Consider the following 113893-nt stretch of genomic DNA (forward strand, 5'->3'; position numbering starts at 1 on the left):
CGTCGGGGCCGACACCGTGTGCAATCAGCGCATGGGCGAGCTGGTTGGCACGGCTGTTGAGTTCGGCATAGCTCAGGTGCTGCCCGCCGAACACCAGGGCCGGGGAGCCGGGGGTCCGCTCGACCTGGTCTTCGATCAGCTGGTGCACGCAGCGTTCGAGCGGGTATTCGGTGCTGGTGGCGTTCCATGCCTGGACGACCTGCTGGCGTTCGGTCGGCGCGAGCATCTCCAGCTCGCCCAGGTGCTGGTGGGGGTTGTCGCGCATGCGTTCGAGCAGGTTGAGCAGGTGCTCGCCGATGGCCTGCACGCCCGCGTCGCTGAAATGCTGTCGCGAATAGCTGGCATGCAGCAGCAGCGAGTCGCCAGCACTGATGGCCAGGGTCAGCGGGTAGTTGGTCTGTTCGTGATAGTCGACTGCACCGAATGTCAGCCCGGCGGGCGCCTCCTGTTCCAGGGCTTCGGCCACCGGGTAGTTCTCGAACACCAGGATGTTGTCGAACAGTGCCTCGCCCTGTTGACCGGACCAGCGCTGGATATCGCTCAGCGCGGTGTGTTCGTGCTCACGCAGGCCAAGGTTGATTTCCTGCACCTGCTGCAGCCAGCTGGCCACGCTGACGTCGGGGCGCGGGCTGGCGATGACCGGCAGGGTATTGATGAACAGGCCGATCTGCTGTTCCACGCCCGCGATATCAGCCGGGCGCCCGGCCACGGTGGCCCCGAAACATACGCAGCGCTGGCCGCTGTACTGTTGCAGCACTACCAGCCAAGCGGCTTGCACGAGGGTGTTGAGGGTGACTTTCTGCTGGCGTGCGAAGTCGTTGAGGCGTTGAGTGCGTGGTGCATCCAGGTTCAGGTAGCAGGCGCCATGGCCCTGCGCCGGCGTGCTGTTGACAACCGAATGCGCGAGCCGGGTGGGCTCCTCCAGGTCGGCCAGTTGAGTGTGCCAGTAGGCCTGGTCAAGTACGGCGTCCTGACGGCCGAGCCAGTCGATGTAGTCGCGGTAGCGGCCTGGCGGGGTAGCGAGGGCCTGGCCGCTATAGCGTTGCAACACTTCGCCGAGCAACTGCGAGGTGCTCCAGCCATCCATCAGGATGTGGTGGCTGGTATGGATCAGGTGATAGTGCCCAGGTGCGGTGCACACCAGCACAAGCCTGAACAGCGCAGCCTTGTCCAGCGCCAGGTCCTGTTGCAGCTGCTCGGCGGCCAGTGCGTCGAGCGCGCCCGGCAGGTCAGCGCGTTGCTGCCAGTCGAGCAGGCTGAACGGCACGCGCATCTGCCTGTACACCGCCTGCAGTGGCTGCGCCATTTCGCCTTGCCAGAGGAACACCGTGCGCAGGCTGTCGTGTCGGTCGACGGCGGCCTGCCAGGCTTCGGCGAATGCCTGGGGGTCCAGGCCGCTGATGTCCAGGCGCATCTGGTTGATGTAGCTGCGACCGTCCTGGTCGTGGGCTTCCTGCTCGTAGAGGGTATGGAACAGCATGCCTTGCTGCAGCGGCGACAGCGGATAGAGGTCGTCAATCAATGCCAGGTCGACCGGCAGGGCATCCAGTTGCGCCTGGTCGAGCCTGGCCAGCGGGAAGTCCGACGGGGTAGCGCCCTGATTCAGGCTGTCACAGCAGTGGTCGATCAGTGCGCCGAGCTCTGCGACATAGTCCTCTGCCAGACGCTCTATCACCTGCGGGGCGAAGCGGTTCTGGTCATAGGTCCAGCTCAGGCTCAACTCGCCGGCGTACACCTGGCCATTGATGCTCAGCCAGTTGCTCAGCGGGGCATCGGCGTGTTTCTCGGCACCTGCCGCTTCGCTGGCCGGTATCAGCAGCGGTTGCTGGGTGTCATCGAAGCTGGTGTCGAACTGGCCGAGGTAGTTGAAGGTGATACGTGCATCTGGCAGCGCCTGCAACACGTCGCGCACGGCTTGCTCGCCCAGGTAGCGCAGGGCACCGAATCCGATGCCTTTGTCGGGTATGCCACGCAGTTGCTCCTTGACCTGCTTGATGGTGGCCTGCAGGTCATGTCCCGCCGACAGCCGGAGCGGGAAGGCACTGGTGAACCACCCCACGGTACGGGTGAGGTCCAGCCCTTCACTCAGCTCTTCGCGGCCATGCCCTTCGAGCTGGATGAGGTTGTCGGCCTGTCCGGTCCAGCGTGCGAGTACTCGGGCCAGCGCGCTGAGCAGCAGGTCGTTGACCTGGGTGCGGTAGGCCGCAGGCGCCTGTTGCAGCAGGCGACGCGTGCGTTCGCTGTCCAGGTGCGAATCGAGCAGCGCGACCTGTGCCGGTGCGCCCATGGCGCTCCGGGCATCGGGCAGGTCGGTTGCGATGGCCTGGTGCTGGTCCAGCCAGTAGTCCAGCTCGCCGATGGCCTGGCCCCTGGCATGCTCGCGCAGCGCCTGGGCGAAGGTCTGCAGCGAACTGGTACGGGCCGGCAATTGGGGGGGCTGGCCAGCCAGGCACTGCTGGTAGGCGCTTTGCAGGTCATCAAACAGGATGCGCCAGGAAACCCCGTCGATCACCAGGTGGTGGGCTACCAGTAACAGGCGTTGACGCCCATCGGCCAGGCTCACCAGCAGCGCGCGCAGCAACGGGCCGTGTTCGAGGTCCAGGCTGCGCTGGGCGCGTTCGCACAACTGCTCCAGTTCGCGATCATCGCACGCCACCGCTTGCAGCAGGGCGTTGTGGGCGTCGGCAGGCGCGCGGTAGACGCTGTTCCAGCCCTGTGCCTGCTGGGTGAAGCTCAGGCGCAATGCGTCGTGGTGGTTGATCAGGGTGTTCACTGCCTGTTCCAGCACAGCGGCATCGAGTGGCTGCCCGGCCGGCTTGAGCAGGACCGACTGGTTCCAGTGATGACGTGATGGCACCGGCGTATCGAAGAATGCCTGCTGAATCGGCAGCAGCGCGACCGTGCCGCTGGCCGGCCCCTGGTCGATGTGTGCAACCGGGTCGTCGAACTGTGCGACCTGGGCCAGCCCCTGCACGGTCTGGTGCTGGAACAGCTGTTTGGGAGTAAAGCGAATGCCAGCCTGACGGGCGCGGCTGACCACCTGGATGGAGACGATCGAGTCGCCACCCAGTTCGAAGAAGTTGTCGTTCAAGCCGATGTTCGGCTGCTTGAGCACTTCCTGCCAGAGCATCGCGATCTGGCGTTGCATGGCGCTTTGCGGGGCCGCGTACCGGTAGCCGGTGGGCGCGGTGTCGGGCATAGGCAAGGCCTTGCGGTCGAGCTTGCCGTTGCGTGTCAGGGGCAGGCCGTCGAGCAGCAGCAAGTGGGCCGGTACCATGTAGGCCGGCAGTTGCTGTTTGAGCCCGGCGATCAGGGCCTGGCGCAACTGGTCCTGCGCCTGAGCATCGGGCAAAGGCCGGGTGGCCACCACATAGGCCACCAGGCGCTGGCTGCCCAGGTAGTCCGGGGCCAGTACCACGGCTTCGGCCACCTGGGGCTGTTGCAGCAGGCGTGCCTCGATCTCGCCCAGTTCGATGCGCAGGCCGTGCAGCTTGATCTGGTGGTCGATGCGGCCGACATAGTCGATCACGCCGTCGTCGCGATAGCGGGTCAGGTCGCCACTGCGGTACAGGCGCTCGCCGTGTCCGGCGAAGGGGTCTGGCACGAAGCGTTCGGCGGTCAGCCCGGGCCGGGCGTGGTAGCCGCGGGCCAGGGCCACGCCACCGATCAGCAGCTCGCCGCTCACGCCGATGGCGCAGGGGTTCAGCTCGTGGTCGAGCACGTGGGTGCGCAGGTTGCTGATTGGCTGGCCGATGGGCACGATGGCGCCGTCGGGCGTGGCCGGCACGCTGTAGCAGCACGTGTCGATGGTGGCTTCGCTGGGCCCGTAGAGGTTGTAGATACGGGCGTCGCTGACGCTGCGCAGTTGCTGCACCAACGCCGGGCTCAGCGCTTCGCCGCCCAGCAGGATTGCCCGCAGGCTGGCCAATGATGTGGGCTCGGCCTGGCCCATCAGGGCTTGCAGCAGCGAGGGCGCGGCTTGCAGCACGGTGATGCGCTGGGCCCGCACTTCGGGCCACAGCAGCGACATGTCGTCGTTCAGTTCAGGGCCAGCCAGCACCAGTTGCGCGCCGTTGAGCAACGGCAGCCAGAACTCCCAGACCGAGGCATCGAAGCTGAACGCGGTTTTTTGCAGCACCCGGTCCTGGGCCTGCAATTGCAGGGTCTGCTGCATCCACAGCATGTGGTTGGTGAGTGCGCCATGACGAACCTGCACACCCTTGGGGCGACCGGTGGAGCCGGAGGTGTAGATGATGTAGGCCAGGTTGTCCGCGTCGACCACTGGCGTCGGGTTGCTGTCGGCATACCCCTGCAGTTCGTTGTCGGCCTGCTCCAGCAGCATGACCGGCAGGGCCTCGGGCAGCAGCAGGCCAGGGTGCACCGATGCCTGGGTCAACAGCAGTGCAATGTCGCTGTGCTCGATCATGTAGGCCAGGCGATCCTGCGGGTAGCCGGTGTCCAGCGGCACATAGGCGCCCCCGGCCTTGAGCACGCCCAGCAGCCCGATCACCATCTCCAGGCTGCGCTCGCACGCAATGCCCACGCCGACCTCTGCACCTACGCCCAGCTCCAGGAGCTTGTGCGCCAGGCGGTTGGCGCGCTGGTTGAGTTGACGATAGGTGAGAGCGGCACTGCCCAGGCGTACGGCGACGGCATCCGGGGTGGCGTGCGCCTGACGTTCGAACAGGGTCTGCAGGTTGGCATGCGCGCCGAAGTCCGTGGCTGTGGCGTTCCAGGTGTGGAGGGCCATCTGCTGTTCGGCACGCTCGAGCATTGGCAGCTCGCCCAGGCGCAGTTGAGGCGTTTCGACAAGCCCCTGAAGCAGGTGCTGCCAGTGGCCGGCCAGACGCTCGATGGTCTGTGGCAGGAACAGTGCGGTGCTGTAGCTGAACGTGGCGTCGATCTGCTGCTGGCTGTAGTCGATCTCCAGCGACAGGTCGAACTTGGCCTGCTGCTGCTCGACACCGAGAAATTCCACCTCCAGGCCATCCAGGTGCAGTTGTGCTGCTTCCTGGTTGGCCACGCGCCAGTTGAACAGCGTCTGGAACAGCGGGTTGGCCTGGGTGCTGCGTTGCAGTTGCAGGTCTTCCAGAATCAGCTCGATGGGGTAGTCGGCGTGCTCCAGTGCGGCCAGCGACTGTTCGCGCAGGCGTTGAAGGAATTCGGCGACGGGTTGCGCGCCGTCGAGTCGGGCACGGTACACCTGGCTGCTGACGAAGAAGCCGACCAGCGCCTGTGTCTGGCCCTGGCTGCGGGTTGCATTGGGCACGCCGACGGTGAAGTCGTGCTGGCCGGTATAGCGACCCAGCAGCAGTTGCCAGGCACCCAGCAGCACGATGAAGGGGGGCAGCCCCTGTTGCTGGCAGAACCGCTGCAGGGCGCTGCCCAGCGAGGCCGGCAGGGTAAGGCAATGGTTGCCGACGAGGTGTAGCTGGTCTGGTGCATGCGGCCTGTCGAAGGGCAGGTCCAGGCTCGGCAGCTCGCCGTCGAGCACTTGCTTCCAATGGGCGGTCGCGCGTTCGTGGGCGGCGCTGAGCGGGTACTGCTGGCGCTGCCAGTGCGCGTAGTCGGCGTATTGGATCGACGGCCGCTGCAGGCCACCGGGCAGGCCTGCCTGCGCTTGCGCAAAGGCTTGGGCCAGGTCCTGCAGCAGGATCGCATTGGACCAGGCATCGGACACGATGTGGTGCATGTTCAGCAGCAGCACGTGCTCGCTGGCACCAGTACGCAACAGCGTGCCGCGAATCAGAGGTGCCTGGCTCAGGTCGAACGGTTGGGCCAGGTCGGCGTCATGGTGCCGGCGTATGGCTGCGTCGCGCTCGGTGGCGGGCAGTTCGCCCAGGTTGTGCCGTGCAAGTATCAGTCGCGCCTGGCGGTCGACCTGCTGCTGCGCCAGGTTGTCGATTTCGACAAAGCGGGTGCGCAGGATATCGTGCTTGTCGATCACTGCATTCAACGCCTGCTCCAGCGCGTCGGCGTTCAGCGGACCGTTCAGGCGCAGTGCGCGAGGCAGGTTGTAGGCACAGCTCTGCGGGTCGAACTGCTGCAGGAACCAGAGGCGCTGCTGAGCGAAGGACAAGGCGCCATGCGTGGGTGCGCAACCGGCCTTGATCACGTGTTCGGAGCCGGCTTCGTCGGCCAGCAGCAGGGCCAGCAGGTCGTCGTCGGAGGGGTGATTCATCTGGTTCATGTCGATCTCGTCGCCGTCGGCAGAAATTGAGCGTTGTCAGGAAGACGAAGGGCGACGAATGCGATTTAGTTGCAAAGGCGGGCAGCGGCGAGCGGCGGTGCGCTCGCCGGTTCAAGGCGTTCAGGCGAAGACTTTTTCGCTGACCACACGACCGCCGTGCATGCGCACCAGTTGGTCGGCCACGTCGAAATAGCGGTCGTCGTGGGAGATCACGATGATGGTCTTGCCCAGGCGTTTGAGATCGGGCAGCAGCTCGGTGTAGAAGATCCGGCGGAAGGTCGGATCCTGGTCGGCGGCCCATTCGTCGAACACCAGCACCGGGCGCCCGTCGAGCCATGCATTGACCAGGGCCAGGCGCTTGCGCTGGCCGGTGGACAGGTCGGTGGTGGTGAAGGCGCCGTCGCGCACGCTGACCTTGTGCGCGATCTCCAGGCGCTCCAGGTACTGCGCGGCATCGTCGGGCAAGGCGCCTTCGCGCTGCACCAGTTCGTCGAACAGGAAGTAGTCGGCAAAGATGGTGGTGAACAGCTGGCGGTAATCGTCCAGGCCAGGCGCATCAACAGCCTTGCCGTTGAGCAGCACCATGCCCTGTTGCGGCGTGTACAGGCCCAGCAGCAGCTTGATCAGGGTGGTCTTGCCGCAGCCGTTCTCGCCGACGATGAACAGGATCTCGCCGGGCTCGATGTTCAGGTTGACCGGCCCCAGGCGGAAGGGCGCGGCGCCGGGTGCCGCCGGGAAGCTGTATTGAACGTCGCGCATTTCCAGGCCCTCGAAGGCGCCTGCGGGCTTTTCTGCAGCGCTGAGCAGCAGGTGTGGCTCGGGCGAGGAGAAGCGCTCGGCCAGGTCGGCGATGCGGCGGAAGGCGATTTGCGCCCGGCTGATGATCGGGATGTTGCCGATCAGGTTCTCCAGTGGGCCTTTCATGTACAGCAGTACCAGCACGAAGCCGCTCAGCGCGGTGGGGTTGCTGGCCGGCCAGAACGCCTGCAGGGCCAGGGCCAGGCCGATGACCACGAAGAACAGCATCGAACCCAGGCTCTTGGCGATCACGAAGATGTTGATGGCGCGTACATGGGTATCGCAGATGAAGTCGGCGGTGCCCTGGATGTTGCGGGTGAACATGGCGTGGCGGCGTGGGCGGTGGATGCGCAGTTCCTTGGCGCCCTCGGCGATTGCCTGGTAGTGCTTCTGCAGGTTGTCCTCGGCGTCGCGCGCGGCATGGAAACCCTTGACGCCGCGGCGCTGGGCAAAGAACTGCACCGCCGAACCGATGCCGATGGCGATCAGGGTCATCAGGCAGATCGGCCAGGACAGCATCGCCAGGTAGCCCAGGCAGCCGATCACCACGGTCAGCGAGATGGCCAGTGGCGCGAACGAAAAGGCGAAATCGCTGATGGTGTCGACGTCGTGGGTCAGCACCGGGATCAGGCGGTGGGTACGGTAGCGCTCGATCTGCTCGATCGGTGCGGCGAGCACCTTGGCGCCCAGGTCCTTGCGCAGCTTGGCGATGATTTTCTGGCCGACGTAGTTGCTGCCGATATCGGCCACGATGGTGCTGAGCAGGGCCAGAACGCATAGCCCGGTAAACGCCAGGACCACGCCCTTGCCCATGCCGCCGGCATCGTGCAGGCCCTGGTTGACGGTGGCCAGCAGGGCGGTGACGCTCAGGCCTCCGACGATACCCAGCGCGATCGAGGCGATCACGATGGCGCGGTAAGGCCTGAGCAGGCTGAAGAGTTCGCGAATGGCGCTACGCGGTGCTGCGTTCATGAAACTACCTCGGTCGCGACGTGGCTACGTGCTAAGGGCGAGTGGACCCGCGCACGGCGGGCTGTCTGAAACTGGACGAGTGGATACGCGGGGGATTTAGTGAGGGCGCCGGCGCGGCACCGGCGCCCTGGCCGGTCGGCTACAGGTCGCGCATCACACGAAAGCCCAGCCAGTCGCCGGCGTTGTCCGAACAGCGGTCGTTGCGGTTGCCTGAGCGCGAGAAGATCGGCGCTTCGGTCCAGTCGTTGCCGCGGATGTGCCGGTAGTCGCAGGTGGGGTCGCTCGGCTTGGAGTCGATCCAGGCGCTGCCATCGGTGGGTGCGCCGACGTAATCGTCATGCACGCTGTCGGCGACCCATTCGTAGACGTTGCCGTGCATGTCGTACATGCCGAAGGCGTTGGGGGGGAAGCTGCCCACCGGGGCGGTGAAGCTGAAGCCGTCTTCAGGCCCGTAGGTGTTGGCATGCCTGGCGATGCTGTATTCCTTGCCTTCGTCGAAGGGGAACGGGAAGGGGCCGGTGCTGCCGGCACGTGCGGCGTACTCGCGTACCGATTCGCTGAGCATGCGGTAGGGCTTGCCGGTCTTGTTCGACAGCCAGTCGATGTAGCGCTGCGCTTCGTGCCAGGTCATGCAGACGGCGGGGTGACGCGCGGTGGTCGGGTAGCTGGGGTTGCCGGCGCTGCATTTGCGGCCGGGGCGGTCATCGGCGTCGGGCATCCTGTAGCCGGTGTCGCGCAGAAATGCCTGCCACTGGCCGATGGTCACGGTGAAGCGGCTGACGGCAAATGGCTTGCTGAAGGTCACCTGGTGCAGCGGGCCTTCGTCGGGCTGGCGGCCGACTTCGTCATCAGGGGTGCCCATGGTAAAGCCGCCGCTGGGCAGCAAGACCATTTCAGGGCAGTCCTTGCAGTCCTGGAACACCTCGCCCGGGGGCGGTACGGCGGCGTGTGCGGCGGGCATCAGGCAGGCGAGCAGGGCACCAAGGGCCAGTGCGTTGCGCCAGGGGGTCGGGATCATCTGGGGTCTCCATGAGGGGCGGATCGCTGCACGCAGGCAGGGACGGTACGCGGTGTGCTCCCCAGGAAGAACGAGCGCAGGGCCGATTAATTTATCCGGCACCGGGTGTGGCGCCGACACTAAATTTAACCTTCAAGCCTACGTCCTAGCTTGGATAAAGCCTGCTTCCAGGCTGATACAGGTAGGGCAATGACGATATCTCGACGAGGATTTGTCGCAGGCCTGGCACTGACCGGTGCTGCGGTGCCTGCTGCGTTGTACGCGCACAAGGAACTGACGCGACCCGAGCATCCGGTTACCCCGGGGGAAGCCAGGGTCGAGCTGCCGGATACGGCAGGACGCCAGTTGGCCGATCAGTTGCGCGGGGTGTGGAGCCTGCGCCTGGAAGGGCGCGATGCGGGACTGGACGGCCTGGCCACGCATGACCTGGAGGTGTTCATCGACATTGCACCGCGCGGGCGCGCGGTTCGCGGTTTCATCGACACCGCGCAGGCCCTGCGTGCCCCCGCGGCCCCGCGCTACAGCCTGCTGGGCGACCTGGCCACGCCGGGAGCGGGGGAGCTGACGTGGCGCCTTTTCGATCGGGAGCAGGGGCTGCAGCAACCGGTCTACGAATTGAGCATGGTGCTGGATGAGGTGTGGGGTGAATTTGCCAACGCCGGCAGCGGCACGCTTACCGGGCGCATTGCGCGCCTGGACCGCAGCCTTGCCCTGGTACAGCAGGACAACCGTTTTGTCGCCACCCGCAAGCTGTTCCCGGAAGCACGCGAGCGCATCGGCTTGCAGCCGGCCCTGCTGAACTGGCTGATTTCCGACGAGCACAGGTTGTTTCACCAACTCTGGCACGCTTCGCGTGACCAGTGGCACTCGTTACCCGAAGACAAGCGCAATGCTCTGCGCGGGCTTGGCTGGCAGCCCGGAACGCGCGAGCGCGAGCGCGATGCGCGGGGGCCGACCAAGGACCGCAATGGCTCCGGGGTGGATTTTCTGTTCATGCATCGACATATGCTGCAGACCGCGCGGGGGTTGCAGGACCTGCCTTCCTGGCCGCGCTTTCCGGCGCCACAGCCGGAGCTTGAACGCGACCGCCTGGGCTTTGCGCGCTACTTCGACAACCATGACGGCTGTGCGGTGCCGCCAACCTGGCTGGCGCCGGGGGATGCCGAGTACACCCAGTGGGTCAGTGACATCAAGAGTGCCGAGACCTACCACAGCAATTTCGAGGTATGGGAGTCGCAGTACCGCGACCCGCGCTACCTGTCGCGCCTGACCCTGGGACAGCTGGGCTCGGAGATGGAGCTGGGCCTGCATGACTGGCTGCACATGCGCTGGGCGTCGGTGCCGCGTGACCCGTCCAACGGTGCGCCAGTACCCATGGCGCGTGACCTGGACGACTTCTCGGCGCGTTGGTATGGGCCCGAAAACGACTTTCTCGGCGATCCGTTTTCTTCCCATGTGAACCCCGTGTTCTGGCTGTTCCATGGCTGGATCGATGACCGTATCGAAGACTGGTTCCGCGCCCACGAACGCTTCCACCCCGGCCAGGTGACGCGCAGCCGGGTCAATGGCGTGCCGTGGTTCGCCAAGGGGCGCTGGGTCGATATCAGGCAGCCCTGGCTGGGCCCTGTGACCCATGGTTGCAGCACCACGCCAGGCCTGCAGCCGGGCAAGAGTGTGGAGATGGACCCGGAGACCATGAAGCTGGCGCTGCGGGTGATCGTCGCCAATACCAAGGACAAGCAGCGTTTCAAGGGGTTGCTGCGCCGGGTGCCGCAACGGCCCTGGTACGCGCGTCACCTGGTGGTCACGCGTCGCACCTGAGGGCAGGTGCAGTCATTGCACCTGCCACCCCCCTCCCACAGCCTTGTACAGGGCGATGCTGGCCTGCAGTCGCTGCAGATGCAGCAGCACGGCCTCGTCCTGGCTTTCGTACAGGCTGCGTTGCGCGTCCAGTACATTGAGCAGCAATTCGGCGCCTGCCTCGTAGCGTGTGCGTGCAATGTCGAAGGCCTGCTGGGCCTGGTTCAGCTCGACGCGCTGCCATTGGCGCTGGCGATCGAGGCCGTCGATGCTGTTGAGGGCCTTTTCGACATCGGCAAATGCGTTGATCAGTTCGCCGCGGTATTTTTCCAGCAGTTCCTGCTGCACGGCGGTGGCCTTGTCGCGTTCGGCGCCGAGCCGCCCATTGTTGAAGATCGGCGCACTGAGGCCGGCCGCCAGGCTGTAGAACGGGTTGCGCAGCACGTCGGCGGCGACGTTGGCGCCGGAGCCCAGGCCGGCAGTCAGGGTCAACTTGGGCAGCATCGCGGCGCGCGCCACCTGCACGTCGGCCTTGGCCGCTGCCAGGCGAGCCTCGGCCGCGGCGATGTCTGGCCGGCGGCTGAGCAGGTCGCTGGGCAACCCGGCATCGATGCCAGGGGCGGCGATGCGGTTGAAATCGCTGGCGTGCAGGGTGAGGGCCTGCACCGGCTTGCCCAGCAATGCGGCCAGGGTGATGCGGGCCTCGGTGGCCTGCTGGCGCAGCAATGGCAGCCGGCGCTGCTGCGCAGCGACCAGTACTTGCTGCTGGGCCAGCTCAAGTGCAGTTGCCGAGCCCGCGTTGTACTTGGCGCGTACCACCTCCAGTACCTGCTGGGCGTTGGCCAGGTTGAGGCTGGCGATACGCTGCTGTTCGTCCAGGGCCAGGGCCTGCAGGTAGAAGCTGGCCACGTTGCTGAACAGGGTCAGGGTGACGGTAGCCTGGTCGAACTCGCTGGCCTTGAGGGCCTGCTCGGCACTGTCGCGTGCCGCCGCATTGCCGCCCCAGAAGTCGACCTCGTAGCTGGCGTTGAAGCTGGCGCTGTAGCTGACCGATTCTCGGTCGTTGGTGTTGCTGGAGGTGCCGTAGCCGTTGTGGTGCATCTGTTTTTCGCGATTGCCGGCCAGGGCTGCGCCAACTTCGGGCAGCAGCGTGCCGCCAGCGATGGTGCGCGCCGCACGGGCCTGGCGCACGCGGGCGATGGCAGCGGCAATGTCGTAGCTGCCGCTGTCGGCCTGTGCGATCAGTTGGTCGAGTTCGGGACTGGCAAAGCTGCGCCACCAGGCGCGGTTGCTGTCGCGCACCGCCTGGGTGTTGGCTGACTGCCACTGTTGTGGCGGGGCAAACCCGATGTCCGGCGGGGTGGGTGGAGTGCTGCAGGCACTGAGCAGCAGGGCCAGGCTCAATGCGCTCAAGAGCGGTTTCATCGGAGATTCATTCACTGGTGAGGGCCTTGACCGGATCGAGACGGGCGGCTTTGCGTGCGGGCATGAAACCGAATACCACGCCGGTGATGACCGCGCAGGTGAATGCGCCAAGCATGGCGCCCAGGGTAAAGGCCACGGCAATGTCGGCCAGTAGCAGGCCGCCGCCGATCAACAGCGCCAGGGCAATGCCGGTGATGCCACCGACCATCGACAGCAGCACCGCCTCGCTGAGGAACTGGCGCAGGATGTCGCGCTGGCGGGCGCCGGTGGCCATGCGGATGCCGATTTCGCGAGTGCGTTCGCGCACGGTCATCAGCATGATGTTCATCACCCCGATGCCGCCCACCAGCAGCGAAATGGCTGCGATTGCGCCCAGCATCAGCGACAGGGTGTTCTGGGTGCGGGCCTCGGCCTGGATCAGCGCCGCATCGTTGGTCAGCTCGAAATCATGCTTGCCGTTGTGCAGGCGGCGCATCAGGTGATCGATGGCCTGCTCGGTTTCCTTGACCCGGCCCGAGTCGACGGCGCCGATGGTGACGTACTCCGGATCGCGGCTGCCGAACAGGCGCACGGCAGCGGCGGAGTAGGGCACCACGATGCGGCCATCGCTGTCCTGGTTGCCGGAGCTGGAACCTTTTTCGGCAAGTATGCCGATGACCTGGAAGGGCACGTTGCCGATCAGGATGTACTGGCCAATAGGGTCGCCGGCATCCTTGAGGAGTTTTTCCCTGACCTTGTGACCGATCACCGCGACGGCTGCGGCAGCATGTTCGTCAGCGTCGGTGAAAAAGCTGCCTTCGACCACCGGCCAGTTGAAGATCTCGGGGAAGTGGGTGTTGTTGCCGCCGACGTAGAAGCGCTGGTTGCTGTTGCCGTAACGCACCGTCAGTTCGCTGCCGATGACCGGCATGATCATCTTCACCTGCGGTAACTGCGCCACTGCTGCCACATCGTCGAGGGTCACCACCCCGGCGGGGGCGTTGTGCGTCGGCTCGCTGCCGCTGAGGTAAAGGATGTTGGAGCCGAATGCGGCCATCTGCGCCATGACCTGGCGCTTGCTGCCTTCGCCGACGGCCAGCATCACCACCACCGAGGCCACGCCGATGACGATGCCGAGCAGGGTCAGGGCGGTGCGGAAGCGGTTGATCCACATCAGGCGCCAGGCGGCCTGCAGGGCTTCGATGAGCTCGCCTTTCCAGGCCCCGCTCTGGGTGGCGCCGCGGTCCAGGCGCTGGCGCAGGTCGTCTGCATTCAGGCTGGCCACCGCTGCGCGCGCTGGCGCCGCCGCGTTGGCCGAGTCGCTTAGGATCAGGCCGTCGCGGATCTCGATGATGCGCTTGGCGCGCGCGGCGACTTCGCGGTCATGGGTGATCAGGATCACGACGTGGCCCTGGCCTGCCAGTTCGTCGAGCAGGCTCATCACTTCGGCGCCGCTCTGGCTGTCGAGGGCGCCGGTGGGTTCGTCGGCCAGGATGATGTGGCCGCCGTTCATCAGCGCGCGGGCAATCGAGACGCGTTGTTGCTGACCGCCGGACAGCTGGTGCGGACGGTTGCCCGTGCGGGTGGCCAGGCCCAGTCGGGCCAGCAGCCCGGCCGCGCGGGCATGGCGCTCGGCGGCAGGGGTACCGGCGTAGATTGCCGGCATCTCGACGTTTTCCTGGGCCGACCCGGAGGCGATCAGGTGGTAGCCCTGGAACACGAAGCCGAAGGCTTCGCGACGGATCCAGGCCAGTTCGTCGCTGTCCAGTTCGGCGACATCCTTGCCGGCAAAGTAGTACTGGCCGCTGGTGGGGCGGTCGAGGCAGCCCAGGATGTTCATCAGGGTCGACTTGCCCGAGCCCGAAGCCCCGACGATGGCAACGAACTCACCGGGCTGGATGGCCAGGCTGATACCGCGTACCACCTCGACCTTGGGCGTGTCGATGCCGCCGTAGGATTTGCGTATGTCGCGCAGTTCGATCAGGGGCGTGGACATTCAGCCTCCACTGGCGGCGGGCGCGCCGATCAGCAGGGTGTCGCCCTCGGCCAGGCCTTCGAGGATCTGCACGCGCAGGCGATCGCTGAGGCCGGCGCGAACCTGGCGTTGCTCGACCTTGCCGTTGGGGTGCAGTACCTGGACCAGGCGCATGTCGTTTTGCCGGGCATCGGGCTCCAGCGCCACGATCGGGGCAGTGAGCACGTTGCTGGCCTGGCCGGCGACGAAGAACACCTGGGCGGTCATTTCCGCCATCAGGGAATTGTCGACGTTGTCCACGTCCAGCAGGACGGTATACAGCACGACCTTGCCCCCACCGCCGGAGGCGCTGGAGCTGGTGGGGCTGCCACCGCCCTGGCTGATCTGGTCGAGCGGCTTGGGCGGTACCGGCAGGATCTGGCGCACGGTGCTGCTCCAGCGGCGCTTGCCGCCGGCCAGGGTGGTGAAGTAGGCCTGCATGCCGGGTTTGACGTTGCCAATGTCGGCCTCCGAGACCTCAGCCCATACGGTCATCGGCGACAGCTTGGCGATGCGCAGGATCAGCGGTGTTTGCTGCTGCGCGTTGAGTGTCTGGCCCTCACGCGCATCCACGGCGACCACCGTGCCGGACATCGGCGCGTAGATACGCGTGTAGCCCAGCTCTGCCTCGTCGCTGCGCAGGCTGGCCTGGGCCTGCAGGATCTGCGCCTGGAACATGCCGATGCGTGCCTGGGTGACTTTCAGTTGTGCCTGTGCGGTCTGCACATCCTCTTCGCGGGTAGCGCCGCTGGCGGCCAGTTGCTGCTGGCGCTTGAGCTGATGCTCGGCCAGGGTGTACTGGGCGCGCTGCTCCTGCAGCTGGGCCTTGAGGTTCTCGATCGAATAGCGGCCTGCATCGAGGCGTGCCTTCTGGGTCGAAGGGTCGATCTCGACCAGCAGTTGGCCTTCCTCGACGTGGTCTCCGGTTTCCACATGCAACTTGCGGATCTGTCCCGAGGCCTGGGCGCCGACATCGACATAGCGGCGTGGCTGCAGGGTGCCGAGTGCTGTCACGCTGCTTTCGATGTCGGCGCGGGTGACCTTGATGGTGTTCGAGGGCTCACCACCGAATGGCAGGGTTTGCCAGGCCGCCAGGCTGCCGGCGGCGAGCAGGCCGAGGCCGCAAAGCAACAGGCGGCGATTTTTCGTAAGACGTGTCATGCGGGCTTCCAGCCAGAAGGGTTGACCCGCGAGTTGCTGGCGTAGACAGCGCAGGCACGGGGGCTCCTCGTTAGACGAGCTATATGCACAGGAATTTACCGGCGCACATTCAGGGTCGCAGGCCGTGCAATCGGGTAATCTGCGAGGCGTGACGGAGGTTGCTGAGAATAATAATAATTTGTATTGTTGCCTACTGGCTTCACCCTGATTCTCCATTCTCGGCGCTTTAGCGCCGAATCCTGGCCAGGTGTCGTTTTGGAAAACTACTATCGCGAACTGGTGAGCTTTCTGTGTGTTCGGCTGGGCAGTCGCCAGGCGGCCGAGGACGTGGCCCACGACGCTTATGTGCGAGTGCTCGAGCGACATGGCGAACAGCAGATCGAGTATCCGCGGGCCTTTCTCTACCGTACCGCGCTGAATCTGGTGATCGACGACCATCGGCGTAGTCAGGTGCGGCACAACGAGCCGCTGGAAGTGCTCGACACCGACGAGGCATTCCGTTCGCCGGCGCCCTGCCAGCGCATGGACATGGATCGCCGACTGGAGCTGATGCAGCAGGCGTTGGGGGAACTAAGCCCTGGGTGCCGGGACAGTTTCCTTCTACGCAAGCTGGAGGGGCTTTCTCACCAGCAAATTGCCGAAAGACTCGGAATTTCTCGCAGTCTGGTGGAAAAAAATATCGTCAATGCCATGAAGCATTGCCGGGCGCGGATGCGCCAAAATTCCGTCTGATGTACTGGTCAGCAACAAACAATTGAGGCTGCGCCTTGATTTCCCGGCATTTCCCTACAACTATCTATCAGATCCGTCACCTGACGTAATGCCTGTCGCAGCCTGAGGTTTATCGTGGCGTAGTAGCGGTCAAGGAATGTCTTCCATGCTCTCTATCCAGGCCCTTCCGATGCCCGACAAGTCCATGCGAATCCTGATTGCCGATGAGCACCCCATCCAACTGCTGCAGTTGGAGAAGATGCTCAACGGCCTGGGGTATTACCGGATTGCCCCTGTCGAGACCTTCGACGACCTGCAGCGCCTGGTGCAGAACGCGCTTTTGCCGTTCAGTCTGCTGGTCGGAAATATCGACCTGGCCAGCCACGTGGGGGTCGATCTGGAGCGGTTCTGTCGCGTGAGTACGCAGATCCAGCATGTGCTGCTGTATGAGTCGCAACACCTTCGCGTACCTGCGGTGCCTGCTGGCCAGCGTCAGGCGGTGAGCGTCAGCCTGCCCAAGGTGCCCGACAACGAGGCCCTGCAGTCCTTCATGGCTATCATCGATGCCCCACTGCTGCTGGGGCAGTTGCCCAACCCCGGGTACAGGCCTGCTGGTAACGCGCCCCCCATGCGCCGCCTGAACATGGGGCATACGGTGTTCCCTCGCGAGGCCTGAGCCGTTCGCCGCTTTTTGGTATGCTCTGCGCCTGTCCTGGCGCGCCTTGCTGCGCGCAGTGAGCCTATCGAAGCGGATGCCTTTATGACTGCCACCAACCCTGCGCGCCCGCTGCGGCTTTCGCGCGACGACCACAAGACCCTGGGCCTGGCGGCGCTGGGCGGTGCGCTGGAGATCTACGATTTCATCATCTTCGTGTTCTTCGCGCTGACCCTGAGCCAGCTGTTCTTCCCGCCCGAGATGCCGGAGTGGCTGCGTCTGCTGCAGAGCTTCGGGATCTTCGTCACCGGGTACCTGGCGCGGCCGCTGGGCGGCATCCTGATGGCGCATTTTGCCGATCACCTGGGGCGCAAGAAGGTGTTCAGCCTGAGCATCCTGATGATGGCGCTGCCGTGCCTGCTGATCGGGGTGATGCCGACCTATGCCGACATCGGCTACGCGGCGCCGCTGATCCTGCTGGGCCTGCGCATTCTGCAGGGCGCGGCGGTGGGCGGCGAGGTGCCAAGCGCCTGGACCTTCGTCGCCGAGCATGCGCCGGCCGGGCGGCGGGGCTATGCGCTGGGTTTTCTGCAGGCCGGGCTGACGTTCGGCTACCTGCTGGGCGCGCTGACCGCCACGGCGCTGGCCCAGGTGTTCACCGCCCAGGAGATTCTGGACTACGCCTGGCGCTATCCATTCTTGCTGGGCGGGGTGTTCGGCGTGATCGGGGTGTGGCTGCGCCGCTGGCTGAGCGAGACGCCGGTGTTCCTGGCGCTGCGCGAGCGGCGTGAACAACCGGTGGCCTTCCCGCTGCGCACGGTGCTGCGCGAGCACCGCCGCGCGCTGGTGCCGGCGGCCCTGCTGACCTGCGTGCTGACCTCGGCGGTGGTGGTGCTGGTGGTGATTACCCCGACGGTGATGCAGCAGCGCTTCGGCATGAGCGCGGCCGACACCTTCGCCCTGAGCGCGCTGGGTATCGTGTTCTTGAACATCGGTTGCGTGCTGGCCGGCTTGCTGGTGGACCGGGTAGGTGCCTGGCGCGCGCTGATGGTCTACAGCCTGTTGCTGCCGTTGGGAGTGGGGGCGCTGTATGCCAGCCTGATCGGCGGCTGGGGCTGGACCGGGGTGGCCTATGCGCTGGCAGGGCTGGCCTGTGGTGTGGTGGGGGTGGTGCCGTCGGTGATGGTCGGGCTGTTTCCGCCGGCCATTCGCGTGTCGGGGATTTCCTTTACCTACAACCTGGCCTATGCGCTGTGGGCCAGCACCACGCCGCTTATGCTGATTGCGCTGATGCCGTGGAGCCCATGGGTGTGTGTGGGGTTCTGCCTGCTGATGGGCACGGTGGGCCTGCTCACGGCGGTGTACTTCAGTGCGCGGGAGGACCTGCGGGCCGGGGATGAACTGGTGTTGGCGAAGGTGTGAGACCGTTTGCTCGAACGCCTTCACGAAAAAGCCCCCAGCGCCGCAAGGCGTGGGGGCTTTTTTTGTGGGCGGTACTTACATGTTCGGGTAAGTCGGGCCGCCAGCACCTTCCGGGGTCACCCAGGTGATGTTCTGCGAAGGGTCCTTGATGTCACAGGTCTTGCAGTGCACGCAGTTCTGGGCGTTGATCTGGAAGCGCTTGCTGCCGTCTTCCTGGCTGATCACCTCGTATACGCCGGCCGGGCAGTAGCGCTGCGCCGGTTCGTCGTACAGCGGCAGGTTGGTGCCGATCGGAATGCTCGGGTCGGTCAGCTTAAGGTGGCACGGCTGCTCTTCTTCATGGTTGGTGCTGGAGAGGAACACCGAGCTCAGCTTGTCGAAGCTCAACTTGCCATCGGGCTTGGGGTAATCGATCTTCTTCGAGTCGGCCGCCAGCTTGAGGCAGGCGTAGTCCGGCTTGGTGTCGTGCAGGGTGAACGGCAGCTTGCCGCCGAACCAGTTCTGGTCGACATAGTTGAATGCCGCGCCGAGCATCGGGCCGAACTTGTGCATCGCCGGGCCGAAGTTGCGGCTGGCGAACAGTTCTTCGTACAGCCAGCTGGCCTTGAAGCCGTCGACGTAGGCGGTCAGTTCGTCGCCACCCTCGCTACCGGCCAGCAGCGCATCGGCCACCGCTTCGGCTGCGAGCATGCCGGACTTCATGGCGGTGTGGCTGCCCTTGATCTTGGCCACGTTCATGGTGCCCAGGTCGCAGCCGATCAGCGCGCCGCCCTTGAATACCATTTTCGGCAGCGAGTTCAGGCCGCCCTTGGCCAGGGCACGGGCGCCATAGCTGATGCGCTTGCCACCTTCCAGGTACTGGGCGAGCACCGGGTGGTGCTTGAGGCGCTGGAACTCGTCGAACGGGGAGAGGTAGGCGTTGGCATACGACAGGTCGACGATCAGGCCGACCACCACCTGGTTGTTTTCCAGGTGATACAGGAACGAGCCGCCGGTGTTCTCGGTGCTCATCACGTCCAGCGGCCAGCCGGCGGTGTGGATCACCAGGCCTTGCTGGTGCTTGGCCGGGTCGATTTCCCAGATTTCCTTGAGGCCGATGCCGTAGTGCTGCACGTCGCTGGCGTTGTCCAGGTCGAAGCGCTTGATCAGTTGCTTGCCGATATGCCCACGGCAGCCTTCGGCGAACAGCGTGTACTTGCCGCGCAGTTCCATGCCGGGGGTGTATACGCCTTCCTTGGGGTTGCCTTCGCGGTCGACACCCAGGTCGCCGGTGATGATCCCGCGGACCACGCCGTTTTCATCGAACAGCGCTTCCTGGGCAGCGAAGCCTGGGTAGACTTCCACGCCCAGGTTCTCGGCCTGCTGGGCCAGCCAGCGGCACAGGTTGCCCAGCGAGATGATGTAGTTGCCTTCGTTGTGCATGGTCTTGGGCACGAACAGATCGGGCACCTTGACCGAGCTGCTGGCGTCGCGCAGCACGTAGATGTCGTCGCGCTTGACCTCGGTGTTCAGTGGCGCGCCGAGTTCTTTCCAGTCCGGGAACAGTTCGTTCAGGGCACGCGGCTCGAACACCGCACCGGAGAGAATGTGTGCACCGACCTCGGAGCCTTTCTCGACCACGCAGACGCTGATTTCATTACCGGCTTCGGCGGCCTTCTGCTTCAGTCGGCAGGCGGCGGACAGGCCTGCCGGGCCAGCGCCGACGATGACCACGTCGAATTCCATGTATTCGCGTTCCACAGGTTCTCTCCTACTCAAGGCTCATCGGTTTTTCTTTGTTGGCGGGTGTCAGGCGGTCATTTCGAAGTACCCGGGTGTGTAGCTCGGGTGATGACGGACTACACCGCTTTCTCTTGGCCGCGCATTATATCTACACCACTTGCGAGGTCCAATACAAACGTTTGTTTGAATTTGCCGCAGCCCAGTAAAATCAAAGACGCACGGCTTGAAGCTGGCTGGTTTGCCGTATTGACCGGATTGGGCGTTACGGTCAAGATACGGGCGGTTTTACGCTCGCCGTAGGCTGACCGTCGGATGCAGGAGCACCCCTAAAAACCAGGCAAAAAGCAGGGCAGTTACGCCAGGACCCGCCTTTGTAGTGGAGTTTACACGCCACGACAAACAATGACCCACGGGTTTTGCGCGCAAGCGTCGAGAACAGACTGCACAGTCAGTTGAATTTCACCTGCTCGCGTTCGTTTTTGGAGGTGCCCTTGTACCCACGCGCAATCGCCCGGTTCTGCCCAGGCGACATTCTTTTCACCGGAGAGTAACGAGGAATCCATGAAGGTTCTTGTAGCTGTCAAACGAGTGGTCGACTATAACGTCAAGGTTCGCGTCAAGGCGGACAACTCCGGCGTAGACCTTGCTAACGTCAAGATGTCCATGAACCCCTTCTGCGAAATCGCCGTAGAAGAAGCCGTGCGCCTGAAAGAGAAGGGCGTGGCGAGCGAAATCGTCGTCGTTACCGTCGGCCCGGCCACTGCCCAGGAGCAGCTGCGTACCGCCCTGGCACTGGGTGCCGACCGCGCCGTGCTGGTCGAGTCGGCTGAAGAGCTGACCTCGCTGGCCGTGGCCAAGCTGCTCAAGGCTGTGGTCGACAAGGAGCAGCCGCAACTGGTCATCCTTGGCAAGCAGGCCATCGACAGCGACAACAACCAGACCGGCCAGATGCTGGCTGCGCTGACCGGTTATGCCCAGGGTACTTTCGCCTCCAAGGTGGAAGTGGCCGGCGACAAGGTCAACGTCACCCGTGAAATCGATGGCGGCCTGCAGACCGTTGCTCTGAACCTGCCGGCGATCGTGACCACCGACCTGCGTCTGAACGAGCCGCGCTATGCGTCGCTGCCGAACATCATGAAGGCCAAGAAGAAGCCGCTGGAGACTGTGACTCCGGACGCGCTGGGCGTTTCCACCGCCTCTACCAACAAGACCCTGAAAGTCGAAGCGCCAGCTGCACGCAGCGCTGGTATCAAGGTCAAGTCGGTGGCTGAACTGGTCGAGAAACTGAAGAACGAGGCGAAGGTAATCTAAATGACTATCCTGGTTATCGCTGAACACGAAAACGGCGCCGTTGCCCCGGCGACCCTGAACACCGTTGCTGCCGCCGCGAAAATCGGTGGCGATATCCACGTACTGGTCGCTGGCCAGAACGTGGGTGGCGTTGCCGAAGCTGCCGCGAAAATCGCTGGCGTGGCCAAGGTGCTGGTAGCCGACAACGCTGCCTATGCGCACCAGCTGCCGGAAAACGTCGCGCCGCTGGTGGCCGAGCTTGGCAAGGCCTACAGCCACGTGCTGGCACCAGCCACCTCCAACGGCAAGAACATCCTGCCGCGCGTTGCCGCGCTGCTGGACGTCGACCAGATCTCCGAGATCATCGCGGTCGAGTCGGCGGACACCTTCAAGCGTCCGATCTACGCCGGTAACGCCATTGCCACCGTGCAATCGAGCGCTGCGGTCAAGGTCATCACCGTGCGTGCCACCGGCTTCGACGCCGTTGCCGCCGAAGGTGGTTCGGCTGCTGTCGAAGCGGTTGGCGCTGCCCACGATGCGGGCAAGTCGGCATTTGTCGGCGAAGAGCTGGCCAAGTCCGATCGTCCTGAGCTGACCGCTGCCAAGATCGTCGTTTCCGGCGGTCGCGGCATGCAGAACGGTGACAACTTCAAGCACCTGTACGCGCTGGCCGACAAGCTCGGCGCCGCCGTGGGTGCTTCGCGCGCCGCGGTCGACGCAGGCTTCGTGCCCAACGACATGCAGGTCGGCCAGACCGGCAAGATCGTTGCGCCGCAGCTGTACATCGCCGTCGGTATCTCCGGCGCGATCCAGCACCTGGCCGGCATGAAGGACTCCAAGGTGATCGTTGCGATCAACAAGGACGAAGAGGCGCCGATCTTCCAGGTGGCCGACTACGGCCTGGTCGCCGACCTGTTCGAAGCCGTACCTGAGCTGGAGAAGCTGGTTTAATCCAGCCGCTTCACTTATAAAGAGCCCGGTCTTTTGATCGGGCTTTTTTATTTCGCGACGCAAGGGAGGCATGTGCATGGGGTGGCTTGGCCGAATGGCGATGGCGGGATTGCTGGGGTTTGCCTGCTTGCCCACGGCGGCGCTGGCGGTGGGCAAGTGCGAGCGTCTGGTGGCGACCGGCAGCCCCGATGCGCCGCCCTATGCCTGGCGCGACCCGCAGGACCCCAGGCACCTGATTGGCGCCAACGTCGACCTGCTCAAGCAGGTGGCGACGGAGCTTGGGCTGAAGGTCGAGGTGCTGTACGCAGGCAAGCGCAACGAGGCGCAGGATGAAGTGCGCAGCGGACGCATGGACCTGCTGGTGGATGCGCCGCTGGCCACTGAAGACCTGACCCGTGTCGACTTCATCCACCCGGCGCTGCTGCAGAACGACTACCTGGTGTGGACCCGGCACGACTCCACGCTGGCCTACGACGGCCTGGCCGATCTGCACCAGCACCAGGGCGCGATCTCGGAGAAGGCCAGGCTGACCCCGGCGTTCGCCCAGTTTGCCAAGGACCAGTTGAAGCTGGCGCCGGCGCAGAACCTGACCCAGGCATTCCAGAAGCTTTTGCTTGGCCAGGTCGACTATGTGCTGGCCGGGCGTTACGCCGGCATGGCCATGGCGCAGACCCTTGGCATGGCCAACGACCTGATCGCCCGCGGCCTGCCGCTGGATCGGCCCGGGCTGTACCTGGCGCTGTCGCACAATTCGGCGTGCAATGACGCCTGGTTGCGCGGACAGCTGGCCAAAAAACTGACAGAATTGCCGGCCTCAGGCGTGCCTCAGGCAGTACTGCAACGCAATGTCGAGCGCTGGAAGGCGCAGCTGCAGCAACCGCTCGACGCCCCCAAACAGTAGGAAGATTGTGTGAGAACTCAACCGCTTTTCGCTGCCATGGCGTTACTGGCCCTGGCCGGTTGCGCTGCCGACCCGGCGCCCCACGAGCAGATGCGCCTGTCCGAACAGGCGCTGGAGCAGGCCAAGGCCGTCGGTGCCACCGACGAAGTGGCCGAGCTGAAGCTGGCCGAAGACAAGCTTGCCCGCGCCCGCAGCAACATGGCCAGCGAGTCGTACCGTGATGCGCGGCTGCGCGCCGAGCAGGCCGAGCTTGATGCGCGGCTGGCCGAAGCCCGGGTGCTGACCCTCAAGAGTCAGGAGCAGCTGTCGCTGCTGCAATCGCGGGTCAATCGTCTGCGCAAGCAGTTGGGGGAGCAACAGTGAGTTCGATCAAGCCCTTGGTGGCCGTGTTGTGTGCAGGTGTGCTGGGGTTGCAGGGCTGCGCCAGCGAGCGCAGCGAAACCGCCCTCGACCAGGCCGCCGCCAGTTTCCAGGCAGTGAAGGACGATTCCAATGTGCTGCGCAGTGCGCCGCGTGACGTGATCCGCGCCGGCGAGTCGCTGGCCCGTGCCGAGCGGTTGTCCAGCTACGTGGGCAGTGGTGCGGACGTGCGCCATTACGCCTACCTGAGTCAGCGCTACAGCGAGATTGCCCGCGAGCACAGCAACCTGGTGCTCAATCAGGAGCGCCTGGCCAAGCTCGAACTGGAGCGCCAGCGCCTGCAACTGGCCCTGCGCGAAGCCAAGCTGGTCAGCGTGCAGCAGCAGGGCAAATGGCTGGAGGCGCAGATCGTCAGCCTGGCCACGACCCAGAGCGACCGTGGCCTGGTGATGACCCTGGGTGACGTGCTGTTCGATACCGGGCAGGCCGAATTGAAAAACTCCGCCAGCCGTACCGTGCTCAAGCTGGTGCAGTTTCTGCAGCTCAACCCCCGGCGCGTTGTGCGCATCGAGGGGTATACCGACAGCACCGGCACTCCCGAGGACAACCTGACGCTGTCGCGTGATCGTGCGCAGGCCGTGGCGGACATGCTGGTCGACCTGGGCGTCGACGAAAAACGCATCCAGGTCGAAGGCTATGGAGACCAGTACCCGATCGAGGCCAATGCCTCGGAGCGGGGCAGGGCGCAGAACCGTCGGGTGGAGATCGTGTTTTCCGACGAGAAAGGCCACCTGGGCGCGCCGCGCTGAGGTCGAGGTAAACAAAAAACCGGTGATAGTCACCGGTTTTTTTATGCCGCAAAGCTTGAAAAACCCGCTGTCACACAACTGTGTAGTCGACTATTCTGGCATCTGTGCCCGTACACTTATGCACTGTTCCGGTATTCTTCGCCGACTGTACAAGAACAATTAGATAGCCCGCGTTTCGAGATCCGTCCCATGACCAATCTGTTGCTCTACCAGCGCATCGCCCAGCAACTGGCGGAAGACATCCGCCGCGGCGTCTATCAGCCCGGTGAGCGCGTACCGTCGGTACGCAAGATGAGCTCGCAGCTCAATGTCAGCCATGCCACCGTGCTGCAGGCCTATGCCAACCTCGAAGACCAGGGGCTGATTCGCGCGCGGCCGCAATCGGGCTACTACGTCCACCAGACCCCGGCCCTGACTGCGCAGACCCCGGACATCGCGCGGGTCGAGCGTCCAGGGCTGGTCACGCGCAGCAGCATCATCCAGCAGGTACTGACCGAAGCCCGGCGTGATGGGGTGTTCCCGCTGGGGGCGGCGGTTCCGCATGTGGACTACCTGCCGGTGCGCGCGCTGCACCAGCAACTGGCCAAGGTCACGCGGTTCCAGAGCCCGCGCGCGTTCAGCTACATGTTCAGCCCGGGTTTCGAGCCGCTGCGCCGGCAGATCGCCATTCGCATGCGCGACGCCGGGGTGGTGGTCGACCCGTCCGAAGTGGTGGTGACCCACGGTTGCGTCGATGCGCTGCAGATGTCGTTGCGGGTGCTGACCCGGCCAGGCGACCTGATCGCCGCCGAGTCGCCCACCTATTACGGGCTGCTGCAACTGGCGGACCTGCTGGGGCTCAAGGTGATCGAGATTCCCAGCGACCCGGCCACCGGCATCAGCCTGGAGGCCCTGCAACTGGCGGCCAACCAGTGGTCGATCAAGGCGCTGGTGCTGACTGCGCGGTTGAGCAACCCGTTGGGCGGCACCATTCCCGAGGAACGCCAGAAGCAGTTGCTGCGCCTGGCCTCGGATTTCAACATCCAGATCGTCGAGGACGATATCTACGGCGAGCTGATGTTCGAGCAAGGGCGCACCAAGGCGCTCAAGGCCTTCGACCGGCTGGGGCGGGTGATCTATTGCTCGAGCTTTTCCAAGACCCTGTCGCCGGGGGTGCGTATCGGCTGGATGATCGCGGGCAACTATCAGCAGGAAATCCAGCGACTGCAGACCTTTACCACGCACTCGGCGTGCAGTGTCACGCAGATGGGGGTGGCGGCCTACCTTGAAAATGGTGGCTATGACCGCCATCTGCGCTACATTCGCCAGGAATATCGCAAGAACCTCAGTGCCTACCAGCTGGCGGTACAGCAGCACTTTCCGGAAGGCACCCAGATGAGCCGGCCTACCGGGGGCTTCATCCTGTGGGTCAGCCTGCCGGGGCGGGTCAACACCCAGGAGTTGCATGTACGTGCCTTGCAGCAGGGCATCAGCATCGCGCCCGGGCTGATCTTCAGTAACACGGAGCAGTTCAACCACTGCATTCGTCTCAACTGCGGCATTCCGTGGAGCCGCGAGGCTGAGCGGGCGCTGCTGACATTGGGGATGCTGGCCCATCAGCTTTGCCAGGAAACCGCCTCGGGCGGATACCTCTAGATCGCGGGCTTGCCAGCGATTGCAGGAACAGGGAGCATGTGCGACTCATGAATACGTCTCGTTGCCTATGAAAGCGTTGAGCTGTGCTGCCGTGATGTTGTGTGCGCTGGGCCTGTGTGCAACGGGCCCGGCACTGGCTGTGCCCGGACCGGGGCCGATACTGCTGGCACAGGCGTCGGCTGCCCCGGCACCGGACCGGAAGCCTTCGGCCCAGGCCCCGGTAAAAGCGAGTGCCAAGCCACAGGCCAAGCCCAAGGCGCAACCCAAGACCAAGGCTGGCGACCCCAGGAAGACGCCGGCCAAGGCGGTAAAGTCGGGCAAGCGCAAGGCCTCCGAGGTGATTGCCGCGCCCTTGCCCAAGGCGCGCCTGGATCTGAGCCTGCCCCCGGAGATGGTCAAGGACCTGCAGCCGAGCAGTCAGGAGGAAGTCCGTGTGCGACGTCCGCTGCTGCCGTCGTTGTTCGAAGAAAAGCCTGCCGCGGACAGCCCGTTCCAGCTCAATGGCCGCTTGATCAGCAACGAAATGCAATTGCAGTTGCGCAATGATGCCCGTCAGGACATCGAGGGTGCAGCCATCGATTTCGAGTTCAAGCAATAAACGCTGCTCGACCTGCCGGTCACATTCTGCGCGGCGATATTTCATCTGAGCGGTAATTTCAAACACCTGTTTTAGCGGTTACTATCCCCATTCACCCATCATTTGTTAGGCCGAGGTCCATGTCGTCATGAACTGCCGTGAAGGCTGTGGCGCTTGCTGCATTGCCCCTTCCATCAGCTCGCCCATTCCTGGCATGCCGCACGGCAAGCCGGCTGGCGAACGCTGTGTGCAACTGTCCGAGCACAACCTCTGCAGTCTGTTCGGCCAGCCTGAACGGCCGGCGGTGTGCTCGGGCTTCCAGGCGGAGGTGGACACCTGCGGCAATGATCGCGACGAGGCGATCAGGATCATCGGTTGGCTGGAGCAAGTGACGGCGGCTTGAGTGAGTGGAACTTCGCAAACAAGGAAAACAACACGATGGGTTCGATGAAGCGGGTAGCGGTGATTTGTGGTCTGAGTGCGATGTTCATGTCGGTGGCGCAGGCTGAAGACTGGAAGGTTGCCAAGCAAGCGGATGGCATCAAGGTATCGCTGAGCGAAGTGAGTGGTTCGAACTACAAGGCCTATCAGGGCGTGACGACCATCAAGGCGCCGCTGGCCAAGGTCCGGGCGCTGCAGGAAGACGTGGCCGGGGCCTGTGCCTGGATTCACGAGTGCAAGAGCCAGAAGCTGCTCAAGCACGAGGGTGACCAGAGCTGGACCTACACCCAGTTCAATACGCCGTGGCCGGTCACCCCGCGCGATTCGATCATCCATGTAACCACCAGCGAAGGTGCTGACGGCAGCCTGACCCGCAGGCTGGAGGGTGTGCCCAAGTACCTGCCGGAGGAAAAAGGCTATGTGCGGGTGGCTGAAGTGCAGGGTTTCTGGAAGCTGGTGCCCAAGGGTGACACTACCGAGGTGACATACCAGGTGCACACCGAGCCAGGCGGGAGTGTGCCAGCGATGGTGGCGAACAAGTTCGTGGTGGATGCGCCGTTCAATACGCTCAAGGCGTTGAAGGAGCGGGCGGAGAAACCGTAACAGTTTGATGGTAGGCTGCAATATGCCTCAACTGTAGGGGCCGCCAAGGCTTGCTCCTCCTGCATGAAGCGTTACGCAACAAAAAAGGCTGCCCGAGGGCAGCCTTTTTTGTTGTTGCAGGTGAGCCGTTTGGCTTACTTGCGGTCTTCCAGTTTGACGATGTCACGCGACTCGTAGCCGGTGTACAGCTGGCGCGGACGGCCAATCTTGTACGGGCTGGAGAGCATTTCCTTCCAGTGCGAGATCCAGCCGACGGTCCGCGCCAGGGCGAAGATCACGGTGAACATGCTGGTAGGGATGCCGATCGCCTTGAGGATGATCCCCGAGTAGAAGTCGACGTTCGGGTACAGCGAGCGCTCGATGAAGTACGGATCGGTCAGGGCGATCTCTTCCAGGCGCATGGCCAGTTCCAGCTGCGGATCGTTGGTGATGCCCAGCTCGCGCAGCACTTCGTCGCAGGTCTGCTTCATCACGGTGGCGCGCGGGTCGCGGTTCTTGTAGACGCGGTGACCGAAGCCCATCAGCTTGAACGGGTCGTTCTTGTCCTTGGCCTTGGCGATGAAGGTGTCGATGTTCGAGACATCGCCAATTTCGTCGAGCATGGTCAGCACGGCTTCGTTGGCGCCGCCGTGGGCAGGGCCCCACAGTGCGGCGATACCGGCAGCGATGCAGGCGAACGGATTGGCGCCCGAGGAGCCTGCCAGGCGTACGGTGGAGGTCGACGCATTCTGTTCGTGGTCGGCGTGGAGGATGAAGATCCGGTCCATTGCCTTGGCCAGCACCGGGCTGATCGGTTTGATCTCGCACGGGGTGTTGAACATCATGTGCAGGAAGTTTTCGGCGTAGGTCAGGTCGTTGCGCGGGTACATCATGGGCTGGCCCATGGAGTACTTGTAGACCATCGCGGCCAGGGTCGGCATCTTGGCGACCAGGCGCACTGCCGAGATTTCCCGGTGCTGCGGGTTATTGATGTCCAGCGAGTCGTGATAGAACGCCGACAGGGCGCCAACCACGCCGCACATGACGGCCATCGGGTGGGCGTCGCGGCGGAAGCCGTTGAAGAACGACTTCAACTGCTCGTGCACCATGGTGTGATTTTTGACGGTGCTGACGAACTGAGCCTTCTGCTCGGCATTCGGCAGTTCGCCGTTGAGCAGCAGGTAGCAGGCTTCCAGGTAGTCGGATTGCTCGGCGAGCTGTTCGATCGGGTAGCCGCGATGCAGCAGGATGCCCTTGTCGCCGTCAATGTAGGTGATCTTGGACTCGCACGATGCGGTCGCCATGAAACCAGGGTCGAAAGTGAAGTGACCCGTGGCCCCCAACCCTCTAACGTCGATAACATCGGGACCAACGGTGCCGGTTAAAATGGGCAGCTCGACGGGGGCTGCGCCCTCGATGACCAACTGCGCTTTTTTGTCAGCCATGTGGCCTCCTATTAATGCTTGAAATCATCAGACAGACCCCCCACGCAGGGCCCGCACCACTATAGTGAGATAAATTCGAATGTCAATTTGCCTAAAGCACGGTTGTAAAGGGCTTTGGGCGCTGTTTTTCCGCGAAATTGCGGCCCGTTTACGCCTTTTGTTCGCCAAAGGCAATGCGCTATTTGGGCTAGGGCTTCACGTTGTCATTAGTAGCCTAACTGTCTATACTCGGCACCCGACCGCCAGGGGCTTTAAAGCCCGCTTTTCTGGGGTCGTCACTCCCTGGGTGGTGGGTACCTGACCAGTACACTTACCAACAACTTTGCCCTGCTTGCTAGGGGCTCTTCAGTGTGAAAAAAGCCGTGAAAAGCCAACGACCTGTAAACCTAGACCTAAGGACCATCAAACTCCCCATTACCGGCGTTACGTCATTTCTTCACCGTGTTTCCGGCATCATCCTCTTTCTGGGCCTGGGCATCATGCTGTACGCATTGAGCCAATCCCTGAGTTCCGAGGAAGGTTTTGCCGAGGTGAAGGCATGCCTGACCAGTCCGCTGGCCAAATTCGTGGCGTGGGGCCTTCTGTCCGCCTTGCTGTATCACCTGGTTGCCGGTGTGCGCCATCTGATTATGGACATGGGCATCGGTGAGACGCTGGAAGGCGGCAAACTGGGCTCGAAAATCGTTATCGCCATTTCCGTGGTGGTGATCGTTCTGGCGGGAGTTTGGATATGGTAACTAATGTCACGAACCTGTCGCGTTCGGGCCTCTATGACTGGATGGCGCAGCGCGTTTCTGCGGTCGTTCTCGCGGCTTACTTCATTTTTCTGATCGGCTACCTGGTGGCGCACCCTGGCATCGACTATGCCCAGTGGCACGCCCTGTTCTCCCATAACGCGATGCGGATCTTCAGTCTGCTGGCCCTCGTTGCCCTGGGCGCTCACGCCTGGGTCGGCATGTGGACCATTGCCACCGACTACCTGACGCCGATGGCGCTGGGCAAGTCGGCGACTGCAGTTCGTTTCCTGTTCCAGGCGGTATGTGGTGTCGCGATGTTCGCGTACTTCGTCTGGGGTGTGCAGATTCTCTGGGGTATCTGATTCATGGCTAACATTCCAACGATTTCCTTCGACGCCATCATCATTGGTGGTGGCGGTGCCGGCATGCGCGCTGCGCTGCAGCTGGCTCAAGGCGGCCACAAGACCGCCGTGATCACCAAGGTGTTCCCGACCCGTTCGCACACCGTATCGGCCCAGGGTGGCATCACCTGCGCCATCGCTTCGGCCGACCCGAACGATGACTGGCGCTGGCACATGTACGATACCGTCAAGGGTTCCGACTACATCGGTGACCAGGACGCTATCGAATACATGTGTCAGGAAGGCCCGGCTGCGGTGTTCGAGCTGGACCACATGGGTCTGCCGTTCTCGCGTACCGAAACCGGCCGTATCTACCAGCGTCCGTTCGGTGGCCAGTCCAAGGACTACGGTAAAGGTGGCCAGGCCGCCCGTACCTGCGCCGCTTCCGACCGTACCGGTCACGCGCTGCTGCACACCCTCTATCAGGGCAACCTGAAAGCCGGCACCACCTTCCTCAACGAGTGGTACGCGGTTGACCTGGTCAAGAACCAGGACGGCGCCTTCGTCGGCGTGATCGCGATCTGCATCGAAACCGGCGAGACCGTCTACATTCGCGCCAAGGCCACCGTACTGGCCACCGGCGGTGCAGGGCGTATCTACGCCTCCACCACCAACGCCCTGATCAATACCGGCGACGGTATCGGCATGGCCCTGCGTGCCGGCGTGCCGGTGCAGGACATCGAGATGTGGCAGTTCCACCCGACCGGCATCGCCGGCGCAGGTGTACTGGTTACCGAAGGCTGCCGTGGTGAAGGTGGTTACCTGATCAACAAGCACGGCGAGCGTTTCATGGAGCGCTACGCGCCAAACGCCAAGGACCTCGCCGGTCGCGACGTTGTGGCCCGCTCCATGGTCAAAGAGATCATCGCCGGCAACGGCTGTGGCCCGAACGGCGACCACGTGATGCTCAAGCTCGACCACCTGGGCGAGGAAGTGCTGCACAGCCGCCTGCCAGGCATCTGCGAGCTGTCCAAGACCTTCGCGCACGTCGACCCGGTCGTTGCACCCGTACCCGTCGTTCCAACCTGCCACTACATGATGGGCGGCGTTGCCACCAACATTCATGGCCAGGCGATCTCGCAGAACGCCGACGGCGAAGACACCATCATCGAAGGGCTGTTCGCGGTCGGTGAAGTGGCTTGCGTATCGGTTCACGGCGCCAACCGCCTGGGCGGCAACTCGCTGCTCGACCTGGTGGTGTTCGGCCGTGCGGCCGGCCTGCACCTGGAAAAGGCCCTGAGCGACGGTATCGAATACCGCGACGCCAGCGACACCGACGTGGAAGTCGCGCTGAACCGTCTGAACAAGCTCAACGAGCGTACCGACGGCGAAGACGTGGCAACCCTGCGTCGCGAGCTGCAAAGCTGCATGCAGAACTACTTCGGCGTGTTCCGCACCGGCGAATACATGCAGAAGGGTATCGAACAGCTGGCTGGCCTGCGCGAGCGTATCGCCAACGTCAAGATCAACGACAAGTCCCAGGCCTTCAACACCGCGCGTATCGAAGCGCTGGAGCTGCAGAACCTGCTGGAAGTCGCTGAAGCCACTGCAATCGCTGCTGAAGTGCGCAAAGAGTCCCGCGGTGCCCACGCCCGTGAAGACTTCGAAGACCGTGACGACGAAAACTGGCTGTGCCACACCCTGTACTTCCCGGGTGAAAAGCGGGTTGCCAAGCGTGCAGTCAACTTCTCGCCGAAAACCGTTCCGACGTTCGAGCCTAAAGTCCGGACTTACTAAGGGTGGCCACTATGTTGAAAGTCGAAGTTTATCGCTACAACCCCGACACCGACTCGGCACCTAAGACCCAGGTGTTCGAAGTCGATACCGGCGGCAAGGACCTGATGGTTCTGGATGTGCTGGCACTGATCAAGGAACAGGACGAAGGTTTCTCCTATCGTCGTTCGTGCCGCGAAGGCGTGTGCGGTTCCGATGGCATGAACATCAACGGCAAGAACGGCCTGGCCTGCATCACCCCGCTGTCGGCGGTGGTGAAGAAGAACAAGCTGGTCGTGCGTCCGCTGCCCGGCCTGCCGGTCATCCGTGACCTGGTCGTTGATATGAGCATCTTCTACAAGCAGTACGAGAAGGTGAAGCCGTTCCTGCAGAACGATACCCCGGCTCCGGCGATCGAACGCCTGCAGTCCCCGGAAGAGCGCGAAAAGCTGGACGGTCTGTACGAGTGCATCCTGTGCGCTTGCTGCTCGACTTCCTGCCCGTCGTTCTGGTGGAACCCGGACAAGTTCCTGGGCCCGGCCGCTCTGCTTCAAGCTTATCGCTTCCTGGCCGATAGCCGTGACACCAAGACCCAGGAGCGCCTGGCGTCCCTGGATGACCCGTTCAGCGTATTCCGCTGCCGCGGGATCATGAACTGCGTAAACGTTTGCCCCAAAGGTCTGAACCCGACCAAGGCAATCGGCCACGTACGTAACATGCTGCTGCAAAGCGGCACCTGATTCAAAAGTGTTGTACCCGTAGCACACCGAAGTGCGGGCCCTTGCCCGCACCGAGGTGCAACTTGAGCAAAGGCCAAAAGCCCGAGCTTTTACCTATGAAGATATGAGACCAGCAGGGGCGTCCGGGCTGGTACCCGGTAAATCTGCGGAACTCTCGGTGGCTTGGTTCAGTCGCTGCATACGGACTCAACTCAGCTTGCTGTGGTTCTTGCCGATCGAGGCCCCTAACCGAGGGTGACCAAGCATGCAAGAAAGCGTGATGCAGCGCATGTGGAACAGCGCCCACCTTTCAGGTGGTAACGCTGCCTATGTGGAAGAGCTCTACGAGCTCTACCTGCACGACCCTAACGCTGTGCCAGAAGAGTGGCGCACTTACTTTCAGAAGTTGCCCGCCGAAGGCAGCACTGCCACCGATGTATCGCACTCGACGATCCGCGACCATTTCGTACTGCTGGCAAAGAACCAGCGCCGCGCCCAACCGGTTTCCGCCGGTAGCGTGAGCAGTGAACACGAGAAGAAGCAGGTTGAAGTGCTGCGACTGATCCAGGCCTACCGTATGCGCGGCCACCAAGCCGCGAAGCTCGACCCCCTGGGGTTGTGGCAGCGCCCTGCGCCAGTAGACCTGTCGATCAATCATTACGGCTTGACCAATGCCGATCTTGATACGACCTTCCGTGCCGGCGACCTGTTCATCGGCAAAGAGGAAGCGAGCCTACGCGAAATCTTCGAGGCGTTGCAGCAGACATATTGCCGCACCATCGGCGCCGAGTTCACCCACATCGTCGACTCCGAGCAGCGCAGCTGGTTCCAGCAGCGTCTGGAGAGCGTGCGTGGGCGTCCTGAATTTTCCGCAGACATCCAGAGCCACCTGCTCGAGCGCGTTACCGCGGCAGAAGGCCTGGAGAAATACCTGGGTACCAAATACCCGGGCACCAAACGTTTCGGCCTGGAAGGCGGCGAAAGCCTGATTCCGATGCTGGACGAGCTGATCCAGCGCTCCGGTTCCTACGGTACCAAGGAAGTCGTGATCGGCATGGCCCACCGTGGTCGCCTGAACGTACTGGTCAACACCTTCGGCAAGAACCCGCGCGAGCTGTTCGACGAGTTCGAAGGCAAGAAGAAGGTCGAGCTGGGTTCCGGTGACGTGAAGTATCACCAGGGCTTCTCGTCCAACGTGATGACCGCCGGCGGTGAAGTTCACCTGGCCATGGCGTTCAACCCTTCGCACCTGGAAATCGTCTCGCCAGTGGTGGAAGGTTCGGTGCGTGCCCGTCAGGACCGCCGCAACGACAGCGTTGGCGACAAGGTACTGCCGATCTCGATCCACGGCGACGCGGCCTTCGCTGGCCAGGGCGTGGTCATGGAAACCTTCCAGATGTCGCAGACCCGCGGTTTCAAGACCGGCGGCACCGTGCACATCGTGATCAACAACCAGGTTGGTTTCACCATCAGCAACCCGCTGGACTCGCGTTCCACCGAGTACTGCACCGACGTCGCCAAGATGATCCAGGCGCCGATCCTGCACGTCAACGGCGACGATCCGGAAGCGGTGCTGTTCGTGACCCAGCTGGCGGTCGACTACCGCATGCAGTTCAAGCGTGACGTGGTCATCGACCTGGTCTGCTACCGTCGTCGCGGCCACAACGAGGCCGACGAGCCGAACGGCACCCAGCCGCTGATGTACCAGCAGATCAGCAAGCAGCGAACCACCCGTGAGCTGTACGCCGATGCGCTGACCCAGGCCGGTCGTCTGGATGCCGAGCGCGTCCAGGCCAAGGTCGACGAGTACCGCAATGCGCTGGACAACGGCCTGCATGTTGTGAAAAGTCTGGTCAAGGAGCCGAACAAGGAGCTGTTCGTCGACTGGCGTCCATACCTGGGCCACGCCTGGACCGCGCGTCACGACACCCGCTTCGACCTCAAGACCCTGCAGGAGCTCTCGGCCAAGTTGCTGGAGCTGCCGGAAGGCTTCGTGGTTCAGCGCCAGGTCTCGAAGATCTACGAAGATCGCCAGAAGATGCAGGCCGGTGGCTTGCCGATCAACTGGGGTTACGCCGAAACCATGGCGTACGCCACCCTGGCCTTCGAAGGTCACCCGATCCGCATGACGGGTCAGGATATCGGTCGCGGCACCTTCTCTCACCGCCATGCGGTGTTGCACAACCAGAAGGACGCCAGCACCTATATCCCGCTGCAGAACCTGTTCCCGGGCCAGCCACGTTTCGACCTGTACGATTCGTTCCTGTCCGAAGAGGCGGTACTGGCGTTCGAATACGGCTACTCGACCACCCAGCCCAATGCGCTGGTGATCTGGGAAGCCCAGTTCGGCGACTTCGCCAACGGTGCCCAGGTGGTTGTCGACCAGTTCATCACCAGCGGCGAGCACAAGTGGGGCCGTCTGTGCGGTCTGACCATGCTGCTGCCACACGGTTATGAAGGGCAGGGGCCTGAGCACTCCTCGGCGCGTCTGGAGCGTTACCTGCAACTGTGTGCCGAGCACAACGTTCAGGTCTGCGTACCGACCACGCCGGCTCAGATCTACCACCTGCTGCGTCGTCAGGTCATCCGTCCGCTGCGCAAGCCGCTGATCGTGCTGACACCCAAGTCGCTGCTGCGCCACAAGCTGGCCATCTCGACCCTGGAAGAACTGGCCGAAGGCTCGTTCCAGACCGTCATTCCGGAAATCGACAGCCTCGATCCGGCCAAGGTGACGCGCCTGGTGCTGTGCAGCGGCAAGGTCTACTACGATCTGCTGGAAAAACGCCGTGCCGAAGGCCGTGAAGACATCGCTATCGTGCGTATCGAGCAACTGTATCCGTTCCCTGAAGACGATCTGGTTGAAATCCTTGCGCCTTACACCGGTCTGAAGGACGTGGTGTGGTGTCAGGAAGAGCCGATGAACCAGGGCGCGTGGTACAGCAGCCAGCACCACATGCGTCGCATCCTGAGCCGTCACAACAAGGACCTGGTCCTTGAGTACGCCGGTCGTGACGCCTCGGCAGCACCTGCCTGTGGTTACGCTTCGATGCACGCCGAACAGCAGGAAAAACTGCTGCAAGCTGCCTTCACCGTTTAATGCCATCGCGCACCAGAAACCGAATTTAAGGAACCACTGATAATGGCTATCGAGATCAAAGCCCCTACTTTCCCGGAATCGGTTGCCGATGGCACCGTTGCCACCTGGCACAAGAAACCGGGCGAAGCCGTCAAGCGTGACGAGCTGATCGTCGACATCGAGACCGACAAGGTCGTCCTGGAAGTGCTGGCCACCGCCGATGGCGTGCTGGGCGACATCGTCAAGGGCGAAGGCGAGACCGTGCTGTCCGACGAAGTGCTGGGTTCGATCAATGAAGGCGCTGCACCAGCTGCTGCTCCGGCCGCCGCTGCCGCCGCACCTGCCCAGGCTGCTGCTGCGGCCGACGCTGGCGAAGACGACCCGATTGCTGCGCCTGCCGCACGCAAGCTGGCCGAAGAAAACGCCATCGACCTGGCCAGCGTCGCTGGCACCGGTAAAGGCGGTCGCATCACCAAGGAAGACGTCGTCGCTGCCGTCGCCAACAAGAAGGCCGCTCCGGCTGCCGCTGCTGCCAAGCCGGCCGCTGCTGCCGCTGCCCCGGTTGTCGCCACTGGCGACCGTACCGAGAAGCGTGTGCCGATGACCCGCGTGCGTGCCACCGTGGCCAAGCGTCTGGTCGAAGCACAGTCGAACATGGCGATGCTGACCACCTTCAACGAAGTCGACATGACCGAAGTCATGGCACTGCGTTCGAAGTACAAGGACCTGTTCGAGAAGTCCCACAACGGCGTGCGCCTGGGCTTCATGTCGTTCTTCGTCAAGGCTGCCACCGAAGCGCTGAAACGCTTCCCGGCTGTCAACGCCTCGATCGACGGCAGCGACATCGTCTACCACGGCTACGCCGACATCGGTGTTGCCGTGTCCAGCGACCGCGGCCTGGTGGTACCGGTACTGCGTAACGCCGAGCAGATGAGCCTGGCCGAAATCGAAGGCGGCATCGCCACCTTCGGCAAGAAGGCCCGTGACGGCAAACTGTCGATCGACGAGATGACCGGCGGTACCTTCACCATCACCAACGGTGGTACCTTCGGTTCGATGATGTCGACCCCGATCGTCAACCCGCCGCAGGCTGCAATCCTGGGCATGCACAACATCATCCAGCGTCCGATGGCCGTCAACGGCCAGGTCGTGATCCGTCCGATGATGTACCTGGCACTGTCCTACGATCACCGCCTGATCGATGGCAAAGAAGCCGTGACGTTCCTGGTGACCATCAAGAACCTGCTGGAAGACCCGGCTCGTCTGCTGCTGGACATCTGATAAACAGCTGCAGGCTGCAAGCGACAAGCTTCGAGCAGAAGCGTGTTCGCCTTGCCGCCTGCAGCTTGCCGCTTGACGCTAAAAGGAATCTTTTATGACCCAGAAATTCGACGTGGTAGTGATTGGTGCAGGTCCTGGCGGCTATGTAGCCGCGATCAAGGCTGCCCAGCTCGGCCTGAGCACTGCCTGTATCGAGAAGTACGTTGACGGCGAAGGCAAACTGGCCCTCGGCGGTACCTGCCTGAACGTGGGTTGCATTCCGTCCAAGGCGCTGCTGGACAGCTCCTGGAAGTACAAGGAAGCCAAAGAGAGCTTCAACGTGCACGGCATCTCCACTGGCGAAGTGAAGATGGACGTGGCTGCGATGGTTGGCCGCAAGGCTGGCATCGTCAAGAACCTGACCGGCGGCGTTGCCACCCTGTTCAAGGCCAACGGCGTCACTTCGATCCAGGGCCACGGCAAACTGCTGGCCGGCAAGAAAGTCGAAGTCACCAAGCCTGACGGCAGCACCGAAATCATCGAAGCCGAAAACGTGATCCTGGCCTCCGGTTCGCGTCCGATCGACATTCCGCCGGCTCCGGTCGACCAGAAAGTCATCGTCGACTCCACCGGCGCCCTGGAATTCCAGACCGTGCCAAAACGCCTGGGCGTGATCGGCGCCGGCGTCATCGGCCTGGAGCTGGGTTCGGTATGGTCGCGCCTGGGTGCCCAGGTGACCGTGCTCGAAGCCCTGGACACTTTCCTGATGGCAGCCGACACCGCTGTTGCCAAGGAAGGCCTGAAGACCCTGACCAAGCAAGGTCTGGACATCAAGCTGGGCGCTCGCGTGACCGGCTCGAAGGTCAACGGCGACGAAGTCGAAGTGACCTACACCGACGCCAACGGCGAGCAGAAGATCACCTTCGACAGGCTGATCGTTGCAGTCGGCCGTCGCCCTGTGACCACCGACCTGCTGGCTGCCGACAGCGGCGTGACCATCGACGAGCGCGGTTTCGTGTTCGTTGACGACTACTGCGCTACCAGCGTACCGGGCGTCTACGCCATCGGTGACGTGGTACGTGGCATGATGCTGGCGCACAAGGCCTCGGAAGAGGGCATCATGGTCGTCGAGCGCATCAAGGGCCACAAGGCCCAGATGAACTACGACCTGATCCCATCGGTTATCTACACCCACCCGGAAATGGCCTGGGTCGGTAAAACCGAGCAAGCCTTGAAGGCTGAAGGCGTTGAGGTTAACGTGGGCACCTTCCCGTTCGCGGCCAGCGGCCGTGCGATGGCGGCCAACGACACCGGTGGTTTCGTCAAGGTCATCGCCGATGCCAAGACCGACCGCGTTCTGGGTGTACACGTCATTGGCCCAAGCGCTGCCGAACTGGTGCAGCAGGGTGCAATCGCAATGGAATTCGGCTCCAGCGCCGAAGACCTGGGCATGATGGTCTTCTCCCATCCGACCTTGTCTGAAGCGCTGCACGAAGCCGCTCTGGCCGTGAATGGCGGTGCCATCCACGTAGCCAACCGCAAGAAGCGTTAAACAATAAGAAACCACGGCGGACGGCCCGTCGTGAGTCTTGCGTGCATGGCTCACCGCGGAAAGTCCGCCGGACTCGAACTCCCGGAGCATACCGGGGGCAAGCGGTCACAGGTGGCGCGGCACTCCACAGGAGCGCAGCGCCGAAGCGCAGTACCTAACGAAGACGGTAAAAAGCATGAATCTTCACGAGTATCAGGGTAAGCAGCTGTTCGCTGAATACGGCCTGCCAGTTTCCAAGGGTTTCGCAGTCGACACCCCTGAAGCTGCAGCAGAAGCCTGCGACAAGATCGGTGGCACCGAGTGGGTTGTAAAAGCCCAGGTTCACGCCGGTGGTCGCGGTAAAGCGGGCGGCGTAAAGCTGGTTCGCAGCAAAGAAGACGCCAAGGCGTTCGCTGCCCAGTGGTTGGGCAAGCGTCTGGTTACCTACCAGACCGATGCCAATGGTCAGCCAGTCACCAAGATCCTGGTTGAATCGTGCACTGATATCGCTAAAGAGCTGTACCTGGGCGCTGTCGTTGACCGTTCGAGCCGTCGTATCGTGTTCATGGCCTCCACCGAAGGTGGCGTGGACATCGAGAAAGTCGCTCACGACACTCCGGAAAAAATCATCAAGGCCACTATCGATCCACTGGTTGGCGCTCAGCCATTCCAGGGTCGCGAGCTGGCATTCCAGCTGGGTCTGGAAGGCAAGCAGGTTGCTCAGTTCGCCAAGATCTTCGTCGGTCTGGCCAAGCTGTTCAAAGAGCACGACCTGGCACTGCTGGAAGTGAACCCGCTGGTGATCAAGGCCGACGGCGATCTGCACTGCCTCGATGCCAAGATCAACATCGACGCCAACGCCATGTACCGTCAGCCCAAGCTGAAAACCTTCCACGACCCGTCGCAGGACGATCCTCGTGAAGCCCACGCTGCCAGCTTCGAGCTGAACTACGTGGCCCTGGAAGGCAACATCGGCTGCATGGTCAACGGTGCCGGCCTGGCCATGGGTACCATGGACATCGTCAACCTGCACGGCGGCAAGCCAGCCAACTTCCTCGACGTAGGTGGTGGCGCTACCAAAGAGCGCGTGACCGAAGCGTTCAAGATCATCCTGTCCGACAGCAATGTCGCGGCCGTACTGGTCAACATCTTCGGCGGCATCGTTCGTTGCGACATGATTGCCGAAGGCATCATCGGTGCAGTGAAAGAAGTTGGCGTTAAAGTGCCGGTTGTTGTTCGTCTGGAAGGCAACAACGCTGAACTGGGCGCCAAAGTACTGGCAGAAAGCGGTTTGAACATCATTGCGGCAACCAGCCTGACCGACGCTGCTCAACAAGTTGTCAAAGCTGCGGAGGGCAAGTAATGAGCGTCCTGATCAATAAAGACACCAAAGTCATCTGCCAGGGCTTCACCGGCTCGCAGGGTACCTTCCACTCCGAGCAAGCCATCGCCTACGGCACCAAGATGGTTGGCGGCGTGACCCCAGGCAAAGGCGGCACCACTCACCTGGGCCTGCCGGTGTTCAACACCGTGAAAGAAGCAGTAGCTGCTACCGGCGCCGACGCCTCGGTCATCTACGTACCGGCTCCTTTCTGCAAGGACTCGATCCTGGAAGCAGCGTTCGGCGGCATCAAGCTGATCGTGTGCATCACCGAAGGCATTCCTACCCTGGACATGCTCGATGCCAAGGTCAAGTGCGACGAGCTGGGTGTTACCCTGATCGGCCCTAACTGCCCAGGCGTCATCACCCCGGGCGAGTGCAAGATCGGCATCATGCCAGGTCACATCCACTTGCCAGGCAAGGTCGGTATCGTGTCGCGTTCCGGCACCCTGACCTATGAAGCCGTGAAGCAGACCACTGACGCCGGTTTCGGTCAGTCCACCTGCGTCGGTATCGGTGGCGACCCGATCCCGGGTTCGAACTTCATCGACATCCTGAAGCTGTTCCAGGAAGACCCGAAGACCGAGGCGATCGTGATGATCGGCGAGATCGGCGGTTCGGCTGAAGAAGAAGCGGCTGCCTACATCAAGGCAAACGTCACCAAGCCAGTGGTTTCCTACATCGCCGGTGTGACTGCCCCAGCGGGCAAGCGCATGGGCCATGCTGGCGCCATCATTTCGGGCGGCAAGGGTACTGCAGACGAGAAGTTCGCAGCCCTGCAGGACGCCGGTGTAAAAACCGTGCGTTCGCTGGCCGACATCGGCAAGGCCCTGGCCGAGCTGACCGGTTGGGAAGTGAAGAAGTAAGCTGCGGCTGACCTTCCACGCTTCGGCAAAGGCCACCCTCGGGTGGCCTTTGTGCTTTCTGGTGTACAACGCTGCCCCCCTGTAGGGGCCGGCCTTGCCGGCGAAGCAGACAGCGCGGTCTTGCATAAAAGTCGGTCATCCACGCGACATGCATATTCGCTCATCGGACAAGCACCCCTCTGGCAGTGCGTTTTGCGGCCAGATTCGTTAACCTGTGCCCTCATTTTGTGCCAGCACCCCAAAAGGGAGCTACACGCTAAACGGGTCTGCTCCATCCGGGCAGGCAGCATTTCCCTCACCCAAGGGGAAGTCCCTCTCTAAATCCCGATTTCAGAAGTGTGGTATTTCCTTAATGAAAGTCTTGAAAGGCCAGGACATCCTGGCGCTTGGTTTTATGACGTTCGCGTTGTTCGTGGGCGCAGGCAACATCATTTTCCCGCCTATCGTCGGCCTGCAATCGGGCCCCTACGTCTGGTTGGCCGCCCTGGGCTTTCTGGTCACTGCCGTGGGCCTGCCCGTGATCACCGTGGTGGCACTGGCCAAGGTCGGTGGCGGCATGGACGCGCTGAGCAGCCCGATCGGCAAGGTGGCCGGTGGCCTGCTGGCGGCTGCCGCGTACCTGGCCGTAGGCCCGCTGTTCGCCACCCCGCGTACCGCGACCGTGTCCTTCGAGGTAGGTGTTGCACCGCTGACCGGCGAGAGCCCGACCGCGTTGTTCATCTATAGCCTGGTGTACTTTGCCGTGGTGCTGGCCGTGTCCATGTACCCGGGCAAGCTGCTCGATACCGTCGGGCGCTTCCTGGCCCCGCTGAAGATCATCGCGCTGGCCGCGCTGGGCATCGCCGCGTTCATGCTGCCGGCCGGCACCATGGGGGTGGCGCAACCTGAATATGTCGCCGCGCCGTTCTCCCAGGGCTTCATCAATGGCTACCTGACCATGGATACCCTGGGCGCGCTGGTGTTCGGTATCGTCATCGTCAACGCGATCCGCTCGCGTGGCGTCGACTCGCCGCAACTGATCACCCGCTATGCCATCATCGCCGGCCTGATTGCCGGTGTCGGCCTGGCGCTGGTGTACATCAGCCTGTTCCGCCTGGGTGCGGGCAGCCACGAGATCGCCGCCGGTGCGAGCAATGGCGCGGCGGTGCTGCATGCCTATGTACAGCACACTTTCGGTTCGCTGGGCAGTGGCTTCCTGGCTGTACTGATCGCGCTGGCCTGCCTGGTCACCGCCGTGGGCCTGACCTGCGCCTGCGCCGAGTACTTCAGCCAGGTACTGCCGTTGTCGTACCGTATGCTGGTGGTGCTGCTGGCCGGCTTCTCGCTGGTGGTGTCGAACCTGGGCCTGACCAAGCTGATCGCGTTCTCGATCCCGGTGCTGACGGCAATCTACCCGCCCTGCATCGTGCTGGTGGCGCTGAGTTTCTGCGGCAACCTGTGGAACTCCCAGACCCGCATCATGGCCCCGGTCATGGCGGTGTCGCTGCTGTTCGGCGTGATCGACGCGCTCAAGGGCGCCAACCTCGCTGGCTGGCTGCCGGAGTCGCTGGCGCACCTGCCGCTGAGCGAGCAAGGCCTGGCCTGGCTGGTGCCTTCGGTGGCGATGCTGGCTGTTGCCGTGGTGCTTGACCGCATGCTCGGCAAGCCGCGCGAAGCGGTCGCTTGAGTGCCGGCCGCGGCAGGCGAGGGCCACAAGCCATGATCGCCTGCCGGGCCAGCCTCTGAAGAGCCCCGCATCCATTCGGATGCGGGGCTTTTTCGTCTCGGGGCCACGTGTCTTTTTGCCGCTGGCAGCGTCGAAAGGCGGACAATGCACCATCCTGTGCCATTTCTTCGGGAGCGCCATGAGCTTCATCCAGAACAACCTGATCAACCTGTTTGCCGCCTGCTGGTTCGTTGCCTGCTGGGGCGGCTACACCCGCTACGCCAGCTGGAAGGCCCGTGATACCGCCTGCCTGGCCAGCGTCATGCACCTGTACCGCGAGGACTGGATGCGCCGCATGCTGCTGCGCGACAACCGCATCGCCGACGCCAGCGTGATCGGCAACCTGGAGCGCAACGCATCGTTCTTCGCCTCCAGCACCCTGATCATCCTGGCCGGTATCCTCACCGTGCTGGGCGCCTCGGACCGTGCCTGGTCGCTGCTGGCCGACCTGCCGCTGGTACAGCAGACATCCCAGGGCATGTCCGAAATCAAACTGTTATGCCTGGCGATGGTGTTCGTGTACGCCTTCTTCACCTTCAGCTGGTGCATGCGCCAGTACAACTTCGCCGCCGTGCTGGTGGGTTCGGCACCGATGATCGGCGAGCGTCAGGTCAGCGAGCAGGAGCGCAAGGCCTTCGCTCTGCGCGGGGCGCGGGTTATCTCGCTGGCGGCCAACCAGTTCAACTTCGGGCTGCGCTCGTACTATTTCGGCATGGCCTTGCTCAGCTGGTTCATCAGCCCCTGGCTGCTGGTGCTGATGAGCACCGGGGTAGTACTGGTGCTGTACCGCCGCGAGTTTCATTCCGACGTGCTCGACGTGATGGTCTATACCCCTACAGAGGCGCCATTGCCTGAGCCGAACAAGGAACCGGTCGCATGAGTATTCCGTTCTGGTGTGTGTTGATCAGCGCACTGCTGATCTATGTGGCGCGGGTGCCGGTGGCGCGTGCGATGAAGCAACAGGGCAGCTACGACAACCACCTGCCGCGCAGCCAGCAGGCGCAACTGACCGGCATGGGCGCCCGGGCGGTGGCGGCGCACCAGAACAGTTTCGAAGCATTCATGTTGTTCGCCGTAGGTGTATTGATGGCGCACACCACCCAGACCCAGGGTTTTCTGATCGATACCCTGGCGATCATCTTCGTGATCGCGCGGATCATCTACCTGCCGCTGTATTGGTATGACTTTGCGTGGCAGCGCAGCCTGGTCTGGTCGATCGGGCTGATCTGTTCATTGTTGCTGATGCTCAGCCCGACCTTTCGCCAACTTCTGGCCTGACATGAAAAAACCCGACCTGAGTCGGGTTTTTTCATTAAAGCGCAGTTGCTTACTTGGCAGGTTCTGCCGGGGCGGCTTCTGGTGCTGGCGTCACAGGAGCGGCCTGGTTGTTTTCTTCTGCACGCTTTTGTTCGGCTTCAGCACTGTCTTTGGCGGCTTCGGCGTTTTCTTTGGCGGCGTCGTTCATCTTATCCTGAGCGTCGTCCATTTTCTTCTGGGCTTGCTCGGCATGTTCTTGAGCGTCCTGGGCTTTGTTTTCGCTGGCTTTATCGCAAGCAGCGAGGCCCAGGGCGGCGGCCAGCATAACGGCAAAGGCAATGGGTTTACGCATGGGGTGTTTCTCCTTGTGGAATAGAGTTGCTTGAATTATCTGAGTTCAAGTAAGCGACATAAGTTCCGCGTCGTTTGCACATATATAAGTGCCGGATCCATATAGACTTTCCCTCAGGCTTATGCAGCACCTGAGTTATTGCACAAGGAGCTGACCGTGAATGAACCGTCACCGTTGATGGCCCAGGCCGAACGTTTTCTTTCGGCGCTGCGCCATTGCCAGTTGTTGAAGATGCGCGTAGAGCGCGCCGATGCCGATGGCATCACGCTGTGCCTGCCGTACTCGCCGCAGATCGTGGGCAACCCGCAGAGCGGCGCGATCCATGGCGGTGCAATCACCACCCTGATGGACACTGCGCTGGGCATGGCCACCCTGTGCGCCCTGGCCGAGTTCGAGGTGTGCCCGACCCTGGACCTGCGCATCGACTACATGCACCCGGGGCAGGCCGACAAGGCGGTGTATGGCCAGGCGCAGTGCTACCGGGTCACCCGCGATGTGATCTTCATCCGCGGCTGCGCCTACCAGGACGACCCCGGCGAGCCGATTGCCCAGGTGGTGGGCACCTACATGCGCCTGGGCAAGGACATCAAGGGCGGCCTGGGCTTCGGCCGGCAGCTCAAGGCGGTGGCGCAATGATTCCCGCGGACGTGCATGCACAGCTGCGCCAGGCGCATGCCCAGGGCAACTACGCGCCATTGCTGCAACTGATCCCCTACGCCAGCCTGATCGGCATCCAGTGCAGCCGTGACGGCGACGACCTGCTGTTCTGCCTGCCGGCCAGTGCCGACAATATCGGCAACCCGTTGCTGCCGGCGATCCATGGGGGGGTGATCGCCGGGTTCATGGAACTGTCGGCGGCGCTGTACCTGCTGATTTTCAGCGAAAGCGCGAGCATTCCCAGGATCATCGACTTTTCCATCGATTACCTGCGCGCCGGCCTGTACCGCGATACCTATGCGCGGTGCCAGCTGTGGCGTCAGGGGCGGCGGGTGACCAACGTCGCGATCACCGCCTGGCAGGGCGACCCGGACCAGCCCATCGCCACGGCCCGTGCGCATTTCAAGATCAAAGAACTGCCCGTGCCCTTGAAATAGATATGCCAGCCCCCATCTGCTGTTCATCCCGCCACGAAAGGCCGGACGCTGCCCCGCGGGGGCCGTCGGCCCGAGTGACTACTGCCATCAGATCGGAGTGTTGAAGACCATGAGTGTGGAAACTCAAAAAGAAACCCTGGGCTTCCAGACCGAGGTGAAGCAGCTGCTGCACCTCATGATCCATTCGCTGTACTCGAACAAGGAAATCTTCCTTCGCGAATTGATTTCCAACGCCTCCGACGCCGTCGACAAACTGCGCTTCGAAGCCCTGGCCAAGCCCGAGCTGCTCGAGGGCGGCAGCGACCTGAAGATTCGCGTGAGCTTCGACAAGGCGGCCAACACCGTCACCCTGGAAGACAACGGCATCGGCATGAACCGCGATGACGTGATCACCCACCTGGGCACCATCGCCAAGTCCGGCACTGCCGACTTCATGAAGAACCTCACCGGTGACCAGAAGAAAGACTCGCACCTGATCGGCCAGTTCGGTGTGGGCTTCTACTCGGCGTTCATCGTCGCCGACCAGGTCGATGTCTACAGCCGCCGCGCCGGTACTCCGGCGAGCGAGGGCGTGCACTGGTCGTCCAAGGGCGAGGGCGAGTTCGAAGTCGCCACCGTGGACAAGGCCGAGCGCGGTACGCGCATCGTGCTGCACCTGAAAAAAGGTGAAGACGAATTCGCCGATGGCTGGCGCCTGCGCAACATCATCAAGAAGTACTCCGACCATATCGCCCTGCCGATCGAACTGCCCAAGGAAGCGACTGCCGCCGAAGGCGAAGAGCAGCCGGCCGTGGAGTGGGAAACCGTCAACCGTGCCAGCGCGCTGTGGACCCGTCCGCGTACCGAGATCAAGGACGAGGAATACCAGGAGTTCTACAAGCACATCGGCCACGATTTCGAAAACCCGCTGGCCTGGAGCCACAACAAGGTCGAAGGCAAGCTGGAGTACACCTCGCTGCTGTACGTGCCGGCCCGTGCGCCGTTCGACCTGTACCAGCGTGAAGCGCCACGCGGCCTGAAGCTGTACGTGCAGCGCGTGTTCGTGATGGACCAGGCCGAATCGTTCCTGCCCTTGTACCTGCGCTTCATCAAGGGTGTGGTCGACTCCAACGACCTGTCGCTGAACGTGTCGCGCGAGATTCTGCAGAAAGACCCGATCATCGATTCGATGAAGTCGGCGCTGACCAAGCGCGTGCTGGACATGCTCGAGAAGCTGGCCAAGAACGAGCCTGAGCAGTACAAGGGCTTCTGGAAGAACTTCGGCCAGGTGCTCAAGGAAGGCCCGGCGGAAGACTTCGCCAACAAGGAGAAGATCGCCGGCCTGCTGCGCTTTGCCTCCACCCATGACGACAGCGGCGAGCAGAGCGTGTCCCTGGCCGACTACCTGGCACGTGCCAAGGAAGGTCAGGACAAGATCTACTTCCTCACCGGCGAGTCCTACGCGCAGGTACGCAACAGCCCGCACCTGGAAGTCTTCCGCAAGAAAGGCATCGAAGTGCTGCTGCTGACCGACCGCATCGACGAGTGGCTGATGAGCTACCTGAGCGAGTTCGACGGCAAGGGCTTCGTCGACGTGGCCCGTGGCGACCTGGACCTTGGCAAGCTGGACTCCGAGGAGGACAAGAAGGCTCAGGAAGAAGTGGCCAAGGACAAGGAAGGCCTGGTCGAGCGTCTGAAAGCTGCGCTGGGCGATACCGTCAGCGAAGTGCGCGTTTCGCACCGCCTGACCGATTCGCCGGCGATCCTGGCCATCGGTGAACAGGACATGGGCCTGCAGATGCGCCAGATCCTCGAAGCCAGCGGGCAGAAGGTGCCGGACTCCAAGCCGATCTTCGAATTCAACCCGGGTCACCCGCTGATCGAGAAGCTGGACAACGAGCAGAGCGAAGACCGTTTCGCCGACTTCTCGCATATCCTCTTCGATCAGGCCGCCCTGGCGGCGGGCGACAGCCTCAAGGATCCGGCGGCGTATGTGCGTCGACTGAACAAGCTGCTGGTCGAACTGTCGGCGTAAGCAGTTGCAGGAAAGCCCGCTTCGGCGGGCTTTTTTCATTGTGCAAGGAGGGGTTCATGAGCAACGTGACGATCGAGTCGCTGGTGTACAAGCTTGACGGCAAGGTGTACGAAAGCCGCCTGGTATATACCCACGGCGCCAAGGAACAGCCGGGCCTGGTGATGGCGCCGAACTGGATGGGCATCGGCGAGGGCGCCGAGCGCATTGCCAGGGAGGTGGCGGCCCAGGGCTATGTGGTGCTGCTGGCTGACCTGTATGGGCAGACGCTGCGCCCATCCAACATGGATGAAGCGGGAGCGGCGATGATGCCGCTGAAAAATGATCGGGTCGAGCTGCGCAAACGCATGAAGGCGGCGCTGGATCAGTTGCTGGGGCAATCGAAGGCAGTGCTTGCGCCGGGCAAGCTGGCCACCTTCGGCTTCTGCTTCGGCGGTTGCTGCGCACTGGAGCTGGCCCGTGAAGACCAGCGTCTGCGCGCTGCGGTGTCGTTCCACGGTACGCTGGACACGCCGCTGCCGGCCCAGGAGGGCAAGGTGTCGGCAGCGTTGCTGGTGTTGCACGGTGCAGCCGACCCGCTCGTGCCGCGCGAGCAACTGCCTGCCTTCGAGGCCGAGATGGATGCGGCCAAGGCTGACTGGCAGCTGGTGAGCTACGGAGGCGCGGTGCATTCGTTCACCGACCCCGCAGCGAACGTGCCAGGCAAGATGAAGTACGACGCCAGGACGTCCAAGCGCGCGTTCCAGGCGATGCACACCCTGCTGCGGGAAGTGTTCCAGGCCTGATGGCCTCTTCGCTGGCAAGCCCGCTCCTGCCTCTGTAGGAGCCGGCCTTGCCGGCGAATCTCAAGGCAACTCGATTCGCCCGATCTCGCCCGGTACCACCGGCCAATCCCCGGCCGCCCAGCGTGCCCGTGCCTGCTCGATCAGCGCCGGGTCACTGGCGACGAAGTTCCAGTTCATCCGCCGCGGCCCGTCCAGTGCGTCGCCGCCAATGATCACCAGGTGGCATTCGCTGTCGGCGTACAGGCTCATCGCTTCGCCTTCGGGCAGCACCACCAGGCTGCACGGCTCCAGTGGCTGATCGTCAAGGCTCGCCTCACCGTCGAGTACATAAACCGCCCGTTCAGCGTGTTCGGCGGGAATCAGCAGCGTGCTCGCCGCCTGCATGCGCACCTCGGCATACAGGGTCGCTGACAACACCGGCACTGGCGAGGTCAGGCAAAACCCCGTGCCCGCGATCATGCGGATACTCACCCCCAGCGCATCGCTGCTCGGCAAGCTGGCCGCCGGGTGATGGCTGTAGTGTCCCGGCCCCTGTTCGTGATCCTTCGGCGAGGCCAGCCACACCTGCAGCCCGTGCAGGCGCTTGGGCTGACCCAGCAGCTCCGGCGGGGTGCGCTCGATATGCGCCACGGCGCTGCCGGCGGTCATCCAGCTCACCTCGCCGGCACTCACGCGCTGATCCGAGCCCAGGCTGTCCTTGTGCTGCAACTGGCCTTCGAACAGATAGGTGAGGGTGGACAGGCCGATGTGCGGGTGCTGGCGAATGTCCATGCCACGCCCGGGCGGGTAGTCGGTCGCCAGCATGTGATCGAAGAACACGAACGGCCCGACGCTGCGCCGCCGTGCCGAAGGCAGCGGGCGCAGGATGGGTTGGCCTTCGACGGATTCGGCGCGCGGGCAGATTACCAGGGGAGGGTTCATCAGGGGCACCAGGGCGATGGAAATAATTGGAAGCATAACCTGCCCGGTGCCCGGGCTGAACCGTTGCGCCCGGCGGCAGGTCTACCCTGGGTCAATTGCACAAGGGGATTGCGATGTGGGCCAGGACGCTGGGGTGCCTGTTGCTGTCGGTGACGCTGTCGGGCATGGCCCAGGCGCGGGAGTACCGCTACAGCGACGCGCACCTGCATTATGTCGATTTCTTTCAGGAAAGCGCCGGCATGGACGAGTTGCTCAAGGCCATGGATGCGGCGCGTATCGATCAGTCGATGATCTCGGGTGTGGCGGTGGCCAAGAAATGGCATGAAGACGAGCCCAAGCGCCCGCGCTACTACGCCGGCGATGATGCCGCAGCCTACTGGTACAGCGCCACCGACATCTATGTGGCAGCGGCGCTGCAACAGTTGCCCGAGCAGCAGCGCCAGCGCTTTCACCCGTTTCTGACCGGCTTCAACCCGGTGGACAAGAACGCGGCCACCCATATCGAGCGCATGCTCGAGCTGTTTCCCGGCCTGTGGCAGGGCATCGGAGAAGTATTCACCCGCCACGACGACCTGACGGCGTTGACCAGCGGCGACACGCCACGGGCCAACAACGAGGCGCTGGGCCTCATCTATCAGCTGGCGGCCAGGCACGACATGCCGGTGCTGATCCACTCCAACATCACCTCCAAGCGCGAACGCAACCCGCTGTACCTGGAAGAGATCGAGCAGCCCCTGCGCGAGCACCCCGATACCCGTTTCATCTGGGCCCACGCCGGCACCAGCATGGAGATTCACCGCCACCAGACCCAGCTGGACTTTCTGCTGCCGACCCTGACGCGCATGCTCGAGCGTTATTCGAACCTGTACATCGACCTGTCGTGGAGCGTGCTCCAACCCTACCTGCTGGACGACAAGGGCGTGCCACGGCCCGAATGGGTTGCGCTGGTGGAGCGCTTCCCCGAGCGTTTCATGCTCGGTTCCGATGTGGTCGGCCGCTTCGGCAGCCTGGGCGAGCAACTGCACGGGTTCGACCGGTTTCTGGATGCCTTGCCCGAGGCCGTGGCGCACAAGGTGGCCAAGGACAACTTTCTCGCGGTACTGCCCAGGTCACGCTGATGTCATCAGCCTGTCATGCAAGCCCCATAGCCTGCCGCCATCAACCTGATGGAGAGCAGTATGTCGAAGAGTCGTTTGGGCGCCATGGCCGCGCTGATGCTGGTGAGTGCGGTGGCCGGTGCAGAGGTGCGGGTGCAGGGGCCGGTGGAGTACGGCGTGTTCCAGACCCGCCACCAGGACTTCCAGCCCGGTGAACGGGTATTGACCCAGACCAGCCAGACCCTGGAGCACACCGACCGAGTGCCGGCCCGTCTTGGCAGCAAATTCGGCCTGCGCTATCGCCTTGAAGGCAAGGTGGCCGAAGACACGCCCCTGACGCTGCTGTACCTGACCCCCGGGGTGATCACCCCCGACGGCCAGCGCCATGACAAGTTCGAGGTGGTGCAGAAGCTGGTACCGGGGGCCGCGCAGGATGTCATGGCCTATGAATTTACCGAGCACCACGAAGTGGTACCGGGCCAGTGGCACTTCATGGTGTTCCAGGGGGACCGCCTGCTGGCCGAGCAGCGCTTCATCGTGCAATGAGGCATGCGCCGCCTGCGCTCGCAATGACAAGGCGTTTTGATATCACTTTTTCGTCTTACGCAAAAATCTCAAGGGCCGATACCTTCTAATAAGCACGTCAGCTGCATGACCGATGCAGCGCTTTTGGAGGGAACCGGAAGATGAGCTTGAGACGTTTGAACATTGCGCCGCGGGCAGGTCTGGGGTTTGGTCTGGTAGCGTTGCTGGTGTTTGCATTGGGGGCCTTCTCGCTCCTGCAGATGAGCAGCATGCGCCAGCAGTCCGAACAGGTCGACAGCAACTGGCTGCCCAGTGTGATCTCGGTGGGGCAGATCAGCCAGGACATGTTCCGGATACGGGCGCTGACCCTGCGCCTGCTGCTCAACAGCGACAACGCCGCGCAGCAGCAGACCCATTCACGCATCGAGCAGATCAAGGGCGAGCTGGGCAAGGAACAGCAACGCTACCAGGCCCTGATTGCATTGCCCGAGGAGCAGGCGCTGTTCGACCGCTACCTCAAGCTCGAGCAGCAGTACCTGAGCTATCAGGCACGGGTAGTGCAGATGGCCCTGCAGGGCCAGACAACGGAGGCGGTGGCGCTGGTCAACGGTGAGATGAACCAGCTGGCCGATCAGCTCACCACCACCCTCAACGAGCTGATCGCCCTCAACAACCATCACGCCAACATGGCCACCGAGCTTGCCGGCACGGTGTATGAGCGTGCCCGCGTGTGGGTGGTCGGCCTGCTGGTGGCCGCACTGGTGCTCACCGTGGTGCTGGCGCTGACCTTGACCCGCAGTATCGTGCGCCCGCTGGCGCAATCGCTGCAGGTGGCCGAGGTGGTCGCCACCGGCGACCTGACCCCGCAGATCAACGTGGAGGGCAGTGACGAGCCGGCGCGCTTGCAGGCGGCCCTCAAGCAGATGCAGCAGAGCCTGCGCGATACCATCGGGCGTATTTCCGATTCGTCCAACCAGCTGGCCTCGGCGTCCGAAGAGCTCAGCGCAGTGACCGAGGACGCTACCCGCGGCCTGCACCAGCAGACCCAGGAAATCGAGCAGGCCGCCACCGCCGTGAACCAGATGACCGCCGCGGTGGAAGAGGTGGCGAGCAATGCGGTGGCCACCTCCCAGGCCTCGACCGAGTCCGATCGCATTGCCCGTCAGGGGCGCGAGCAGGTGCGCCTCACGGTAGCGTCGATCGAGGCGCTGGCCGATGGCGTTACCGCCAATGCCGCGGAAGTCGGGCAGTTGGCCGAGCAGGTGCACGGCATCACCAAGGTGCTGGATGTGATCGGTTCGATCGCCGAGCAGACCAACCTGCTGGCCCTGAACGCGGCCATCGAGGCGGCGCGGGCGGGGGACGCCGGGCGCGGTTTTGCAGTGGTGGCCGACGAGGTACGGGCACTGGCCCATCGTACCCAGCAGTCGACACGGGAAATCGAACAGATGATCGGTGGCATCCAGGAGGGTACCGACCGGGCGGTGGAGGGCATGCAGCAGACCAACCAGCGCGCCCAGGGCACCCTGGATGGCGCGCATGCGGCGGGTACGGCGCTGGAAGAGATTGCCACGGCCATCAGCCTGATCAACGAGCGCAACCTGGTGATCGCCAGTGCGTCCGAGCAGCAGGCACAGGTGGCGCGGGAGGTGGACCGCAACCTGACCAACATCCGCGACCTGGCGCTGCAGAGCTCGGCGGGGGCCAACCAGACCAGCGCGGCGAGCCAGGCGTTGTCGCAGCTGGCCATCGAGCTCAATACGCTGGTGGGCAGGTTTTCGGTGTAACGCCTTTGGCCGGCAAGGCCGGCCCCTACAGGCATCGCGTGCCCTGTAGGAGCCGGCCTTGCCGGCCAATTGCCCCGAAAGCCGCAAACAAAAACGCCCCGAACCAGTCGGGGCGTTTCTACAGCAGGGGCGAGCCCTTGCTTACTTGCCAGCCCAGCGCTTGAGCACCAGGGTGGCATTGGTGCCGCCGAAACCGAAGCTGTTGCTCATCACGGTGTCGATCTTGGCATTTTCGCGGGTTTCGCGCAGAACTGGCAGGTCGGCCACTTCCGGGTCCAGCTCGTCGATGTTGGCGGAGCCGGCAATGAAGTTGCCTTCCATCATCAGCATGCAGTAGATCGCCTCGTGAACGCCGGCAGCGCCCAGCGAGTGGCCCGACAGGCTCTTGGTGGAGCTGATGGCCGGGGCCTTGTCGCCGAACACTTCACGCACACCCTTCATTTCGGCAACGTCACCGACCGGGGTCGAGGTGCCGTGGGTGTTCAGGTAGTCGATCGGGGTGTCGACGGTGGACAGCGCCTGCTGCATGCAGCGGATCGCGCCTTCGCCACTTGGGGCAACCATGTCGTAACCGTCGGAGGTCGCGCCGTAGCCAACGATTTCGGCGTAGATCTTCGCGCCACGGGCCAGAGCGTGCTCCAGCTCCTCGACCACTACCATGCCGCCACCGCCGGCGATGACGAAACCGTCACGGTCGGCATCGTAGGCGCGCGAGGCTTTTTCCGGGGTGTCGTTGCGCTTGCTGGACAGTGCGCCCATGGCGTCGAACAGGAACGACTGGCTCCAGTGCTCTTCTTCACCGCCACCGGCGAACACCACGTCCTGCTTGCCCATCTGGATCTGTTCCATCGCGGTACCGATGCAGTGCGCGCTGGTGGCGCACGCCGAGGCGATGGAGTAGTTCAGGCCCTTGATCTTGAACGGGGTGGCCAGGCACGCCGACACGGTGCTGCTCATGGTGCGGGTAACGCGGTATGGGCCGACGCGCTTGACGCCTTTTTCGCGCAGGATGTCCAGCGCTTCCATCTGGTTCAGGGTCGAGGCGCCGCCGGAACCGGCGATCAGACCGGTGCGCGGGTTGGACACCTGCTCTTCGCTCAGGCCCGAGTCCTTGATCGCGTCCTGCATCGCCAGGTAGGCGTAGGCGGCTGCGTGGCCGACGAAGCGATAGACCTTGCGGTCGATCAGCTCTTCGAGGTTGAGGTCGATGGAACCGGAAACCTGGCTGCGCAGCCCCATTTCCTTGTATTCCGGGTTGAAACGGATGCCCGGACGGCTTTTACGCAGGTTTTCGGAGACGGTCTCTTTGTCATTGCCCAGGCACGATACGATGCCCAGACCTGTGATTACGACGCGGCGCATGCGAATAACCCTTAGAAATTTTCAGTGGAGGTAAATACACCGACCCGAAGGCCTTCGGCGGTGTAGATCTCGCGGCCGTCGACGCTGACCGAGCCATCGGCGATGGCCATGTTCAGCTTGCCTTTCAGGACGCGCTTGATGTGGATGTTATAGGTGACTTTCTTGGCGGTCGGCAGTACCTGACCGAAGAACTTCACTTCGCCCGAACCCAGGGCCCGGCCACGGCCTGGCAGGCCTTGCCAGCCCAGGAAGAATCCGACCAGCTGCCACATGGCATCCAGGCCCAGGCAGCCTGGCATCACCGGGTCGCCTTCGAAATGGCAGGCGAAGAACCACAGGTCTGGACTGATATCCAGCTCGGCGACCAACTCACCTTTGCCGTACTTGCCACCCTCTTGGCTGATGTGCGTGATGCGATCCACCATCAGCATGTTAGGGGCGGGCAGTTGCGCGTTACCTGGGCCGAACAGCTCACCGCGACTGCAGCGCAGCAGGTCTTCCCGGGTAAAGGCGTTTTGTTTGGTCATGCGAGCTCCTCAATAGTCACCGTGCGGCACGGGGTAGATCTTCCCGACCGACCCAAAAGCCTCAGGCTTGGGGCGGCAGCCTACACATAGACTATTGCGTTGTAGTGAAAGTCACAGCACAGGGGACGAAGATGTACACTTGTGCACTGAAATTTTTATGACAAGCCCGGCAAGGGCCCGGTTCAGTCTGTAAGACTGCCGCACTTTAGCATTTATCGCCAGTCACAGATGCCTGTGCGGGCAGCCAGCGTTGCAGAATCTGCTGCAGATCAATGCGTTTGAACGGCTTGGTCAGGTAGTCGTTCATGCCGGCGGCCAGGCAGCGTTCGCGATCGCCCTGCAGCGCGTTGGCAGTCAGGGCGATGATCGGCATGGCTGCGGCATGGGGGATCTGGCGGATGCGCCGGGTGGCCTCGTAGCCGTCGATGACCGGCAGGCGGCAATCCATCAGCGTGGCGGCAAAGCGCTGGCGGCTGGCCAGCGCCACCGCCTGGGCGCCATCGGCGGCCACGCACACCTCGAACCCCAGGCTGCGTAGCATGGCCTGGGTCACGGCCTGGTTCACCGGGTTGTCCTCCACCAGCAGGATGCGCCGGCCCTGGCCAGGGTCACTGTTGTCGGCCCTGGGCGCAGGCAGCGTGGGGTTCTGCTGCATGCATAGCGCCAGCGGCATTTCCAGGGTAAAGGTCGAGCCCCTGCCTTCACGGCTTTCGGCACGCAGCGTGCCGCCCATGCGCTCGGTCAGGGTGCGGGCGATAGACAGCCCCAGGCCGGTACCGCCGTAACGTCGTGAAATAGAACTGTCGGCCTGCTGGAAGGCCACGAACATGGTTTCCAGGCGCTCGCTGTCGATACCGATGCCGGTATCGCGCACCGCACAGGTGAACCAGATCAGTTGTCGGTCCAGTACCTGCCAGCGCGGTTCGATCTGCACGCTGCCGTGTTCGGTGAACTTCAGCGCATTGCCGATCAGGTTCACCAGCACCTGGCGGATGCGGGTCGGGTCGCCGGCCACGCGCAACTGTTCCATGCCCGGCGGCAGTGGCGCCAGCAGCAGCAATCCGCGCTGCTGGGCGACGTGCTGGAACGACTGCGTGCAACTGCCCAGCAGCTCGGCCAGGTTGAACTCGATGTGCTCCAGCTCCAGCGTCGTGCGCTCGATCCGCGAGAAGTCGAGGATGTCGTTGATCACCTTGAGCAGATGGCCGGTGGACTCGCTGGCCACGGCCGCGTACTCGCTCTGTTCTTCGCTCAGCGCGGTGGTCTGCAGCAGTTGCAGCATGCCCAGCACCCCGTTCATGGGGGTGCGCAGCTCGTGGCTCATCATCGCCAGGAAGTCCGACTTGGCCTTGTTCGCCTGTTCCGCTTCCTCGCGGGCCTGGATCAGCTGGGCGATGGCCTGTTGCTGCTCGTGGCTGGCCTGTGCCAGGCCGCTGGCCAGGTTGTTGATGTGGCGGGCCAGGTGGCCCAACTCGCTGTCGTCGACCACCGGCAGCGGCGCGTTGAAGTCGCCTTTCTGGATGGCCTTGACCGCGTGCCCCATGTCGCTGATCGGACGCGACAGGCTGCGCGCCAGGCGCCGTGCGAGGATGAAGGTGAACAGCAGGGCGAACAGGGCCAGGATCGCGGCCTTGATCACGATTTCCTGCTGGCGCTGGTTGAAGGCGTCATCGGACATGCCCACGATCACCCGGCCCAGGTAATCGTCCTTGCGGGTCGAGGCCGAGCCGCCGTTGTGCAGGAAATCGCTGTCCAGAAAGATCCGCTGCAGGCGGATAGGCGCCTGGAACACCTCGACCTGCTGGGGGCGGTTCTCGTGCTCGTCGGCCTGCTCGACATACACCAGGATGTGGTTTTCGCTGTCCTGCACTTCGAGAAAGCGCACATGCGGGATGGTCAGGGTGGCGCGCATCAGGCTCTCGAGCACTTCGTCATTGCCCGAAATGACCCCGTATTCCGAGGCCGGTGCCAGTTGGTTGGCGATCAGCTGGCCGGTATGGTTGAGCTCCTGGCGCAAGTCCTGGATGCGTACGAAGGTGAAGAAGCTGATCAGCAGCAACGTCAGCAGCAGGGCCGGCCCCAGGCTGATGATCTGGGTGCGGGTACTGATATCCCAGGTCAGTTTTTTCATCGGTGCTTCTCTCCTGCGGCCACGGCCTGCTGTGCGGCCACCGAGTCTATCGCCTCGATGCCCAGGGCTCGGGCCACCTGCTGGTTGCCGGCCACGCGAAATCGCTCGGGGTACAACGTCCGCGGCCAGGCCGCCGGCGGCTGGTCGAGCAGGCGGTCGAGCACCGCCAGCCAGTCATGCTGGTCGCTCAGGGTACTGGCCAGCCCGCCGGCGCGCACGAACCCGGCATTCGGACCGATCAGCGGGACCTGGCGTGCATAGCTGCTCAGCAGCAGGTGCTTGGCCGTGGTGGCGTTGTACAGCAGTGGGTCGTCCAGGCCCAGGAGCACATCGCTGTTTTTGAGCACGGCCTGCAGCGGCCGATTGTCACGCGGGTCGGGCCAGGCCTGGGCGATGATCTCAAGGCGCAGCGCCTTGGCCGCCTGGCGCAGCTCGTCGAGCAGGAACCGGCTGTTCTCGGTATATAGCACACCAATGCGCCTGGCCTGGGGCAGCAGGTAGTGGGCCAGGCGCAACTGGCGCGCGGGCGGCGGGTCGCTCCACAGCAGGCTCAGGTAGGACGGGCGTCGGTCGCCCAGGTGCCGGCTGGCCTGTACCCGGCTGACCCGCAAGGCCAGCGTCGGCGGGCCTTCGGCCTGTTTCAGGCGCCAGTCCAGTGCGGCCAGGTCGAGCAGAATCAGGCGCGTGCCCGGCTTGAGCCTGTGCCCGGCAGGCAGTTCTGACACGGCGGTGAAGCGCACGTGATCGGTGGGGCGCTGCGCGCGCAGGGCGGTGACGAAGTCGCGCACGCCTGCATTGCCCTGGGCGGCGGTAACCAGAATGTCTGCGGCCGCCAGTGCGCTCAGCGGCCACGCCAGCATCAGCACCAGGCAAGCGTGCAGCAGGCGCATCAGAATTCCAGCTCCGCGCTCAGGTACAGCACCTGCCGGCTGTCGTAGCGGTTCTGCCAGTTGCTGGTGGGCTCGTCATCCAGGCGTTGCTGAAGCATCCCGGCCAGCTCCAGGCTGGCGTTGCGGATGGGGATGCGCCTGGCCACGCGCAGGTCGACACGCTCGAAGCGGTACTGGTTGAGGGCGTCGTCGCCGTAGTAGAACACTGCGCTCGACCAGCCTCGGCCCCAGTCGCGCAGCCAGCCGGCCGAGCCGCTGTTGCGTGCGCTGAGGTGGCGGTCATCGGGGTTGCTGGCCCAGGCATCGACATAGGCGTAGGTCAGGCGCAGGCGGTCGGTACTGCGCAGTTGCCAGTCCAGTTGCGCCTCGCTGCCGGTGAAACGCGCCTTGTTGGCGTTGCTGGCGATGGGCCGGTTGTTGCGCAGCGGTTCGCTGACCATGCCGGTGAGCTGGTCATGGAACAGCTTGATGTCCAGGCTCAGGCCGATTTCGCTGAAAAAGCCGTTGTAGCCCAGCTCCTGCGAGCGCATGCGTTCCTGGTCGAGGTCGCCCGGGCCGCGGGTGGTGACGAAGTACTCGGCGTGGCGCTGGCCGAAAGCGGCCGGGCGCAGGTTGTCGACGCGGTAGCTCCAGTTGACGTTGTTCTCGAACATGTCCGGCGAGCGTACCGCCTCCGAGTACACCGCACGCAGGCCGTGGCGCGGGGTGATCAGGTAGTTCACGGCCAGGCGCGGGGCCAGCGAGCTGCCCGCCAGCCGGGTATCCTCGAACATCGCGCCGCCCTGCACGATCCAGTGTTCGTCGGCGCGCCACTCGAGCTGGCCGAACAGGCGCCAGGTGGTGTCGTCGAGGCTGCCATCGTAGTAGGTCTGCGAGTCGGCCCGGTCGTAGCGGTAGGCGACGCCGCTGACCAGGCGCAGGCTGTCGCTCAGGCTAAGGGTGTCCTGCAGCTCCAGGTCCAGGCGGCTTTCGCGGGTACTCTGGTCGATGTCGCCGCACACCGGGTTGGCACCGCCGTTGTGCCACTGCTGGCGGACCTCGCGGGCCAGCGCCTGCTCCTGGTCGCTGCCGGGAGGAATCGGTGCGTCGATGTTGCGGGCCAGGCGTTCGGTATAGCCCGGGTTGAGCCGCCACAGCTGCGCCAGTTGCGGGCTGAAGACGATGGCCGCATCGCACGCGCGCCACACCTGCTGGCGATCCCAGTGCAGCGCCGAACCCTGCAGGTACAGGCTGTGCCGCGGGTCCAGGTCGATGTTCCAGCGTACCGAGGCGGCGTAGTCCTTGGCATTCACGTCGGCGTTCGCCCCTGCGCCGCTAACGCCGGGGAACACCGGGGTATAGGCATAGGGGCGCTGCTCGCTGCCTTCCTTGGCGGAAAACTGCCAGTCCAGGCTCTGCTCGGCGTTCAGCGCATGGCTGGCGCTCAGGCTCAGGCGGTTCAGGCGGCGGCCATCGCGGTAGTGCTGGCCCTGCGCGTTGTGGTCAAAGCCGTCGTCCTGCTGGCCCGACAGCGACAGGCGCAGGTCGCCGCCGTCCCAGCCCAGGCCCTGGCTGGCGTACCAGTCGTCGATGCCGCGCTGGCCGCGGATCACCTTGAGCCGCGTGCCATGGCTGTCGGCCGGGCTGCGGGTGAGGATGTTGACCACCGCCATCAGTGCATTGGCGCCATAGCTGACGGTGTTGGGCCCGCGGAACACCTCGATGCGCTCGATATCCTCCAGTGCCAGCGGGATATCGCCCCAGTCCACCGTCGCCAGCCCCGCGCGGTACACCGAACGGCCATCGACCAGCACCTGCATGCGCCGCGCATCGTTGACGCTGCTGCCGTGGTAGTTGGCCGCCGGCTGGTTGCCCGCGCCGTAGCCGACCATCATGCCGGGCACCAGGCGCAGCAGTTCGGGTACGTTGCGCGCGCCGCTGGCGCGGATCAGCTCACTGTCGAGCACGCTCATGCTGCCGGGCACCGCCGCCGGCGACTGCCTGAGGCGGGTGGCGGTCAGGATCTGCGGCAGCGCCTGGCTGTCGACGAACAGGTCGTCCGCCACCGCCGGACCGCCCAGCAGGGCAGTCAGCAGAACCAGCGGGCGCGAGGGGGGAGGGCCAAGATGCACGGCGCGGCCTTGATGGCGGGTATCGAGCGGGCATGTTAACCGAGTAGCCGGCTTTTTCCAGCGATCAAACCCGCATTGCTGCGGTCCAATCGCACATCTGGCGCTGGCCGTGGCCTTAACGCTCCGTATAATGCGGGGGTCGCCACTTTATTGGTTTTAACGGATTGGATATGACTGAACAGCAGCCTGTTGCAGTTCTTGGAGGCGGGAGCTTTGGTACCGCCGTGGCGAACCTGCTGGCCGAGAATGGTGTCGAGGTACGGCAGTGGATGCGCGACCCCGAGCAAGCCGAGGCCATGCGCAACAACCGCGAAAACCCGCGCTACCTCAAGGGCGTGAAGATCCACCCGGGCGTCGAGCCGGTCAACGACCTGCTGGCCACCCTGCAGGCCTGCGAGCTGATCTTCGTCGCCTTGCCGTCCAGCGCCCTGCGCAGCGTGCTGGCGCCCCATGCCGAGCTGCTGAGCAACAAGCTGCTGGTGAGCCTGACCAAGGGCATCGAGGCGCACACCTTCAAGCTGATGAGCCAGATTCTCGAAGAGATCGCCCCACAGGCGCGCATCGGCGTGCTCTCCGGGCCCAACCTGGCCCGCGAGGTGGCCGAGCACGCGCTGACCGCCACCGTGGTCGCCAGCGAGGACGAGCAGCTGTGCCAGCGGGTCCAGGCCGTGCTGCACGGGCGTACCTTCCGTGTCTATGCCAGCAACGACCGCTTTGGCGTCGAGCTGGGCGGCGCCCTGAAGAACGTCTATGCCATCATCGCCGGCATGGCGGTGGCGCTGGGCATGGGCGAGAACACCAAGAGCATGCTGATCACCCGCGCGCTGGCCGAGATGACCCGCTTCGCCGTCAGCCAGGGCGCCAACCCGATGACGTTCCTGGGCCTGGCCGGTGTCGGCGACCTGATCGTCACCTGCTCTTCGCCCAAGAGCCGCAACTACCAGGTCGGCCATGCCCTGGGCCAGGGGCTGAGCCTGGACGAGGCGGTAAACCGCCTGGGCGAGGTGGCCGAAGGGGTCAACACCCTCAAGGTGCTCAAGGCCAAGGCCGAGCAAGTGCAGGTGTACATGCCGCTGGTAGCCGGTCTGCATGCCATCCTGTTCGAAGGCCGGACCCTGAGCCAGGTGATCGAGCTGCTGATGCGCGGCGAGCCGAAAACCGACGTCGACTTCATTTCCACCAGCGGTTTCAACTGAATTACAGGAGCAGGGCATGAACGAGTCCCCAAAACAGGCGCAGCGCGAATCGATCATCTTGCGTGTGCTGTGGATGCTGGTGTTCCTACTGGTATGGCAACTGGCCGAGCTGCTGCTGGGTGGCCTGGTGGTGGTGCAACTGGTGTACCGGCTGATCTACGGCGCACCCAGTGCCAGCCTGATGAACTTCGGCGACAGCCTGAGCCAGTTTCTGGCCCAGATCGGTCGCTTCGGCAGTTTCCACACCGACCAGAAGCCCTGGCCGTTCGCCGACTGGCCCACCCCGCGCGCGCCGGAAGGCGAAGCCGCCCACAGCGTGCCGCCTGCGCCACACCCGGCGCGTGACGAAGAGCCCAAGCTGTGAGGCTGTGGGTACTGCGCCACGGTGAAGCCGAGCCCCGCGCCAACAGCGACGCCGAACGCCGGCTGACCGCCCACGGTCGCGAGCAGGTGCTGCGCAGTGCCGCCCAGTTGCTCGGCTGCGCGCCGCAGGTGATCCTGGCCAGCCCCTATGTACGCGCGCAGCAGACCGCTGCGCTGGTCCACGAGGCGCTGGGTTTGGACAAGCCGGTGCAGACCGTGCCCTGGCTCACCCCCGAAAGCGACCCGCAGCAGGTCATCGCCGAGCTGGACAGGCTGGGGGTGGAGCAGGTGCTGCTGGTCAGCCATCAACCGCTGGTGGGCACGCTGGTGTGCCTGCTCGAGCATGGCCACCGCAAGGACCCCGCACCCATGGGCACCGCCAGCCTGGCCGAACTCGACGGCGAACACCCCCTGGCCGGGCTGATGACACTGCGCAGTCTCACTCCCCCCTGATCGCCAACCACGACAAGGAATGCTGCATGAGCCTCTGGAAAACCCAACCCGATATCGACCAGCTCAACGCCCGCCAGAAAGGCACCATTGGTGAAGTGCTGGATATTCGCTTCGAAGGCTTCACCGACGACTCCCTGAGCGCCAGCATGGTCGTCGACCAGCGCACCCACCAGCCGTTCGGCCTGCTGCACGGCGGCGCCTCGGTGGTGCTGGCCGAGAGCGTCGGCTCCATGGCCAGCTACCTGTGCATCGACACCACGCGCTTCTATTGCGTGGGCCTGGAGATCAACGCCAACCACCTGCGCGGTGTGCGTAGCGGGCGCGTCACGGCCACTGCCCGGCCTGTACACATTGGCCGAAGCACCCATGTGTGGGACATCCGCCTGAGCACCGAAGACGGCAAGCTCAACTGCATCTCGCGCCTGACCATCGCCGTCATCGCGCTGGGCGACAACCCACCGGCGACCTGATATTTCTACCAGTTGTTGCCCATGCGCTGCCTTGCTAGCGTGCCCCCAGGACCCATCGGGGGCGCGAACAGGAGTTTGGCGATGAACACACCGGATCCGGAAATGGCAGGCTCGGCCTACTTCTACGACATCGTGCGCCAGGTCGAGCGTGCCCAGGCGCTGGATTTTGCCGAGTACAACGTGCTCAAGGACAGCGCCGAGGCCAAGCTCGACGAGTTGATGCGACGCCTGGAGGGGCTGCGTGAGCTCAGACAATTGCGCGAGACGGGCCGCCTGATGGGGCATCAGTTGCAGGCCACCTGCCTGGCACTGCGCCGGGCCGAACTGAGCCGCGAGCACAAGCGCAAGGCACGTGATGCGCTCGAGTACCAGTTGCTGTACCTGCAGGCCTGCCTGCGCCGTTCGATCGCCAGCTTCGACGCGAATTGACCTGATCGTCGTGCTCCCTGGCCTGTACGGATGTTGCCGGGTGTTGCCGCGGCGGGGAAAATGGCCCGATTCCCCTTCGCGGACAGGCGACCATGACGCAGCAGATCTTCTTCGCCCATGCCAACGGCTTCCCCTCGGCCACCTACGGCAAGCTGTTCGCTGCGCTGGCCCCCGATTATCACGTCACCCACCTGCCGCAGCACGCGCACGACCCGCGCTTTCCGGTCAACGACAACTGGCAGAACCTGGTCGATGAACTGATCCATCACCTGGAGCAGCAGCCCGAGCCGGTGTGGGGGGTAGGGCACTCGCTGGGCGGGGTGCTGCACCTGCACGCGGCGATGCGCTGCCCGCAGTACTACCGTGGGGTGGTGATGCTCGATTCGCCGGTGCTGACCCGAGCCGACGAGTGGCTGATCCAGCTGGCCAAGCGCTTTGGCTTCATTGACCGCATCACCCCGGCCGGCCGCACCTTGGGACGCCGCGAGGCGTTCGCCGACCGCGAGAGCGCCCGGGCCTACTTCACCGGCAAGGCGCTGTTTCGACAGTTCGACCCCGACTGCTTCGAGGCTTATCTGGAACATGGCCTGCAGGACGAGGGCGAGCAGTTGCGCCTGCGCTTCGACCCGGCCACCGAGATCAGCATCTATCGCAGCCTGCCCCACGTAAGCCCCGGCCCGGCCCGCCAGCTGACGCTGCCGCTGGCGATGGTGCGTGGCAGCCAGAGCCGCGTGGTACGCCGCCACCACGCGCATGCCGTGCGCAGCATGCCCAGGGGCGAGTTCCACAGCCTGCCGGGTGGGCACATGTTTCCGCTGGAGCGCCCGCATGACACCGCGAGCCTGATCAAGGGCCTGTTCGATCGCTGGCAGGAGGCGGTGCAATGAGTGGCGTGGAGGAAGTGCGCCTGAACCTGGGACACATCGAACTGGCAGCGCACCTGTTCGGCCCGCAGCAGGGCATCCCGGTAATCGCCCTGCATGGCTGGCTCGACAACGCCAACACCTTCGCGCGCCTGGCGCCCCGGCTGCATGGGCTGCGCATCGTGGCACTGGACCTGGCCGGGCATGGCTATTCAGACCATCGCCCGGTGGGCGCCGGCTACGCGCTGTGGGACTACGCCCACGACGTGCTGCGGGTAGCCGAGCAACTGGGCTGGCAACGGTTTGCCCTGCTCGGGCACTCGCTGGGGGCGATCATCTCGGTGATCCTGGCCGGTGCCTTGCCCGAGCGGGTCACCCGCCTGGCGCTGATCGACGGGGTGATTCCGCCCGGCGCCGGCCCCCAGGACACGGCCGAGCGCATGGGCATGGCCTTGCAGGCGCAGTTGCGCCAGGGCGGCAAGGGCAAGACCGTCTACCCCACCCTGGAGCTGGCGGTGCAGGCGCGCATGCAGGGCATGGTCGCGGTCACCCGCGAGGCCGCCGAGCTGCTGGCCCAGCGCGGCCTGATGCCGGTGCCGGGTGGCTACACCTGGCGCAGCGACAGCCGCCTGACCCTGCCGTCGCCGCTGCGCATGAGCGAAGAACAGGCGCTGACCTTCGTGCGCCGCATCGCCTGTCCGACCCAATTGGTGGTGGCCGCCGACGGCATGCTGGCGCGCAACACCCCCCTGCTCGAGCAGCTACCCTTCAAGCTGGAACAGCTGCCGGGCGGGCACCACCTGCACCTGAACGACGAGTCGGGCGCCAGCCTTGTTGCAGACTGTTTCAATCGCTTCTTTGCCATTTCTTGACTTGCGGCGGGCAACTGTCGAGGCTTGGCGGGTTGAACAGGGAGACAACCATGACCAAGCGCGACACCGTTGCACCTTTTTTCGCCATCGAGGCCCTTAGCGCCATGGCCCGCCAATGAGTATTTCGCGTCTGATTCGAACAGGCCTTGCCGGCCTGGCCGTGCTTGCCAGCACGCCACTGATGGCCGATCAACTGCCGATTCCGGTGGATGCCAAGGTAGTGGGCCAGACCAGTGCGCAGGAACTGGAGCAGGAACAGGAGCGGGTGTACCCCCTCGGTTCGCTGCGCAAGATCAGCAATGTGGTACGCATGGAGGGCAAGGTCGAGGGCCGCGGCAAGGTCAGCTATGCCACCTACCAGCTGCCGGCCGAGCGCAGTGCCAACGAAGCCTTTACCGCCGCCCGCGAAGCCTTGCAGACCGCAGGTGGCTATCCGCTGTTCTGGTGCCAGGGGCAGGACTGCGGTGAAAGCAGCCTGTGGTCGGCGCAGCTGGCCGGGCGATTCAACCTGACCGGTGCCGACAATCAGCAGGCGTTCATTCTGTTGCGCCGCTCCGGCGCCTCCAGCGACACCCTGGTTGCGCTGTACAGCATCACCAAGGGCAATCGGCGGGCGTACCTGCATGTCGAGGAGTTCGTGGCCAACGCACCGCTGGGCGAGGTGTTGCCCACGCCGGCCACCGTGCAGCGCGAACTGCTGAGCACCGGCAAGCTCGACTATGCCGACCTCAAGGGCGAACCGCAGCCGGCCTGGGTCAACCTGCTGTCGCGCAGCCTCAACCTGAACAGTACCTTGCGCGTGACCCTGACCGGCGCCCAGGCCGAGGCCTGGCGCGAGCAACTGGTCAAGGCCGGGGTGCGCGCAGCACGGCTTGAAGTGGGTACGCAGCCGGCTGCCGGGCTGCATGTCGAACTGATCCGCTGACCGGGGCCGCTATGCTCAACAACGATCGCCTGCTGGTGCAGATCATCCTTATCGGCCTGCTGGGGGCCGGTCTGTGGGTCATGGCCCCGTTCATTTCCGCGCTGCTGTGGGGGGCGATCCTGGCCTATGCCAGCTGGCCGCTGATGCGCCTGCTCACGCGCGTGCTCGGCGGGCGCGAAACCCTTGCGGCGAGCGTACTGACGGGCGTGTGGATGCTGCTGGTGGCATTGCCGCTGGTGTGGCTGGGCTTCAACCTGGCCGACCATATTCGTGATGCCACCGCGTTCGTGCGCGACGTGCAGGTCGACGGCCTGCCCGATGCGCCGGCCTGGCTGGGCGGCATACCCTTCGTGGGGGAGCGCCTGGTCGGCTTCTGGGACACCCTCGACCAGCAGGGCGCGGCCATGCTGGCGGCGATCAAGCCACACCTGGGGCAGGTGGGCAACTGGTTGCTGGCCCGCAGTGCGCAGATCGGCGGCGGGATTCTCGAACTGACCCTGAGCCTGGTGTTCGTGTTCTTCTTCTACCGTGACGGGCCGCGGCTGTCGGCCTTCGTGCTGCGCCTGCTGAACCGCCTGATTGGCGAGCGCGCCGAATACTACCTGGACCTGGTGGCTGGCACCGTGCAACGGGTGGTCAACGGCGTGATCGGCACCGCAGCGGCGCAAGCCCTGCTGGCGCTGATCGGCTTCCTGATCGCCGGGGTGCCGGGCGCGCTGGTGCTGGGCCTGGTGACCTTCCTGCTCAGCCTGATCCCCATGGGGCCGCCGCTGGCCTGGGTGCCGGCCACCGCATGGCTGGCGTGGCAGGGCCAGTACGGCATGGCGGTGTTCCTGGGGATCTGGGGCACGTTCATCATCAGTGGCGTGGACAACGTGCTCAAGCCCTACCTGATCAGCCGGGGCGGCAACCTGCCGCTGGTGATCGTGCTGCTGGGGGTGTTTGGCGGGTTGCTGGCGTTCGGCTTCATTGGCCTGTTCATCGGCCCCACGCTGCTGGCGGTGGCCTACAGCCTGCTGCTGGACTGGACCCGCAGCGAGCCGCAGCACCCGCCGCGGGCCTGATCGCACCGGCCTGGCTGGCCGGGCCGCCCTTGCCAGGCGCCGGCCCTGCCGGCCAACGGGGCGTCCCAGCCATGCCGATTCGCTCTCTTTACGCATTCTTTATACCCAACCCTCGCTAGCCCTCTCGCCCCTTTACGCCCCCCCTCCCGACAATCACCGTCAGCGGCACCGTGCCGCGGGACGGAGATTCTTCATGAGCATTCTGGACGGGGTGTCACTGCTGCTGGCAGTGGCGTTGTTTGTGTACCTGATGGCCGCGCTGCTGCGCGCCGATCGCGGTTAGGAGCAGCCATGCACAGTTACGATTACGCATTGCTGCTGGCCTTTTTCGCCCTGGTGCTGCTGCCGGCGCCCTGGCTGGGCCGCTTCTACTACAAGGTGATGGAAGGCCAGCGCACCTGGCTGAGCCCGCTGCTGGGGCCGGTGGAGCGGAGCTGCTACCGGCTGGCCGGGGTCGACCCTGCCACCGAGCAGAGCTGGAAGACGTACGCCCTGGCGCTGCTTGCCTTCAACCTTGCAGGCTTCGGGCTGCTGTTTGCCGTATTGCTGCTGCAAGGGCACCTGCCGCTGAACCCGCAGCACCTGCCCGGCCAGGAGTGGTCGCTGGCGTTCAACACCGCCGTCAGCTTCATGACCAACACCAACTGGCAGTCCTACAGCGGCGAAGCCTCGCTCAGCTACCTGAGCCAGATGCTCGGCCTCACCGTGCAGAACTTCGTCAGCGCCGCCACCGGCCTTGCCGTGCTGGTCGCGCTGTGTCGTGGCATTGCCCGACGCTCGGCCAGCACCCTGGGCAACTTCTGGGTCGACATGACCCGCGCCACCCTCTACGGGCTGCTGCCGCTGTGCCTGCTGCTGGCGCTGCTGCTGGTATGGCAGGGCGTGCCGCAGACCTTCACCGATTATGTGCATGCACTGACCCTGCAGGGCGCCGACCAGGTGATCCCGCTGGGCCCGGCTGCCAGCCAGATCGCGATCAAGCAGCTGGGCACCAACGGCGGCGGCTTTTTCGGGGTGAACTCGGCGCACCCGTTCGAGAACCCCAGCGCCTGGAGCAACCTGTTCGAGGTGGCCTCGATCATCCTGATTCCGGTGGCCCTGGTGTTCACCTTCGGCCACTACGTCAAGGACCTGCGCCAGAGCCGCGCGATCATCGCCTGCATGCTTGCGCTGTTCGTGATCGGCGGCGCCACCGCGCTGTGGTCGGAGTACCAGCCCAACCCCACCCTGAACAGCCCGCTGGTGGAGCAGACCGCGCCGCTGGAAGGCAAGGAGAGCCGCTTCGGCACCACCGCCAGCGTGCTCTGGAGCGTGACCACCACCGCGGCCTCCAACGGCTCGGTGAACAACATGCACGACAGCCTCAACCCGCTCAGCGGCATGGTCGCGCTGGTCAACATGATGGTCGGCGAGGTGATTTTCGGCGGCGTCGGCGCCGGGCTCTACGGCATGCTGCTCAACGTGCTGATCGCGGTGTTCCTGGCCGGGTTGATGATCGGTCGTACCCCTGAATACCTGGGCAAGAAGCTGCAGGCCCGCGAGGTGCAACTACTGGTCGCCACGCTGCTGGTGATGCCGGTGGGCGTGTTGGTGCTCGGCGCGCTGGCCACCAGCCTGCCGGCGCCTGCCGCCGCGGTCAGCAACCCGGGCCCGCACGGCTTCAGCCAGTTGCTGTACGCCTACACCTCGGCCAGTGCCAATAACGGCTCGGCGTTTGCCGGGCTGGGCGCCAACACCACCTTCCACAACCTGATGATCGGCCTGGGCATGTTGATCGGGCGCTTCGGCTACATCCTGCCGGTGCTGGCCCTGGCCGGCAGCCTGGCGCTGAAGAAGAGCGCGCCGGTGGGCCAGAACAGCTTCCCGACCCATGGCCCGCTGTTCGTCACGCTGTTGCTGGTGACCATCCTGCTGATCGGTGGCCTGACCTTCCTGCCGGCCCTGGCCCTGGGCCCGGTTGCTGAATACCTGAGCCTGGGCTTGTGAGGAGCCGACCATGAACCTGCCTGTTTCCGAAGTGAAGGCGGCCCCGTCCGCCACTGCCCGCACCACCTTCGCCGCGCTCTGGCGTCCGGCCCTGGTGCAGGCATTCGTCAAGCTCGACCCGCGCCAGCTCAAGCGCGCCCCGGTGATGCTGGTGGTGGAACTGACCGCTATCTTCACCACCCTGCTGTGCCTGCTGCCCAGCGACGTACCCACCGGCGTATCGGTGCAGATCGCCGTGTGGCTGTGGTTCACCGTGCTGTTCGCCAACTTCGCCGAGGCCCTGGCCGAAGGCCGTGGCAAGGCCCGCGCCGACAGCCTCAAGGCCGGCAGCCAGGGCCTGAACGCGCGGCGGCGCATGGCCTCGGGCGAGTTCGAGGTGGTGCCGGCCAGTGACCTGCGCAAAGGCGATGTGGTGCGTGTGGATGCCGGGGAGATGATCCCCGGTGACGGCGAGGTGATCGAAGGGATCGCCGCGGTCAACGAGGCGGCGATCACCGGCGAGTCCGCACCGGTGATCCGCGAGTCTGGCGGCGACCGCTCTGCGGTCACCGGCAACACCCGGCTGGTGTCCGACTGGCTGCTGGTGCAGATCACCAGCAACCCGGGCGAGTCGACCCTGGACCGCATGATCGCCCTGGTCGAGGGCGCCAAACGCCAGAAGACGCCCAACGAGGTGGCCCTGGACATCCTGCTGATCGGCCTGACGCTGATCTTCCTGGTGGTAGTGGTCACGCTGCAGCCCTTCGCGCACTTTGCCGGTGGCAGCATCCCGATGGTGTTTCTGGTGGCCTTGCTGGTGACCCTGATCCCCACCACCATCGGCGGCCTGCTGTCGGCCATCGGCATCGCCGGCATGGACCGCCTGGTGCGGCTCAACGTGATTGCCCGTTCGGGGCGTGCAGTGGAAGCGGCCGGCGACGTGCACGTGCTGCTGCTGGACAAGACCGGCACCATCACCTTCGGCAACCGCCGTTGCAGTGCGGTGCATGCCGCCCCCGGCATCACTGCCCGCGAGCTGGGCGAGGGCGCCTTGCTGGCCTCGCTGGCCGACGACACCGCCGAAGGCAAGTCGATCGTCGACTACCTGCGCCAGTTGCATGACTTCACCCCACCCGACGCTGCACACCTGGTGCCGGTGGCCTTCAGCGCCGAAACCCGCCTGTCGGGCGTCGACTTCGGCGCCCAGCGCTACCGCAAGGGCGCGGTGGATTCGGTACTGGCGTTCGTCGGCATGCAGCGCCTGGACCTGCCGGCCGCCCTGGCCCGTGAAGTCGACCGCATTGCCCAGAGTGGCGGTACCCCGTTGCTGGTGTGCGTGGACAAGCGCCTGCTGGGCGTTATCCACCTCAAGGACGTGGTCAAGCCCGGCATTCGCGAGCGCTTCGCCGAGCTGCGCAAACTGGGCATTCGCACCGTGATGGTGACCGGCGACAACCCGCTGACCGCCGCGGCGATTGCCGCCGAGGCCGGGGTCGACGACGTGCTGGCCGAGGCCACGCCGGAGAAGAAGCTGGCACGCATTCGCCAGGAACAGAACGACGGGCGCCTGGTAGCCATGTGCGGCGACGGTGCCAACGACGCCCCGGCGCTGGCCCAGGCGGATGTCGGCATGGCCATGAATGACGGCACCCAGGCGGCCCGCGAGGCGGCCAACATGGTCGACCTGGACAGCGACCCGACCAAGTTGCTGGATGTGGTACAGGTGGGCAAGGAGCTGCTGGTGACCCGTGGCGCGCTCACCACCTTTTCCATTGCCAACGACGTGGCCAAGTACTTCGCCATCCTGCCGGCGCTGTTCGCTGCGATCTACCCGCAGCTGGGCGTGCTCAACCTGATGCAACTGGCCAGCCCGCAGAGCGCCATCGTCTCGGCGATCGTGTTCAACGCGCTGATCATCGTGGTGCTGATCCCGCTGGCGCTGCGCGGGGTACGGGTGCAGGCCGCCAGCGCTGCCCACCTGCTGCGGCGCAACCTGCTGATCTACGGTCTGGGCGGGCTGCTGGTGCCGTTCGTGGGGATCAAGCTGATCGATCTGGCGCTCAATGCGCTGCACCTTGTGTGAACTGGGAGATGAACATGACGACGCTAGTACGCCCGGCCCTGAGCCTGATTGTGCTGATGACCCTGATCACCGGCGCGGTGTACCCGCTGGTGGTCACCGGGGTCGCCCAGGTGGCGTTCCCCGAGCAGGCCAACGGCAGCCTGCTGCGCGACGACAGTGGCCAGGTGCGCGGCTCGCGCCTGCTGGCCCAGCCGTTCAGTGGCGCGGGCTGGTTCCAGCCGCGGCCCTCGGCGGCCGACTATGCCACGGTGTCCAGCGGTGCCAGCAACCTGGCGCCGAGCAACCCGGCGTTGGCCAAACGCGTGGGCGAGCAGGCCCAGGCGCTGTATGTGCCGGCACAAGGCCCGGTGCCGCTGGCGCTGCTGACCACCTCCGGCAGCGGCCTGGACCCGCACCTGCCGCCAGCAGCCGTGGCCTATCAGCTGGCGCGGGTGGCAGCGGCGCGGCAATTGCCGCTGCCCACCTTGCAAGCCCTGGTGGAGCAGTCCACCCTGCACCCACTGGTGGGGCCGCCGGTGGTCAATATCCTGGCCCTGAATGCGGCCCTCGACCAGCTCGCACCTGCTTCGAAATAAGGACGTGTGTCGACCATGAGTGATTCTGAACGCGCCGATGCGTTGTTGGCCGAGTTGCCGCGCGAGGGGCGCGGCCGGCTCAAGGTGTTCCTGGGCGCAGCGCCCGGCGTAGGCAAGACCTACGCCATGCTGCAGGCGGCCCATGCGCAGTTGCGCCAGGGGGTGAGGGTGCTGGCGGGCATCGTCGAAACCCATGGGCGCAGCGAAACCGAGGCGCTGCTGGGCGGTTTGCCGCAACAGCCGCTGGTGCGCTCCGAGTACCGTGGCGTGCAGTTGGAGGAAATGGACCTGGACGGCCTGCTCAAGGCCGCCCCGCAACTGGCGCTGGTGGACGAGCTGGCCCACAGCAACGCACCCGGCAGCCGCCACGCCAAGCGTTGGCAGGACGTGCAGGAGCTGCTGTCGGCCGGTATCGACGTGTACACCACGGTCAACGTGCAGCACCTGGAAAGCCTCAATGACCATGTGCGCGGCATCACCGGCGTGCAGGTGCGCGAAACGCTGCCCGACTGGGTGCTGCAGGAAGCCTTCGAACTGGTGCTGATCGACCTGCCGCCGCGCGAGCTGCTCGAACGCCTGCGCGACGGCAAGGTGTACGTGCCGGAGCAGGCGCGGGCGGCGATCGATGCGTTCTTCACCCAGACCAACCTGACGGCCCTGCGCGAGCTGGCGATGCAGACCGCCGCCGCCCAGGTCGATGCCGACCTCGCCCACGGCTACCGCAGCCTGGGCCAGGATGCGCCGGCGCTGCGTGGGCGCCTGCTGGTGGGGGTGGATGGCGATGCCCAGGCCGAGCGCCTGGTACGTCATGCCAGCCGCGTGGCACAGCGCCGCCACCTGCCCTGGAGCCTGGTGCACGTGGACAACGGCCGCCTGCGCGACGAAACCGCACGCCAGCGCCTGCAGGCCGCCCAGCAGCTGGCCGAGCGGCTGGGCGGCGAAGTGGTGGTGCTGCGCGCCGGCGAGGTGGCCAACACCTTGATCCAGCATGCGCTGGAGCGGCGTGCGAGCCTGGTGCTGGTGGGCCAGTCGCGTGATCGGCTGCGTCGGCGCTGGTTCGGTGCCGGTGTGGCGGCGCGCCTGTTGCGCGAGGCCCACGGGCTGGAAATCAACGTGCTCGACCGCGACGCACAGCCAGAACCGGTCAGCGCGCCGGTGGCGCGAGCCTGGGCCTGGCGCCACTACCTGCTGGCGCTGCTTGCCACCGTGCTGGCCAGTGCACTGGCCTGGGGCGTGGCCGGGGTGCTGGCGCTGCCCAACATCTCGCTGGTGTTTCTGGCAGCAGTGCTGCTGGTGGCGGTGCGCAGCAGCTTGGGCCCGGCGCTGGTGTGCGCCGCGCTGTCGTTTCTGGCCTACGATTTTCTGTTCATACCGCCGAATTTCTCGCTGAGCATCCAGCGCGAGGAGGACGTGCTGACGCTGGTGTTCTTTCTGCTGATGGCCGCCCTGACCGGCAACCTGGCGGCGCGCCAGCGGCGTCAGTTGCAGGCGCTGCGCGAAACCCAGGAGCAGACTGGCCAATTGCTTGACCTGACCCGCCGGCTGACCGCAGCCACCGACCGCCAGGCGGTGTTCAATGCCGCCAGCCACCACCTGGAGGGCTGGACGGACGTGCAGATGTGCCTGCTCGAACGCGATGCCGAAGGTCGCCTGCAGGTGGCCAACGGCGGTGCCCTGCAGTTCAACGACACCGAGCGGGCGGCCGCCGACTGGGCCTGGCAGCATGACCAGGCCGCCGGCCTTGGCAGCGACACCTTGCCCAACGGGCGCTGGTGGTGGTGGCCGCTGTCGGTGGAGGAAGGCCCGCTGGCCCTGCTGGGGGTACGCCCGCGCGAGGGCCAGGTGCTGACGGCCCAGCGCCGGCGCCTGCTCAAGGCCCTCAGCCAGCCATTGGCCCAGGCCCTGGCCCGGGCGCGGCTGGCCGATCAGCTGGAGGCGGCGCGCCTGCACGGCGAAACCGAACAGTTGCGCAGTGCCTTGCTGGCCTCGGTGTCCCACGACCTGCGCACCCCGTTGACTGCCATGCGCGGCAGCATCGACAGCCTGCTGGCACTGGGTGAGGCAATCAGTCAGCACGACCGTCGCGAGCTGCTCGAAGGCACCCGCGACGAGGCCGAGCGCCTGGACCGTTACATCCAGAACCTGCTCGACATGACCCGCCTGGGGCATGGCGGGCTCAAGCTCGCGCGCGACTGGGTGGCGCCGACCGACATCGTCGGCAGCGCCCTGAGCCGCCTGCGCGTGGTGCTGGCCCCGTTGCAGTTGCGCACCGAGGTGCCGGCAGAGCTGCCGCTGCTGTTCGTGCATGCCGCACTGATCGAGCAGGCCCTGATCAATGTGCTGGAGAACGCGGCGCGCTTCTCGCCGGCCCACGGGCGCCTCGAACTGCGGGTGAGTGTGGAAGGCGAGCAGCTGTGCCTGGCCGTCGCCGACGAGGGCCCGGGGATTGCGCCGCAGGACCGGGCGCGCATCTTCGACATGTTCTACACCGCTGCGCGCGGGGACCGGGGCGGGCAGGGCACGGGGCTGGGGCTGGCGATCTGCCAGGGCATGATCGGCGCCCATGGCGGGCAGATCCGTGTAGAGGACGGCATCGATGGCCGTGGCACCTGCATCACACTATGCTTGCCGCTTCCGGCCCAACCTGAACTGGACAGCGAGACCCCATGAGCCAGACCGCGACCGTGCTGGTCATCGACGACGAACCGCAGATCCGCAAGTTCCTGCGCATCAGCCTTGGCTCGCAGGGCTACAAGGTGCTGGAGGCGGGCACCGGTGCCGAGGGCCTGAGCCAGGCGGCGCTGGGTCGGCCGGAGCTGGTGGTGCTCGACCTGGGGTTGCCCGACATGGACGGGCAGCAGGTGCTGCGCGAACTGCGCGAATGGAGCCAGGTGCCGGTGCTGGTGTTGTCGGTGCGGGCCAGCGAAGTGCAGAAGGTCGAGGCGCTGGACGGCGGGGCCAATGACTACGTGACCAAGCCGTTCGGCATCCAGGAGTTTCTGGCGCGGGTGCGCGCATTGCTGCGCCAGGTGCCCCAGGCGGTGGCCGAAGAGTCGGCGCCGCGCTTCGGCCCGTTGACCGTGGACCTTGCCTACCGGCGCGTGACGCTGGCGGGCGAGGAGGTGGCGCTGACCCGCAAGGAGTATGCGTTGCTGGCGCAACTGGCGCGTCACCCGGGGCGGGTGATCACCCAGCAGCAGTTGCTCAAGGATATCTGGGGCCCCACCCATGTGGAGGACAGCCACTACCTGCGCATCGTGGTGGCGCATGTGCGGCAGAAACTGGGGGACGACCCGACGGCGCCGCGGTTCATCGTGACCGAGCCGGGGGTGGGGTATCGGTTGATCGGGCCGGAGCAGGCTTGAGGGCCTCTTCGCCGGCCTAGCGCCTTTCGGCCTCATAGTTGTCCAGCGTATCGCGTGCAATCTCGCGTCCCAGCGCGATCAGCTCCGGCGCCTTGTAGAACTCGAAGAACCGGCACACCCGCTTGGGCACGTTGATCAGTACATCCGGCGGGTAGCCGGCGATCTTGTACTGCGCCAGCGACGTCTGCATCACCTCGAAGCTCTGGTTGATCAGGTCCAGCAGCGAAGCCGGGCCCACGTTGTCGACAATGAACGAGCCGGCCGCCGATTTCGGCGCGCCGTCAGTCTCGGGCGCCGCCGAGGGCTGCTGCGCCTCGGGCTCGGCCGCATCGCTGAGCCACGGGTTGGGCGCCGCCTGCTCGATGCGGATCAGCCCTTCGGCGGCCTTGCGCCGGAACGGCAGGTGCGAGCCCAGCGAGTTGATCAGGTTGTCGAAGCGCAACTTGAACGCTGCCGGCCGCTCGATCACCGGCAACTGGTAATGCTTCTGGTTGGTGGAGTTGAGGTTCACCGCCACGATCAGGTCGCAGTGGCTGGACACCACCGGGATGATCGGCAACGGGTTGAGGATGCCGCCATCGACCAGCATGCGGTTGCCCTGCACCACCGGGGTGAACAGGCTGGGGATCGCCGCCGAGGCGCGCATGGCCTGGTGCAGGCAGCCTTCCTGGAACCAGATCTCCTGCTGGTTGGTGAGGTCGGCCGCCACTGCGGTGTAGGGGATGCGCAGGTTCTCGATGTTGACCTCGCCGACGATCTTGCGGATCTGCCCGAACACCTTCTCGCCGCGAATCGCGCCCAGCCTGAAACTCACGTCCACCAGGCGCAGCACATCCAGGTAATCCAGGCTCTCGATCCAGCGTCGGTAGTCGTCGAGCTTGCCGGCGGCGTAGATGCCGCCGATCACTGCGCCCATCGAACAGCCGGCAATGCAGGCGATGTCGTAGCCGCGCCGCTCCAGCTCCTCGATCACGCCGATGTGTGCATACCCTCGGGCGCCCCCCGACCCCAGCACCAGTGCTACGCGTTTGCTCATGGTCGTTCCTTGCGGCTGTTCTGCTCGTGGGCCTAACAATGCACCCATTCAGGGCTGTGCTTCAATCGTGACAAGCGCTGGGCTACGCTGAGCAGGGCACTTTTCAGCGTGCGTGCCGTCGAAGTGCCACCCCGAACATTTTCCTTTTGAGGTAACACCGATGAAAGCCTGGATCTGCCTGCCCCTGATTGCCCTGGTACTGAGCGGCTGCGCCGGCAAGACGGCGTACCGGGACAGCTGCGCCAATCAGCTGGATTCGGCCTGGAAGGAGCTGGACCTGGCCAAGGCCGAGGGCTTCGCCGGCACGGTCAGCTATTCCAAGGCCCTGTCGCTGCTGACCGGCGCCAAGACCCAGCAGCAGTTCGAAGCCTTCGAAGGCTGCAGCAACAAGGCCGAGAAGGCACGCTTCTACATCCGTGAATCGCGCGCCGGGCGCTGAGGGAGGACCAGGCCATGTCGGCAATGCTCGACCATGTGATCGCCCAGGTGCTGACCCTGCACGTGCGCCTGCTGGCCTGCCAGGCGCGCCTGGCGGCCAATACCGACAGTGAGGCGCTGCATGACCTGCGTACCAGCGTGCGTCGCCTGCGCAGCCTGCTGCGGCCCCTGCGCGGGCTGCCGGGGGTGGACAAGCTGGAGGATGCTGCCGCCGAGCTGGGGCGCCTGACCACGCCGCTGCGCGATCGTGAGGTGCTGGCCGCGCAGTTGCTCGAACGCGGGCTGCCCGAGGTGGCCCGCCAGCAGCTTGGCGACCCGGCCCGCACCTTTGCCCGGGTGGCGGCCAGCGCCGAGCTTGCGCGGCTGCTGGCGATCATCGATGCCTTCCCGATGTTCCTGCGCGCGGCCCAGCGCCAGGGCCTGGTACGCCGCCTGGAGGCGCGGGTGGGCAAGCGCCTGCACAAGCAGTGGCGCAACCTGCAGGCGGCCATGAACGACCCGGCGCACGACCGCCACCGCCTGCGCCTGCTGATCAAGCGGGTGCGTTATGGCGCCGAGGCCTATCCACAGCTCGAACGCCTGCGCCCGGCCCTGCGCCGAGGGCTCAAGCGCGCCCAGGGCGATCTGGGCGACTGGCACGACCTGTTGCAGTGGCTGTTGCAGGCCGAGCAGCAGCCTGGCCTGGCGCCCTGCGTGGCGCACTGGCAGGCGCAACAGGCGGCGGCCGAGCAACGTGCCGACCGCACGCTGGAGACACTGCTGAGCGAAATCCAACGTCGATAAGTCGCGTGTTTGGCGCAAATGCGGCCTGTGCGCGGCGCGGCGGCTGGTTAACATCGCCACATTTGCCCACTGGTCGAGGTCCCGATGAATTTTTCCCAACTGCTCACCGCCGTGCGCCTGCAGCCCCAGGCGGTGACCATCCCGGCCGAATGGGCCCAGGGGCGTGCCTGTTTCGGCGGGCTGATGGCGGCGCTGGTGTACGAGGCCATGCACGCCAAGGTCGCCCCGGACCGTCCGGTGCGCTCGCTGGCCATCACCTTCGTAGGGCCGGCCGAGCCTGGGGTGCCGATCAGTTTCGAGGTGGAGCTGTTGCGTGACGGCAAGGCGGTCAGCTCGCTGCTGGGGCGCGCGGTACAGAATGGCCAGGTGGTGACCCTGGTGCAGGGCAGTTTCGGTGCCGGGCGCGATTCGGTGGTGCAGGTGTCAGGGCTGGCGCCGGTGCCGATGAAAAGCCTTGCCGAGTCCAGCCCCGAGTTGCCCTTCATCAAGGGCGTGACCCCCGAGTTCATTCGCCACCTGGCCATGCGCTGGGGCATTGGCGGCTTGCCGTTCAGCGGTAGCCGGTCACGCGAAATGGGCGGCTGGGTGCGCCTGCGCGGTGAGGATGTGGTCGAGGAGCCGGTGACCGAAGCCCACCTGCTGGCGCTGGTCGATGCCTGGCCACCGGCGTTGATGCCGCACCTGAGCAAGCCCGCTGCCGGCAGCACCCTGACCTGGACCATCGAGTTCGTGCAGCCGGTGGCCAGCCTGACCACCCTGGACTGGTGCCAGTACTGCGCCCAGATCGACTATGCGCGTGACGGCTACGGCCATGTAGCGGCTGCCTTGTGGAACGGGGCCGGTGATTTGCTTGCCATCAGCCGCCAGACGGTGACCGTGTTCGCCTGAATCACTGGCGCTGGCGCTCCACCGCCACACCGGCCAGCAGGCCGATGACGCCGACGGCCAGGGTGCCCAGGTCGGCGTCGAGCGCGCCGCTCAATACCAGCAGCGCGCCGATGGCCAGCAGCGGCAGTGCAATCAGCTGCAGCGCGATGTTGGTGGGGGTACGAGGGGCGTGATGCCAGTGGGGCAGGTGAAACAGGTGCTTGTTCATCACGGTTCTCCTCAAGGTGCAAAACGGATAACCCAAGCGTAGTTTGGCCCCCGCCAGGGGGCCAATTGCGCGCGGCTATCGCGTTTATAGCTTGAGTTGACCGATGGCCTTGTTCAGCTCGCCGGCCAGGGTGGCCAGTTCGCTGCTGGTGGTGGCCGAGTCGACGGTCTGCTGCACGGTCTCTTCGGTCACGTCGCGGATGCTCACCACTGCGCGGTTCATCTCTTCGGCCACCTGGCTCTGCTGTTCGGCCGCCACGGCGATCTGGGTATTGCTCTCGCGCATCTGCGCCACCGCGCCGGTGATCTCCGCCAGGGCCTCGCCGGCTTCCTGGGCCTGCTTGACGCAGTCGTCGGCCTTGAACGAGCTCTCGGTCATGAACTCCACCGCATCGCGGGTGCCGGCCTGCAGGGCAGAGACCATGGTGGTGATTTCATCGGTGGAGCTCTGCACGCGCTTGGCCAGGTTGCGCACCTCGTCCGCCACCACCGCGAAACCGCGGCCCAGGTCGCCGGCACGGGCCGCCTCGATCGCCGCGTTGAGGGCCAGCAGGTTGGTCTGTTCGGCGATGCTGTGAATCACCCCGACCACGCTGTTGATCTTCTGGCTGTCCTCGGCCAGTTGACGAATCATCTCGGCCGTCTGCTGCACGCCGGTGGAGAGCCCGGAGATCGACGACTGCACGCGGCTGACCACGTCCTTGCCGCTGCCGGCCAGGGTGTCGGCGCTTTGCGACAGGTCGCGTGTGGCGCCGGCATGCTGGGCGATGTGGTAGACGGTGGCGGTCATTTCGTTGATGGCGGTGGCGGCCTGGTCGGTTTCGCTCTGCTGGCCGAGCATGCCGTGGCGCACCTCGTTCATGCTGGCGGCCAGGCGCGCGGCGCCGGCATCCAGCTGCGCGGCGGTTCGCGCCACGGTGTTGACCACGCGGTGGTAGGTGGTCTGCATGGCGTTGAAGGCGCTGGCCATCTGGCCGATCTCGTCGCCGCAGGACAGCGGCACCCGTGCCGACAGGTCACCGGTCTTCTCGACGTGCAGCATCACGTCCTTGAGGATGTTGAGCTGGCTGAGCAGGAAGCGGATCAGCAACTGCGAAGCGCACAGCATGGCCAGCATCAGGATCAGTACGCACACCGCATAGTTGACGAAGCGGTCGGTGAACACCTGCGCCATGCTCGGGGCCTGGGCCAGTACCGCGATCTGCTGGCCATCGCGCTGGATGACCTGCGCACCGATCAGCGGGTCGCTGCCCAGCAGCGGCATGCCGTTCAGCTCGACCCAGCCCTGGGCAGTGGCCAGGGCCGGCAACGCCTGGCCATCGAAGGTGGGCGCCTGCCCGGGTGTGAAGCTGACCCAGGTGGCGTTCTGCGGCAAGGCCTGGCCGGCGGGCCAGGCGGCCAGCAGGCGGGCTTCGGATTGCACCCGGGCCTGGGCCGTCTCGGCCCTGGCGCGGGTTTCCAGGTGCACCGCATACAGCACCACGAACAGGGTTGTGACGAAGGCGACTGCGTTCACCGCCCAGAACTTGTACTTCAGTGAGATATTGCTGAGCCAGGCACCCATGGATAGGTCTTCTCTGATTGAGCGGAAACAATTTGGCAAGGTGCCATCAGTGTGCCAGCCAATTCAAAGACAAATCTTGATATGCGTCAAACTATGTCGGGGAGCCCGAAGAAGCGCCGGGCGCAGTCGCTGGTGTGCGCAGCCACTTGCTCGGGTGTCTCGCCCCGGTGCAGGGCCACTTCGCGCAGCACTTCGGGCAGGTAGGCCGGTTCGTTGCGACCGCTTTTGGGTTTGGGGCGCAGGGTCCGGGGCAGCAGGTAGGGGGCGTCGCTCTCCAGCATCAGGCGGCCAGTGGGGATGCTGGCAACCAGCGGGTGCAGGTGGGTACCGCGACGTTCGTCGCAGATCCAGCCGGTGATGCCGATGTGCAGGTCCAGGTCCAGGTAGCTGAACAGGGCGCTGCGCTCGCCGGTAAAGCAGTGCACCACGGCGGCGGGCAGGCGGTCGCGGTAGTCCTTGAGGATCTGCAACAGGCGTTCGTTGGCATCACGCTCGTGCAGAAACACCGGCATCTGCAGCTGCACCGCCAGCGCCAGTTGTTCTTCCAGGGCCTTTTCCTGTTGCGGGCGCGGCGAGAAGTCGCGGTTGAAGTCCAACCCGCATTCACCCACCGCGTGCACCCGTGGCTGTTCGAGCAGCGCGCGCAGATGGCGCGCAGTGTCGCTGTTCCAGCTGCTGGCATCGTGGGGGTGTACACCGGCCGTGCTGAACAGGCGCCGGGCCTGCGGGTCGAGTTGCTCGCACAGGTGTAGCGCGGCTTCGCTGCCGGCCAGGCTGGTACCGGTCACCAGCATCTGATGCACCCCGGCGGCCTCGGCACGCTGCAAGATGGCCTCGTGCTTGCCGTCGAAACTTGGGTTGGTCAGATTGACGCCGATGTCGATGAGTTGCATGGTGCTACCTCAGGTTGTGCGGCAAAAGCGCTTGGCAGCGCCGAAAAATACCAATAACGCCAAGAACTTCAAGAAGTTGTCGCGGTCTTTTGCGGTCAATTGTCACGGACCGACCGCTCATTATGGCGTCAAATACTCAATCGCGGCCCTTTGCCGGAGACCGGATGACGCGATCACTTTGGCTTTTTTTGCTGTGTGTGGGCCTGCTGTGCGCCGGCCCGGCCCACGCACGCCTGCCTGGCCCGCAGCAGGCGGTGCCTGCGGCCAAGGTGCGCGACCTGGCGCAGATCCGTGAAAGCCGGGTGTTGCGCGTGCTGGTCAACCAGAGCCGCAACAGCTCCGGCGAGGTCAAGGGCCAGCCGGTGGGCATCGAATACCATCGGCTGATCGCCTTCGAGCACTACCTCAACGGGCGTGCCCGTGACGGTCAGCAGATCCGCCTGAAGATCATCCCCAAGGCCAAGGACCAGTTGATCGGCGCATTGCAGCGTGGCGAGGGCGATCTGGTGGCGCCCGGCGAGCTGATCGATTTGAGTTCCACCCGCGGGGTGATGGCCAGCGACCCGGTGCTGGAGAATGTGCCGCTGGTGCTGGTGGGGCGCAAGGGCGAACGGACCTACCAGCGCGTCGAGCAGCTTGCCGGCCGCACCGTGACCCTGACCAGTTCGAGTGCGGCAGGCGATACCCTCCACGAAATCAACCAGCGCCTGGCCCTGCGCAAGCTGGCGCCGCTCAAGGTGGAATGGGCGGACCCCAGCCTTGCGGTGGAGGATGTGCTGGAAATGGTGCAGGCCGGCATCTTCCACCTGACCGTGGTCGAACAGCCGATTGCCCGGCGCTGGGCGCAGGTGATGCCCAAGCTGCTGGTGCAGCGCAAGGTGCAGCTGGCCCAGCCCGAGGCGATGCATTGGTACGTGCGCCGCGACGCGGCGATGCTGCACGCCAGTGTCGATCGCTTCCTCAAGGGGTATCACGCCCCGGCCGATCAGGATGTGGCGTTCGAGCGTATCTACCGGCGCCTGTACAAGGTGCATTACCCGCTGGCCCAGGCCAACCGCCAGCGCCTGGAAAAACTGCGGCCGGTGCTGCAGCGTCACGCCCAGGCCCAGAACCTGGACTGGCTGAACCTGGCGGCACTGGCGTTCAAGGAGTCGGCCCTCGACCCGGCGGCCAGGGGCGCAGGTGGCGCCCATGGGCTGATGCAGATCACCCCCGGTGCGGCGCAGCGGGTGGGGATCAGCGATATCGCCAATGTCGATGGCAATGTACAGGCCAGCGCGCGCTACCTGGCACTGATCCGGCGCAAGTTCTTTTCCAGCAACCAGCTCAACGAACGCGAGCGCATGGCGTTCGTGCTGGCCGGCTACAACCTGGGGCCGGAGCGGGTTCAGGCCATGCGGGCCGAGGCGCGGCGACGCGGCCTGAACCACAACCAGTGGTTCTTTCAGGTAGAACGTGTGGCGCTCGAGCAGGTGGGAATGGGGCCGGTCAGCTATGTTAATAGCGTCAACAAGTACTTTCTGGCATTCGACCGCGAACGCGACGCGCTGGAAGCCCGGGGACGAAAAGTGGCCTCACGCAAGTAATCGAAAATTACGATTTGTATGTGCAGATAATCGCGATTTTAACATTTGAAAATATGATTAAGATGGCGACCTCTACCACACACCTGCATCGCTTAAGGAAGACAGCATGAACGCCATCAACTCCGTATTGTTCACCCGTGCCGGCTGGGGCATTACCGTATTGCGCATCTTCATCGGCATCATCTTCATGGCCCATGGCTCGCAGAAGCTGTTCGGCCTGTTTGGTGGCGGCGGGCTGGCAGGCACCGCGCAGTACATGGAAAGCCTGGGGCTGACCCCGCCGACACTGATGGCGGCGCTGTCCGGTGGGGCCGAGTTCTTCGGCGGGCTGGCACTGGTCATCGGCCTGCTGGCACGCCCGGCGGCCCTGGCGCTGGTGGGGTTGCTGCTGGTGGCGATTTTCTCGGTGCACATCGGCAACGGTCTGTTCATGGCCAACAACGGCTATGAGTTCGCCCTGGCGCTGCTGGGTGGCGCGATTGCGGTACTGGTGGAAGGGGCGGGCAGGGCGTCGGTGGACCGCATGATCGCCAAGTGAGCCTTGGCGTTGTGGCACAAAAAAGGGCCTGCATTGCAGGCCCTTTTTTGTGCCCGACCCGGCTGCTTGCTTCTGCGGCAACGCAGGCGCCTTCAGGGGCGCCGGCAAGTGCAGGAACCGGCGTCGCCGTCGAATGCGAGAAACTCGCTTGTTTTTCCGGCGTCCGGGTCGTTTATCAGACGATGGCATTGTTGACAGCCGGGCCGGCGCTTCTCTAGGATGCTGGCTTGCGCCGATTTAAACAGCTACTTGCGGGGCGCAGGAAGACCACCAGCAGGTCGTCCGAATACCGCTAAAGCGCTGGTTCGGTGACGCCTCGCACCGCAGCCCAGCGGGATCTGCGAGGCACAGAGAAGTACACCATGAGTTGCCCACGTACCAGCGTTTGCCTCACCCCTCTCCCTACCAGCCAGGCGGCTCGCACGCCGCGCATTCTGCTGAGCGGCAAACACCAGCCGACCCTGCTGCGCTACCTCGATGGCTGGCCCCGCCCCAAAGGCCGTGCCACGGCGTTCCTGATCCAGTTCGCCGACTCCTGCGAAACCCTCGCCCGGTTCGGCAACGACCGTTTCGACCTGGCCGTGGTGCAGGCGCCCTCGAGGGCCGATGCCGCCGAAGTGATCCACCACCTGACCCGCGTCGCCCGCCAGGGCTTGATCACCCGCGCCTGATCGCTCAGGGGTACTCGATCTCGACGATGTACACCGTCTGTTCGCCAGTCGGTGTCTGCACCCGCACTTCAGCGTCCAGCGCCTTGCCGATCAGGGCGCGGGCCAGGGGCGAATCGATGCTGATCAGGCCCAGTTTCAAGTCCAGCTCGTCGGGCCCGACGATGCGGTAGCGCGATTGTTCGCCGTCTTCGTTCTCGACCGTGACCCAGGCCCCGAAGTACACCTTGTTCGGGTCGCTGGGCCGTTCGCTCACCACTTTCAGGTTTTCCAGGCGCTTGGTCAGGAAGCGCACGCGGCTGTCGATTTCGCGCAGCATCTTCTTGCCGTAGGTGTACTCGGCGTTTTCCGAACGGTCACCTTGCGCTGCTGCCTCACTGACCGACTGGGTCACCTGGGGCCTGCGCACATGCCACAGTTCATGCAGCTCGGCGCGCATGCGCGCCTCGCCCTGTGGGGTGATCAGTGCGGTGCCGGCAGTGCGGGGCGGGCGGTATCGGCTCATGGGCTTCCAGGCTCGGGTAGGTAGCCGCCGAGTCTATCAGCCCTCGCGAAGCACTGTCAGCGGGCTGGCATTGAGCGCCCGGCGCGTGCCGAATACCCCCGCACCCCCCACCAGCAACGCACCGATCACCGGCAACAGCAGCAGCCACGGGTGCGGGCTCCAGTGCAGGTCGAATGCGTAGCGGTACAGCAGCAGGCTGATCAGTTCAGTGCCCAGCGCCGCGAGCAGGCCGCTGGCGGCGCCCAGCAGGCCGAACTCGATGCGCCGGGCCTTGACCAGCAGGCTGCGGCTGGCGCCCAGTGCCCGCAGCAGCGCACCCTGGTGGATGCGCTCGTCCAGGGTGGCCTGCAGCCCGGCAAACAACACGGCCAGGCCCGCCGCCAGCACGAACAGCAGCACATACTGTACCGCCAGGGTCACCTGGGCCAGGATGCTGCGCAACTGCTCCAGCAGCGCATCGACCTGCAGGATGGTGGCTGCCGGGAACGCTCGCGACAGGGCCACCACCTGCTGGTCGTGGCCTGGGGCCAGGTAGAAGCTGGTGAGATAGGTGGTCGGCAGGTCCTGCAGGGTGCCGGGCTGGAAGATCATGTAGAAGTTGGGCTGGAAACTGTCCCAGTTGACCGTGCGCAGGCTGCTGACCTGTACCTGGCGCTCCAGGCCACCGATGCTGAAGGTCAGGGTGTCGCCCAGCTTGAGCTTGAGGCTGTCGGCCAGCTGCGCCTCCACCGACACGCCGGGCAAGGCATCGGCCGTTGGCTGTGCCTGCCACCACTGGCCGGCGCTCAAGGTGTTGCCCTGGGGCAGGTCGGCGGCCCAGGTCAGGCTCAGGTCGCGCTGGACGGCGCGGTCACCGGTGGATTCCTTGCTGACGATCTCGCGCACCGGCCCGCCATTGATGAGCGTCAGGCGCCCGGGAATCACCGGGAACAACGGCGCGGCATGGACCGAGAATTCGTTCAGGCGCTGGGCGAAGGTGTCCTTGTCGTCCGGCAGGATGTTGAGCACGAAATAGTTGGGAGCATCCTTGGGCAGCTGGTTCTGCCAGGTGTCGAGCAGCTCGGTGCGCAGCAGGGCGATCAGGGCCATGGCCAGCAGGATCATGCCGAAGGCCAGCGACTGGCCTGCCGCCGCCAGCGGATGCTTGAGCAGTTGCCCCAGGCCCAGGCGCCAGGCCAGCGGGGCGCCGGCCAGCAGCCGGCGCAGGCTGCGCAAGCCGAGCAGCAGCAGACCGCCCAGCACTAGCGCGGCCACCAGACCGCCGCCGAGCAGGGCGAAGGTCAGCAGCAGGTCCAGGCTCAGGCGCCACATGATGAGGCCCAGGGCCAACAGTGCTGCGCCATACACCAGCCAGCTGCTTGCCGGCACCGGCAGCAGGTCGCGGCGCAGTACCCGCAGCGGCGGCACCCGGCCCAGCGCTGCCAATGGCGGCAGGGCGAAGCCGGCCAGCGCCACCAGCCCGGTGGCGATCCCGGCCAGGGCCGGGGCGATGCCACCTGGCGGCACCTGCGAAGGCAGCAGGCCCTGCAGCAGGGCGAACAGACCCAGTTGCGCCAGCCAGCCGAGCAGTGCGCCCCCCAGGGCTGCCACGCTACCCAAAATCGCCAGTTGCAGGCAGAACAGGCTCAGCGCCTGGCGCCGGGACAGGCCCAGGCAGCGCAGCAGGGCGCTGGCATCGAAGCGGCGCATGGCAAAACGGCTGGCCGACAGCGCCACGGCCACGCCGGCCAGCAGCACCGCCACCAGGCTGGCCATGTTCAGGTAGCGTTCGGCCTTGCCAAGTGCACCGCCGATCTGCTGGTTGCCGTCACGCGAGTCGCGCAGTTGCTGGTGGGCGGCAAGCCCCGCCTTGGTAGCCTGGGTGTAGCTTGCCAGGGCCTGGGGCTCGCCGCGCCACAGGTCGCGGTAGGTGACCCGGCTGCCGGGCTGCACCACGCCGGTGGCATCCAGGTCAGCCAGGTTCATCAGCACCCGCGGAGTGAGGCTGTAGAAGTTGCCGGCGCGGTCCGGCTCATAGGTCAGCACGCGGCTCAGGCGCAGGGTCTTCATGCCCACGTCGACGCTGTCACCGATCTTGAGGTTCAGCGCCGCCAGCAGGCGCGACTCGACCCAGGCTTCGCCCGGCGCCGGACCACCGCCGGCCACCTCCGGCCCGTAGGCCTCGGCGGCACTGCGCAGCTCCCCGCGCAGCGGGTAACCCGTGCCGGCAGCCTTGACACTGGAAAGCTGGATACCGTTGTCGGTGGCGATCACGCTGGAGAACTCGACCACTTTCGCATGGGCCAGGCCCAGCTGCTCGCCGTTGCGGATCTGTTCCGGGGTGGCCGGGGCGCTGCCCTGCAGCACCAGGTCGGCGCCAAGGAACTCGGTGGCACGCAGCAGCATGGCGCCGTTCAGGCGGGCGCCGAAGTAGCCGATGGCGGTGCTGGCGGCCACGGCCACCAGCAGGGCGAAGAACAGCACGCGCAGTTCGCCGGCGCGTGCATCGCGCATCAGTTGACGCAACGCCAGGCTCGGCAGGCGCAGAAACGACAGGTGTGCCATCTAGGGCTCCAGCGGGGTGACCAGGTGGCCGGCTTCCAGGCGAATCAGCCGACCGCAGCGGTGCGCCAGGCGTTCATCGTGGGTGACCAGGACGAGGGTGGTGCCGCGTTCCTTGTTCAGTTCGAACAGCAGGTCGCTGATGCGTTCACCGGTGTGGCTGTCGAGGTTGCCGGTGGGCTCGTCGGCGAACAGCACCGCAGGCTCGGCGGCAAAGGCGCGGGCAATTGCCACCCGCTGCTGCTCGCCGCCGGACAACTGGCGTGGCGAATGGCTCAGGCGCTGGCCCAGGCCGACCCGTTCGAGCAGGCTGCGGGCGTGTTCGCGGGCATCGCGGCGTCCGTCCAGCTCCAGCGGCAGCATCACGTTCTCAAGGGCATTGAGGCTGTCGAGCAGCTGGAACGACTGGAACACGAAGCCGACATGCTCGGCGCGGACCTGGGCGCGCTGGTCTTCGTCGAGCGGGCCCAGGTCGTGCCCGGCCAGTGTCACCGAGCCTGCACTGGGCAGGTCGAGGCCGGCCAACAGGCCGAGCAGGGTGGACTTGCCCGAGCCGGAGGCGCCGACAATGGCCAGGCTGTCGCCCTGTTTCAATTCCAGGCTCAGTTCGTGCAGGATGGTCAGGTCGCCTTCCGCGCTGGGGACCACTTTGCTAAGGTTGCGCGCAGTCAAGATGCTGGGGCCCATGGAGAATCCAATGCGAGTGTGGTTATTGAGTGCAGGCCTGGCCTTGCTGTGCATGGCCCAGGGCGCATCGGCAGGAACGGTGTTGATCGTTGGGGATAGTATCAGTGCCGCTTTTGGCCTGGATACCCGTCAGGGGTGGGTTGCCCTGCTCGAACAGCGGCTCAAGGCCGAGGGTTTCGATGACAAGGTGGTCAATGCCTCGATCAGTGGCGACACCAGTGCCGGGGGCCAGGCGCGGCTGCCTGCGCTGCTTGCAGAGCACAAGCCCAGCCTGGTGGTGGTGGAGCTGGGTGGCAATGACGGGCTGCGCGGGCAGGCACCGGCGCAATTGCAACAAAATCTTGCCTCGATGATCGACCGCTCCCGTGATGCCGGTGCCAGGGTGCTGCTGCTGGGCATGCGCCTGCCACCCAACTATGGCAAGCGCTACACCGATGCGTTCGCACAGGTGTATGCCGATCTTGGCAAGGAAAAGGACGTGCCGCTGGTGCCGTTCTTTCTCGAAGGGGTAGGTGGCGTGCCCGAGCTGATGCAGGCCGATGGCATCCATCCGGGGCAGGGCGCCCAGGCGCAGTTGCTGGAAAATGCCTGGCCATCAATAAAACCGCTGCTTTGACGCTTTTATACTGATCGGCTTTCGGCTAATGTTGCGCCCCCGATTTGGAGCCCCCGATGCCGCGTCCCGCCTGGTCCCTGTATGCCTATCAATTGATCGAGCCTGACGAACAGCTTGACCTGTTCGCCTGCCAGGAGAGTCGCGTCCACCTGATCGCCCGCCAACTCGAACTGGGCGGCTCCGTCGACCGTACCCTGTGTGGCACCCTGTTGCCGGCGCAACCGCGCTGGTCGGGTGTGGAACGCAGCATCTACCGTGACCAGCGCCTGTGCCGCCTGTGCCGGGCGATCCTCGAGGCGCAGCGGCGCGGCACGCGTCCGGTATGGCCCGAGCTGCAGGCCTGACGTCGGATCTTTTACGTTTGGCAAGGGTTCTGTGCCCGGATGCCTCCCGATCCCGCAGGGGGCGGTGTACAATTGCCCGCTTGACCCACCTGAATTAGCGAAGGATTTCCCGGATGTTGCCGCGCTTTCCCGCCGTCACCCGTTGCCTGTCCCTGGCCGCCCTGCTGGCGGCGGGCCCTGTTGCCGCTCTGGAGTTCCCCCTGCCGCCGCCGGGCGAGGATGTCATCGGCCAGGTCCAGGTGATCAAGGCCAAGTATGAGGACACCTTCGCCGACATCGGTACCGCCAACGACCTGGGCTACCTGGAAATGGTCGCGGCCAACCCGGGCGTGGACCCCTGGCTGCCAGGCGCCGGCACCGAGATCGTGCTGCCGACCCGTTTCATCCTGCCGCCGGGCCCGCGCGAAGGCATCGTGATCAACCTTGCCGAGTACCGCCTGTACTACTACCCCAAAGACGAGAACGTGGTGCACACCTTCCCGCTGGGCATCGGCCGCGAAGGCTGGGGTTCGCCTATTGCCAACACCAAGGTCACGGCCAAGACGCCGAACCCGACCTGGACCCCACCGGCCTCGATCAAGGCCGAGCACGCCGCCGACGGTGATCCGTTGCCCAACGTGGTGCCGGCCGGCCCGGACAACCCGCTGGGCCCGTTCAAGTTCACCCTGGGCGTACCGGGCTACCTGATCCACGGTTCCAACAAGAAGTTCGGCATCGGCATGCGTACCAGCCATGGCTGTTTCCGCATGCTCAACAACAACGTGCTGCAACTGGCGAGCATGGCCCCGGTGGGGACTTCGGTGCGCATCATCAACGAGCCGTACAAGTTCGGCCTCAGTGGTGGCAAGGTCTACCTCGAGGCGCATACCCCGCTGGATGACAAGGGCGACCCGTCGGTGGTCGACAAGCACACGGCAGTGATCAATGCCCTGCTCAAGCGCGAAGACCTGGCCAACAACCTGCGCATGAACTGGGACATGGTGCGTGACGTGGTGGCGGCCGAAGATGGTATCCCGGTAGAGATCGCGGTGCCAGGTGACGCCAGTGCGCCGATGGTATCGAGCGTTCCGCTCGAAATGCAGTAACCCGCTTGTGTTTGCACGAGGCCCGCTTCATGCGGGCCTCGTCGTATGCGCAAGACGGTTCTGCAGGCAATAAAAAAGCCGACCCACAGGTGGGTCGGCTTTTTAACAATCCCGAGGGATTATTACTTGCGGCTGGCTTTTTCCAGCATACGCAGAGCGCGCTCGTTAGCTTCGTCAGCAGTTTGCTGAGCTTTCTGAGCGGCGGCCAGAGCGTCATCAGCCTTGCGGTAGGCTTCATCGGCACGAGCTTGTGCACGGGCTGCTGCGTCTTCGGTTGCAGTCAGACGGGCTTCGGTTTCTTTGGAGACGCTGCTGCAACCGGTGGCCAGTACTGCGGCCAGAGCCAGAGCAGAGAATTTCAGAACGTTGTTCATCGTGTTCCCCTTCAAGGACTTTCTATTAAAGAGCCATCTCTCAACAAAGAGAAACTGGCCGGCGTACATAGTACCCATTACTTGTAGTAAGTAAACTGACCGAGCGCAAGAACCGGAAAAAAATTGCGCGGTTGCGCAGGCCGCCCCGGCGGGGGTGTGAAAAGAATGCAGGCGCTTTTGTAGCGGCGCTGAAACACCGCTGTAAATGCGTCTTTGTAGTGAACTAAAAGTGACTCCAAGTGTCATTGTTCGTCTTACCACTACATCATCCGGCTACTGTTGGCAGTGTGGCTCGCTGCCGTGTTCGCATGCTGCAAGTGCAGGTTTTTTACGATCAAGTACCTTGAGCATCTGTGCACTGGGCGCCTACTATTTGTGGGTGCTCAGTTGCCAGAGAACAACCAGGCTGTTCTCGCTGTCCAAACGGGCACGGGGTGGCGTAGAGGTTCCTTCGCCGGACAAACATCGGTAAGGTAAGGGTCTGACGAGAAGACCCGCGAGGAGTAGTGATGAGCGAGGCGTTGTCCATCCACCATGACCAGGCTGGTCATCAGTTCGAGACCAATGTGGACGGTCATCGTGCCTACCTGACCTACATGGACCTGGGTAAGCAGACATTGGATATCTACCGCACGTTCGTGCCCAATGCGCTGCGTGGGCGAGGCATCGCTGCGGCGCTGACCGAAAAGGCCCTCGCCTATGCCGAGGACATGGGCTACACCGTGATCCCCTCGTGCTCCTATGTCGAGCGCTACATGGAACGTCATCAAAAGCATTCCAACAAGGCCTGAGCCTGCTGACACCCTGTTGAAAACGAAAACGCCGGGCATTGCCCGGCGTTTTCGTTGATGGCTTTCAGCCGCGGTTGCGCTTGGGCAACACGTCCTTGAGCTTGGCGCGCATGCTGCGCACGGACTTTTCGGTGGCTTCCCAGTCGATGCAGGCATCGGTGATCGACACGCCGTACTGCAGTTCGGCAAGGTCCTTGGGGATGGCCTGGCAGCCCCAGTTGAGGTGGCTTTCGACCATCAGGCCGATGATCGACTCGTTGCCTTCGAGGATCTGGTTGGCCACGTTGTCCATCACCAGCGGTTGCAGGGCCGGGTCCTTGTTGGAATTGGCGTGGCTGCAGTCGACCATGATGTTCGGCTTGATCCTGGCCTTGGCCAGGGCCTGCTCGCACAGGGCGACGCTGACCGAATCATAGTTGGGCTTGCCGTTGCCGCCGCGCAGCACCACGTGACCGTAGGCGTTGCCCTTGGTGGTGACGATGGATACGCCACCTTCCTGGTTGATGCCCAGGAAACGGTGCGGGCTGGAAACCGATTGCAGTGCGTTGATCGCCACGGTCAGGCCGCCGTCCGTACCGTTCTTGAAGCCGACGGCCGAAGACAGGCCCGAGGCCATCTCGCGGTGGGTCTGGGATTCGGTGGTGCGCGCGCCGATCGCCGACCAACTGATCAGGTCCTGCAGGTACTGCGGGGAGATCGGGTCGAGGGCTTCGGTGGCGGTGGGCAGGCCCATTTCCGCCAGATCCAGCAGCAGCTGGCGACCGATGTGCAGGCCGTCCTGGATCTTGAACGAGTCATCCAGGTACGGGTCGTTGATCAGGCCCTTCCAGCCCACCGTGGTGCGCGGCTTCTCGAAATACACACGCATCACCAGGTACAGGGTGTCGGCGACTTCGGCGGCCAGCACCTTCAGGCGCTCGGCGTATTCGTGTGCGGCCTTGAGGTCATGGATCGAGCAGGGGCCGATCACCACGAACAGGCGGTGGTCCTTGCCGTCGAGGATATTGCGTACCACTTCGCGGCCCGCGGTCACGGTCTGCAGGGCGGTGGCGCTGAGTGGAATGTCCTTCTTGAGCTGATCGGGGGTGATCAAGGTCTCGTTGGAGGCAACGTTAAGGTCGTCGATCGGTAAATCAGCCATCGTGTTACTCGTCAGGTCACGGGTGCCGGCCGCCAGCTACCCGCGCGGCGGAGCAGCATGATTGAACGCGGCGGGGTGCCGAACCTTAGCGCGTTACACCGTGATTCGACAATGGGCAGGGCCCGCTTTCCTGCCGCTTTGGCCCATTGGTATGGGGTTTTCTGATCAAAAGTGCCGTCACCCGACACGCTCGCAGGTTGCGGGCGGCAGCGCCCGGGCTGATAGTGTGTCGATTGTTTGACCTTATGGCGCCCGATGCAGGGCAGTGCGGAGCAGAGCGGCGATGAGCAAAGGCCTTGGCGACAAACTGGTGGTAGCCATTTCATCACGGGCACTGTTCGACCTCAGCGAGAGCCATCGGCTGTTCCTGGCCGAGGGGGTCGAAGCCTACCGCCAGTACCAGATCGAGCACGAAGACGAATACCTGCAACCGGGTGATGCGTTCCCGTTGGTGGAAAAGCTGCTGGGCCTCAACGCCAGCCTCGGCCAGGCCCGGGTCGAGGTGGTGCTGGTGTCACGCAACAGCGCCGACACCGGGCTGCGGGTGTTCAATTCCATCGAGCATTATGGTCTGGGTATCTCGCGGGCAGCCTTCGTTGGCGGGCGCAGTCCGTATCCGTACCTGGCCGCCTTTGGTTGCCACCTGTTTCTGTCCACCGATGCAGAAGATGTGCGCCGCGCACTGGACGCCGGCTTTGCCGCTGCCACCATCCTTTCCGGCGGGGCACGGCGTGCGGCCAGCGCGGAGCTGCGTATCGCCTTCGATGGCGATGCAGTGGTGTTTTCCGACGAGTCCGAGCGCGTCTATCAGCTAGGCGGCCTGGAGGCGTTCCAGGCCAGCGAGCGCGAGTCGGCCCGCGAGCCGCTGCGCGGCGGGCCGTTCAAGGCCTTCCTGGCGGCGCTCAACGTGCTGCAGAAAGAGTTCCCCAGTGGCGCCTGTCCGATTCGCACCGCACTGGTGACGGCGCGCTCGGCGCCGGCCCACGAGCGGGTCATCCGCACCTTGCGCGAATGGGACATTCGCCTGGACGAGTCGCTGTTTCTCGGCGGCCTGGACAAGTCGGCGTTTCTCGAGGCGTTCGCGGCCGATGTGTTCTTCGACGACCAGGCAGGGCACTGCGAACGCGCCAGTGCAGTGGTCGCGACCGGCCATGTGCCCCACGGCATCAGCAACGAACGTACCCCCGGCTAGGCCGTCTGGCAGGGCGCCGGACGGCTCTGCGCGTCGTTTTGGCGCTGCTAAGCTGAACCTTGCCCTGCCGTATCGGCAGCTAGGAGGTCAAATGATCCGTTCGATGCTGTGTGCCACCGACCTCGGTTGTTACTCCCCTTATGTCATGCAACACGCGCTGGCGCTGGCACGCAGCTTCAGCGCCGAACTGTACGTGGTCCATGCCGTGGAACCGATGGGCCAGTTCGCCGAATCGCTGCTGGAAAGCTACCTTGATGAACATACCCTGTCCCATATGCGCGGCCGGGCGCTCAATACCGTGATGGCGAACATCGAACAGCGGGTGCTGGAGAACTTTCAGGATGAACTGGGCGAGAAGGAAGACCTGGCACTGATTCGCGCGGTGCGGGTACGCCAGGGCGACCCGGCCGACGTGATCCTGGAGCAGGCCCAGCGCCTGAGCGTCGACCTGCTGATCGTCGGCAGCCACAGCCAGGGCGCCGGTAGCGAGATCCCCTTGGGGCGCACGGCGGTTCGCGTCCTGCAGCTGTCGCCGGTGCCTGTGTACATGGTGCCCCTGGCGCAGTACCTGGGGCGGCGCAAGTCATAGGGGAGGCGGTGTAGGACGTTGTAAGAAAGCTGAAGAAATAGTTCTAGATTTATTCTTCAAACCACTAATATAGTTATAACTCGTCGCTGCTGCCGGTGACGCCCAGTTGATTTGAGGGATACCTATGAAGCTTCAACAATTGCGCTACATCTGGGAAGTGGCGCACCACGACCTCAACGTCTCCGCGACAGCGCAGAGCCTGTATACCTCCCAGCCGGGGATCAGCAAGCAGATTCGCCTGTTGGAAGACGAGCTGGGTGTGGAAGTGTTCGCCCGCAGCGGCAAGCACCTGACCCGCGTGACCCCGGCAGGTGAGCGCATCATCACCACCGCCGGCGAGATTCTGCGCAAGGTCGAGAGCATCAAGCAGATCGCCCAGGAATTCTCCAACGAGAAAAAGGGCACCCTGTCGATCGCCACCACCCACACCCAGGCACGCTACGCCCTGCCGCCGGTGATCAGTTCGTTCATCAAGCAATACCCTGAAGTGGCGCTGCACATGCACCAGGGCTCGCCGATGCAGATCGCCGAGATGGCGGCTGACGGTACCGTCGACTTCGCCATCGCCACCGAGGCCCTGGAGCTGTTCGGTGATCTGGTGATGATGCCGTGCTACCGCTGGAATCGTTGCGTGGTGGTGCCGCAGGGTCACCCCCTGACCAAGCTGCCCAAGCTCACCCTGGAGGCGTTGGCCGAATATCCGATCGTGACCTATGTGTTCGGCTTCACTGGTCGCTCCAAGCTCGACGAAGCCTTCAGCCATCGCGGCCTGACCCCCAAGGTGGTGTTCACCGCGGCCGATGCCGACGTGATCAAGACTTACGTGCGCCTGGGCCTGGGCGTGGGCATCGTGGCCAAGATGGCGGTGGACACCAAGCTCGACAACGACCTGGTGGTGCTCGATGCCAGTGAGCTGTTCGAGTCCAGCATCACCAAGATCGGTTTCCGTCGTGGCACCTTCCTGCGTGGTTTCATGTGCGACTTCATCGAGAAGTTCGCGCCCCACCTGACCCGTGAAGTGATGGCCAAGGCCATCCAGTGCCACAACAAGCAGGAGCTCGAAGAGCTGTTCGCTGGCGTCGAACTGCCAGTGCACTAAGCCCTTGCAGTGCCTTCAGGCCGCCAGCACGGTGGCCTGAAGGCGCTCCTGCAGATAGCCCCGCGAGCAGGTAGCCCAGCCACTGGCCACGATGCCCTTACTGCTGACGCAATGTCTGGCAGGTGGGCCAGGTGCTGCGCTCAGGGTGTGCATGTTCAGCCCTTGGTAATCAGGTTGCCGGCGTGCAGCCCGCATTCCTTCTGAGTCGACTCCTCCCACCACCAGCGGCCTTCGCGCTCGTGCTGGTTGGGCAGTACCGGGCGCGTGCAGGGCTCGCAGCCGATGCTGATGAAGCCGCGTTCATGCAGGCTGTTGTAGGGCAGCTCGAGCATGCGGATGTAGCCCCAGACTTCCTCACTGCTCATCTGCGCCAACGGGTTGAACTTGTACAGGGTGCGCTCGGGGGTGGAGAAGGCGCTGTCGATTTCCAGCGCGGCCACCTGGCTGCGGGTGCCCGGGCTCTGGTCGCGGCGCTGGCCGGTGGCCCAGGCGCTGACGGTGCTCAGCTTGCGGCGCAGCGGCTCGATCTTGCGGATGCCGCAGCATTCGCCGTGGCCGTCCTTGTAGAAGCTGAACAGGCCCTTTTCCTTCACGAAGGGGTCGAGTGCACCGCGATCGGGGGAAAGGATCTCGATCGGCAGCTTGTACTGCTCGCGCACCTGGTCGATGAACCGGTAGGTTTCCGGATGCAGGCGGCCGGTGTCGAGGCTGAACACCTTGACGTTCTTGTTCAGCTTCCAGGCCATGTCCACCAGCACCACGTCTTCGGCGCCACTGAAGGAGATCCACAGGTCGTCGCCGAAGTGTTCGAAGGCGAGCTTGAGGATGTCCTGCGGGGACTTGTTGGCATAGGTCGCGGCGAGGGCGGCGACGTCGAAGGGTTGGCTCATCAGGCGGCTTCCGGTCATTGAATGGCGCTTGGCGCTCGTAATGGGCGAATGTTAACAAAAATTGCCGGGTTAGACGGCGCGCCTGTAGAGTGCGCCTTCCATTTTTAGCGTTGTTCGAGGAGTGAGCTGTGGAAATTGCCTGTCTCGACCTGGAAGGTGTACTGGTCCCGGAGATCTGGATCGCCTTTGCGGAAAAAACCGGAATCGAATCGTTGCGGGCCACCACCCGCGACATTCCCGATTACGACGTGCTGATGAAGCAGCGCCTGCGCATCCTGGATGAGCATGGCCTGAAGCTTTCCGACATCCAGGCAGTGATTGCCACGCTCAAGCCGCTGGACGGCGCCATCGAGTTCGTGGACTGGTTGCGCGAGCGTTTCCAGGTGGTGATCCTGTCCGACACCTTCTACGAATTCTCGCAGCCGCTGATGCGCCAGCTGGGTTTCCCGACCTTGCTGTGCCACCGCCTGATCACCGACCAGAGCGATCGTGTGACCGGCTACCAACTGCGCCAGAAAGACCCCAAGCGCCAGTCGGTGCTGGCATTCAAGAGCCTGTACTACCGGGTGATCGCGGCGGGTGACTCGTACAACGACACCACCATGCTGGGCGAGGCGGATGCAGGCATTCTGTTCCATGCGCCGGAAAACGTGATTCGCGAGTTCCCGCAGTTCCCGGCGGTGCATGATTTCGAGGCGCTGAAGAAAGAGTTCATCAAGGCCTCGAACAGGTCGTTGAGTCTGTAATACCACCTTCGCCGGCAAGGCCGGCTCCTGCACGCTGTAGGAGCCGGCCTTGCCGGCGAAGCGTTCTAGAGGCCCTGCAGGGTCTGGAGCAACACCCTGACCTTGGTGATCGACTCCTCGTACTCCGCCTCCCACTGCGAGTCCGCCACCACCGCACCGCCCCCCCAGCAGCACACCTGGCCGTCCTTCACCAGCAGGCTGCGGATGGCGATCGAGCTGTCCATCTCCCCGCGCACGTCCACATACAGCAGCGAGCCGCAATACAGTGCGCGCCGGCTCGGCTCCAGTTCGTCGATGATCTGCATCGCCCGAATCTTCGGCGCCCCGGTGATCGAGCCGCCGGGGAAGCTGCCGGCTATCAGGTCCAGCGCATCCTTGCCCGGTGCCAGGCGTCCGGTCACGCTGCTGACCATGTGGTGCACGTTGGGGTAGCTCTCCAGGCTGAACAGCTCCGGCACCTGCACCGAGCCGGTAGCGCAGCTGCGCCCCAGGTCGTTGCGCAGCAGGTCCACGATCATCAGGTTCTCGGCGCGGTCCTTGGTGCTGGCCAGCAGCTCGGCAGCATTGGCGGCATCCTGCACGGGGTCGGCGCTGCGCGCACGGGTGCCCTTGATCGGGCGGGTTTCGACCTCGCCCTGGCTGACCCTGATGAAGCGCTCGGGCGAGAAGCTCAGCAGCGCGCTGCCATCGGCCAGTACCTGATAGCCGGAGAAGGGCGTAGGGCAGGCAGCCCGCAGCGCCTGGTAGGCCGTCCACGGGTCGCCCTGGCAGGGTGCGCGAAAGCGTTGGGTAAGGTTGATCTGGTAGCAGTCGCCGGCATGGATGTACTGCTGCACCCGCTCGAACGCCTGACGGTAATCCTCGGCTGCGAGGTCGCCGCGCATTGGCGCCGCAAGCCTGAATGCGCCGGTTGCCGTCGCGGCGTCGTGCTCGAACAGTGCCACCAGGCGCTCGCGTTCGGTGGCGGGCAGCGCCGGATGAAACACCAGCTGGCTGCGCTGCAGCTGATGGTCGCTGATCAGTGCCCAGGCATACAGCCCCAGGCTTGCGTCACCCAGCCCCAGGTCGTCGCAGGCAATGGCGGGCAGGCGCTCCAGGCGCCGGCCGAAGTCGTAGCTCAGGTAGCCGATCAGGCCGCCGGCGAACGGCAGCTCGACACCTGCCGGCAAGTGCGCGCGCCCAAGCCCGGCCAGTTGCTCGCGCAGGCGCTGCAGGTAGTGCTGGCCGTCTTCTTCGGCGTCCGGGGTCAGCGTGCACAGTGGCCAGGCGCTGAGCAGGTCGAAGCGCCCACGCACGGCGCCAGGCCGTGCGCTGTCGAGCAGCACGGCGCCAGGTGCCTGGCGGATACGGGCAAAGTAGGCGGCCGGGTCGGCCTGGTAGGGCAGGGGGTGAAGTGTGCAGGTCGGCATTCGGGTGAACAGCTGTCGAGGCGGGGCGAGCATTGTAGCCCTGTGCAGGCGATGCTCCTAGCGGATCGGCGACCGCCCTGTGCGCGGCTGCGCCAGGGCGGTGGCAGATTACTGCGCCGGGATGTGGCCGAACAGTTCCTGGGCGAAGCGCACGCGCTCTTCGACGCTTTCCTTGATGCCATTGCTGGCCAGTTCCTCAAGGTGCGCCTCGACGGCGTGGGTGCGCAGGGTCAGGCCGCAATCGTTGGCGATCTGGATGTTCAGGCCGGGGCGGGCGTTGAGTTCCAGGATCAGCGGGCCCTTGTCCTGGTCCAGCACCATGTCCACGCCGATGTAGCCCAGGCCGCACAGTTCATAGCAGCCGGCGGCCAGCTTCATGAAGCCGTCCCAGTTGGGCAGTTGCACGCCGTCCACCGCATTGGTGGTGTCGGGGTGCTTGCTGATGATGTTGTTCAGCCAGGTACCGCGCAGGGTCAGGCCGGTCGCCAGGTCCACACCCACGCCGATGGCGCCCTGGTGCAGGTTGGCCTTGCCGCCGGACTGGCGCGTGGGCAGGCGCAGCATGGCCATGACCGGGTAGCCCATGAGCACGATGATGCGGATGTCCGGTACGCCTTCGTAGCTGATGCTCTTGAAGATCTGGTCCGGGGTTACCCGGTACTCGATCAGCGCGCGGTCGCGATGGCCACCCAGCGAATACAGCCCGGTGAGGATGCTCGACACCTGGTGCTCGATTTCCTCGTGGGTGATGATCTTGCCGGACACCGTGCGGTAGCGGTTCTCGAAGCGGTCGGCGATCACCAGGATGCCGTCACCACCGGCGCCCTGCGCCGGCTTGATGACGAAGTCGCTGCGCCCGCCGATGATCTCGTCGAGCTTGTCGATGTCCTTTTCGGTGGAGATCACCCCGTACATTTCCGGCACGTGGATGCCGGCCTTGATCGCCCGCTCCTTGGTGATGATCTTGTCGTCGACGATCGGGTACAGGTTGCGCTTGTTGTACTTGAGCACGTAGTCCGCGTTGCGCCGGTTGATACCCATGATGCCCCGGGCTTCCAGGGCCTTCCAGGTTTTCCATAGGCCGAACATCAGGCGTCAGCCTTCACGAAGGCCTTGAAGCGCACCAGCTCCGTCAGGCGGTAGCCGCGGTAGCGGCCCATCGCCAGCATGAAGCCCACCAGAATCAGCAGCACCGCCGGGAAGGTGAACACGAAGTACACCAGTTCGGGCACGCTCATCAGCAGGTGCGCGACCGAGGCGGCGAACAGGGTGCCGATGGCGACTTTCATGGCATGGCCGCCGCCGCGTTCCTCCCAGGTGATCGACAGGCGTTCGATGGTCATGGTCAGAATCACCATCGGGAACAGTGCCACCGACAGCCCGCGCTCCAGGCCCAGCTTGTGGCTGAACAGGCTGATGGCCGCGATCAGCACCACCACGAAGGTCAGTACCACCGACAGGCGCGGCAGCATCTGCAGCTTCAGGTGTTCGAGGTAGGAGCGCAGGGTCAGGCCCAGCGCGGTGATCACCGTGAACAGGGCGATACCGAAGCCCAGCTGGGTCTCACGGAAGGCCAGGGCGATCAGCACCGGGGTGAAGGTACCCAGGGTCTGCAGGCCGATCAGGTTGCGCAGCACCAGGATCACCAGCACGCCGATCGGGATCATCACCATGATCATGAAGGTCTGCTGGGTCTGCAGCGGCAGGCCGTACAGCGAGTATTCGAGGAAGTCGGCGTCGGTGTTCTCGTCGGTCAGCTTGGCCAGGCGGATGGCGTTCATCTCGCTGTTGTTCAGGCTGAAGCTGACGTTGACCTTCTTGCCGCCATCGACGGTGATCAGCGGATCATCGCCGGTCCACCACAGCAGGCGGTCGGCCGGCAGGCCCTGCTCGCCGGTGTCCGGGTTGAAGTACAGCCAGTCGTTGCCGTTGAAGCTGCGCAGCCACAGTTCCGGGCTCTGCGGCTGGTCGGCCAGCAGGCGGATGGTGTGCACCTTCTCCACCGGTACGTGGGCGATCGACAGCAGCAGGTCGATGACCTTGGCCTTGTTCAGCGAAGAGGCATCGCCGGCCAGCAGCAGCTTGACGTTGTCGTCGTTGGGGTTGTTGACCCGCTTGATGGTCTCGCTGACGAAGGTCTCGACGTCGGCCGAGTGCTGGCGGATAGGTGCCATCAACGCTTCGGCGGCGATCTTCTCCGGCCCTTCGACCGGCTGGCTGTCACGGAAGGTCGGGCCCTTGATCTTGACCTTTTCGCTGCTGTAGCGCTTGGTCAGTACCAGGCGGTAGTAGAGGGTCTGGTTGCCCTTGGCGCGCCGCGCCGACCAGGTCACCTTGCGGTTGCCATCGACACGGTTGACGCTCACGCCGTAGTTGTTGGAGATGAAGCTCTCATTGAGGCTGACGTAGTCGTTGCTCAATGGCGGCACGAACATCTGGATCTTGATCGGGTCCTTGGGGCTGGCGACGAACTCGACCTTGGCATCGATGTTCCACAGGTCGTCGGTTTCGTCTTCGGTCACCGGGATGCCGAGCATGAAGATCTGGTACGCCGTGATCGACACACCCAGCAACACCAGGAGGGTGATCAGGACTTTCAGATGAAGGGTAAGAGAGCGCATCGAAATTACTCTGCGGTATGAGCGTCAGTGGCGCAGGCAGGTTTGCCGGCAGCGTATTTAAGGCTTGGGTCGACCAGCGCGTCGAAGTGCTTGAGCGCCTCGGAGCCGATCAGTAGCGGGTACTGGAAGGCACTGCGGTCGGTCAGGTTCACTTCGATGCTGCGCAGGGCCGTACCCATGCAGATATTCAGCGCGATCACCGGGCGGGAGGTATAGGCCTTGCCTTCGTCCGGGTTGTAGTCACCGGCGCGTCGCTTGATCTTGCTGACACGAGCCAGTGGTCGTTCTATCGGATGCGAATGGGCTGCGTCAATTGCCAGATAGAAGCGCACCCACGATTCGCCGTTGCGCTTGAAGCGCTTGATATCGCGCGCGCTCAGCGAGGCGGTCTTGGCCCCGGTGTCGAGCTTGGCCGCAACCTCGAGGTCGATATCGACAAGGCGGGCATATTCATTGAGGCCATAGACAGTCTTGTCTGCCGCCTGGCTCAGGGCAGGCAGCCCACAGAGGCTGAGTAACAGTAGAAAGGGTGTGAGTCTCATAAATCCTGACGCGATGCTGTGGGGGTTTGCCCCCTCAGAGGCGGCGGCATTCTACCACGCTGGTGTGTCGATGCCAGCGGCTGGAGTCAGACAACACCGACAGACACGAAGTTCGTTCTTAGACGATTGTCGACAATATTGAATTTGTCTTTGACTGGGGTGGCTTAATTAGCTAGTTTTGGCCCTACAGATTTTCAAGGTGTCGACAATATGCTGGATGCAGCCCAAGCCTCCGCCCCCCTTCAGGAAGATTCGGAGACGCTTTCCGAAAACGTCTTCCGGCGCATCCAGGCCGCGATCGTCAAGGGCGAGATCGCCCCCGGCAGCAAGATCTCCGAGCCGGAGCTGGCGCGTACCTACGGCATCAGCCGCGGCCCGCTGCGCGAGGCCATCCACCGCCTGGAAGGCCAGCGCCTGCTGGTGCGGGTGCCGCACGTAGGGGCGCGGGTGGTGTCGCTGAGCCATGCCGAGCTGATCGAGCTGTACGAGATTCGCGAGTCCCTCGAGGGCATGGCCTGCCGCCTGGCTGCCCAACGCATGAGCGTAGCCGAGATCGACGAGTTGCGCCGGGTGCTCGACACCCATGAGCGTGATGCCGCGTTCCAGGCCGGGGTGGGCTACTACCAGCAGGAGGGCGACTTCGACTTCCACTACCGCATCATCCAGGGCAGCGGCAACCGCACCCTGGTGCAGATGCTGTGCGGCGAGCTGTACCAGCTGGTGCGCATGTACCGCATCCAGTTCTCCGCCACGCCCAACCGCCCACACCAGGCGTTCGCCGAACACCACCGGATTCTCGATGCCATCGCCGACCGTGACGGCGAGCTGGCCGAATTACTGATGCGCCGCCACATCGGCGCATCCAAGCGCAATATCGAGCGTCATTACAAAGACGCCACCGCCCCTAGCCCACGAGGTGAGTCATGAGTCAGAAAAGCAGTCCCGGCCAGCGTTTTCGCGATGCAGTCGCCGCCGAGCACCCGCTGCAAGTCGTCGGCGCCATCAATGCCAACCATGCGCTGCTGGCCAAGCGCGCCGGGTTCAAGGCCATCTACCTCTCCGGTGGCGGTGTGGCGGCAGGCTCGCTGGGCCTGCCCGACCTGGGCATCACCGGCCTGGATGACGTGCTGACCGACGTGCGCCGCATCACCGACGTGTGCGACCTGCCGCTGCTGGTGGACGTGGACACCGGGTTCGGTTCGTCGGCGTTCAACGTGGCGCGCACGGTCCGCTCGATGATCAAGTTCGGCGCCGCCGCCATTCATATCGAGGACCAGGTCGGCGCCAAGCGCTGCGGCCATCGTCCGAACAAGGAAATCGTCTCGCAACAGGAGATGGTCGACCGCATCAAGGCGGCCGTGGACGCGCGTACCGACGACAGCTTCGTGATCATGGCGCGTACCGACGCCCTGGCGGTAGAAGGCCTGGAGGCCGCGCTGGATCGCGCTGCGGCGTGCATCGAGGCCGGTGCCGACATGATCTTCCCCGAGGCCATCACCGAGCTGTCGATGTACAAGACCTTCGCCAACCGCGTGAAGGCGCCGATCCTGGCCAACATCACCGAATTCGGCGCCACGCCGCTGTACACCACCGAAGAGCTGGCCTCGGCCGACGTGTCGCTGGCGCTGTATCCGCTGTCGGCGTTCCGCGCCATGAACAAGGCGGCCGAGAACGTCTACACCGCGCTGCGCCGCGACGGCACGCAGAAAAACGTCATCGACACCATGCAGACTCGCATGGAGCTTTACGATGCCATCGACTACCACGTGTTCGAGCAGAAGCTCGACGCACTGTTCGCTCAGAAGAAGAGCTGAACCGCAGCACACCGCAATTAGCCGATTCCCATAACAAATTCAAAAGTGGAGAAAACCAATGGCCGAAGCAAAAGTACTCAGTGGTGCCGGCCTGCGTGGTCAGGTGGCCGGGCAAACCGCACTGTCGACCGTGGGCCAGGCCGGCGCCGGCCTGACCTACCGTGGCTATGACGTTCGCGACCTGGCCGAGCACGCGCTGTTCGAAGAGGTCGCCTACCTGCTGCTGTACGGCGAGCTGCCGACCCAGGCCGAGCTGAGCGAGTACCAGCACCAGCTCAAGGCGCTGCGCGACCTGCCCCAGGCGCTCAAGGAAGTGCTCGAGCGCATTCCGGTCACCGCCCACCCGATGGACGTGATGCGTACCGCCTCCTCGGTGCTCGGCACCCTGGAGCCGGAGCTCAACTTCGGCCTGCAGCACGAGAAGACCGACCGCCTGCTGGCGCTGTTCCCGGCGGCCATGTGCTACTGGTACCGCTTCAGCCACCATGGCGTGCGCATCGACTGCACCAGCGACGAAGACACCCTGGGCGGGCACTTCCTGCACCTGTTGCACGGCAAGAAGCCGAGCGAGCTGCACGTCAAGGTGATGAACGTTTCGCTGATCCTGTACGCCGAGCACGAATTCAACGCCTCGACCTTCACTGCCCGGGTGTGTGCCTCGACCCTGTCGGACCTGTACTCGTGCGTGACGGCGGCCATCGGCTCGCTGCGCGGGCCGCTGCACGGTGGTGCCAACGAGGCCGCGATGGAAATGATCGAGCGCTTCAAGACCCCGCAGGAAGCCGTTGCCGGCACCCTCGGCATGCTCGAGCGCAAGGACAAGATCATGGGCTTCGGGCATGCCATCTACAAGGAGTCCGACCCGCGCAACGAAGTGATCAAGGGCTGGGCGAAGAAGCTCGCCGACGAGGTGGGCGACACCGTGCTGTACCCGGTGTCCGAAGCCATCGACAAGACCATGTGGGAGCAGAAGAAACTGTTCCCCAATGCCGACTTCTACCATGCCTCGGCCTACCACTTCATGGGTATCCCGACCAAGCTGTTCACCCCGATCTTCGTCTGCTCGCGCCTGACCGGCTGGGCGGCGCATGTGTTCGAGCAGCGTGCCAACAACCGCATCATTCGCCCGAGCGCCGAATACACCGGCGTCGAACAGCGCAAGTTCGTGCCAATCGAACAACGCTGAGACTGGCGTGCAGTACCTTTGATATGGCCCTGCCGAACCTGGTGGGAGCGGGCTTGCCCCGCGATAGCCGCTGCGCGCAGTAGCTGATACCGCGCCGATGCCATCGCGGGTCGAGCCCGCTCCCACAGGGGGCGGGGTATGCCATCAGGGGGACTGCGCACCGCCGACTTATCCGTGATTGAGTCCCGCGTCCATGAATACTGAATTTCGCAAGCACCTGCCGGGCACCACGCTCGACTACTTCGACGCCCGCGCCGCCATCGACGCCATCAGCCCCGGCGCCTACGACAAGCTGCCCTATACCTCCCGCGTACTGGCCGAAAACCTGGTGCGCCGCTGCGATCCGGCAACCCTCGATGCCTCGCTCAGCCAACTGATCGAGCGCAAGCGCGACCTCGACTTCCCCTGGTACCCGGCCCGCGTGGTGTGCCATGACATCCTTGGCCAGACCGCACTGGTTGACCTTGCCGGCCTGCGTGACGCCATCGCCGACAAGGGCGGCGACCCGGCCCAGGTCAACCCGGTGGTGCCGGTGCAACTGATCGTCGACCACTCGCTGGCCGTGGAGTGCGGCGGCTTCGACCCGCAGGCGTTCGAGAAGAACCGCGCCATCGAAGACCGTCGCAACGAAGACCGCTTTCACTTCATCAACTGGACCAAGAAGGCGTTCAAGAACGTCGATGTGATCCAGCCCGGCAACGGCATCATGCACCAGATCAACCTGGAGAAGATGTCGCCGGTGATCCACGCCGAGCAGGGCGTGGCCTATCCCGATACCTGCGTCGGTACCGACAGCCACACCCCCCACGTGGATGCCCTGGGCGTGATCGCCATCGGCGTCGGCGGCCTGGAGGCCGAGAACGTGATGCTGGGTCGTGCGTCCTGGATGCGCCTGCCGGAAATCGTCGGCGTGCAGCTCACCGGCAAGCCGCAGCCAGGCATCACCGCCACCGACGTGGTGCTGGCGCTCACCGAGTTCCTGCGCAAGGCCAAGGTGGTCGGCGCCTACCTCGAGTTCTACGGCGAGGGCGCCCGTGCGCTGACCCTGGGCGATCGCGCGACCATCTCCAACATGGCCCCCGAATACGGCGCGACGGCGGCGATGTTCTCCATCGACCAGCAGACCATCGATTACCTCAAGCTCACCGGTCGTGAAGACGCCCAGGTCAAGCTGGTGGAAACCTACGCCAAGGTCGCCGGCCTGTGGTCCGACAGCCTGGTCAATGCCGAATACGAGCGTGGCCTGCAGTTCGACCTGTCGAGCGTGGTACGCAACATGGCCGGCCCGTCCAACCCGCATGCGCGGGTGGCCACCAGCGAGCTGGCTGCCAGGGGCATTGCCGGGCAATGGGAAGAGGTGCCGGGGCAGATGCCTGACGGCGCGGTGATCATCGCTGCCATCACCAGCTGCACCAACACCAGCAACCCGCGCAACGTGATCGCTGCCGGGCTGCTGGCGCGCAATGCCAACAGGCTGGGGCTGACGCGCAAGCCGTGGGTCAAGTCGTCGCTGGCGCCAGGCTCCAAGACCGTGGCCCTGTACCTCAAAGAGGCGGGCCTGGAGGATGAGCTGGAGCAGCTGGGCTTCGGCATCGTGGCGTTTGCCTGCACCACCTGCAACGGCATGTCCGGCGCTCTGGACCCGGTGATCCAGCAGGAAATCATCGACCGCGACCTGTACGCCACCGCCGTGCTGTCGGGCAACCGCAACTTCGACGGGCGTATCCATCCGTATGCCAAGCAGGCCTTCCTGGCCTCGCCGCCGCTGGTGGTGGCCTACGCCATTGCCGGCACCATCCGTTTCGATATCGAGAAGGACGTGCTGGCCGTGGTGGACGGCAAGGAAATCCGCCTCAAGGACATCTGGCCCAGCGACGAAGAGATCGATGCAGTGGTCAAGGCTGCGGTCAAGCCGGAGCAGTTCCGCCAGGTGTACATCCCGATGTTCGCCGTGCACGAAGACACCGGGCCCAAGGTCGACCCGCTGTACGACTGGCGCGCCATGAGCACCTACATCCGTCGCCCGCCGTACTGGGAAGGCGCGCTGGCAGGCGAGCGCTCGCTCAAGGGCATGCGCCCGCTGGCGGTGCTGCCGGACAACATCACCACCGACCACCTGTCGCCGTCCAACGCGATCATGCTCGACAGCGCCGCAGGCGAGTACCTGGCGAAGATGGGCCTGCCCGAAGAGGACTTCAACTCCTACGCCACCCACCGTGGCGACCACCTGACCGCGCAGCGCGCAACCTTCGCCAACCCCAAGCTGTTCAACGAGATGGTGCAGGAGAACGGCAAGGTCAAGCAGGGTTCGCTGGCGCGTATCGAGCCGGAGGGCAAGGTGACGCGCATGTGGGAGGCCATCGAGACCTACATGCAGCGCAAGCAGCCGCTGATCATCGTGGCCGGTGCCGACTATGGCCAGGGGTCGTCACGTGACTGGGCGGCCAAGGGCGTGCGCCTGGCCGGTGTCGAGGCCATCGTGGCCGAGGGCTTCGAGCGTATCCACCGTACCAACCTGGTGGGCATGGGCGTGTTGCCGCTGGAGTTCAAGCCGGGCACCGACCGCAAGACCCTGGGTATCGATGGCAGCGAGACCTATGACGTGGTGGGGCAGCGGACACCGCGGGCCACCTTGACCCTGGTGATCACGCGGCGTGACGGCGAGCGCCTGGAGGTGCCGGTGACCTGCCGTCTGGACACGGCGGAAGAGGTGTCGATCTACGAGGCGGGCGGTGTACTGCAGCGCTTTGCCCAGGACTTCCTCGAGTCGTCGGTGGCATAAAAGACTCAGCTTGCCTCGCCCTTGTGGGAGCGGGCTCGACCCGCGATGCAGGCGACGCGGTACTGGCTGTAACCGCATCGCTTGCATCGCGGGTCGAGCCCGCTCCCACAGAGCAGGTGGCTCGATCACATTACAGGACAAGATTTCCATGCCACACGTACCCCAGATCAGAATCCCCGCCACCTACATCCGTGGCGGCACCAGCAAAGGCGTGTTCTTCAACCTCGAAGACCTGCCCGAAGCCGCACAGCTCCCCGGCGCCGCGCGCGATGCGCTGCTGCTGCGGGTTATCGGCAGCCCCGACCCCTACGGCAAGCAGATCGACGGCATGGGCGGGGCCACCTCCAGCACCAGCAAGACAGTCATCCTGTCGCGCAGCATCAAGCCCGGACACGACGTCGACTACCTGTTCGGCCAGGTCGCCATCGACAAGGCCTTCGTCGACTGGAGCGGCAACTGCGGCAACCTCTCGGCGGCAGTCGGCTCGTTCGCCATCAGCGCCGGCCTGGTCGACGCCAGTCGCATCCCGCGCAATGGTGTGGCTGTGGTGCGCATCTGGCAGGCCAACATCGGCAAGACCATCATCGCCCACGTACCGATCACCGAAGGCGAAGTGCAGGAAACCGGCGACTTCGAACTCGACGGCGTGACCTTTCCCGCCGCCGAGGTGCAGCTCGAATTCCTCGACCCGGCCGCCGACGAAGACGGCGCGGGCGGCTCGATGTTTCCCACCGGCAACCTGGTCGACGACCTGGTGGTGCCCGGTGTCGGCACCTTCAAGGCAACCCTGATCAACGCCGGCATCCCGACCATCTTCATCGACGCCCAGGCCCTGGGCTACACCGGCACCGAGCTGCAGGACGCAATCAACGGCGACCCCGAGGCCCTGGCGCGTTTCGAAACCATCCGTGCCCACGGCGCCGTGCACATGGGCCTGATCGAGCAAGTCGAGCAGGCCGCGCAGCGCCAGCACACGCCCAAGGTGGCGTTCGTGGCAGCGCCGGCCGACTACCAGTCGTCCAGCGGCAAGACCGTGGCAGCGAGCGATATCGACCTGCTGGTGCGTGCGTTGTCGATGGGCAAGCTGCACCACGCCATGATGGGTACGGCAGCGGTGGCCATCGGCACCGCGGCGGCCATCCCCGGCACCCTGGTCAACCTTGCTGCCGGTGGCGGCGAGCGCAGCGCCGTGCGCTTCGGTCACCCCTCGGGCACCTTGCGCGTGGGCGCCGAGGCGCGCCAGGTGAATGGCGACTGGACCGTTACCAAAGCAATCATGAGCCGCAGCGCTCGCGTGCTGATGGAGGGTTGGGTACGCGTACCTGGCGATACCTTCTAGAGGCAGCGGTGCTCGGCTCTCCTTTCACCCCATGTGAACAGAGAGACGACAATGAGTGCCAATGTTGACCTGAACGACCGCCCCGACTACGACCGGGTCCTGCAGGACATTGCCGACTATGTCCTGCACTTCAGGGCCGAGCCGGGGGAGGCGCTGGACACGGCGCGCAACTGCCTGATGGACACCCTGGGTTGCGGCCTGCTGGCGCTGCGCTTTCCCGAGTGCACCAAGCACCTGGGGCCGCTGGTGGAGGGTACCGTGGTGCCCCATGGCGCGCGGGTGCCCGGCACCGCGTACCGCCTCGACCCGGTCAAGGCGGCCTGGGACATCGGCTGCATCGTGCGCTGGCTGGACTACAACGATACCTGGCTGGCCGCAGAATGGGGTCACCCCTCCGACAACCTCGGCGGCATCCTCGCGGTGGCCGACCACCTCTCGCAAAAGCGCGTGGCCAACGGCGACGCGCCGCTGACCCTGCACACGGTGCTCGAGGCCATGATCATGGCCCACGAGATCCAGGGTGTGCTCGCGCTGGAAAACGCTTTCAACCGGGTGGGCCTGGACCACGTGCTGCTGGTCAAGGTCGCATCCACGGCGGTGTGCGCCCGGCTCATGGGCGCCAATCGCGAGCAGTTGCTGGCGGCCCTGTCCCAGGCCTTTGTCGATGGCCAGGCGCTGCGCACCTACCGCCATGCCCCCAATGCCGGCTCGCGCAAGTCGTGGGCGGCCGGTGATGCGTCGAGTCGCGGGGTGCGCCTGGCGGACATCGCCCTGCGCGGCGAGATGGGCATCCCCGGCGTGCTCACCGCGCCGCAGTGGGGCTTCTATGACGTGCTGTTCAGCCATACCAACAAGGACCTGGCGCTCAAGCCCGAGGGCAAGCGCGAGTTCAGCCTGTCGCAGCCGTTCGGCAGCTACGTGATGGAGAACATACTGTTCAAGATCAGCTTTCCGGCCGAGTTCCATGCGCAGACCGCCTGCGAGGCGGCGGTGACCCTGCATCCGCAGGTGCGCAATCGCCTGCATGAAATCGAGCGCATCGTGATCACCACCCATGAGTCGGCGATTCGCATCATTTCCAAGGTCGGCACGCTGGCCAACGCGGCGGACCGGGACCACTGCCTGCAGTACATGACGGCGGTGCCGCTGATCTTCGGCAACCTGGTGGCCGAGCATTACGAAGATGATTTCCATGCGGCGCACCCGACCATCGACCGCTTGCGCGAGAAGATGGTGATCGTCGAAGACCCGCGTTTCAGTCGCGAGTACCTGGAGGCCGACAAGCGCTCGATCGCCAACGCGGTGCAGGTGTTCTTCACCGACGGCTCGAGCACCGAACAGGTGGTGGTGGAGTACCCCATCGGGCACCGGCGCCGGCGCGCCCAGGGCATCCCGCTGCTGGAGGACAAGTTCAAGGCCAACCTGGCGACGCGGTTTACTGCGCAGCGTTCGGCCGAAATTCTTGCGCTGTGCAAGGATCAGGCGAGGCTTGAGGCGACGGCGGTGCATCGGTTCATGGATCTGTTCGTGATCTGAGGGGCGAAGCTTTTCAGATGGCAACAAAAAGCCCCGCCAATTGGCGGGGCTTCTTTTCACGCTAAGTCAGCTTACGCTTGAACGACCGGGATATTGGCGTTCGCAGCGGCTTCACGGAACTCGGCGATCTGGTCGAAGCTCAGGTAGCGGTAGATGTCGGCAGCCATGCTGTCGATATTCGCCGCGTACTCCATGTACTCCTCGACGGTTGGCAGCTTGCCCAGGATCGAGGCAACGGCAGCCAGTTCGGCGGAGGCCAGGAACACGTTGGCACCATCGCCCAGACGGTTAGGGAAGTTACGGGTCGACGTCGACACAACGGTCGAGTTCGGCTCTACGCGTGCCTGGTTACCCATGCACAGCGAGCAGCCCGGCATTTCCATGCGCGCGCCAGCCTTGCCGTAGATGCCGTAGTAGCCTTCCTCGGTCAGCTGGTGAGCGTCCATCTTGGTCGGCGGCGACAGCCACAGACGGGTTGGCAGCTGACCCTTGACCTTGTCCAGCAGCTTGCCGGCAGCGCGGAAGTGACCGATGTTGGTCATGCACGAACCGATGAACACTTCGTCGATCTTCTGGCCCTGGACGCTGGACAGCAGGCGAGCGTCGTCCGGGTCGTTAGGAGCGCAGAGAACCGGTTCCTTGATATCGGCCAGGTCGATCTCGATGACTTCGGCGTACTCGGCATCGGCGTCGGCCGACAGCAGCTCGGGCTTGGCCAGCCAGGCTTCCATCGCCTGTGCACGGCGCTCCATGGTGCGCGCATCGCCGTAGCCTTCGCTGATCATCCAGCGCAGCAGGGTGATGTTCGACTTCAGGTACTCGGCAATGGCTTTTTCAGGCAGCTTGATGGTGCAACCGGCAGCCGAACGTTCGGCCGAGGCGTCGGACAGTTCGAATGCCTGTTCCACGGTCAGGTCGTCCAGGCCTTCGATTTCCAGGATGCGGCCGGAGAAGGCGTTGATCTTGCCCTTCTTCTCGACGGTCAGCAGGCCTTTCTGGATGCCGTAGTAAGGGATGGCGTGAACCAGGTCACGCAGGGTGATGCCTGGGTTCAGCTTGCCCTTGAAGCGCACCAGTACCGACTCCGGCATGTCCAGTGGCATCACGCCAGTGGCAGCGGCGAAGGCGACCAGGCCGGAACCGGCCGGGAACGAGATGCCGATCGGGAAGCGGGTGTGCGAGTCACCACCGGTACCGACGGTGTCCGGCAGCAGCATGCGGTTCAGCCAGCTGTGGATGATGCCGTCGCCTGGACGCAGGGACACGCCGCCACGGGTGCGGATGAAATCCGGCAGGGTGTGGTGGGTGGTCACGTCGATCGGCTTCGGATAGGCCGCGGTGTGGCAGAACGACTGCATGACCAGGTCGGCCGAGAAGCCCAGGCACGCCAGGTCTTTCAGTTCGTCACGGGTCATCGGACCGGTGGTGTCCTGGGAGCCGACGGTGGTCATCTTCGGTTCGCAGTAGGTGCCAGGACGAACGCCCTTGCCCACTGGCAGGCCGCAGGCCTTGCCGACCATCTTCTGGGCCAGGGTGTAGCCCTTGCCGGTGTCGACAGGTGCTTCAGGCAGCTTGAACAGGTCGGTCGGGCCCAGGCCCAGCTCGGCGCGCGCCTTCTCGGTCAGGCCACGGCCGACGATCAGCGGGATACGACCACCGGCGCGGACTTCGTCCAGCAGCACGGGGGTTTTCATCTCGAAGGTGGTGATGACTTCGTCGGTACCGTGCTTGCACACCTTGCCGGCGTGCGGGTACAGGTCGATCACGTCGCCCATGTGGATGTTCGACACGTCGAATTCGATCGGCAGGGCGCCGGCGTCTTCCATGGTGTTGTAGAAGATCGGGGCGATCTTGGAGCCGAAGCAGAAACCGCCAGCGCGCTTGTTCGGCACGTAAGGGATGTCGTCGCCGAAGAACCACAGCACCGAGTTGGTCGCCGATTTACGCGAGGAACCGGTACCGACCACGTCACCGACGTAGGCGATCGGGAAGCCTTCGTTGCGCATCTGCTCGATCTGCTTCATCGGGCCGATGGCGCCTTGCACGTCCGGCACGATGCCGTCGCGGGCCATTTTCAGCATGGCCAGGGCGTGCAGCGGGATGTCAGGGCGCGACCAGGCGTCCGGGGCAGGGGACAGGTCGTCGGTGTTGGTTTCGCCGGTGACCTTGAAAACGCGCAGGCTGATCTTGTCGGCCAGGGTCGGACGCTTCTTGAACCACTCGCCGTCAGCCCAGGACTGCAGTACCGCCTTGGCGTGAACGTTGCCGTTCTTGGCTTTTTCGGCCACGTCGTGGAAGGCGTCGAACATCAGCAGGGTGTGCTTGAGCTGTTCGGCGGCAACGGCGGCCAGTTCGGCGTCGTCCAGCAGCTCGACCAGGGTGGCGATGTTGTAGCCGCCCTGCATGGTGCCCAGCAGTTCAACGGCACGCTGCTTGCTGATCAGCGGGGAAGTGGCTTCGCCCTTGGCGACCGCCGACAGGAAACCGGCCTTGACGTAGGCGGCTTCGTCCACTCCTGGTGGTACGCGGTTGGTGATCAGGTCGACGAGGACGGCTTCTTCGCCAGCGGGGGGATTCTTCAGCAGCTCGACCAGGCCTGCGGTTTGTTCGGCGTTAAGCGGCTGGGGCACGATACCCTGGGCGGCACGCTCTTCGATGTGTTTGCGGTAGGCTTCAAGCACAGTTATTACCCTCATCAGTGGTCCCAAATGGGTGTCCGGGACGCTCATCCAGAATGGCCGGCACCCATGCGCAATACGGCTTTTTGAGCCGCGTAGCCAGGGTTGCAGGACATCCTTACAGAAGCTGCTTTCAAAGTTTTACGCCTGTAGAACGGAGGCTGATGAGGGCTGGCGCGGTGCATTCGATGTTCGAATACCCCGAGCCAACGCCGTTCTACCGGATCAACTGTGCTCGTGACGCTTTGAAAACAGCTTCTAACGGACATTGCTGCCTTAAAAAGGCCGGGTGATTCTACGGTAAAAACGCGCCAAAGGTAAGGCGATTGCAACGACTTTACGGCGTGACCCCCGTTAGACAAAGGGCTAACATGGCCGTCTGTTCCATCGCCATGCCGTTGAATCTTTCATGTCCAATCAGTCAATAAAAACGCCTTGTGTCGGCCTGTGTTCCACGGTTTACGGGGACCTGGTGTGTCGCGGGTGCAAGCGTTTTCACCATGAGGTGATCCACTGGAACGGCTACAACGACGATGAAAAGCGTGCGGTGTGGCTGCGCCTGGAACACCTGCTGGTGCAGGTGATGGCGGCCAAGCTGGAGGTGTTCGACGCCGACAAGCTGCGCGGCCAGCTGGAGCTGCGCAAGATTCGATTCGTGCCGCATCAGTCCGAGTATTGCTGGGCTTATCAGCTGATTGCGCGGGGTGCGCGGGTGATTCGCGAGCTGGAAGCGTACGGGATGGTGCTGCTGCCGGAGTTTCGCGACTGGGAGCTGCCCGAGCTGCGCGATGCCATCGATCGGGAATTCTTTCTGTTGTCCGAGGCGCACTATCAGCGCTACATCGCGCCGGGCTTTCTCAAGGATGCGCTGGGTTAAGCGGTGTTCCCATCGCGGGTCACGCCCGCGCCCACTGGATCACCGCTTACCCTGTGGGCGCGGGCTTGACCCGCGATGGGGTCTTCAGCCTCTGGCCAGCTCGTCCAGGTGCTTCACCTGGTCCTCGGTCTTGAGCACCAGCACATCGCATTCCAGCGAATCGAGCACCACCTCGGCGGTGTTGCCGATCAGCGCACCGGTAATCCCGCTACGCCCCACCGTACCCATCACCGTCACCACGGCTTCGTACTTTTTAGCCGTGTGCGGAATCAGCACGTCCGCCGGGCCTTCGGCCACATGCAGGCGATCGTCGGCGATATCGAATTCGGCCTGGAACGCAGCGCATTCGTCGCGGTACTTCTTCTCGATGGTGTCCTTGAGCTGGTACACCGGGTCCGCCGCCGAGAGCATGGGCGAGGGGTGGGCGCTGATCACGTGCAGGTTGCCCTTGGCCACGCTGGCAATGGCATAGCCGTGGTCGATGATGCTGGCGTGCAGCTTGCGATGCTCCTGATCGTCGTTGCCCACGTCCACCGCCGCCAGAATCACGCCACCGGTCCAGGGGCGCTCGGTCTTGACCATCAGCACCGCGCACGGGCACTGGCGCAGCAGTTTCCAGTCCGAAGGCGTCAGCAGGAACTTCTTCAGCGCGTTTTCCGGTCGGTGTTCCTTGATCACCAGCTCACAGCCTTCGGCTTTCTGCACGTCGATGATCGACTCGTGCAGGGTGTCGTGCCAGGCCTGCTCATAGGTGACATTGTCGTAGCCATCGTCGTGCAACTGGCTGGCGAGCAGGCTGAGCAGGGCACTGTGGTCCTGCTTCTTGTCGCACATCAGCAGGTGCAGGCGTGCCTTGGTGACGCCGGCGATCAGCTTGGCGCGGGTCAGGGCCTTGCTGTGGGCGTGGTCGGGGTCGAGCACCACCAGGATGCTGCGAACTTCTAAAAGCATGAGGGAGAACTCCTTCGACAATGGCATGCGATGCCTGACTATAGTCGGCGCCCCGGATGCGGTGGATGTTGATATGCATCAAGCATAGTCACTGGTGATCGCCACTGCCGCCGGTATAATCGCCGGTCTTGTCGACACTCCATGCCCGTTTGTGAGCCTATGTCCCTTATTCCCGAAATCGAAGCCTTCCTCGCCTGCCGCACCCCGGATGCCTGGGTCGATGCCGCCCTGGCCGACCAGGAGACGATGCTGATCGACCACAAGAACTGCGAGTTCAAGGCCGCCAGCACGGCGCTGAGCCTGATTGCCAAGTACAACACGCATGTCGACCTGATCAACATGATGTCGCGCCTGGCCCGCGAGGAGCTGGTGCATCACGAGCAGGTGCTGCGCCTGATGAAGAAGCGCAAGGTGGCCTTGCGCCCATTGTCGGCAGGGCGCTATGCCTCGGGGCTGCGCAAGGTGGTGCGCGCGCACGAGCCGGTGAAGCTGGTGGACACGCTGGTGGTCGGCGCGTTCATCGAGGCGCGCAGCTGCGAGCGCTTTGCTGCGGTGGTGCCGCACCTGGACGAGGAACTGGGCAAGTTCTACCACGGGCTGCTCAAGAGCGAGGCGCGCCATTACCAGGGGTACCTGAAGCTGGCGTATCAGTATGGCGAAGCGGCGGATGTGGAGCGCACCGTGGAGCGGGTGCGCGAGGTGGAAGCCGAACTGATCACCACGCCGGACGTGGAGTTTCGCTTCCATAGCGGCGTGCCGGCCTGAAAACATCGCGGGCCAAGCCCGCGCCCACAGGCTGATGACCCATCCTGTGGGAGCGGGCTCTACCCGCGATACGGGCGCCGCAATACCTCCTTTTGTCGAGCAAATAGAAAGCAAGCTAATTAATGCTTGGCCATTCGCTGCCTGAGCAGTAATATCTGCGGCATCCACTGCCTAAGCAGGTATCTCTCTTCATGCAGCACTTCACCCCCGAAAACTTCCAGTCCTGCACCATCGGCATGCTCCTGGGGCGCGCCGCACTGGTGAAGGACCGCATTCTGGACAGCCACCTGCAGGACTTCGGCGTCACCGCCGCGCAGTTCAAGGTGCTGATCATCGTGTCCCAGTACGGGGTCGATACCCCCGCCGAACTGTGCCGTTTCCTCAGCCTGGACAGCGGGTCGATGACGCGCATGCTCGATCGTCTGGAGCAGAAGGGCCTGATCGCCCGCAGCCGCTGCCCGCAGGACCGGCG

The 113893-nt window shown here is 64.4% G+C and carries 101 protein-coding genes (1 of these 101 cut by a window edge); 70 read left to right on the top strand and 31 right to left on the bottom strand.

Translation table 11 applies throughout. The annotated features are described in order from the left end of the window. From DN388_RS22645 to DN388_RS22655, 3 genes are all read right to left on the bottom strand, one after another. On the bottom strand, positions 1–6190 hold a 6190-nt coding region (locus tag DN388_RS22645), incomplete at its 3' end, for a non-ribosomal peptide synthetase (RefSeq protein WP_255002129.1). A gap of 120 nt (positions 6191–6310) precedes the next feature. Further along, complete coding sequence (locus tag DN388_RS22650) at positions 6311–7960, bottom strand: cyclic peptide export ABC transporter (protein WP_255002130.1); 1650 nt, start codon at positions 7958–7960, stop codon at positions 6311–6313. A gap of 139 nt (positions 7961–8099) precedes the next feature. Beyond that, on the bottom strand, positions 8100–8978 hold the full coding sequence (locus DN388_RS22655) for a formylglycine-generating enzyme family protein (protein ID WP_255002131.1): 879 nt from the start codon (positions 8976–8978) through the stop codon (positions 8100–8102). A gap of 189 nt (positions 8979–9167) precedes the next feature. Here DN388_RS22655 and DN388_RS22660 point away from each other — a divergent pair, with 189 nt between their 5' ends. Next, positions 9168–10799 carry a PvdJ/PvdD/PvdP-like protein gene (locus tag DN388_RS22660; RefSeq protein WP_255002132.1) on the top strand — a complete coding sequence of 544 codons (1632 nt, stop codon included), beginning with the start codon at positions 9168–9170 and terminating at the stop codon, positions 10797–10799. 12 nt (positions 10800–10811) lie between these two features. Here the strand turns inward: DN388_RS22660 and DN388_RS22665 are convergent, their stop codons facing one another. Genes DN388_RS22665 through DN388_RS22675 form a run of 3 tightly spaced genes read right to left on the bottom strand, consistent with a single transcriptional unit; the run spans position 10812 to position 15357 of the window. After that, on the bottom strand, positions 10812–12203 hold the full coding sequence (locus DN388_RS22665; RefSeq protein WP_255002133.1) for an efflux transporter outer membrane subunit: 1392 nt from the start codon (positions 12201–12203) through the stop codon (positions 10812–10814). A gap of 7 nt (positions 12204–12210) precedes the next feature. Then, entirely contained in the window at positions 12211–14178 is a 1968-nt protein-coding gene (locus DN388_RS22670) for a MacB family efflux pump subunit (RefSeq protein ID WP_104572888.1), read from the bottom strand. Next, positions 14179–15357, bottom strand: coding sequence for an efflux RND transporter periplasmic adaptor subunit (locus DN388_RS22675; protein ID WP_255002134.1), 1179 nt, complete (start codon positions 15355–15357; stop codon positions 14179–14181). A gap of 255 nt (positions 15358–15612) precedes the next feature. Here DN388_RS22675 and DN388_RS22680 point away from each other — a divergent pair, with 255 nt between their 5' ends. From DN388_RS22680 to DN388_RS22690, 3 genes are all read left to right on the top strand, one after another. Further along, a complete protein-coding gene (locus DN388_RS22680) occupies positions 15613–16089 on the top strand; it encodes a sigma-70 family RNA polymerase sigma factor (protein WP_104572886.1) in 477 nt (158 codons plus the stop codon). 169 nt (positions 16090–16258) lie between these two features. Next, a complete protein-coding gene (locus tag DN388_RS22685) occupies positions 16259–16744 on the top strand; it encodes a histidine kinase (RefSeq protein WP_104572885.1) in 486 nt (161 codons plus the stop codon). An 84-nt stretch (positions 16745–16828) separates the two neighbouring features. Continuing rightward, the gene (locus DN388_RS22690) at positions 16829–18145 is read left to right on the top strand and encodes an MFS transporter (protein ID WP_104572884.1); all 1317 of its coding nucleotides are present in this window, start codon (positions 16829–16831) and stop codon (positions 18143–18145) included. 75 nt (positions 18146–18220) lie between these two features. On the opposite strand, the gene DN388_RS22695 is transcribed toward DN388_RS22690, so the two are convergent. Next, entirely contained in the window at positions 18221–19885 is a 1665-nt protein-coding gene (locus DN388_RS22695) for an electron transfer flavoprotein-ubiquinone oxidoreductase (protein ID WP_043863152.1), read from the bottom strand. Positions 19886–20428: 543 nt separating this feature from the next. Here DN388_RS22695 and DN388_RS22700 point away from each other — a divergent pair. The 9 genes from DN388_RS22700 (at position 20429) to DN388_RS22740 (ending at position 27434) form a co-directional block, all read left to right on the top strand. Continuing rightward, positions 20429–21178: an electron transfer flavoprotein subunit beta/FixA family protein gene (locus DN388_RS22700; protein WP_043863151.1), complete on the top strand. Its 750-nt coding sequence runs from the start codon at positions 20429–20431 to the stop codon at positions 21176–21178. Further along, a complete protein-coding gene (locus DN388_RS22705) occupies positions 21179–22108 on the top strand; it encodes an electron transfer flavoprotein subunit alpha/FixB family protein (protein WP_043863150.1) in 930 nt (309 codons plus the stop codon). A 70-nt stretch (positions 22109–22178) separates the two neighbouring features. Next, positions 22179–23009: an ABC transporter substrate-binding protein gene (locus DN388_RS22710; RefSeq protein ID WP_054915665.1), complete on the top strand. Its 831-nt coding sequence runs from the start codon at positions 22179–22181 to the stop codon at positions 23007–23009. 9 nt (positions 23010–23018) lie between these two features. After that, positions 23019–23372: a DUF4398 domain-containing protein gene (locus DN388_RS22715; protein WP_043863148.1), complete on the top strand. Its 354-nt coding sequence runs from the start codon at positions 23019–23021 to the stop codon at positions 23370–23372. Continuing rightward, positions 23369–24178 (top strand): OmpA family protein, encoded by an 810-nt coding sequence (locus DN388_RS22720; RefSeq protein WP_043863147.1) that lies wholly within the window; start codon positions 23369–23371, stop codon positions 24176–24178. The genes DN388_RS22715 and DN388_RS22720 overlap by 4 nt, the downstream gene beginning before the upstream one ends. Before the next feature lie 189 nt (positions 24179–24367). Then, complete coding sequence (locus DN388_RS22725) at positions 24368–25813, top strand: PLP-dependent aminotransferase family protein (RefSeq protein ID WP_255002135.1); 1446 nt, start codon at positions 24368–24370, stop codon at positions 25811–25813. A 67-nt stretch (positions 25814–25880) separates the two neighbouring features. Then, positions 25881–26411 carry a translation initiation factor 2 gene (locus tag DN388_RS22730; RefSeq protein WP_236176409.1) on the top strand — a complete coding sequence of 177 codons (531 nt, stop codon included), beginning with the start codon at positions 25881–25883 and terminating at the stop codon, positions 26409–26411. Between the two features lie 127 nt (positions 26412–26538). Next, a complete protein-coding gene (locus DN388_RS22735; protein ID WP_043863144.1) occupies positions 26539–26793 on the top strand; it encodes a YkgJ family cysteine cluster protein in 255 nt (84 codons plus the stop codon). Between the two features lie 35 nt (positions 26794–26828). Continuing rightward, entirely contained in the window at positions 26829–27434 is a 606-nt protein-coding gene (locus DN388_RS22740; protein WP_255002136.1) for an START domain-containing protein, read from the top strand. A gap of 134 nt (positions 27435–27568) precedes the next feature. Here the strand turns inward: DN388_RS22740 and gltA are convergent, their stop codons facing one another. After that, positions 27569–28858: a citrate synthase gene (gltA, locus tag DN388_RS22745; protein ID WP_255002137.1), complete on the bottom strand. Its 1290-nt coding sequence runs from the start codon at positions 28856–28858 to the stop codon at positions 27569–27571. A gap of 350 nt (positions 28859–29208) precedes the next feature. Between gltA and sdhC the strand changes: the two genes are divergently transcribed. From sdhC to DN388_RS22805, 12 genes are all read left to right on the top strand, one after another. Beyond that, positions 29209–29595 carry a succinate dehydrogenase, cytochrome b556 subunit gene (sdhC, locus tag DN388_RS22750; protein ID WP_088515660.1) on the top strand — a complete coding sequence of 129 codons (387 nt, stop codon included), beginning with the start codon at positions 29209–29211 and terminating at the stop codon, positions 29593–29595. Next, positions 29589–29957, top strand: coding sequence for a succinate dehydrogenase, hydrophobic membrane anchor protein (gene sdhD / locus DN388_RS22755; RefSeq protein ID WP_043863140.1), 369 nt, complete (start codon positions 29589–29591; stop codon positions 29955–29957). The genes sdhC and sdhD overlap by 7 nt, the downstream gene beginning before the upstream one ends. 3 nt (positions 29958–29960) lie before the next feature. Then, complete coding sequence (sdhA, locus tag DN388_RS22760) at positions 29961–31733, top strand: succinate dehydrogenase flavoprotein subunit (protein WP_043863139.1); 1773 nt, start codon at positions 29961–29963, stop codon at positions 31731–31733. 11 nt (positions 31734–31744) lie between these two features. Further along, complete coding sequence (locus DN388_RS22765) at positions 31745–32449, top strand: succinate dehydrogenase iron-sulfur subunit (RefSeq protein ID WP_043863138.1); 705 nt, start codon at positions 31745–31747, stop codon at positions 32447–32449. Between the two features lie 244 nt (positions 32450–32693). After that, a complete protein-coding gene (locus tag DN388_RS22770) occupies positions 32694–35525 on the top strand; it encodes a 2-oxoglutarate dehydrogenase E1 component (protein WP_043863137.1) in 2832 nt (943 codons plus the stop codon). A gap of 42 nt (positions 35526–35567) precedes the next feature. Then, entirely contained in the window at positions 35568–36785 is a 1218-nt protein-coding gene (odhB, locus tag DN388_RS22775; RefSeq protein WP_043863136.1) for a 2-oxoglutarate dehydrogenase complex dihydrolipoyllysine-residue succinyltransferase, read from the top strand. A 94-nt stretch (positions 36786–36879) separates the two neighbouring features. Next, positions 36880–38316, top strand: coding sequence for a dihydrolipoyl dehydrogenase (gene lpdA / locus DN388_RS22780; RefSeq protein WP_043863135.1), 1437 nt, complete (start codon positions 36880–36882; stop codon positions 38314–38316). A gap of 175 nt (positions 38317–38491) precedes the next feature. Beyond that, a complete protein-coding gene (gene sucC, locus DN388_RS22785) occupies positions 38492–39658 on the top strand; it encodes an ADP-forming succinate--CoA ligase subunit beta (protein ID WP_043863134.1) in 1167 nt (388 codons plus the stop codon). Beyond that, positions 39658–40542, top strand: coding sequence for a succinate--CoA ligase subunit alpha (gene sucD / locus DN388_RS22790; RefSeq protein WP_038613108.1), 885 nt, complete (start codon positions 39658–39660; stop codon positions 40540–40542). The genes sucC and sucD overlap by 1 nt, the downstream gene beginning before the upstream one ends. A 352-nt stretch (positions 40543–40894) precedes the next feature. Beyond that, on the top strand, positions 40895–42208 hold the full coding sequence (gene brnQ / locus DN388_RS22795; protein ID WP_043863133.1) for a branched-chain amino acid transport system II carrier protein: 1314 nt from the start codon (positions 40895–40897) through the stop codon (positions 42206–42208). Between the two features lie 178 nt (positions 42209–42386). Beyond that, on the top strand, positions 42387–43127 hold the full coding sequence (locus DN388_RS22800; RefSeq protein ID WP_054915669.1) for a DUF599 domain-containing protein: 741 nt from the start codon (positions 42387–42389) through the stop codon (positions 43125–43127). Then, positions 43124–43525, top strand: coding sequence for an MAPEG family protein (locus DN388_RS22805; RefSeq protein ID WP_054915670.1), 402 nt, complete (start codon positions 43124–43126; stop codon positions 43523–43525). The genes DN388_RS22800 and DN388_RS22805 overlap by 4 nt, the downstream gene beginning before the upstream one ends. Before the next feature lie 49 nt (positions 43526–43574). Here the strand turns inward: DN388_RS22805 and DN388_RS22810 are convergent, their stop codons facing one another. Next, positions 43575–43856, bottom strand: a complete 282-nt coding sequence (locus tag DN388_RS22810) for a hypothetical protein (protein WP_043863130.1) — start codon at positions 43854–43856, stop codon at positions 43575–43577. Between the two features lie 177 nt (positions 43857–44033). Between DN388_RS22810 and DN388_RS22815 the strand changes: the two genes are divergently transcribed. The 4 genes from DN388_RS22815 to DN388_RS22830 all read left to right on the top strand — a co-directional run bounded on the left by DN388_RS22815 (position 44034) and on the right by DN388_RS22830 (position 47746). Further along, the gene (locus DN388_RS22815; RefSeq protein WP_078480455.1) at positions 44034–44492 is read left to right on the top strand and encodes a PaaI family thioesterase; all 459 of its coding nucleotides are present in this window, start codon (positions 44034–44036) and stop codon (positions 44490–44492) included. Further along, positions 44489–44950, top strand: a complete 462-nt coding sequence (locus tag DN388_RS22820; RefSeq protein ID WP_043863128.1) for a PaaI family thioesterase — start codon at positions 44489–44491, stop codon at positions 44948–44950. The genes DN388_RS22815 and DN388_RS22820 overlap by 4 nt, the downstream gene beginning before the upstream one ends. A gap of 109 nt (positions 44951–45059) precedes the next feature. Continuing rightward, positions 45060–46964 carry a molecular chaperone HtpG gene (htpG, locus tag DN388_RS22825; RefSeq protein ID WP_054915672.1) on the top strand — a complete coding sequence of 635 codons (1905 nt, stop codon included), beginning with the start codon at positions 45060–45062 and terminating at the stop codon, positions 46962–46964. Positions 46965–47020: 56 nt separating this feature from the next. Further along, positions 47021–47746: a dienelactone hydrolase family protein gene (locus DN388_RS22830; RefSeq protein WP_043863126.1), complete on the top strand. Its 726-nt coding sequence runs from the start codon at positions 47021–47023 to the stop codon at positions 47744–47746. A 60-nt stretch (positions 47747–47806) separates the two neighbouring features. Here DN388_RS22830 and DN388_RS22835 read toward each other — a convergent pair whose 3' ends face one another. After that, positions 47807–48667 (bottom strand): pirin family protein, encoded by an 861-nt coding sequence (locus DN388_RS22835; RefSeq protein WP_255002139.1) that lies wholly within the window; start codon positions 48665–48667, stop codon positions 47807–47809. A 113-nt stretch (positions 48668–48780) separates the two neighbouring features. Here DN388_RS22835 and DN388_RS22840 point away from each other — a divergent pair, with 113 nt between their 5' ends. From DN388_RS22840 to DN388_RS22850, 3 genes are all read left to right on the top strand, one after another. Next, the gene (locus DN388_RS22840; protein WP_054915675.1) at positions 48781–49785 is read left to right on the top strand and encodes an amidohydrolase family protein; all 1005 of its coding nucleotides are present in this window, start codon (positions 48781–48783) and stop codon (positions 49783–49785) included. 60 nt (positions 49786–49845) lie between these two features. After that, positions 49846–50310, top strand: a complete 465-nt coding sequence (locus tag DN388_RS22845) for a DUF3859 domain-containing protein (protein ID WP_043863123.1) — start codon at positions 49846–49848, stop codon at positions 50308–50310. Between the two features lie 140 nt (positions 50311–50450). Continuing rightward, the gene (locus tag DN388_RS22850; RefSeq protein ID WP_054915676.1) at positions 50451–52076 is read left to right on the top strand and encodes a methyl-accepting chemotaxis protein; all 1626 of its coding nucleotides are present in this window, start codon (positions 50451–50453) and stop codon (positions 52074–52076) included. A gap of 141 nt (positions 52077–52217) precedes the next feature. Here DN388_RS22850 and fabB read toward each other — a convergent pair whose 3' ends face one another. The 5 genes from fabB to DN388_RS22875 form a co-directional block, all read right to left on the bottom strand. Further along, positions 52218–53438: a beta-ketoacyl-ACP synthase I gene (fabB, locus tag DN388_RS22855; protein WP_054915677.1), complete on the bottom strand. Its 1221-nt coding sequence runs from the start codon at positions 53436–53438 to the stop codon at positions 52218–52220. Between the two features lie 11 nt (positions 53439–53449). Continuing rightward, positions 53450–53965, bottom strand: coding sequence for a 3-hydroxyacyl-[acyl-carrier-protein] dehydratase FabA (gene fabA, locus DN388_RS22860; protein ID WP_043863120.1), 516 nt, complete (start codon positions 53963–53965; stop codon positions 53450–53452). 205 nt (positions 53966–54170) lie between these two features. After that, positions 54171–56096 carry an ATP-binding protein gene (locus tag DN388_RS22865; RefSeq protein ID WP_116053358.1) on the bottom strand — a complete coding sequence of 642 codons (1926 nt, stop codon included), beginning with the start codon at positions 56094–56096 and terminating at the stop codon, positions 54171–54173. Further along, positions 56093–56986 carry an ABC transporter substrate-binding protein gene (locus DN388_RS22870; protein WP_255002142.1) on the bottom strand — a complete coding sequence of 298 codons (894 nt, stop codon included), beginning with the start codon at positions 56984–56986 and terminating at the stop codon, positions 56093–56095. The genes DN388_RS22865 and DN388_RS22870 overlap by 4 nt, the downstream gene beginning before the upstream one ends. Then, positions 56986–59097 carry a TonB-dependent receptor gene (locus DN388_RS22875; protein WP_255002145.1) on the bottom strand — a complete coding sequence of 704 codons (2112 nt, stop codon included), beginning with the start codon at positions 59095–59097 and terminating at the stop codon, positions 56986–56988. Before DN388_RS22875 ends, DN388_RS22870 begins: the two co-directional genes overlap by 1 nt. A 170-nt stretch (positions 59098–59267) precedes the next feature. Here DN388_RS22875 and DN388_RS22880 point away from each other — a divergent pair, with 170 nt between their 5' ends. The 15 genes from DN388_RS22880 to DN388_RS22950 all read left to right on the top strand — a co-directional run bounded on the left by DN388_RS22880 (position 59268) and on the right by DN388_RS22950 (position 73720). Beyond that, the gene (locus DN388_RS22880) at positions 59268–60293 is read left to right on the top strand and encodes an NAD(P)H-dependent glycerol-3-phosphate dehydrogenase (protein ID WP_043863116.1); all 1026 of its coding nucleotides are present in this window, start codon (positions 59268–59270) and stop codon (positions 60291–60293) included. Positions 60294–60309: 16 nt separating this feature from the next. Beyond that, positions 60310–60657 carry a DUF4389 domain-containing protein gene (locus DN388_RS22885; protein WP_043863115.1) on the top strand — a complete coding sequence of 116 codons (348 nt, stop codon included), beginning with the start codon at positions 60310–60312 and terminating at the stop codon, positions 60655–60657. Beyond that, complete coding sequence (sixA, locus tag DN388_RS22890) at positions 60654–61109, top strand: phosphohistidine phosphatase SixA (protein ID WP_255002149.1); 456 nt, start codon at positions 60654–60656, stop codon at positions 61107–61109. Before DN388_RS22885 ends, sixA begins: the two co-directional genes overlap by 4 nt. A 26-nt stretch (positions 61110–61135) precedes the next feature. After that, entirely contained in the window at positions 61136–61579 is a 444-nt protein-coding gene (locus tag DN388_RS22895) for a hotdog fold thioesterase (RefSeq protein WP_043863113.1), read from the top strand. Between the two features lie 81 nt (positions 61580–61660). Continuing rightward, the gene (locus DN388_RS22900) at positions 61661–62008 is read left to right on the top strand and encodes a hypothetical protein (RefSeq protein WP_043863112.1); all 348 of its coding nucleotides are present in this window, start codon (positions 61661–61663) and stop codon (positions 62006–62008) included. Positions 62009–62100: 92 nt separating this feature from the next. Continuing rightward, positions 62101–62895 carry an alpha/beta fold hydrolase gene (locus tag DN388_RS22905; RefSeq protein ID WP_255002161.1) on the top strand — a complete coding sequence of 265 codons (795 nt, stop codon included), beginning with the start codon at positions 62101–62103 and terminating at the stop codon, positions 62893–62895. Beyond that, positions 62892–63743: an alpha/beta hydrolase gene (locus tag DN388_RS22910; RefSeq protein WP_100634702.1), complete on the top strand. Its 852-nt coding sequence runs from the start codon at positions 62892–62894 to the stop codon at positions 63741–63743. The genes DN388_RS22905 and DN388_RS22910 overlap by 4 nt, the downstream gene beginning before the upstream one ends. 115 nt (positions 63744–63858) lie before the next feature. After that, the gene (locus DN388_RS22915; RefSeq protein WP_043863109.1) at positions 63859–64668 is read left to right on the top strand and encodes a DUF4892 domain-containing protein; all 810 of its coding nucleotides are present in this window, start codon (positions 63859–63861) and stop codon (positions 64666–64668) included. Positions 64669–64679: 11 nt separating this feature from the next. Further along, a complete protein-coding gene (locus DN388_RS22920; RefSeq protein ID WP_043863108.1) occupies positions 64680–65732 on the top strand; it encodes an AI-2E family transporter in 1053 nt (350 codons plus the stop codon). Between the two features lie 193 nt (positions 65733–65925). Continuing rightward, positions 65926–66015 (top strand): K(+)-transporting ATPase subunit F, encoded by a 90-nt coding sequence (kdpF, locus tag DN388_RS22925; RefSeq protein ID WP_043863107.1) that lies wholly within the window; start codon positions 65926–65928, stop codon positions 66013–66015. Positions 66016–66023: 8 nt separating this feature from the next. Next, the gene (gene kdpA, locus DN388_RS22930; protein ID WP_255002165.1) at positions 66024–67718 is read left to right on the top strand and encodes a potassium-transporting ATPase subunit KdpA; all 1695 of its coding nucleotides are present in this window, start codon (positions 66024–66026) and stop codon (positions 67716–67718) included. 10 nt (positions 67719–67728) lie between these two features. Next, positions 67729–69780 (top strand): potassium-transporting ATPase subunit KdpB, encoded by a 2052-nt coding sequence (gene kdpB, locus DN388_RS22935; protein ID WP_043863105.1) that lies wholly within the window; start codon positions 67729–67731, stop codon positions 69778–69780. A 14-nt stretch (positions 69781–69794) separates the two neighbouring features. Beyond that, positions 69795–70355 carry a potassium-transporting ATPase subunit KdpC gene (kdpC, locus tag DN388_RS22940; RefSeq protein WP_054915735.1) on the top strand — a complete coding sequence of 187 codons (561 nt, stop codon included), beginning with the start codon at positions 69795–69797 and terminating at the stop codon, positions 70353–70355. Positions 70356–70370: 15 nt separating this feature from the next. Then, on the top strand, positions 70371–73025 hold the full coding sequence (locus DN388_RS22945) for a sensor histidine kinase KdpD (RefSeq protein WP_255002168.1): 2655 nt from the start codon (positions 70371–70373) through the stop codon (positions 73023–73025). Beyond that, positions 73022–73720 (top strand): response regulator, encoded by a 699-nt coding sequence (locus tag DN388_RS22950; protein WP_043863103.1) that lies wholly within the window; start codon positions 73022–73024, stop codon positions 73718–73720. The genes DN388_RS22945 and DN388_RS22950 overlap by 4 nt, the downstream gene beginning before the upstream one ends. A gap of 16 nt (positions 73721–73736) precedes the next feature. Here the strand turns inward: DN388_RS22950 and DN388_RS22955 are convergent, their stop codons facing one another. Further along, positions 73737–74756: a patatin-like phospholipase family protein gene (locus DN388_RS22955; RefSeq protein WP_078480475.1), complete on the bottom strand. Its 1020-nt coding sequence runs from the start codon at positions 74754–74756 to the stop codon at positions 73737–73739. 160 nt (positions 74757–74916) lie between these two features. Here DN388_RS22955 and DN388_RS22960 point away from each other — a divergent pair, with 160 nt between their 5' ends. From DN388_RS22960 to DN388_RS22970, 3 genes are all read left to right on the top strand, one after another. Further along, positions 74917–75195, top strand: coding sequence for a hypothetical protein (locus DN388_RS22960; RefSeq protein WP_043863101.1), 279 nt, complete (start codon positions 74917–74919; stop codon positions 75193–75195). Between the two features lie 14 nt (positions 75196–75209). After that, entirely contained in the window at positions 75210–75977 is a 768-nt protein-coding gene (locus DN388_RS22965; RefSeq protein WP_043863100.1) for a CHAD domain-containing protein, read from the top strand. Between the two features lie 84 nt (positions 75978–76061). After that, positions 76062–76865 (top strand): acyl-CoA thioesterase II, encoded by an 804-nt coding sequence (locus tag DN388_RS22970; protein ID WP_043863099.1) that lies wholly within the window; start codon positions 76062–76064, stop codon positions 76863–76865. Position 76866: 1 nt separating this feature from the next. Here the strand turns inward: DN388_RS22970 and DN388_RS22975 are convergent, their stop codons facing one another. The 3 genes from DN388_RS22975 to DN388_RS22985 form a co-directional block, all read right to left on the bottom strand. After that, entirely contained in the window at positions 76867–77073 is a 207-nt protein-coding gene (locus DN388_RS22975; protein ID WP_052504289.1) for a hypothetical protein, read from the bottom strand. An 84-nt stretch (positions 77074–77157) separates the two neighbouring features. Next, entirely contained in the window at positions 77158–78636 is a 1479-nt protein-coding gene (locus DN388_RS22980) for a methyl-accepting chemotaxis protein (protein ID WP_054915686.1), read from the bottom strand. Between the two features lie 86 nt (positions 78637–78722). Beyond that, entirely contained in the window at positions 78723–79529 is an 807-nt protein-coding gene (locus DN388_RS22985; RefSeq protein ID WP_043863097.1) for a TatD family hydrolase, read from the bottom strand. Positions 79530–79693: 164 nt separating this feature from the next. Between DN388_RS22985 and DN388_RS22990 the strand changes: the two genes are divergently transcribed. The 3 genes from DN388_RS22990 (at position 79694) to DN388_RS23000 (ending at position 82324) form a co-directional block, all read left to right on the top strand. Beyond that, positions 79694–81115 carry a transglycosylase SLT domain-containing protein gene (locus DN388_RS22990; protein ID WP_213607261.1) on the top strand — a complete coding sequence of 474 codons (1422 nt, stop codon included), beginning with the start codon at positions 79694–79696 and terminating at the stop codon, positions 81113–81115. A 106-nt stretch (positions 81116–81221) separates the two neighbouring features. Beyond that, complete coding sequence (locus DN388_RS22995; protein ID WP_043863095.1) at positions 81222–81653, top strand: DoxX family protein; 432 nt, start codon at positions 81222–81224, stop codon at positions 81651–81653. Between the two features lie 362 nt (positions 81654–82015). Beyond that, the gene (locus DN388_RS23000) at positions 82016–82324 is read left to right on the top strand and encodes a hypothetical protein (RefSeq protein ID WP_054915688.1); all 309 of its coding nucleotides are present in this window, start codon (positions 82016–82018) and stop codon (positions 82322–82324) included. A gap of 4 nt (positions 82325–82328) precedes the next feature. Here the strand turns inward: DN388_RS23000 and greB are convergent, their stop codons facing one another. The 3 genes from greB to DN388_RS23015 are packed head-to-tail and all read right to left on the bottom strand — an operon-like array spanning position 82329 to position 86054. After that, positions 82329–82826 carry a transcription elongation factor GreB gene (greB, locus tag DN388_RS23005; protein ID WP_043863093.1) on the bottom strand — a complete coding sequence of 166 codons (498 nt, stop codon included), beginning with the start codon at positions 82824–82826 and terminating at the stop codon, positions 82329–82331. A 36-nt stretch (positions 82827–82862) separates the two neighbouring features. Further along, the gene (locus tag DN388_RS23010; protein ID WP_255002172.1) at positions 82863–85370 is read right to left on the bottom strand and encodes an ABC transporter permease; all 2508 of its coding nucleotides are present in this window, start codon (positions 85368–85370) and stop codon (positions 82863–82865) included. Beyond that, the gene (locus DN388_RS23015; protein ID WP_043863091.1) at positions 85371–86054 is read right to left on the bottom strand and encodes an ABC transporter ATP-binding protein; all 684 of its coding nucleotides are present in this window, start codon (positions 86052–86054) and stop codon (positions 85371–85373) included. It lies immediately after the preceding gene. A 10-nt stretch (positions 86055–86064) separates the two neighbouring features. On the opposite strand from DN388_RS23015, the gene DN388_RS23020 reads away from it, so the two are divergent. From DN388_RS23020 to DN388_RS23030, 3 genes are all read left to right on the top strand, one after another. Continuing rightward, positions 86065–86670: an arylesterase gene (locus DN388_RS23020; protein WP_043863090.1), complete on the top strand. Its 606-nt coding sequence runs from the start codon at positions 86065–86067 to the stop codon at positions 86668–86670. A gap of 56 nt (positions 86671–86726) precedes the next feature. After that, a complete protein-coding gene (locus DN388_RS23025; RefSeq protein ID WP_043863089.1) occupies positions 86727–87014 on the top strand; it encodes a hypothetical protein in 288 nt (95 codons plus the stop codon). Positions 87015–87127: 113 nt separating this feature from the next. Beyond that, the gene (locus DN388_RS23030; protein WP_255002177.1) at positions 87128–88099 is read left to right on the top strand and encodes a L,D-transpeptidase family protein; all 972 of its coding nucleotides are present in this window, start codon (positions 87128–87130) and stop codon (positions 88097–88099) included. A 122-nt stretch (positions 88100–88221) separates the two neighbouring features. Here the strand turns inward: DN388_RS23030 and oprI are convergent, their stop codons facing one another. Continuing rightward, positions 88222–88473: an outer membrane lipoprotei OprI gene (oprI, locus tag DN388_RS23035; RefSeq protein WP_037058464.1), complete on the bottom strand. Its 252-nt coding sequence runs from the start codon at positions 88471–88473 to the stop codon at positions 88222–88224. Between the two features lie 509 nt (positions 88474–88982). Between oprI and DN388_RS23040 the strand changes: the two genes are divergently transcribed. Continuing rightward, positions 88983–89264: a GNAT family N-acetyltransferase gene (locus tag DN388_RS23040; RefSeq protein WP_043863087.1), complete on the top strand. Its 282-nt coding sequence runs from the start codon at positions 88983–88985 to the stop codon at positions 89262–89264. 64 nt (positions 89265–89328) lie between these two features. On the opposite strand, the gene DN388_RS23045 is transcribed toward DN388_RS23040, so the two are convergent. Further along, positions 89329–90405 carry a 3-deoxy-7-phosphoheptulonate synthase gene (locus DN388_RS23045; RefSeq protein WP_043863086.1) on the bottom strand — a complete coding sequence of 359 codons (1077 nt, stop codon included), beginning with the start codon at positions 90403–90405 and terminating at the stop codon, positions 89329–89331. Positions 90406–90688: 283 nt separating this feature from the next. On the opposite strand from DN388_RS23045, the gene DN388_RS23050 reads away from it, so the two are divergent. The 3 genes from DN388_RS23050 to cysB all read left to right on the top strand — a co-directional run bounded on the left by DN388_RS23050 (position 90689) and on the right by cysB (position 93285). Beyond that, positions 90689–91597: a 5'-nucleotidase gene (locus tag DN388_RS23050; RefSeq protein ID WP_043863085.1), complete on the top strand. Its 909-nt coding sequence runs from the start codon at positions 90689–90691 to the stop codon at positions 91595–91597. Between the two features lie 91 nt (positions 91598–91688). Continuing rightward, positions 91689–92186 (top strand): universal stress protein, encoded by a 498-nt coding sequence (locus tag DN388_RS23055; RefSeq protein WP_043863084.1) that lies wholly within the window; start codon positions 91689–91691, stop codon positions 92184–92186. 124 nt (positions 92187–92310) lie between these two features. Beyond that, a complete protein-coding gene (cysB, locus tag DN388_RS23060; protein ID WP_043863083.1) occupies positions 92311–93285 on the top strand; it encodes an HTH-type transcriptional regulator CysB in 975 nt (324 codons plus the stop codon). A 155-nt stretch (positions 93286–93440) separates the two neighbouring features. Here cysB and DN388_RS23065 read toward each other — a convergent pair whose 3' ends face one another. Then, complete coding sequence (locus tag DN388_RS23065) at positions 93441–94175, bottom strand: phosphoadenylyl-sulfate reductase (RefSeq protein ID WP_058541877.1); 735 nt, start codon at positions 94173–94175, stop codon at positions 93441–93443. A gap of 128 nt (positions 94176–94303) precedes the next feature. On the opposite strand from DN388_RS23065, the gene thrH reads away from it, so the two are divergent. Then, a complete protein-coding gene (gene thrH, locus DN388_RS23070; protein WP_043863081.1) occupies positions 94304–94921 on the top strand; it encodes a bifunctional phosphoserine phosphatase/homoserine phosphotransferase ThrH in 618 nt (205 codons plus the stop codon). A 65-nt stretch (positions 94922–94986) separates the two neighbouring features. On the opposite strand, the gene pabB is transcribed toward thrH, so the two are convergent. The 4 genes from pabB to DN388_RS23090 all read right to left on the bottom strand — a co-directional run bounded on the left by pabB (position 94987) and on the right by DN388_RS23090 (position 99493). Then, complete coding sequence (gene pabB, locus DN388_RS23075) at positions 94987–96330, bottom strand: aminodeoxychorismate synthase component I (protein ID WP_058541878.1); 1344 nt, start codon at positions 96328–96330, stop codon at positions 94987–94989. 108 nt (positions 96331–96438) lie between these two features. After that, the gene (locus DN388_RS23080; RefSeq protein ID WP_043863079.1) at positions 96439–97419 is read right to left on the bottom strand and encodes an alpha-L-glutamate ligase-like protein; all 981 of its coding nucleotides are present in this window, start codon (positions 97417–97419) and stop codon (positions 96439–96441) included. Further along, positions 97419–98951: an inactive transglutaminase family protein gene (locus tag DN388_RS23085; RefSeq protein ID WP_043863078.1), complete on the bottom strand. Its 1533-nt coding sequence runs from the start codon at positions 98949–98951 to the stop codon at positions 97419–97421. Before DN388_RS23085 ends, DN388_RS23080 begins: the two co-directional genes overlap by 1 nt. A 5-nt stretch (positions 98952–98956) precedes the next feature. Continuing rightward, positions 98957–99493, bottom strand: coding sequence for an ATP-dependent zinc protease (locus DN388_RS23090; RefSeq protein ID WP_043863077.1), 537 nt, complete (start codon positions 99491–99493; stop codon positions 98957–98959). 210 nt (positions 99494–99703) lie between these two features. On the opposite strand from DN388_RS23090, the gene DN388_RS23095 reads away from it, so the two are divergent. From DN388_RS23095 to prpD, 6 genes are all read left to right on the top strand, one after another. Further along, positions 99704–100420: a GntR family transcriptional regulator gene (locus DN388_RS23095; protein ID WP_043863076.1), complete on the top strand. Its 717-nt coding sequence runs from the start codon at positions 99704–99706 to the stop codon at positions 100418–100420. Then, the gene (prpB, locus tag DN388_RS23100) at positions 100417–101307 is read left to right on the top strand and encodes a methylisocitrate lyase (protein WP_043863075.1); all 891 of its coding nucleotides are present in this window, start codon (positions 100417–100419) and stop codon (positions 101305–101307) included. The genes DN388_RS23095 and prpB overlap by 4 nt, the downstream gene beginning before the upstream one ends. A 58-nt stretch (positions 101308–101365) precedes the next feature. Then, positions 101366–102493: a 2-methylcitrate synthase gene (prpC, locus tag DN388_RS23105; protein ID WP_043863074.1), complete on the top strand. Its 1128-nt coding sequence runs from the start codon at positions 101366–101368 to the stop codon at positions 102491–102493. 193 nt (positions 102494–102686) lie between these two features. Further along, complete coding sequence (acnD, locus tag DN388_RS23110; protein ID WP_054915692.1) at positions 102687–105275, top strand: Fe/S-dependent 2-methylisocitrate dehydratase AcnD; 2589 nt, start codon at positions 102687–102689, stop codon at positions 105273–105275. 148 nt (positions 105276–105423) lie between these two features. Further along, a complete protein-coding gene (gene prpF / locus DN388_RS23115; protein WP_255002195.1) occupies positions 105424–106614 on the top strand; it encodes a 2-methylaconitate cis-trans isomerase PrpF in 1191 nt (396 codons plus the stop codon). 51 nt (positions 106615–106665) lie between these two features. After that, a complete protein-coding gene (gene prpD / locus DN388_RS23120; RefSeq protein ID WP_078480487.1) occupies positions 106666–108150 on the top strand; it encodes a 2-methylcitrate dehydratase in 1485 nt (494 codons plus the stop codon). A 71-nt stretch (positions 108151–108221) separates the two neighbouring features. On the opposite strand, the gene acnB is transcribed toward prpD, so the two are convergent. Next, the gene (acnB, locus tag DN388_RS23125; RefSeq protein WP_054915695.1) at positions 108222–110831 is read right to left on the bottom strand and encodes a bifunctional aconitate hydratase 2/2-methylisocitrate dehydratase; all 2610 of its coding nucleotides are present in this window, start codon (positions 110829–110831) and stop codon (positions 108222–108224) included. Between the two features lie 406 nt (positions 110832–111237). Between acnB and DN388_RS23130 the strand changes: the two genes are divergently transcribed. Next, positions 111238–111705, top strand: coding sequence for a DUF1289 domain-containing protein (locus tag DN388_RS23130; RefSeq protein WP_043863069.1), 468 nt, complete (start codon positions 111238–111240; stop codon positions 111703–111705). A gap of 84 nt (positions 111706–111789) precedes the next feature. On the opposite strand, the gene DN388_RS23135 is transcribed toward DN388_RS23130, so the two are convergent. Next, positions 111790–112656, bottom strand: coding sequence for a universal stress protein (locus tag DN388_RS23135; RefSeq protein WP_043863068.1), 867 nt, complete (start codon positions 112654–112656; stop codon positions 111790–111792). A 159-nt stretch (positions 112657–112815) separates the two neighbouring features. On the opposite strand from DN388_RS23135, the gene DN388_RS23140 reads away from it, so the two are divergent. Both DN388_RS23140 and DN388_RS23145 read left to right on the top strand, forming a co-directional pair. Next, a complete protein-coding gene (locus tag DN388_RS23140; protein ID WP_043863067.1) occupies positions 112816–113421 on the top strand; it encodes a tRNA-(ms[2]io[6]A)-hydroxylase in 606 nt (201 codons plus the stop codon). 191 nt (positions 113422–113612) lie between these two features. Next, positions 113613–113893 carry the 5' portion of a MarR family winged helix-turn-helix transcriptional regulator gene (locus DN388_RS23145; RefSeq protein WP_255002201.1) on the top strand. 193 nt of this gene lie beyond the right edge of the window, so 281 of the gene's 474 nt are visible here — the first part of the coding sequence; the start codon lies at positions 113613–113615; the stop codon falls past the right edge of the window.

Source organism: Pseudomonas sp. S12(2018), from assembly GCF_024355235.1.
In the GTDB taxonomy this organism is placed as follows: domain Bacteria; phylum Pseudomonadota; class Gammaproteobacteria; order Pseudomonadales; family Pseudomonadaceae; genus Aquipseudomonas; species Aquipseudomonas palmensis.

What these genes read in the sequence shown, in the direction of transcription:
- DN388_RS22975 (WP_052504289.1), bottom strand. Translation starts at nt 77,073, where the DNA reads ATGAACAAGCACCTGTTTCACCTGCCCCACTGGCATCACGCCCCTCGT.
- fabB (WP_054915677.1), bottom strand. Translation starts at nt 53,438, where the DNA reads ATGCGCCGCGTCGTAATCACAGGTCTGGGCATCGTATCGTGCCTGGGC.
- DN388_RS23010 (WP_255002172.1), bottom strand. Translation starts at nt 85,370, where the DNA reads ATGGCACACCTGTCGTTTCTGCGCCTGCCGAGCCTGGCGTTGCGTCAA.
- DN388_RS22990 (WP_213607261.1), top strand. Translation starts at nt 79,694, where the DNA reads ATGACGCGATCACTTTGGCTTTTTTTGCTGTGTGTGGGCCTGCTGTGC.
- prpF (WP_255002195.1), top strand. Translation starts at nt 105,424, where the DNA reads ATGCCACACGTACCCCAGATCAGAATCCCCGCCACCTACATCCGTGGC.
- DN388_RS22840 (WP_054915675.1), top strand. Translation starts at nt 48,781, where the DNA reads ATGTGGGCCAGGACGCTGGGGTGCCTGTTGCTGTCGGTGACGCTGTCG.
- DN388_RS23030 (WP_255002177.1), top strand. Translation starts at nt 87,128, where the DNA reads ATGTTGCCGCGCTTTCCCGCCGTCACCCGTTGCCTGTCCCTGGCCGCC.
- DN388_RS23085 (WP_043863078.1), bottom strand. Translation starts at nt 98,951, where the DNA reads ATGCGCTCTCTTACCCTTCATCTGAAAGTCCTGATCACCCTCCTGGTG.
- lpdA (WP_043863135.1), top strand. Translation starts at nt 36,880, where the DNA reads ATGACCCAGAAATTCGACGTGGTAGTGATTGGTGCAGGTCCTGGCGGC.
- DN388_RS23000 (WP_054915688.1), top strand. Translation starts at nt 82,016, where the DNA reads ATGAGTTGCCCACGTACCAGCGTTTGCCTCACCCCTCTCCCTACCAGC.
- DN388_RS22815 (WP_078480455.1), top strand. Translation starts at nt 44,034, where the DNA reads ATGGCCCAGGCCGAACGTTTTCTTTCGGCGCTGCGCCATTGCCAGTTG.
- DN388_RS23090 (WP_043863077.1), bottom strand. Translation starts at nt 99,493, where the DNA reads ATGAGACTCACACCCTTTCTACTGTTACTCAGCCTCTGTGGGCTGCCT.
- DN388_RS22900 (WP_043863112.1), top strand. Translation starts at nt 61,661, where the DNA reads ATGAACACACCGGATCCGGAAATGGCAGGCTCGGCCTACTTCTACGAC.
- DN388_RS22685 (WP_104572885.1), top strand. Translation starts at nt 16,259, where the DNA reads ATGCCCGACAAGTCCATGCGAATCCTGATTGCCGATGAGCACCCCATC.
- DN388_RS22650 (WP_255002130.1), bottom strand. Translation starts at nt 7,960, where the DNA reads ATGAACGCAGCACCGCGTAGCGCCATTCGCGAACTCTTCAGCCTGCTC.
- sdhD (WP_043863140.1), top strand. Translation starts at nt 29,589, where the DNA reads ATGGTAACTAATGTCACGAACCTGTCGCGTTCGGGCCTCTATGACTGG.
- DN388_RS22910 (WP_100634702.1), top strand. Translation starts at nt 62,892, where the DNA reads ATGAGTGGCGTGGAGGAAGTGCGCCTGAACCTGGGACACATCGAACTG.
- DN388_RS22800 (WP_054915669.1), top strand. Translation starts at nt 42,387, where the DNA reads ATGAGCTTCATCCAGAACAACCTGATCAACCTGTTTGCCGCCTGCTGG.
- DN388_RS22655 (WP_255002131.1), bottom strand. Translation starts at nt 8,978, where the DNA reads ATGATCCCGACCCCCTGGCGCAACGCACTGGCCCTTGGTGCCCTGCTC.
- DN388_RS22770 (WP_043863137.1), top strand. Translation starts at nt 32,694, where the DNA reads ATGCAAGAAAGCGTGATGCAGCGCATGTGGAACAGCGCCCACCTTTCA.
- DN388_RS22740 (WP_255002136.1), top strand. Translation starts at nt 26,829, where the DNA reads ATGGGTTCGATGAAGCGGGTAGCGGTGATTTGTGGTCTGAGTGCGATG.
- DN388_RS23135 (WP_043863068.1), bottom strand. Translation starts at nt 112,656, where the DNA reads ATGCTTTTAGAAGTTCGCAGCATCCTGGTGGTGCTCGACCCCGACCAC.
- prpC (WP_043863074.1), top strand. Translation starts at nt 101,366, where the DNA reads ATGGCCGAAGCAAAAGTACTCAGTGGTGCCGGCCTGCGTGGTCAGGTG.
- prpD (WP_078480487.1), top strand. Translation starts at nt 106,666, where the DNA reads ATGAGTGCCAATGTTGACCTGAACGACCGCCCCGACTACGACCGGGTC.
- DN388_RS23095 (WP_043863076.1), top strand. Translation starts at nt 99,704, where the DNA reads ATGCTGGATGCAGCCCAAGCCTCCGCCCCCCTTCAGGAAGATTCGGAG.
- kdpA (WP_255002165.1), top strand. Translation starts at nt 66,024, where the DNA reads ATGCACAGTTACGATTACGCATTGCTGCTGGCCTTTTTCGCCCTGGTG.
- odhB (WP_043863136.1), top strand. Translation starts at nt 35,568, where the DNA reads ATGGCTATCGAGATCAAAGCCCCTACTTTCCCGGAATCGGTTGCCGAT.
- sdhA (WP_043863139.1), top strand. Translation starts at nt 29,961, where the DNA reads ATGGCTAACATTCCAACGATTTCCTTCGACGCCATCATCATTGGTGGT.
- prpB (WP_043863075.1), top strand. Translation starts at nt 100,417, where the DNA reads ATGAGTCAGAAAAGCAGTCCCGGCCAGCGTTTTCGCGATGCAGTCGCC.
- cysB (WP_043863083.1), top strand. Translation starts at nt 92,311, where the DNA reads ATGAAGCTTCAACAATTGCGCTACATCTGGGAAGTGGCGCACCACGAC.
- DN388_RS22945 (WP_255002168.1), top strand. Translation starts at nt 70,371, where the DNA reads ATGAGTGATTCTGAACGCGCCGATGCGTTGTTGGCCGAGTTGCCGCGC.
- DN388_RS22765 (WP_043863138.1), top strand. Translation starts at nt 31,745, where the DNA reads ATGTTGAAAGTCGAAGTTTATCGCTACAACCCCGACACCGACTCGGCA.
- greB (WP_043863093.1), bottom strand. Translation starts at nt 82,826, where the DNA reads ATGAGCCGATACCGCCCGCCCCGCACTGCCGGCACCGCACTGATCACC.
- brnQ (WP_043863133.1), top strand. Translation starts at nt 40,895, where the DNA reads ATGAAAGTCTTGAAAGGCCAGGACATCCTGGCGCTTGGTTTTATGACG.
- DN388_RS22905 (WP_255002161.1), top strand. Translation starts at nt 62,101, where the DNA reads ATGACGCAGCAGATCTTCTTCGCCCATGCCAACGGCTTCCCCTCGGCC.
- DN388_RS22705 (WP_043863150.1), top strand. Translation starts at nt 21,179, where the DNA reads ATGACTATCCTGGTTATCGCTGAACACGAAAACGGCGCCGTTGCCCCG.
- DN388_RS22725 (WP_255002135.1), top strand. Translation starts at nt 24,368, where the DNA reads ATGACCAATCTGTTGCTCTACCAGCGCATCGCCCAGCAACTGGCGGAA.
- DN388_RS22735 (WP_043863144.1), top strand. Translation starts at nt 26,539, where the DNA reads ATGAACTGCCGTGAAGGCTGTGGCGCTTGCTGCATTGCCCCTTCCATC.
- DN388_RS23050 (WP_043863085.1), top strand. Translation starts at nt 90,689, where the DNA reads ATGAGCAAAGGCCTTGGCGACAAACTGGTGGTAGCCATTTCATCACGG.
- DN388_RS22865 (WP_116053358.1), bottom strand. Translation starts at nt 56,096, where the DNA reads ATGAAAAAACTGACCTGGGATATCAGTACCCGCACCCAGATCATCAGC.
- DN388_RS22820 (WP_043863128.1), top strand. Translation starts at nt 44,489, where the DNA reads ATGATTCCCGCGGACGTGCATGCACAGCTGCGCCAGGCGCATGCCCAG.
- DN388_RS22895 (WP_043863113.1), top strand. Translation starts at nt 61,136, where the DNA reads ATGAGCCTCTGGAAAACCCAACCCGATATCGACCAGCTCAACGCCCGC.
- DN388_RS23025 (WP_043863089.1), top strand. Translation starts at nt 86,727, where the DNA reads ATGCCGCGTCCCGCCTGGTCCCTGTATGCCTATCAATTGATCGAGCCT.
- DN388_RS22675 (WP_255002134.1), bottom strand. Translation starts at nt 15,357, where the DNA reads ATGACACGTCTTACGAAAAATCGCCGCCTGTTGCTTTGCGGCCTCGGC.
- sucC (WP_043863134.1), top strand. Translation starts at nt 38,492, where the DNA reads ATGAATCTTCACGAGTATCAGGGTAAGCAGCTGTTCGCTGAATACGGC.
- DN388_RS22995 (WP_043863095.1), top strand. Translation starts at nt 81,222, where the DNA reads ATGAACGCCATCAACTCCGTATTGTTCACCCGTGCCGGCTGGGGCATT.
- pabB (WP_058541878.1), bottom strand. Translation starts at nt 96,330, where the DNA reads ATGCCGACCTGCACACTTCACCCCCTGCCCTACCAGGCCGACCCGGCC.
- acnD (WP_054915692.1), top strand. Translation starts at nt 102,687, where the DNA reads ATGAATACTGAATTTCGCAAGCACCTGCCGGGCACCACGCTCGACTAC.
- fabA (WP_043863120.1), bottom strand. Translation starts at nt 53,965, where the DNA reads ATGACCAAACAAAACGCCTTTACCCGGGAAGACCTGCTGCGCTGCAGT.
- DN388_RS22835 (WP_255002139.1), bottom strand. Translation starts at nt 48,667, where the DNA reads ATGAACCCTCCCCTGGTAATCTGCCCGCGCGCCGAATCCGTCGAAGGC.
- DN388_RS22880 (WP_043863116.1), top strand. Translation starts at nt 59,268, where the DNA reads ATGACTGAACAGCAGCCTGTTGCAGTTCTTGGAGGCGGGAGCTTTGGT.
- DN388_RS23020 (WP_043863090.1), top strand. Translation starts at nt 86,065, where the DNA reads ATGCGAGTGTGGTTATTGAGTGCAGGCCTGGCCTTGCTGTGCATGGCC.
- DN388_RS23045 (WP_043863086.1), bottom strand. Translation starts at nt 90,405, where the DNA reads ATGGCTGATTTACCGATCGACGACCTTAACGTTGCCTCCAACGAGACC.
- DN388_RS22660 (WP_255002132.1), top strand. Translation starts at nt 9,168, where the DNA reads ATGACGATATCTCGACGAGGATTTGTCGCAGGCCTGGCACTGACCGGT.
- DN388_RS22970 (WP_043863099.1), top strand. Translation starts at nt 76,062, where the DNA reads ATGAATTTTTCCCAACTGCTCACCGCCGTGCGCCTGCAGCCCCAGGCG.
- DN388_RS22985 (WP_043863097.1), bottom strand. Translation starts at nt 79,529, where the DNA reads ATGCAACTCATCGACATCGGCGTCAATCTGACCAACCCAAGTTTCGAC.
- sucD (WP_038613108.1), top strand. Translation starts at nt 39,658, where the DNA reads ATGAGCGTCCTGATCAATAAAGACACCAAAGTCATCTGCCAGGGCTTC.
- DN388_RS22830 (WP_043863126.1), top strand. Translation starts at nt 47,021, where the DNA reads ATGAGCAACGTGACGATCGAGTCGCTGGTGTACAAGCTTGACGGCAAG.
- DN388_RS22965 (WP_043863100.1), top strand. Translation starts at nt 75,210, where the DNA reads ATGTCGGCAATGCTCGACCATGTGATCGCCCAGGTGCTGACCCTGCAC.
- DN388_RS23065 (WP_058541877.1), bottom strand. Translation starts at nt 94,175, where the DNA reads ATGAGCCAACCCTTCGACGTCGCCGCCCTCGCCGCGACCTATGCCAAC.
- DN388_RS23140 (WP_043863067.1), top strand. Translation starts at nt 112,816, where the DNA reads ATGTCCCTTATTCCCGAAATCGAAGCCTTCCTCGCCTGCCGCACCCCG.
- DN388_RS23130 (WP_043863069.1), top strand. Translation starts at nt 111,238, where the DNA reads ATGTCCAATCAGTCAATAAAAACGCCTTGTGTCGGCCTGTGTTCCACG.
- DN388_RS22845 (WP_043863123.1), top strand. Translation starts at nt 49,846, where the DNA reads ATGTCGAAGAGTCGTTTGGGCGCCATGGCCGCGCTGATGCTGGTGAGT.
- kdpB (WP_043863105.1), top strand. Translation starts at nt 67,729, where the DNA reads ATGAACCTGCCTGTTTCCGAAGTGAAGGCGGCCCCGTCCGCCACTGCC.
- kdpC (WP_054915735.1), top strand. Translation starts at nt 69,795, where the DNA reads ATGACGACGCTAGTACGCCCGGCCCTGAGCCTGATTGTGCTGATGACC.
- DN388_RS22980 (WP_054915686.1), bottom strand. Translation starts at nt 78,636, where the DNA reads ATGGGTGCCTGGCTCAGCAATATCTCACTGAAGTACAAGTTCTGGGCG.
- DN388_RS22920 (WP_043863108.1), top strand. Translation starts at nt 64,680, where the DNA reads ATGCTCAACAACGATCGCCTGCTGGTGCAGATCATCCTTATCGGCCTG.
- DN388_RS23015 (WP_043863091.1), bottom strand. Translation starts at nt 86,054, where the DNA reads ATGGGCCCCAGCATCTTGACTGCGCGCAACCTTAGCAAAGTGGTCCCC.
- DN388_RS22690 (WP_104572884.1), top strand. Translation starts at nt 16,829, where the DNA reads ATGACTGCCACCAACCCTGCGCGCCCGCTGCGGCTTTCGCGCGACGAC.
- kdpF (WP_043863107.1), top strand. Translation starts at nt 65,926, where the DNA reads ATGAGCATTCTGGACGGGGTGTCACTGCTGCTGGCAGTGGCGTTGTTT.
- DN388_RS22950 (WP_043863103.1), top strand. Translation starts at nt 73,022, where the DNA reads ATGAGCCAGACCGCGACCGTGCTGGTCATCGACGACGAACCGCAGATC.
- gltA (WP_255002137.1), bottom strand. Translation starts at nt 28,858, where the DNA reads ATGGCTGACAAAAAAGCGCAGTTGGTCATCGAGGGCGCAGCCCCCGTC.
- DN388_RS22915 (WP_043863109.1), top strand. Translation starts at nt 63,859, where the DNA reads ATGAGTATTTCGCGTCTGATTCGAACAGGCCTTGCCGGCCTGGCCGTG.
- DN388_RS22870 (WP_255002142.1), bottom strand. Translation starts at nt 56,986, where the DNA reads ATGCGCCTGCTGCACGCTTGCCTGGTGCTGATGCTGGCGTGGCCGCTG.
- DN388_RS22730 (WP_236176409.1), top strand. Translation starts at nt 25,881, where the DNA reads ATGAAAGCGTTGAGCTGTGCTGCCGTGATGTTGTGTGCGCTGGGCCTG.
- DN388_RS22955 (WP_078480475.1), bottom strand. Translation starts at nt 74,756, where the DNA reads ATGAGCAAACGCGTAGCACTGGTGCTGGGGTCGGGGGGCGCCCGAGGG.
- DN388_RS23040 (WP_043863087.1), top strand. Translation starts at nt 88,983, where the DNA reads ATGAGCGAGGCGTTGTCCATCCACCATGACCAGGCTGGTCATCAGTTC.
- DN388_RS22665 (WP_255002133.1), bottom strand. Translation starts at nt 12,203, where the DNA reads ATGAAACCGCTCTTGAGCGCATTGAGCCTGGCCCTGCTGCTCAGTGCC.
- DN388_RS22670 (WP_104572888.1), bottom strand. Translation starts at nt 14,178, where the DNA reads ATGTCCACGCCCCTGATCGAACTGCGCGACATACGCAAATCCTACGGC.
- DN388_RS22850 (WP_054915676.1), top strand. Translation starts at nt 50,451, where the DNA reads ATGAGCTTGAGACGTTTGAACATTGCGCCGCGGGCAGGTCTGGGGTTT.
- DN388_RS23080 (WP_043863079.1), bottom strand. Translation starts at nt 97,419, where the DNA reads ATGTTCGGCCTATGGAAAACCTGGAAGGCCCTGGAAGCCCGGGGCATC.
- DN388_RS22710 (WP_054915665.1), top strand. Translation starts at nt 22,179, where the DNA reads ATGTGCATGGGGTGGCTTGGCCGAATGGCGATGGCGGGATTGCTGGGG.
- htpG (WP_054915672.1), top strand. Translation starts at nt 45,060, where the DNA reads ATGAGTGTGGAAACTCAAAAAGAAACCCTGGGCTTCCAGACCGAGGTG.
- DN388_RS22700 (WP_043863151.1), top strand. Translation starts at nt 20,429, where the DNA reads ATGAAGGTTCTTGTAGCTGTCAAACGAGTGGTCGACTATAACGTCAAG.
- DN388_RS23055 (WP_043863084.1), top strand. Translation starts at nt 91,689, where the DNA reads ATGATCCGTTCGATGCTGTGTGCCACCGACCTCGGTTGTTACTCCCCT.
- DN388_RS22960 (WP_043863101.1), top strand. Translation starts at nt 74,917, where the DNA reads ATGAAAGCCTGGATCTGCCTGCCCCTGATTGCCCTGGTACTGAGCGGC.
- oprI (WP_037058464.1), bottom strand. Translation starts at nt 88,473, where the DNA reads ATGAACAACGTTCTGAAATTCTCTGCTCTGGCTCTGGCCGCAGTACTG.
- DN388_RS22805 (WP_054915670.1), top strand. Translation starts at nt 43,124, where the DNA reads ATGAGTATTCCGTTCTGGTGTGTGTTGATCAGCGCACTGCTGATCTAT.
- DN388_RS22885 (WP_043863115.1), top strand. Translation starts at nt 60,310, where the DNA reads ATGAACGAGTCCCCAAAACAGGCGCAGCGCGAATCGATCATCTTGCGT.
- DN388_RS22810 (WP_043863130.1), bottom strand. Translation starts at nt 43,856, where the DNA reads ATGCGTAAACCCATTGCCTTTGCCGTTATGCTGGCCGCCGCCCTGGGC.